The sequence below is a fragment of the Arthrobacter sp. 92 genome (assembly GCF_050260325.1).
GTDB lineage: Bacteria > Actinomycetota > Actinomycetes > Actinomycetales > Micrococcaceae > Arthrobacter.
Genome location: NZ_CP189863.1, coordinates 2,677,530 through 2,791,977, shown reverse-complemented (window position 1 = coordinate 2,791,977; position 114,448 = coordinate 2,677,530). Strand labels below are relative to the sequence as shown.

Here is a 114,448-nt window from a genome sequence, read left to right as displayed (position 1 = left end):
GTGGTCCTGCTGATTGCGGGACTGTATCTCCTTGGCTACCTGCTCGTGGTCCTGATCCACCCGGAAAAGTGGTGACCAGGAGGTGACGTTCAATACTGCATCGTTCCTCATCCAGGTTGCCGCGCTGGTGGTGGTTCTCGCGGCCCTGCATAAGCCGGTCGGGGTTTACCTTGTCCGGGTCTTCGAGGGCACGACCTCAAGCCGCCCCGAGCGGCTGTTCTACAGGCTCGCCGGGATCGACGCCGGCACCGAGCAGACCTGGCCGGTGTACCTGCGTAGCGTTCTGGTGTTCTCGGCTGTCTCCATCCTCGCCGTGTTCGCCGTCGAGCGTTTGCAGGGTGTCCTGCCGGGAGCCGGTTCGCTGCCGGGGGTGGATCCGTGGGTGGCGATGAACACCGCTATTTCCTTTGTGACCAACACGAACTGGCAGACGTACGTTCCCGAGGCGACGGTGGGCATTCTCGTACAGATGAGCCTGCTGGCGGTGCAGAATTTTCTCTCGGCCGCGGTCGGAATTGTCGTCGTCGTCGCCCTCATCCGCGGCATCGTGCGGACCCGGACGCAGCGGCTGGGGAACTTCTGGGTGGACCTGACCCGGACGTCATTCCGGCTTCTGCTTCCGCTCGCGTTCCTCGCGGCCCTAGTGATGGTTCTCGGCGGGGTGGTGCAGAACTTCTGGCCCACTGACGTCGTGAACCAGGCGTCCGGGATCGGACAGAGCGTTCCGGGGGGACCGGTGGCGTCCCAGGAAGCGATCAAGGAACTCGGAACCAACGGGGGCGGCTATTTCAACGCGAACTCGGCCCACCCGTTCGAGAACCCGAATGTGTTCATCAGCCTCTTCGAGGTGTTCCTGCTCCTTCTCATCCCCTCCGCACTGCCCTACGCCTTCGGCCGGATGGTAGGCGATCAGAAGCAGGGACACACCGTGATCGCCGTCATGGGCACGCTCTGGCTGGCGTCGGTTTCCCTGATGGGCTGGGCCGTGGCTGCCGCCCAAGGCACCGCGACCGCGGCCGCCGGAGGCCTGGGGGAGGGGTTCGAACAGCGCTTCGGCCCGGTACCAAGCGCGATCTTCGCCGCTTCCACCACATTGACCTCCACCGGGGCCGTCAATGTCGCCCACGATTCACTGCCTCCCCTGGCCGGTGGCGTGGCGATGGTGAACATGATGCTCGGCGAGGTGGCCCCCGGCGGAACCGGTTCCGGTCTCTACGGCCTGTTGATCCTGTCCATCATTTCCGTCTTCATCGCCGGGCTCATGGTCGGCCGAACCCCGGAATACCTGGGGAAAAAGATCGGCCCAAGTGAAATGAAACTGACGGCCCTGTACATCCTGGTAACCCCGGCCCTGGTGTTGGCCCTCGCCGGGATCACCGTCCTGCTTCCCGAAGCCATGGCCAACGCGCCGGCCACCGGTCCGCACCAGTTCAGCGAAGTGCTGTACGCCTTCACCTCCGGGGCGAACAACAACGGCTCAGCCTTCGGCGGCATCACCACCTCGGGCCCGTACCTGTCCGTCATGATGGGCATCGCCATGCTGCTCGGGCGCTTCCTGCCGATCGCGCTGGTGCTGGCCCTGGCCGGCTCCCTCGCCCGTCAAGGGAAAACTCCCGCATCGGCAGGCACCGTCCCCACCCACGGATGGTTGTTCGGCTCCCTGCTCCTGGGCGTGACAGTCATCCTGACCGCCCTGAGCTACTTCCCGGCCCTTGCCCTGGGCCCCCTCGCAGAAGGACTCCTCAAATGACCCCGTCCCGGACGGACACCGCCGCCGCAACCTACGCCGACGGCAACCCCCTCGGCACCCCGGGGGAGCACAAGCACCACACCAAGGCCCCGGCAAAACTGACGCTCGCCTCCGTCGCCGCCGCATTGCCACTCGCCGTCCGGAAACTCGCCCCGCGGCAGATGATCCATTCCCCGGTCATGTTCACCGTGCTGGCAGGGGCTGCCCTGTGCACGGCGATTTCCCTGTACCGGCCGAACGTGTTCGGCATCGCGGTCACGGCGTGGCTGTGGCTCACCGTCCTGTTCGGCACGCTCTCCGAATCCATCGCCGAAGGCCGTGGCAAGGCCCAGGCCGAGAGCCTCCGGGCAAGCCGCAAAGGCGTGATGGCCCGGCTCCGGCTCCCCGACGGCACCACCAAAGAGATCCCGGGTACGGAGCTGAAGCTCAACGATGTTGTCATCTGCGAGGCCGGGGATGTGATCCCCTCCGACGGGGAAATCATCGAGGGTCTGGCCAGCGTTGACGAATCGACCATCACCGGCGAGTCAGCCCCGGTGATACGCGAATCCGGAGGTGACCGTTCCTCGGTCACCGGCGGCACGAGGGTCCTCTCCGACCGGATCGTCGTCCGCATCACCGCCGAGCCGGGCGAGACGTTCATCGACCGGATGATCAAGCTGGTCGAGGGCGCTGTCCGGCAAAAGACTCCCAACGAAATCGCCCTGCATGTGCTGCTGGTGTCCCTGACGATCGTGTTCCTTGCCGTCACCATGTCCCTGGCCCCCTTCGCCTCGCTCGCCGGTGCCACGCCGTCACCGATCGTCCTGGTGGCGCTGCTGGTGTGCCTGATCCCCACCACCATCGGGGCGCTGGTGCCGGCGATCGGCATCGCCGGCATGGACCGCCTCGTCCAGCACAACGTGCTGGCCACCTCCGGCCGTGCCGTGGAAACCGCCGGGGACATCACCACGCTGCTGCTCGACAAAACCGGCACGATCACCTACGGCAACCGCCGCGCCGTCAACTTCTTCCCCGCCAACAACATTCAGAGGATGCGATTCATCGAAACGGCCCGGGTCTGCAGCCTGGCTGACGAAACCCCCGAGGGACGCTCCATCGTGGACCTCGCCGCGGACAAAGGCGTGACAGGGCAGGATCTGGCCACCCTCGAACGCTCCTCCGGCGACTTTGCGGTGGTCCCGTTCAGCGCCAGCACCCGCATGAGCGGCCTGGACCTTGACGGGCTCCAGATCCGTAAAGGCGCAGCCTCCGCGGTGGCGGCATTCGTTGCCGAATACGGCGGCCATACCCCGGCCGAGGTCGAGCACCGGGTCAACGACATCTCAGCCCAGGGCGGCACGCCCCTGCTCGTCGCCCAGGTGGGCAAATACGGCCAAGCCGATGTCCTGGGAACCATCCATCTGGCCGACGTCGTCAAACCGGGCATGCACGCCCGCTTCGCCGAACTGCGGAAAATGGGCATCCGGACCGTGATGATCACCGGCGACAACCCCATCACCGCAAAGGCGATCGCCGCCGAGGCCGGCGTCGATGACTTCCTGGCCGAAGCCACCCCAGAAGACAAGCTCGCGGTGATCAAAAAAGAGCAGGCCGCCGGCCGGCTGGTGGCCATGACCGGGGATGGCACCAATGACGCCCCCGCCCTTGCCGCCGCGGACGTCGGCGTCGCCATGAACTCCGGCACCCCCGCCGCCAAGGACGCCGCGAACATGGTGGACCTCGACTCCGACCCCACCAAACTCATCAACATCGTCGGGATCGGCAAGCAACTGCTCATCACCCGCGGTGCGCTGACCACCTTCTCGGTCGCGAACGACGTCGCCAAGTACTTCGCCATCGTCCCTGCCCTGTTCACCACCGTCTTCCCCGGGCTGGGCCTGCTGAACATCATGGGCCTGGCCACGCCCGGATCGGCCATTCTCTCCGCGGTGATTTTCAACGCCCTGATCATCATCGCCCTGGTGCCGCTCGCGCTCCGCGGGGTCAAATACCGGGCCGTCTCGGCGAATCAGGCACTGGCGCGGAACCTGCTGATCTACGGGCTGGGCGGCCTGATCGCACCGTTCATCGGCATCAAGATCATCGACCTGATGATTTCCCTTATCCCCGGAATCGGCTAGGAACCCAATGAACACTCTCACCGGCTACCTCCGCCAGGGGCTGACCGCCCTGCGGTTCCTGTTCCTGGCCACCGTGGTCCTCGGCGTGGCCTACCCCCTGGCGGTCTTCGGGGCCGGGCAGCTGATCGCACCCTACCAGGCCAACGGCTCCATCATCAGGAACAGCGCCGGAGCCCCGGTCGCCTCCGCCCTGATCGTCCAGGCCTCCGCGGATAATGCCGGTGTCCAGGACCCGCGGTGGTTCCACGCCCGGCCTTCCGCCGTGAATTGGAACCCTGCGTCGTCCTCGGCGTCCAACCTGGGCCCCAACGATCCCAAACTGCTTGGCGCCGTCACCGCCAACAGGTCCGCCGTCGCCGCAGCCGAAGGCATCCCCGCCGCGGGCGTGCCCGCTGATGCCGTCACGGCCAGCGGCTCCGGGCTGGATCCGCACATCTCCCAGGAGTATGCACGGCTTCAGGTTCCCCGTGTGGCTGCGGCCCACGGGCTCAGCACCGCTGCCGTGGAGTCGATCGTTAAGCGGGATACCAGCGGAGGGATCGAAGCGTTTCTGGGCCAGCCCTCCGTCAACGTCACCCTGCTTAATCTGGACGTGGCCGCCGCACCCTCCAGGCAGAAATAGGCCGGCGTGCCCGAAGTGGAAGAATGACGGCATGGCACGTGGAACGCTGCGGATCTTCCTAGGGGCCGCCCCCGGGGTCGGCAAGACCTACGAAATGCTCGAAGAAGCCCATCGCCTGCTCAAGCGCGGCGAAGACGTCGTGGTCGCTTTCGCTCTGGACCACGGCCGGGGGGAGACCCGTGCGCTCATGGAAGGGCTCGAAATCATCCCGCCCCGGCGCCTGCCGTACCGGGGAACGGAGTTCGACGAGATGGACCTGGACGCCGTCCTGCGCCGGGCCCCGGCCACCGCTGTGGTCGATGAGTACGCCCACTCGAACGTCCCGGGGAGCCGGCATGCCAAACGCTGGGAAGACGTCGACGAACTTCTCGACGCCGGCATCAACGTCCTGTCGACGGTGAACATCCAGCACCTGGCATCCCTCGGCGATGTCGTCGCGTCCATCACGGATGTGCGCCAGGGCGAAACCGTGCCGGACGACGTCGTGCGAAGGGCCGACCAAATCGATCTGGTCGACATCTCTCCGGAGCTTCTGCGCCAGCGCCTTGGCGACGGGAAGATCTACGCCCGGGAGAAGATCGATGCGGCGCTTTCGAACTACTTCCGATTGGGCAACCTCACCGCGCTTCGTGAACTGGCCCTGCTGTGGCTCGCGGACCGTGTCGACGAAGGCCTGGCCAGGTACCGGGCCGAAAATGACATCCAGGCCACCTGGCCAGCGCGCGAACGCATCGTTATCGGGCTCACCGGCGGCCCTGAAGGAGAGATCCTGATTCGCCGCGGCGCCCGGATCCTGAACCGGGTCAACGGCGGGGACCTGCTGGCCGTCCACGTCCGCGCCGCTGACGGAGTCGCCAGCGAATCCCCCCAGGCGCTCGAAGCCCAGCGCCGTTTGATCCAGGACCTTGGCGGCAGCTACCACATCGTCGCTGGCGAAGACCCCGCCACCGCGCTGCTCGACTTCGCCCGCAGCGTCAATGCCACACAGATCGTCGTCGGCACCTCCAGGCACGGGAAACTCGCCTCAGTCCTCGGCGGCCTGCTCGGTGGAGGGATCGGCACCAGGGTGGTCCGCGAATCCGGAGACATCGACGTACACATGGTCTCCCACCCGCTGAGCGGGCGCGGCGCCGGACCGCGACGTCAACGTGACCTCGGCCGCGCCCGGGTCGCCGTCGGCTTCGTCCTGGCGGTGCTGCTCCCGATACTGCTCCAAGTCCTGCTCGCCCTGAACCCGGAGCCGAACGTGGCCTCCGCCGTGCTCATCCAGCTCACCGGAGCGGTCACGGTAGCCCTCATCGGGGGTTTCTGGCCTGCCATCCTCGCCGCCCTCTGGAGCAGCCTGCTGGTCAACTACTTCTACACCGCTCCTGTGGGAACCTTGACCATCCAGGACCCCCAGAACGTCCTCGCCCTCCTGGTCTTCGTTGGCGTCTCCGCGGCCGTCGCCATCGTGGTGGACCTCTCGGCCCGCCGCTCCAAGGAGGCCGCCCGGGCACGTGCCGAGGCCACAACCCTCGCGGACCTCACCCGTGGCACGGCGACCTCCGAGGACACCGTGACAGACCTGCTGCAGCAGGCGTTGGACGTCTTCAATATGCGCGGCGCGGCCCTGTACGACGTTACCGACACCGGGACCCGGCACCCGGAAAAGAACGGGACGATCATCGCTTCCGCGGGCGAGCTACCTCTCCCGGCTGCCAAAGACACAGCCGCCTCAGCCGTTCAGGAGGTCCGGACCGAAAATTCCCAACAGATCGATCCGTCCACGACGCTGGTGCTCTACGGCCGCCCGCTGCCAGCCAGCCAGCGACGGCTGCTTGCGGTGTTCGGCGTGCATCTCGCCGCGCAGCTTGAGCGCCGGCAGCTGGCCGCCAGCCGCCGGGAGGTCCTCCGCCTGGCCGAGAGCAACACTATGCGCACCTCGATCCTGCGCGCGGTCTCCCACGACCTCCGGACGCCGCTTGCTGGAATCAAACTCGCGGTTGGCGGCCTCCTGCAAAAAAGCGTTCGCTATACCCAGGAACAGGAACAGGAACTGCTCCAGACGATTGACGAATGCTCCGATCGGCTGGACCTGCTCGTAGGGAACCTGCTCGATATGTCCCGCATCGCCTCTGACGCAGTCAAGCCCCTTCTGCGTCCGGTGCGCTGGACCGACGTGATCCCCGCAGCCCTGCACGGCACCCCTGCAGGCCGCGTCCGCGTCGACCTGCCCCCGAACATGCCCGAAATCGACGCCGACCCCGGCATGCTCGAACGAGTCATCGCGAACATCGTCGAAAACGCCGTCAAGTACGCGCCCGGCTCCGACATCGTCGTCGTCGGCGCTGCCGGCGGTCTGAGCAACGAAACCCTGGCGGGCCATCCGGCCGGGGAACTCCGCATCATCGATCACGGCCGGGGAGTGCCGGCAGAAAGCGTCCTGGAAATGTTCCGCCCCTTCCAACGGCTCGACGACATCCCTCAAACCACCGGTGTCGGCCTCGGCCTGGCCGTAGCCAAAGGATTCACAGAAGCCATGGGAGGCACCCTCACAGCAGAACAAACACCAGGCGGCGGGCTCACCATGGTCATCCGGCTCAGGCTCTCCACCGGCGCAACCAGGGATGACTGGCCCGGGCAGGCACCCGTGGTGCCCCAGTCCTTCCTCACCGAACGGAAGCGCCCGTTGCCTCTGCACCCGTCGCGGTCAGAGACGCCATGACCGCCGTCCTCGTCGTCGACGACGACCCGCACCTGCTCAAGGTCCTGAAAATCACGCTCGAGGCCAACGGCTACACGGTGACAGCCGCCTCCGACGGCGAAACCGCCCTCCTGGCCGCGACCCGGCACCCGCTGGCCTTGATCATCCTGGACCTGGGCCTGCCGGACATCGACGGCACAACCGTCATCAAACGGCTAAGGAGCTGGAACCCTGTCCCCATCCTCGTGCTCTCAGCGCGCCACACCTCCGATGACAAGGTCGAGGCACTCGACGCCGGCGCCGACGACTACATCACCAAACCCTTCGGCCCGGACGAACTCCTCGCCCGCATCCGCGCGCTGCTACGGAGGACCACCGACCACAAAGCCGCACCCGTCGTCATCACTGACGCGTTCACTGTAGACCTGGCCAAACACCGCGTCACCCGCGACGGGAACGACGTCCGCCTGACCCCTATCGAATGGAACATCCTCGAACTCCTGGTCAGGAACCCGGAAAAACTCATCACCCAACAGCAAATGCTCACCGAAGTCTGGGGACCCGCCTACTTAAAGGAAGCCAACTACCTGCGCGTCTACATGGCCCAACTCCGGCGAAAACTGGAGCCCGACACCGCCAACCCCCGCCACCTTCTCACCGAAGCCGGCATCGGCTACAGATTCCAGCCCTGACGCTGGAACATGTAGCGGGGACAAGGACCGGATCGATGCCGTCCTCGGTCAGAGGTGTCACAGAGAGCTATGCCGGAGGGAGGGAGGGGCGGATCCAGGGAGATCGTCGCGGCACTCGAGCAGCGAACAGATGAAATTCCTCACTGCCTCGGCAGACACATGTGAGGAGCCTCAACGTTGACACTGTCGCCATCTGATGGTCGAGACCTATCGTTGGAGCACCACTACGTCGATCAAAGGATTCTGCCGTGGACAGCGATATTCCCCTTCTCGATGGCGTGCATCATCTCAAACTCCCTGTACGTGACCTGGACGCCAGCAGCCAATGGTTCCAGAGCCGACTCGGATATTTCGTAGCCATGGAGTTCCGCGAAGACGGCAAAGTAGTGGGCGTCGCGCTGAATCATCCGCAAGGCGGACCCAGGCTGGCCTTGAGGTTGGACGTGGACAAGGCATCGGCCTCGGCGGGCTTTGATTTCTTTTCCATTGGCGTTCCAACCAAGTCCGCGCTCGATGAACTTTCAAATCGTCTGACACGGCTGGGGGAGTTACATCACGGCGTCCAGGTCGCTTCCCTGGGATGGATTCTGCCCGGATTAGTCGACCCGGACGGCCACGAGGTCCGTTTCTACACTACGGAATCACACAAGAAAGCGCCCGAAGGTCAGGTATACGTCGTGGAGAATAGTTCCACGGGGAGGCAGGCAGCGACCTAGCGGACTGGCGCGGCGGCACGGTGGTGAATTGGGCACGGTCCTCTGGAAGGGACACCCGTCGCGGAGTGGGGCCGCCGAACAGGATCCGGATTACCTGACCGTCACCGGTCGGATCACCGATGTGCCGCGACCAAGGTCTTCCCCTCTGGCCCGCGACCCTGACTTCCTGGCAATCACTGAAACGAGTATTCGTCAAGACCGCCTCGTGGCAAGGCGTCACACTCTGTCACGCGTGGTCTGCAACCAGGGGACGGTATTGCTATCGTCGGAAGGACAATGCCGCCACGCGGCCGGGCTGGCAAGCCCTTGCCGCTCCTCGACGAAGGACCATCATGAAGCGCACACGACTTTCCGTAATCGGCCTCATCCTGATTGCAGGACTAGCTCTGGCCGGATGCGGGTCGGCGTCCACGGGTCCTTCCAGCTCCGCACCGGCAGGCGGCGCGGACACGTCTATGAGCGATGTATGATGTATAGAGCGCAGGGGTGCTCAAGGTCGGCACGGAGGGCACCTACAAACCCTTCTCGTTCCACGCCAATGGCAGCGGCGAACTGACGGGGTACGACGTGGAGATCATCACGGCCGTCGCCAGCAAACTAGGCGTCAAGCCGGAGTTCCAGGAAACCCAGTTCGACGCCATCTTTGCCGGACTCGAAGCCAAGAGGTTCGACGTCGTCGCCAACCAGGTTTCGATCACGGACGAACGCAAGGCGAAGTACGATTTCTCCACCCCATACACCGTGAGCACGGGCGTAATTGTCACCAAGTCCGACAACAACAGCATCAATTCTTTCGACAGCCTCAAGGGCAAGACCACGGCGCAGTCGCTGACGAGCAACTGGTACAAGCTGGCGCAGCAGAGTGGCGCCAACGTGCAGGCCGTTGAAGGCTGGGCGCAGGCGATCACGCTGCTCAAGCAGGGACGCGTCGATGCGACCATCAACGACAAGCTCACGTATCTGGACCAGCAAAAGACCTCGCATGATGACAGCATCAAGATTGCCGCCGAGACCACGGACAAGTCGCTGAGTGCCTTCGCCTTCCGGAAGGACTCAACCACCCTGACCGACGCTGTCAATAAGGCTTTGACCGAGCTGCAGACCGATGGCACCCTGACAAAGATTTCGCAGAAGTACTTCGACGCCGACGTCACAAAGTAGCGGGATGGAAACCGTCGAAGAACGCTGCGCCAGGCCATGACGATCAACTGGGATCTCGTCTGGGGTTCCTTGGGACCCATCCTGACGGGCGCGATTACTGGCACGATTCCCGTGGCGCTGGCATCGTTCGGCCTTGGCCTGCTGCTCGCCCTGCTGGTGGCCCTGATGCGGCTGAGCCGCAATCCAGTCCTTTCCGCGATCGCACGGATCTACATTTCCGTCATCCGCGGCACGCCTCTCCTGGTCCAGTTGTTTGTCATCTTCTATGGGCTGCCGTCGATTGGCATCACCATCAGTCCCTGGCGGAGCGCGATCATCGCTTTCTCACTGAACGTGGGCGGCTACGCAGCAGAGGTGATCCGGGCGGCCATTTTGTCCGTTCCCAAGGGCCAGTGGGAAGCCGGACACACGATCGGCATGTCGCGCCGCCAGTCGCTGGTGCGGATCATCCTGCCGCAGGCCGCCCGGGTCTCGGTCCCGCCCTTGTCCAACACCTTCATCAGCCTGGTCAAGGACACATCGTTGGCTTCACTGATCCTCGTTACCGAACTGTTCCGCCAGGCACAGCAGGTGGCGGCCTTCAGCCAGGAATTCATGCTGCTGTATCTGGAAGCAGCCGTTATCTACTGGATAATCTGCCTGGTCCTCGCCAGCGGACAGTCCGTCCTTGAGAAGAGATTGGACCGCTATGTCGCCCACTGAATCCAATCTCCCGGACGCCTCCGCCCTACTGACTGTGTGTGGACTCCGCAAGTCTTTTGGCCGGCATGAAGTGCTCAAATCCATCGACATGGACGTCCGCCGGGGCGAAGTGGTCACCCTGATCGGGCCGTCCGGTTCGGGCAAGACAACTGTCCTGCGGTGCCTCAACGGCCTCGAGGTTCCCGACGCCCCGGCATCGTCGAGTTCGACGGCGACCTCACGGTCAATTTTTCCTCGCCGGTGCCGAAGAAGCAGCTGGCCGCCATGAGGGACCGCAGCGCCATGGTGTTCCAGCATTACAACCTCTTTCCGCACAAGACCGCCCTGGAAAACGTCATCGAAGGCCCGGTCCAAGTCCAGAAGCGCTCCAAGGCTGAAGCCGTTGAAGAGGCCAGGGGACTGCTGGCCCGCGTCGGGCTGGCGGACAAGGAGGACAGCTATCCCTTCGAGCTCTCCGGCGGCCAGCAGCAGCGTGTCGGCATCGTGCGTGCCCTGGCCTTGCGCCCGCAGCTCCTCCTCTTTGACGAGCCGACGTCGGCGTTGGACCCGGAGCTGGTGGGCGACGTCCTCACAGTCATCAAGGAGTTGGCGGACGAGGGCTGGACGATGGTGGTGGTCACCCACGAGCTCGCGTTTGCCCGCGAGGTCGCTGATGAGGTGATCTTCATGGCCGACGGGGTTGTGGTCGAACGCGGGCACCCGGACACCGTGCTGCGCGACCCCCGGGAAGAACGCACCCGGCAGTTCGTGGACCGGTTGCTGAATCCGTTTTAAAGCCGGTCTCTTCCTGGCCAGCCACCCCTTTGGAAGTGCTTCTCGATGATCGCCCGGATGTCGTCGTCGTACGAGCAGCCGGGTCCAGGCCCGGGGGGCGGTGTGGGCCTCGGCCACCGTCCCAGTCTGCTTCATCGACCCGATCGCACGCACGGTCATCCCGATGCCACGCTCAGGGCCAAAGTGCTCGTCACAGCCGACAACATGCCCTCCATCGATTTCAAGGCGCTCGGAAGGCCTCGGCGTGCTTGGCCGGCGCACCCGGGGATGTGCGTCGATGATGTCACCAACGCCCGGATAATCGCCTCGATCCGGGAGGCCGCCAGGAGCCTCCGGCTCTCCGAAAGGGGTCGCCGGGCAGCGGGTCAACGCCGTCGCCTGAACGCATCCACTGACTTCTCTACGCATGCTCGTTGATGGACGAAACCTGACCTTACAGTCCTGGAGTCAGCACGCATTGTGGGCAGTCTTGCGCGCACGTAACCGGTTAGCTAATATGGGCTGAGTCACATGGCCTGCTCCTGCGCCAAGCTGAGAACCGCGTCACTAAAGCGCAAATTTCGACCGCAATGCAGGCAAAACGAGGGCTTTTCCTTCCGAATTTAGCGGAGGAACAAAGTCTGGGTCGTACGTAACCGGTTACGTCAGTTCCGGAAGTCGTCAGCTGGAGATGTCAACCAATCAGGACCAAAGGAGATCTGCGATGGGTGAATTCGTAACGTCGAGGCGTTCGGTGCTTAAGTTCGGGACCGGGGTGTTGCTGAGCGCGGCAACGGTGCCGCTGCTGGCGGGATGTGGGGGCGCTGCCGCCTCGTCCAAGGGGCAGTTGAAACTCAAGATGTCCTCGTCGATGTCCGGACAGCCCGGCAACGCTCACAGCACCTGGTTCAACAAGTTCCAGAGCGTTCTCAAGGACAAGGTCGGCGATGCGGTCACAGTGGACTACTTTCCGGACAGCCAGCTGGGGGACGAGGCCAAGATGGTGCAGCAGCTGAAACTTGGGGCAGCGGACATGATGATCTCGGGCTCGTCGATCTGGTCCCAGGTCGCTCCCGAGTTCGGTGTTCTGGATATGGGTTACATCTTCAACAGCTGGGACGGTGTCGGGAAGGCGTTGGATTCCGGTGCCGGGGACCAGCTTTCGGGGATTCTCAAGTCCAAAGGCGGTGCGCAAATCATCGGCTGGGCATACAACTTCGGTGCCCGGAACATGCTGACCAAGAATGCGGTCGCCCGACCCGGTGATCTGCACGGGATGAAGATCCGCACCCTGCAGGCACCGCAGGTGATCGCCACCGTCAATCTGATGGGTGCAGTCGCGACGCCTCTGCCCACGACGGAGGTCTATACCTCCCTGCAGACTGGCCTGATCGACGGGCCCGAACACGATGCGCCCACTATCCTGCAGAACAAGTGGTACGAGACGGCGAAGCACCTCGCGCTGACCGAGCATATTTTTAATCCCCTCACGGTGGTCATTGCGGCCACGACACTGGCCAAGATCCCGGCGGAGCACCGGGACGCTTTTATGAGTGCGGCCAAAGAGGCCACCACCTTCCAGCGGACCCAAGCGGTGGACGCTGAGAAGAAGGCCATGGCCGACCTCCAAGCCAAGGGCGTCACCGTAGCCAAGGTCGACAAGACCGAATTCAAGAGCCTCGTCAGTCCGCTATGGGAGAAGTTCACGGGCGAACATGCGGCCGCGAAGCCGATTCTCGATGAGATCCTGAAACAGGGATAACATGCGACTTCCAACAGAGCGCTTGAACGTCGCCGTGGCGGCCTTGCCGGAGCCGCCGCTGAGCAGCCCGGGCGGCATGCTCGGCCCTGTCTTACCGGTAGCAAAAGGCCGTTTGGCCAGGGGGCTGGAACTGGCCATCGCCATTGCCGCTTCGCTTACCTTGGTTGCCAGCCTGGTGGTGGTCTTCATCTCCGTCATTTCGCGCTACTTCTTCAACAACCCCCTTGCATGGGCAGGCGAGATCAGCGGGACGATGCTGGTGACCATCGGCTTCTTCGGTGGAGCCTTGGCTCTGGCCCGCGGTGAGCACTTGGGGGTGGCAGCATTGCGCAGCCGGTTGCACGGCTGGATGGGCGAGGTCAATGAGGGCCTGATCGCCTGGATTGTGGTCATCGTCGCCGTGGCGCTGTGTTGGTCCAGCCAGGCCATTATCGACGCAGTGGCGGGGCAGACGATGGCCAGCGGCGTCCCGGAAGCCTTCAACTACTACCCCGTTCTGATCAGCGGCGGCGTAATGGCAGTGTTCGCCATCGTCGATCTGGTCCGGCTTAAGGCGCGGGCGTTGCTCGCCTCAGCCGGCATTCTCACCGCGGTTGCCGCGATCTGGGGGCTGTGGGAATACCTGCTTCCGGACTTAGCGCCGTTGCCCATTGTCTTGTTGTTGGTGGGGTTCGCCATAGCGTTGATCATCGGCGTTCCCATCGCGTTCGCGCTCTGCCTGGGCGCCCTGCTGTACTTCTGGACCGGCGGAAGCGCGCCAATCGCCCTGTTTGCCCAGCAAATGGAATCCGGTATTTCCAACGTGGTGCTGCTGGCCATTCCGTTCTTCGTCCTGGCCGGCTTGGTTATGGAAATCAACGGCATGTCCAAGAGGCTGATTGATCTTCTTTTGCTCGGTGCAGGCCGGTCCCGGGGAGGCCTGCGCATTGTGATGATCGCGGCGATGGCACTCTTCTCCGGGATCTCCGGGTCAAAGAGCGCGGATGTCGCGGCGGTGGGGACCACCCTGCTGCCTGCGATCCGGAAGGCAGGCCAGGACGATAAGGATGCCGTGGCGCTGCTGGCTGCCACGGCCATCATGGGGGAAACTATTCCCCCATGTATAAACATGATCATCCTGGGATACGTGGCCAACCTCTCGATCGGTGGCCTGTTCGTCGCCGGCATTGTGCCGGCGGCGGTCATCGGCTTGGCCTTGCTCGTCGTCGCCGTCACCACGGCCCCGCGCGCAGGCCAGACGGTGACCGGCAGCAGTGACGGTACGGCCGCGATTGTGCCGCGACGGAGCAGATCGCAGATTCTGAAGCTGGTAGGCGGGGCATCGACCGCCCTGGTGATGATCGTGATCATTTTCGGCGGCATTCTCGGCGGAATCGCCACCCCAACAGAAGTCGCCGCTTTCGCGGTGGTCTATGCCTTCGTCGTCGGCGGCCTGATTTTCCGGGAAATGAAAGTGGGCATGACGGCGTCATTCCTTGTGCGCTCGGCCTCGCTGTCTGGGATGATCTTGTTCATCGTCGCGGCAGCTCAGGCGGTCACCTACGTGCTGACGGCGGAGCAGGTTCCGCAGACGATGGCGCAGTCGCTCGTCGGACTCGCCCAAGCGCATGGGACCTGGTTGTTCCTGTTGGTCTGCACGGCGATGCTGATTGTGATGGGCTCCGTTCTGGAGGGCGCGCCGGCGTTGATTATCTTTGGCCCGCTGCTGCTGCCGATTGCCGTTCAGCTGGGCGTCAATGAACTCCAATTCGGAATCCTGCTGATTTTAGCCATGGGCCTCGGACTGTTCTCGCCACCCTTGGGGGTTGGCCTCTATACGGCGTGCGCCATTGGCGGCGTGCCAATGGAAAAGGTTGCCCGGCCCATGGTCAAGTATCTCGCGGCGATCGTCATCGTACTCATCGGGATCATTTTCTTCCCGTGGCTGACCCAGGCACTCCCGCATGCTTTGGGTCTGGGATGATGACCACTGTGAACGGGAAAAAAGCTGCGCCCACGATTAGGGCAGTGGCCAGCGAAGCTGGAGTCTCGGTTGCCACCGTTTCGGCGGTCATCAACCAGACACGCTATGTAAGTGCGGAGACTGCCCGTCGGGTGAACGAGGCGGTCAAACGCAGCGGCTACCGGCCCAACCGGCTCGCTCGCGGTCTAAGCACCCGGCAGACAAAGACCATCGGCATCGTCATGCCCACGATCCTGAGCCCCATTGCGCCGCTGCTGCTAAAGTCGGCGGCCGAGGTATTGCATGAGCACGGATTCGCTGTGCTGTTTTCCAATACGGAGATGCAGACGACCTGGGAGGAACAGGCGATCGAGCTGATGTTCGATTCGCAGGTGGACGGTCTTCTGGTGGTACCGGCCAGTAAGTCTCTTGAATCCCTCAAACTCTTTGCCGACGCGGGGAAGCCAGTCGTCCTGCTCCTCCATGGGCTGGAAGGGGTCAGCGGATGCGACGTCATACGGTCCGGAAACTTCAAAGGATCCCTAGATGCTGTGAACCATCTGGTCGGCCAGGGAGCCCAGCGCATCGCGGTTCTGGCCCTTCCCTTGGTGAGCGAGTCGGAGAAGGACCGCATGGACGGATTCCGCACCGGAATCCTGGCGGCAGGAAGAACTCTGGACCCCGAGCTGATCCGTATAGGTGCTCCTAGTGAGAGCGGCGCCAGCGAGCAGCACGGCTACCAGGAAACGCTCAAACTCATGAACCTAAAGAATCCCCCGGACGCCATCTTTGCGATGAATCAGTACATGGCGATCGGCGCCTTGTCGGCGCTCAAGGAATTGGATCTGAGCATACCGTCGGACGTGGCCCTGGTCGGTTATGACGATCTGGTCTGGACCCGGCACCTTGAACCGCCAATGTCTGTGGTCGCCCAGCAGGTCGAGCTCATCGGGCGCATGGGCGCCACCCGTCTAATCCACAGGCTTGCCAACAACGACCAGCCTGGTACCCCCGAGTCCGTCACTGTCGACACCAGGCTCATCATCAGGGCTTCAAGCGACCGCGGTCCCGCAGCGGACTGAGAGGCCCTTCCTGTTTCAGCCTGCCCCACCGGCCGGACGTCCAGCCGGACCACATCCGCTCCGGCACGTAATTGACCGATATGGAGAATATCCGAATGGCAAATTTGCTCGCTAATAAGAACGTCCTCGTCACCGGCGGAGGAGTCGGCATCGGCAGGGAAATCTCCCTTGAACTTGCCCGCTCCGGCGCGCGCGTGGCTATCACATACCTCACCCACCAACCGGACGAGGAACTGGAGCTTGAGATCAAGGAGGCTTCGGGCAGCGAGCTGACAGCGGTCAAACTCGATGCAACCTCCGAATCCGACGTTCAGCAAGCATTGAGCGATATCGGGAGCCAGTTCGGCAGTATTGACGTCCTCGTAAACAATATTGGCGGCCTCATTCAAAGGGCACCCATCGACGGAATGGATTTCTCCCTGTGGAACAAAGTCATGGCCGTCAACCTAAACAGCGTCTTCCTCGTCACCCACCATGCCCTGCCTTTCATGAGTACCGGCTGGGGCCGGATCATCAACATCGCCTCCTTGGCCGGACATAACGGCGGTCACCCCGGAGCGGTTGCCTACGGCACTTCGAAGGCGGCGATCTTCGGTTTCACCAGGGGCCTGTCCAAGGAAGTCGCCGCCCGGGGGATCACAGTGAACGCCGTGGCTCCGGGTTTCATCCAGGCCACACCGTTCCATGACACATTCACCACTGCCGAATCCAAGTCAGCAACCATCGCCTCCATCCCGGTCCAGCGCGCCGGAAACCCAGGAGATGTCGCCAGCGCCGTCTCCTGGCTTGCTTCGCCCCAGGCATCGTTTGTGACCGGAACCACCGTCAACGTCAACGGAGGGCAGTACTTTGCCTAGGACGGAGCGGAAGCAGGCCGCCGACGGGAGAGAACTGGGATGATCACGGCAAGACTCACTCACCCGGAAATGATCGCAGCCCTGGCCGCAGCCGGGCACGGTTCCACGGTGCTCCTGACGGACGGGCACTATCCGGCCAAAACGGCAGTGGGCCCTAACACCCAGACCGTCCATCTGAATTTAACCGCGGGCACGCCCAGCGTTCCGGAAGTCCTTTCGGTAGTGCTTGACACTATTCCTGTCGAGCATGCCACGCTGATCAGTCCGAGTGCGGATGCTTTGCCCTCGGCGGTCCAAGAGGAAATCCTGCAACTGCTTCCCGATCCGGTTCCGATCGCATACGTGGGCAGGCACGACTTCTACGCCTTGGCGCGCAAGCCCGATCTGGCTCTGTGCGTGGTCACCGGCGACAACCGCAGGTTCGCTAACGTGCTACTCACGATTGGTGTCCTTCGTCGCGGTTAGACCGGGGCATTCATGCCGGTATCGCTTCCATTCTTCCTGCGAAGGTTGGGATTCCTGCTTGTCGGCACCCACACCGGCCAGGTGGGGCGTGGACTTTGTCCCTTCGGGGGGGGCTATTTTCTTAAGCCCCCCGGGGGATCGGGTAGTTCGAATGAGGGTGACTCGGGGGACCTCATCTTCGACCTAACCACGGCCTTGGGCGTGCGGGCAGGGAAGCGGATGCCGGGGGCAGCTGTCTGATGAGGCCGAATTGAAGGGAATCCTTGTGGCGTCAACCGGGGTGCTTTAGCCTGTGAGCTCAGGCAATATTCCGCTGCACAATCTGGGGGTGCGTTATGGCTGAAATCAATGCGGTACTGGCAAGGCTGACGGTCGAAGAGCTCGCTGAGATCAAAGCACTTGGCCCGAAGGGCCACTTGGGACGGGACCTGATCGCCGCCCTGGACCGTGCGGCCGGAGGCCAGGATGCCGGACGCGGGTTCTATGTTTTGGACGGAAACGTCAACGGCAATGGGGGGCAGTTCCACATTCTCCGCAACGACGTCAGTGACCGGATCTTCCAACCTCAGCAGGTCCAGGGCTGACGCGGACCCCCAAGTCTTACGCTTGCCTTCCCACGACGAGCGCCTCTGTCGCGCCGCGAACCAACCTGGGTCGGGCTTGAAGAGCTGTCCGACTCCGACCGCGGCGTCTCGCGCAGTCGGCGTTTGGGACAGTCACCGGGGGTCCGGAACGCAGCCAAGGCGGTCAAGGTCCAGACCGTTCAGTAGGTTGCGCCGGAATGCAGCTCGGCAATAATCCGGTCGGGTTCCTTGTCGATGCCGCAGATGCTACTGGCCGGCGACGACGGCGTGGTCACGGCCCAGGTTTCCGAGGGCCGAGGCCCCTTGCGGCGACCCCAGCTCCTCGAAAAACTCCGCGTTGGCGCGCTCATAGTCGACCCACTCGTCCGGGACGTCATCCGAGTAGTAGATCGCCTCGACCGGACAGACGGGATCGCAGGCGCCGCAGTCCACGCATTCGGACGGGTGGATGTAGAGCGAGCGTTGGCCCTCATAGATGCAGTCCACCGGGCATTCGTCGATGCAGGCCTTGTCCTTCACATCAACGCAGGGCTGGGCGATCACGTACGTCATGGCCGGCTATACACCGGTGTAGACGGTTTTGCCCCAGGTGAAGAAGTCCAGCGCGGACTTTCCCTGCTCGCGGAACGTGTTGGTGGAGGAGTCCTTGACGCCGCCGAACGGGACGTTCAGGTCCAGGCCCGCGGTGGGGCGGTTGACCTTGATGACGCCGGCCTGGGCTCGCGCGGCGAAGTCGGTGGCGCGGGCGAGGGAGTCGGTGCAGATTCCGGCGGTGAGGCCGTAGCGGGAATCGTTGATGGCGCCAAGTCCTGCCTCATAGTCAGGCACCTCGAGGACGGCCACCACGGGCCCGAAGATCTCTTCGGTCACGGCTGCGTCGTCGAAGGGGAGGTCCGTGAGGATGGCGGCCGGGAACAGGAAGCCGGCGTCAGCGCCGCCGTCGTACCTCCCGTGCAGCAGAGTGGCGCCGCGTTCGACGGCGGTGCGCACCGCGGCCTGGTTCTGTTCGAACTGCTGGCTGCTCACGACGGCGCCCATGCTGGCACCGTCCGATCCGTCGCCGGCGGTGTACTGCGCGGCTTCCTCGGTGAGGGCTGCCAGGAACGCGGACCGGATGCCCGGGGTGACATAAACGCGGGAGGTCGCGGTGCAGGCCTGGCCGGTGAGCCCGAACGCGCCGGCGGCCACCACCTGTGCAGCCTTGCGGGGATCGGCGTCGTCCAGGACCAGCACCCCGTTCTTGCCGCCCATTTCCAGCTGGACCCGGGCGCGGCGGGCGTTCAGGATCTCCTGCAAACCGAGCCCCACTTTGGTGGAGCCGGTGAAAGACAGCCCGGCGATGCGTGGATCGCGGGCCAGGGCGTCGCCCACCACGCGGCCCTTGCCGTGGACGACGTTGAACACCCCGGCCGGCAGGCCGGCGTCCTGCAGGGCGCGGGCCAAGTGCGTGGCGGAGAGCGGGGTCAGCTCTGCCGGCTTGATCACCACGGCGTTGCCGCTGATCAGCGCCGGGGCGGACTTCCAGGCCGGGATCGCGATGGGGAAGTTCCACGGCGTGATGAGCCCGACGACGCCGAGCGGCTCCCGGCGGGTGGTGATGGTGGTGTCCGGCAGGCCGCTGGGCAGCACTTCGCCGGTGGCGGCCCACCCGAGCGAGCCAAAGAACCGCAGCACGTCGGAGGCACGCTTGACCTCGCCCTTGGCCTCGGCGAGGGTCTTGCCTTCCTCACGGACGAGGTCCCCTGCGATCGCCGCCTGGCGGTCCAGCAGGAGGTCGCCGGCGGCCATGAGGATGGCGCCGCGGGCTGGGGCGGGCAGGGCGGCCCAACCCGGCTGGGCAGCGGTGGCGGCGGTGACAGCGGCGTCCACATCGGCGGGGGTGCCGCTGGGGGAGAGAGCCGCGAGTTCGCCGTGGCGTGCGGGGTTCATGCGTTCGGTGTCGCCGTCCCCGAGCCATTTGCCGTTGATGAGGTGCCGGGCGGTGATGAGGTCCCGGTCAGTTGGGGCCGAGAGGTCTGTTGCTGTGGAGGTCATGATGTTCCTTTTGAAAATCGGGGAGGGAGGGCTAGAGGCTGCGGATCAGGCCGCCGTCGCATCTGAGTGCGACGCCGGTGATGTAGGACGCCGGCGCGCTGCAAAGGAACGCGGCGGCGGCGCCGAACTCCTCGGGCTCGCCATAGCGGCGGGCGGGGATGGTCTTGCGGGATTCGAGCTGGATTTCCTCCAGGGTGGTGCCGCGGCGTTTGGCTGCCGCGTGGTCCAATTCGGCCACACGGTCAGTGGCGATCCGGCCGGGCAGGAGGAGGTTGACAGTTACCGCGTCCAGGGCGACCTCGGCCGCGAGGGTCTTGAGGTAGCCGGCCAGCGCGGCCCGGCCGGTGTTGGAGACGGCCAGGTTGGGCAGCGGTGCCACCACTCCGCTGGAGCCGACCGCGAGGATCCGTCCCCAGCGCCGTTCCCGCATGCCCGGAAGCACTTTCGAGACCAGGGCGTGGTGGGGTTTGACCAGCAGTTCGAAGGCCGCGGCGACGTCATCGGAGCTGAGGGTGGCGGCGGCGCCCGGCTTGGGGCCCGGTCCGTTGAGGACCAGGATGTCGATTGGCCCGAGGGTCCCCACGGTCTGTTGGACGGCCGATTCGATGCCTTCGGCCGTGGTCAGGTCCGCCTCGATGGCAATCGCCCCTGTTCCATAAGCGGTGTGCAGCTCAGCGGCGAGCTCCTTGGCACGGTCGCGGCGGCGGCCCGTGACGGCCACGCGCACGCCTTCCGCTGACAGGGCCCGGGCCACGGCGAGTCCGAGGCCGCCGGTGGATGCCGCCACCAGGGCCGTCTTTCCGGCGATTCCGAGATCCATCAGTTCCTCCCGGCTTGAGAGGCTGACCAATGGGCATCAACGGCGGCGGATGAGGCGGAGGCACTGGCCTTCTCCAGTGCTGCGGCGGCTTCCCTCAGGTGGGTGAGCATGCCATAGCGCAGATTCTCGGGGAATCCGGCGGCGGGAGAGCGGACGCCGGCGTCTTTGATGAGGCCCCGTTTGAGCAGGCATTCCTTCCGGACGGCCAGCGCCACCTTCGCCTGCTGTTCGAAGTTGATGAGCGGCAGGTAGGGCAGCAGCTGGTCGCGCGCTGCCTCGTAGCCGTCGCGCTCCCAGGCCCGCACGCAGGCGATCAGCGCCTCAGGATAGGAAAAGCCTGTCATGGCGCCGGCCGCGCCGGCCATGAGCTCGTCGAGCAATCCCTGCCCGCCGAGGCCGCCGAAGACGGAAACTCCGACGGCCGCACTGAGCTCCGCGATGGCCACGGATGTGGGCGGCGCTTCCGCCTTCACCGCGACCACAAAGGCGCACCAGTTCACCACGGATATGAGGGCCGCGGCACTGATGCTGATGCCACTGGCGAGGGGATAGTCCTGGAGCACTACCTTGGCCCCGGTTGCGCGGTGTATCGCTTCCAGATGGGCGATGACCAGCTCGGCTTTCGGCGAGTTGGCCTGCACCATCACCGCGGCCAGGCGCCCGCGGGCGACCTCTTGCGCGGCGCGGATCTCCTCGATGGCGGGGCGCGTCGCCAGTGCGGTCACTCCGACCACCAGCGGCAGGTCGGTGCACTCGACGGCGATCTCGAGGACTTTCCGGCGCTCGCCGGAGGTGAGTGCAGCGGCTTCGCCGAAAACACCCAGGACCGTGAGACCGGTGGCGCCGATGGACTCGTAGTGCTCCACCAGTTCCGACAGGCTGTCCAGGTCCACATCCAGCGTGCTGCCTTGGAACGGTGTGGCGACTACGCCCCACACGCCCGGCGTCAATGATTCCCGCATCGGGTTCTCCCTTGATTCGTTGTTCATCTGGCGGCGTTCCTTAGTGGCCCGGCCAAACAGGCGGGCGTTTTTCCTGGAAGGCGCGGACGCCCTCGGCGGAATCCTCGCTGTCCAGCGCCGCCATGAGGGCCGGAAGCCGGAACCCGCGGGCCTCAGCGGCGGTCAGGTGCGCGGTCTGCGTGACCATCTGTTTGACCGCGCGGACGGAGGTGGGGGCGCAGGCGAGGATCTGGTCCAGCCAGCGCTGCACTGCGGCGTCGAGTTCCTCGGCGGGGACCACTTCGTTGACCAGGCCCATGGACTGCATTTCGGCGGCTGCGGCCTTTCGCCCGGTGAGGAGCAGGCCCATCGCCTGGGTGTAGGGGATCCGCCGGACCAGTTGGTGGATGCCGCCGTCGAGCGCCAGGCGCCCGACGCGCGGTTCCGTCAGCCCGAACCGGGCCGTGTCGGCGGCGATCACGATGTCGGCGCCGAGCACGATTTCCATGCCGCCGCCGAGAGCGTAGCCGTTGACCCGGGCGATCACAGGGATGTCCAGACTGGTACGGAGGCTGAGGCCGCCGAAGCCGTTGGGATCCAGCCCGGCCCAGTACTGTAGTCCGGTCTTGTCCACGGCGGAGGAGGACATGTCCGCCCCGACGCAGAACGCGCGGGTTCCGGCACCGGTGATCACCACGGCCCGGACGTCCGGATTGGCTTCGAGCTGGTCCCAGATCCCGTTGAGCCGGGCCTGGGCGGTGCCGTCGACCGCGTTGAGCACGTGCTGGCGGTCGATGACCACGGTGGCAACGCCTTTCTCAATGGTCAGCGTGACCTGATCGACCGTTGCCTTCTCGGCTGTGGCGCTCACCGGAGCACCCCCAGCTGCTGCAGGCGCTCGATGGTTTCCGGATCGAATCCGTTCTCCAGGAGCACCTCGACATTGTGCTCGCCGAGCCGCGGCGCCGCGCGCCGGACTGTGGGCGGCGTGGCGGAGAGCCGGATGGGCGCGTTGAGCATCTTTACAGTGCCGACGCCCGGGTGTTCAGCTTCGATGATCATGCCATTGGCGTGCGTTTGGGCATCGGCCAGTGCCTGCTCCAGAGTATGGACGGGGGCGTTGAGCAGGCCCTGGTCCTCGAGCCGGCCGGTCCAGTACTCGGTGGTGTTGGTGGCGATTCGCTCGCGGAAGATCGCCTGCAGGGCGGCCTTGTGCTTGAACTGCTGCTCGAGATTGGCGAATTCGGGCCGCTGCGTGAGGTCCTCGTCCAGGCCCAAGGCCTCGGAAATGCGGGCCAGCGGGTCCGGGGTGAAGCCGCCCACCATGCACACGGCCCCGTCGGAGGTTTCAAAGACACCGCTCAGCGGCATGGCGCCCCAGTTGACTTCGTAGCCGCGGTTGAGCTGCATGCAGGCCTCCTGCATCTGCAGGTGCAGCATGGAGTCGTACATGGTCACCTCCACCTTTTGCCCGGTGCCGGACGCTTCCCGGGTGCGCAGCGCCAGCAGGATGCCCTGCATGAGGTGCATGCCGGTGATGTAGTCGCAGAGCGTGGTGGGGTAGATGGCCGGTTTCTGGTCGTCCGATTCCCGCCGCCACATCACGCCGGAGTAGGCCTGGGCGATTGCGTCCTGGCCGCCCTTGTGCGAGTAAGGGCCCAGGGGTCCGAAGCCGGTTCCGGAGGCCCAGATGATGCCGGGGTTTTCGGCTTTGAGTTCCTCGTAGCCGAAGCCCATCCGCTCCATCACGCCGGAGCGGAAGTTGCTGACCACGACGTCGGCATCCGCCATGATAGCGTGCAGGACGTTCCGGCCTTCCTCGGTCCGCGTATCGATGGAGATGCTGCGTTTATTCCGGTTGATGGACAGGAAGATCGGGTTGTCCTGGCCGTCTTTGTCCGGGAACGAGTTACGGGAAATATCCCCTGCGCCGGGGCGCTCCACTTTGATGATGTCCGCACCGTAGTCGCCGAGCAGCTGGGTGCAGGACGGGCCCATGAACACCTGGGTGAAGTCCACGATCTTAATGCCCTCCAGCGGCGACGGGGTGCCGGCCGGTTCTGCAGCCGGCTCAGGAGCGGCGGCGGAGGCCGCCGTCGTGCGTGTCAGTACGCTTTCGTCCAAAAGGGCGTCGGTGCTCATGCTCCCACCACCGCGTCCAGGTCCAGGGTGGCGTTCGACGACGGGACGTCGCCGGGGTCCGCGCCGTGTCGGCGCATGCCCTGCTGGATGTCCACGGCGGAGACGTCGCGGACCAGTGCGCCGTTTTGGATGGCCAGCGCGGCGGCGACGCCGACGGCCTGGCCCATGGCCATGCAGGGCGGGATCTCGCGGGACATTTTCTGTGCCTCGGGGGTGGCGGAGTAGTGGCGGCCTGCCACGAGCAGTTGGTCCACTTCCTTGGGCACCAGCGAGCGGTACGGATAGTAGTAGTCGCGGCCGCGGGCCACGGTGTCCGCGAAGTGCCGGCGCGAGGTGACATCGTCCTTGGTCATGACGTATTCGCCCTCCAGCAGGCGGGTCTGCCGGACGCCCATCTGGGACGCGACGTCGAGCATGTAGCAGTTCCCGAACCCGGGCAGGTTGGCTCGGACGTAATCCACGGCCTCCGTGATCCGGTCGCGTGCGGCGAACTCGGCGGCTGTCATGTCCGCCGGGTCGACGCCGTCGAAGCCGGTCATGTGGGGGGCGTTGCACCAGACGACACCGTCGATGGGGGTCTTGAGCCACCACAGTTCCCAGGCACCGCCGAGGAGCCGTTTGATCTTGCGGTTGATGGCGCGGGCTTCCTTCGGGTTGGCCTGTTCGAAGGCCTCCGCGGCGTTGGTGTCCACATTCCCGAGGCGGAAGACGAGGGTGGTGAGGTAGCTGTCCTTGACGTAGCTCGCACCGGCCCGGGAGGCTACGTCGATATCGCCGGTGGTGTCGATGACGATGTCCGCCATGAAGGCTTGGGGGCCGGACTTGGTCTCGCAGATGACGCCCTTGATCACGCCGTTGTCCACGATGGGACGGGAGAACCAGGAGTGCAGGCGCAGGTTCACGCCAGCCTCACGGACCAGGTCGTTGGAGACGCGCTTCCAGCCGTCCGGGTCGAACGCCGCGGCGTAGCAGACGGGCTTGGGGGTGGTGTGGCTGTGGAAGTCGAAGGTGCCATAGCGGCCCCACTTATTCCACAACTCCTGGGAGGTCTTACGCTCATCGGCCGGCGGGATGACCGCCAGGCCCAGCTTCTGGAGTCGTTCGACGTACTCGGAAACGATGCCCGTGACGGTGATTTCCTGGCCGTTGATCATGTCATCGAGCACCAGGACCATGCCGCCGGAGGCGAGGCCGCCCAAGGAGGAGTAGCGCTCGAGCAAGGTAACGGAGACACCGGACCGGGCAGCGGTGACCGCGGCGGCCACGCCGGCGGGGCCGCCGCCCACCACCAGGACATCGGAGCGGGAAATGACGGGAGCGGTGAGGTCCTGACTGGTGGTGCTGAGTTCGAGCGAACTCATGGTTGCTGAGGAGTTCATGGAGATCCTAACTTTCCGGCAGGAACGCCGAGAAATACGGCGCGTTGGGGTAGCGAGATGCCCGGGTGGAGATCGCAGCGATGCAGAGCGGGGAATCCACCCGGAAGAGGGCAGGGGGCGGCGAGGCCCCTGCGGACCTTGGCGCAGGTTTCGGAGATGAGTGATGCGAGAAGGGGTTACGGGGGACGAGGTGTGCGGGCCGGCGGCTAACGCCGGTTGGTCACCACGTGTGTGGGGCGTTGACCCAGATTGCTACGCAGACCTCTTCGTAGCTGTTCTTGTACCAGTGCGGTGTGTCCGATGAGAAGGTGATGGAATCGCCTTCTTCGAGCGAGTAGCACCGGCCGTCCAGGAATATGTCTTTCCGACCGGAGATGATGATGCCGAATTCCTCGCCGCTGTGGCGGAAAGGGGTGGCGCTGGTGTCGTGGCCTGGCGGGCTCACGATCCATTGGGCCTCCAAGGCGCCGTTGAGGTCGGGGGTCAGCAGTTCATACACTGCCTCGCCCACGGACTTCTTGGTGATGCCTTTCAGGTTGCGCCGTTCGGCCTTGCGGACCACTGGCGACTTGGTTTCTTCCTGGCCGATGAAGAACTTCCCGACCGGGATATCCAGGCCGTGGGCCAGTTGCGCCAGGGTGGTGAAAGACGGGTTGGCCAGTCCGCGTTCGATCTGGCTGACGATCGCCGGGCTAAGGCCAGTGATTTCGGAGAGCTTTGCCAGGGTCATCCCTTTTTCCTTGCGCATGTTGCGGACCTTGTTGCCGACAGTGGCAAGAAGGGCGCTGGTGCTGGCGGGGGAGGTTCCTGCGAGGCTCTCGCTGGTCATGGTCCAACTTTCTGTCGGTGAGCTGACTCACATCACTATAGTGAATAATTTTAGAGAATCAATGGTTGCCGCGAGATTTTCCGCTACTCCAGGTCTGCGCCCCGCCGGGCCGCGCGGGCGAATCGACTTTTCCCAAAACCATTGACTGCGTGAAGATCTTCAATATAGTTATGTGAGTCGCGTCACTGGGGCGGTCGACGTGGGACGGGAAACCGGGTATGCCGACCTTTTGGCTAGAGGTCCGGCCGCCCCGGCGCCCGTGGCCGCGTTTCCCTTGCCTGTTGCGTTGGCACCAATCACCATCCGCACGATCCAAGCCCCGAGGCACGGGGCTGTCGGAAAGCCGCGGGCCGGTTGCGGGTCGTGTGGGCCCGGGCAACATAAGCCCGTGCGGTGAGCTGGATGGTCCCGTTTGCATTCAAGCGCTACGAAGAGGCACGCGTAGCTATCCGGGCTAACTCACCTCCCATGTGGTGAGCCGGTTCCGTCCTCTCCCTGACGGACCAAGCCAAACGATAGTTTCGATTGCCGGCCGCTCCCAACCGGGGTGTCCGCCGGTGGTCCATACCCTCGTGCACCCGACGGTGCGGAGGAAGGAAGAATGATGACTGACATCTTCGTCAAGACAGACGTCCCGAGCACTGGAAAGTCCCGGCTCTCTCCCGAAGTTCGCCGCGGGCTGCTGGCCCTCGGGCTCGGAAACACCCTGGAATGGTACGACTGGATGGTCTTTGGCCTTCTGTCGGCCTTCATCGGACCGAAGTTCTTCCCGTCCCAAGACCCTGTTGCCGCAACGCTGAGTGCCCTCGCGGTCTTCGCCGTCGGTTTTGCGTTCCGTCCCCTGGGCGGGATTCTTCTCGGGACTCTGGCCGACAGGATAGGACGTCGACGGGTCATGCTCTGGTCCATCATGATGATGGCGGGGACCACGCTGATCATTGCCCTGTGTCCCAGCTACGACCAGATCGGTGCCGCCGCCGGCGTCATCCTGCTCGTCTGCCGAATCATCCAGGGCATGTCCACAGGCATTGAAGCGCCCCTTTCCACGGCGCACGCCGTCGAACTAGTTCCTGAGGGACGCGAGGGTTTTGTGGCCGGCATCATCTCCTTCTTCGTCAATGCCGGCATTCTTCTCGCCTCGCTGGTGAGCTACTTGTGCAGCTTGATGCTCAGCGGGGCGGTCATGGCCGACTGGGGGTGGCGGGTACCATTCCTCGTGGGCGCCGCCTTCGGAGTCGTCGTGGTCTACCTTCGCCGGACACTTCCGGAAACCATGAAGCCCGAAGAGCTTGCGGACAACTCCGCGAAAGCGGTCTGGGGCGGGGTGCGCAAGCACTGGCTAAGCGTGCTGGCGATCACTTTCGTGGTTGGAGCGGCGCAGGCCTACAACTACGCGTGGAACACTGGGCTCCCCACTGCAGCACGGACCAGCTTCAAAGAGGACGCAACCGCCGTCTTTGCGCTGACCACCGTCCTTGGAATCGTGCTGGTGGTCGGAAGCCTGGTCATAGGCAGGTTCGCTGACGGCAAATCGATGTCCAAGTGGTTCCTGATCACTCGTGCGCTGTCCATTCCCTCCGTTTTCCTGATGCTGATGTACGTCCGGCCGGGCATCGGGGGCTTCGCAGCAGTCCTACTCGGCGGCTCTGTGGTCCTGGCACTGAACATGACCCTGTACAACGTCGTCACCAGTTCCCTCATGCCGAAGGGCTGCCGCGGCGCCGGAACGGCTTTGGGATACGGCATAGGCGTGGCCCTCTTCGGAGGTACGGCTTCCTACCTCCTGGTCTGGCTGCAGTCCCTGAATGCGGCCTGGATCTTCCCCGTGTACGTCGCCGTCCTCTCGCTGCTCAGCATCGTCTTCTACCTGCTCGCCCGGCAGAAAAACGGCATCTTCATCGGAAGGTAGGAAACCTCGTGAACTCGGCATCCCTGGACCGAATCGAGAAAGGAGGCGGCCATGATCTCCTTTGAACTCAGCGACGCCGACGTGGAACTCTACGAGGCAGCCCGACGGCTGTTGCTGACAGCCCACCACAGCGAGAATCACCGGGTAGCGGCAGCCATGCGCGGTGAGTCAGGGACGATCTACCTCGGCCTTCATATCGGCTCAAAACGAATCAATGTATGCGCCGAGTCCAGCGCCCTGGCCAACGCACGGATGGCCCAGGAGTCGGCCGTCCACTCCGTGGTGGCTGTCAGCATGGACGAGAGCGGAGAACCCCAGGTCACAAACCCCTGCGGTCTCTGCCGGGAACTGCTGCGTACATACGGGACCGAGACCTCCGTTATGGTTGATGCCCAAGGGACGGTGGGAACGGTCAGCATCAAGGAGCTCCTGCCATATCCGTGGCTGCGGGCCACCGAAACCCAGTGGACAACTCAACCTCCCGGCTCAGAGAGTAGAACCATCTAGCCGTCGCCGCCGCGCGGGACAGCCGTGCGGAGGGCCGGGATCACACGGTTCCGGACCTCCGCACCGGCCATGGCGACGCCGGATGCCCAACAGGACAGCCATCGCGGAGGGCGCACCAAGCTCACCGGCCATGGATTTCAGCCCGCCCGCCCATCACCCCAGGTTCTGTATCGCATCCGACGGTTTCCGGTCGTCGACGGTCCTGGTCAGGTCCGGCGCCTGTTCTCCTGCCGCCGCCACGACCTTCTCGACCGGTACTCCGGCGGCCAGGGCGGCAGCAATCTGCACGTCGCATGCAGCTTTCGCTTGGTCAAGGGCCCATTCAGCGGCCTCGACTTCCCCGACTCGGGTAATCAGCGCGGCCAGCAGCGCCTCTTGCAGAGCCAGCAGGTCAGCTGCCGCTCTTTTGGACGCCGGCGGCGCCGGTTCGGGCTCTCGGTAGAGGGTCCAGTCGACTTGGGCAATGGACAGAGGGGGGGTGTTTGAATTGGTGAACGGTTCCACGGTGGCGGCCTTCTACGACTGTCGTAGCAATGCTCCCGGTCGCTGAGCGGAATAAGGTCTCTGAGGACCACCAGACTGGACAAGTCTGTCTACTAATCCAGAGACTACACAGCAACCTTCGGAATAAGAAGTGTCCCCGGCGATCACCAACCTCCGTATGACGGTCGAACCGACCACCAACAGCAGCGGGCTGGCAGTTCCGGCTGTCCGGAAAAATCGCGATCCGCCGCCAACCCTCTATTAGTTCTTGGTACAGAGCGAAAAGCGGGAGCGGTAGGCACTTCTGCGAGGAACTAACTGACGGTGAGCTGGGTATACATGCCGGCCGCATAGTGGCCAGGGAGGTTGCAGACCAGCTCATAGCGGCCCGGCGGCAGGGTGACGGTTACCCAGCCTGACGCGCCGGGAAGGATTCCTTGGCCCGCACCCTCGGCGCAGGTGTTGGACGCTTCACCGAGGCTGCCGGACTCATCGATTTTGGCGTCCCCGCCGATGGGACGGGTGCCGGGGATCTGGTTATCAGGCAGGGGAAGGATGACCAGTTCATGGCTGATGGTGCCCGCGTTGGTGACCAGGAAGGACACCGTGCCGTGTGCCACGGTGCTTCGGTCTGCCATCATTCGCATGGCGCCGTCCATCATGCGATTGGGCCGGCGCATCATGGGCCCGCCCATGTTGGTCAGTGAAACATTGACGACCGGCCCGGAAAGGGTAGGGGCCAGGCACCGGGTCCGGGACGGGAAGCCGGTGCCACCGGGAGTCACCACACTGCCCACGATGGCGACTGCCACGAGGGACAGAGTGGTCAGAAGAATCACGGATGCGATTCCTATGATGACCTGCCCGCGGCGGGACGGGGTCTTCATTCCTGGCGCCTAAGCGCCGCGCGCCGGGCAGTGAATTCCTGTTCGTCGATTTCCCCGCGGGCGAAGCGCTCATTGAGAATACGCTCGGCCTCCTGGTGCGTTGGCCGCGGTGTGGCCGGTCCCTCACCCGGATGGCCGCGCCGGACCAGGAGCACAACGACAGTGACCACCCCGCCCCAGAAAATCAGCATCAACACGGCCATGGCCACCCACGCGCCGAAGCCCCATCCATTCCCGTCCCAGCCATACATCATGATCAGACCCTACGTTCGCATCGTTTCCCGGAACAGGGCCCAACGGCCCGGCGGGTAGTGGTAGTGCCATCAGGGCCCGGGGTGGCCGGCCCGCGCTCCGCCGTAGAGGACGCCGTGGTCGGTGCCGGCGGTGAAGCCCATCAGGTCGTTGGTGGCGCCGATTTTAGTGGCGGGCCGTTTCGGGACGTCGAACAGGCCGTCGTGCGTGGCCAGAAGCACCTGGCCGGTTTTGCTGTTGACGCTCAGGCCGTGAATGTGGGCCCCGGGCAGGTCGCTGGGGAACGCCGCCGGCCCGTGGCGGGCCGGCGGCGGACGCCGGTTACAGGGTGGCCAGCAGGTCCTGCATATCCTTGATTTCAGCTTCCTGCGCCGTCACGATGTTTTGGCTCAGATTGATCGCGTCGGGGTTCTTGCCCTGGGAGGTTTCGGTCTTGGCCATGGTCACCGCTCCCTGGTGATGGGCAACCATCTGCTTCAGGAAGAGCTTGGCCGCTTCGGTGCCCTGGGCCGCTTCGAGTTGCTTCAGGTCGTCATCGCCCATCATCCCGTCCATGGTGTGCCCGGCGCCCATGGTCGCGGATTCGTTCCAGCTCTTGAGCCAGCCGGTCATCGTTTCGATCTCCGGGGCCTGGGCGGCCTTGATCCTGGTGGCAAGGTCAGTCACGGCCGCCGGGATGTCCTTCTTACCGAGCATCATCTGGCTCATTTCCACGGCTTGTTCGTGGTGCGGGATCATTCCCTGGGCGAACATGGTGTCGGCCGCGTTGTGCTCGGCCGCGGCGGCCGGTGCACTGCTGGACATCATTCCCGAGCCCATTCCCGGCATGGAACTGCCGGCGGAGGCCGGGCTGCTGGATATGGCATTAGAGCCGGTTGAGCATCCGGCGAGGGCGATCGCCGCGGCGATGGCGGCCGCGGAAAGGGTCAGAAGCTTCTTGTTCATCATGTGTTTTGAGTCCTATAAGATATCGGCGGGCGCATGGGCGCGCCAGGGGGAGGGTGAGCATCGATGATGCGTCCGACGGCTCCAATGGAGTGTCGGGCAGGGATGGGCGCCGGCCAGGTCACGGCGTCGGGCCCTGTTTTACGTTCTGCTGATGCAGAGCTCGCCCGGTGAAGGACTGCCGGGAAGATAGGCCCACCGCGCGCTGACCGTGCCGGCCGGGCCGGTGTTGATGGTCCGGGCGATGATTCCTGTCCCTGGCAGCGGTGCGGCCAGGGAGCCGGTCTTCGCCGACGGGGTGCAGGCCCCGGTCATGGGCTGCATGCTGGTGCAGTTGCCCGTATCCGTGCATTGCACGGTCCGGGTATCTGCCTTATCCGGCATCCCGGGCATGCCCGTAGCGGAAGCGGAGGTCCCGGGAACATGTGCTCCCATGCGCCCGGTAGAGGATGATTCGTGCTGGGAGCTGACAGCCGGCGCTGCCGCGGCGGGGGAGTGCATGGTGTGGGTGGCGGTCATGACGTGCATGCCGAAAATACCGGCAATCAGGGCCAGGACCGCGGCGAACAGGCCCGCACGGCGAAGTGACGCGATCGCGGGGGCGTGTGCCGGTGCGGTCAAGACGGTCCTTTCGTTCGTTGCGGGCTTTCCGTTCAAGGTTACCGGCCGTACAACGAGGCTGCACCGGATTCCGTTTCCGTCCCTGTCTGGGCATTGAGCTGCGGCGCGAACAGCAGCTGAATCCCTACGTGGATGTGTCCATGACCGGCGTGAGGTCTGTGTTTCCTGACCACCAGGCTGGGCCTGCAGGATGCGCCCCTGCTGTGGTCCGCGGCCCTCCGGTCACTGATGGCGGCGGCGTTGTTCCTGTCACTCGAAGGGACGGTGGCGGCGTCCCTGGCCTGGTTCGGTGAAGCCCCGGCGGTCGCGTCTGGACCTTCTGAACGCCTGGACGGTGCGGGTGCCCGTCGCCGGCATCGGCGTCTCCCTGTTCTTCCCTGGGGGAACGGTCCTCGCCGTGGGCAGCGGCCGGCGCCGGACTGGTCCTGGCCTCGCTGTGGCTGGCGCGCCATCCACCCCGCCCCCGGACAGGCCCCGGCAGGGGGACCAAAGACTCTGACGACGGAATCCGGACTGGACGATAGTGAACCGCAGGGGCACTGGCGTGCCCGCATGCAGGCAGGAGGAAGCGATGATGTATTGGGACGGGGGCATGGGCCTCTGGGGCTACCTCATGATGGGTGTGAGCTTTGTGCTGTTTTGGGGCGCCGTCATCACCGCTGTCATCCTCATTGCCCGTTATACGCGAGCCGGCGGCCGCAGGTACGAGGGCGGAGCTCCGGGCCCGGGAGCCGCGGAGAATCTGCTCGCGGAACGCTTTGCCCGCGGTGAAATCGACGAGAACGAGTACACCGCCCGGCTGGCCGCCCTCCGCCGCGGCCGTGGAGCGTGAACGCCCGCCAGGCCCGGACGGAAACCTTGACGCATACCCCCTGGGGGTATAGGTTTTGGGGTAACCGGAAAACGACGTCCTGGGCGAAGCCCCTACGCAGTGAAGGTCCAGCAACGGGTGGGAACCCGCTGCCCCTGCCAGAAACCCTTCCTGCCAAAGGAGGCGTCATGCCTGCTGACCCGAAGCCCGGACCCCGACCCGCATCTGCCCCGAACGCCGGCCTGTCGGCTGTCCGGACGGACCGTCCGGCAGCCATGGTGCCGAAGGAGGAGCAGTGAGCACACCTCTGAAGAGCGTCGTGGTCGAGGTCCGGGGCCTGCAGTGGGCCACCTCCAAAGCGGTCGTCGAGCACGTGCTGCTGCAGCGGCCCGGGGTGGCCGCCGTCGAGGCGAACCCGGTCGCCCAGACCGCTTCCGTGAGCTTTGACCCGTCGGTGACCTCCGTGGAGCAGATCTCCGGGTGGGTGCGGGACTGCGGATACCACTGCCGGGGCGAATCGGTCCCAGACCACGTCTGCTGCCCCATGGAAGAAGAACCCGTGCGCGCCGCCGGGGCGCCCAGGGAAACGGGCGGCGGCCATCCGCCTTCCGGGCACATCCACCCGGGCGCGGCACATCCACAGGAGCAGGTGCGCCCGGCGGAGCACGACCACCAGCGAATGCGCCCGGGTCACGCGCCGGAAGCGGCCGAACCCCTCGTGGAGCATGCCCATCCGCCGGCGGACCTCCACGCCGGCCACGGCACGGGCCCGCACGGTGAGATGCCCCGGACCCCCCAGGAGATGATGGGCCACGGCGGACACCACGCCGGATTGTCGATGGATGACATGGTGAAAGACATGCGCAACCGGTTCCTGGTCGCGGCGGTCCTCTCCATCGGGGTGACTCTTTGGTCTCCGATGGGCCGGAACATGTTCGGCTTCACGGCCCCCACCCCGTTCGGGCTCCGTGACGACGTCATGGCCTTGATCCTTTCCCTTCCGGTCATCTTCTACTCGGCGTGGATCTTTTTCGACGGCGCCTACCGCGCGCTGAGGGCACGCACGCTGGACATGATGGTCCTGGTTGGCATCGCCGTGGGCACCGGTTGGCTTTACAGTGTCTGGGTCACCCTCACCGGCGGCGGTGAAGTCTTCTACGAAGCCGCCACCGTCCTGGCGGCCTTCGTGCTGCTGGGCCACTGGTTCGAGATGCGCGCCAGAGGCGGGGCGAATGAGGCAATCCGGACACTGCTTGAGCTTGCTCCGCCGGTAGCGGTGGTGATCCGCGATGGCGGCACGGTCGAGATACCCACCTCAGAAGTCCAGACGGGGGACCTGCTGCTGATCCGGCCCGGATCGAAAATCCCCGTCGACGGGGAAGTTGAGGACGGCCAGTCGGAGGTCGATGAGTCCATGGTCACCGGCGAGAGCCTTCCGGTGACCAAGACCGCCGGCTCGGAAGTGATCGGGGCGTCCATCAACACCACCGGCACGATGCGGGTCCGGGCCACCAGGGTCGGAGCCGACACCGCGCTGGCCCAAATCGTGGCGCTCGTCCAGGAAGCCCAAAACTCCAAGGCCCCCGGCCAGCGGCTGGCCGACCGGGCGGCGTTCTGGCTGGTCCTGGTCGCCCTGATCGGCGGCACTATTACGTTCGCCGCCTGGCTGGCCTTCGGAGCCGGCGTCCAGGCAGCCCTGCTGTTCGCCATCACTGTTGTCGTGATTACCTGCCCCGACGCGTTGGGTCTTGCCACGCCAACGGCCATCATGGTCGGCACCGGGCTCGGGGCCAAACGGGGAGTCCTGTTCAAGAACGCCACCGCCCTGGAGGTCTCCGCCCGGATCGACACCGTCGTGATGGACAAGACCGGCACCCTGACCAAGGGCGAACCGGAAGTAACCGACGTCGTGGTCGACGGTATCGGCGAAAACGAGCTCCTGGCCCTGGCCGCCGCCGTCGAGCAGGAATCCGAACACCCGCTCGCTGCGGCAGTGGTCCGGCACGCCCGCGAAAACGGCGCACCGGTCCTGGCGGCCACGGATTTCCTGAACGTTCCCGGCCACGGGGCCGGGGCGAGTGTGGACGGCCGCCGTGTCCTGGTGGGCAACCGCAGACTCATGGCCGGCGAAGGGATTGACCTGGGTCCGCTGGCCGCAGTGCGCGACGAGCTTGCCGCCACTGGACGGACAGCCGTGCTCGTCGCCGTGGACGGCAGGGCCGCGGCGGTGATCGCACTGGCGGACGCCGCGAGGGAAACCGCGGGCGCCGCCGTCGCGGCCCTGCACGAGGCCGGGATCGAGGTCGTCATGCTCACCGGGGACAACGAAGCCACCGCCCGGAGGATCGCGGGCCAGCTCGGCATCGACACTGTCATCGCCGAGGTGCTCCCCGGGGACAAATCGGCGAAAATCGCCGAGCTGCAGCAACGCGGCAGGGTCGCCATGGTCGGCGACGGTGTCAACGACGCACCGGCCCTGGCCCAGGCCGACCTTGGCATCGCGATCGGTGCCGGCACCGATGTGGCGATCGAAACGGCCGACGTCGTGCTGATGCGCTCGGACCCGCTGGATGTGCCGATCGCCCTGCGGATCGGCAAAGCCACCCTGCGGAAGATGCGCCAGAACCTGGGCTGGGCCGTGGGGTACAACGCGATAGCGCTGCCCATCGCCGCAGGGGTCTTCGCGTTTGCCGGGATCGTCCTCAGTCCCGAGATCGCCGCCCTGTCGATGTCCGGGTCCAGCTTCCTGGTCGCCGTCAACGCCCTGTTGCTCAAGAGGCTCCGGCTTCCCCGGCCCGAAACACCCGAGGCCACCGCCGCGCGCCCGTCCCGGCCCCTGGCCCCGGCGGGGAACCGCTAGGCCACACGGTCCATGGACATCCGCCTCATCGCCCGGGTGCTGTTCCTCCGGGCCGCGTGGCGGAGAAGGGACCACTGGGACCCGGCCCGGATCACCGCCCACCAGGACCACGCCCTGCAGGAACTGCGCCGCGCCACCTACGCCGGCTCAGAGTTCTACCGGCGCCATCACGCCGGCCTGCACGAGGCCCCCCTGGACCAGCTGCCGTCCGTGACCAAAGCGGACCTGATGGACCACTTCGACGAGGCCGTCACCACACCGGACGTGCGGCTCGCGGACCTGGAGAACCATCTTCGGTCCCTGACGGAGAGCGACGGGGATCCCGCGGTACCGTGGAAAGGCCGGTGGTGGGCGGCGGCAACGGCCGGAACCACAGGCCGGCGCGGGACCTTCGTCTGGAATCGGTCCGAATGGGAGACGGTCCTGGCGTCCTACGCCCGCGCTAACGACTGGGCCGGGATCTCCGCCGGGCTGACCCGGCCGCTGAAAATGGCGCTGGTGAGCTCCCGCGTCCCGACGCACCAGTCCGCCGTGGTGGGTGCATCCTTCCGCTCCGGGCTCGTCCCCACCCTCCGCCTGGACGTCACCGCGCCCATGGTCGAGACGGTCCATGCGCTGAACCGCTTCCAGCCCCGGGTCCTGGTTGGCTACGCCTCAGCACTTAGACCCCTGGCGGCAGAGCAGCGGGCCGGTCGGTTGCGCATCTCCCCGCAGGGCATCATGTCCGCCTCCGAAGTCCTTACCCCGCAGACGGCCTCGGAACTGGAGGCGGCTTGGGGAAGCGCCCCCTTCGATGTCTATGTCGCCACCGAAACGGCCGGAATCGCCTCCCCTTGCACCTACCGGAACCGCCACCTCTACGAGGACCTGCTGATCATCGAACCCGTGGACCAAGCCGGGAACCCGGTCCCGCCTGGGACGGCCGGGGCGAAGCTCCTCGTCACCGTCCTGTTCTCCCGGACCCTGCCATTGATCCGCTACGAAATGTCCGACGCCGTCCGACTTGGCGGTCGGGGTTGCCCCTGCGGGCGGTCCTTCGCCCTCCTGGAGGACATTGAGGGCCGGCTCGAAGACGTGCTGCAACTGCCGGGCAGGCAAGGACAAGGACCGGTCAGCATCCACCCGATCGTCTTCCACCATGTCCTGGACCAAGCCGCCGCCGCTGGGTGGCAGGTCATCCAGGAACCCTCCGGGCTTCGGGTCCTCCTTGCAGGCCTCGCGCCCGGTGCTTCCGTTGCGGGGGTCCGCGCCGCCGTCGCCGGCACGCTGAACAAAGCCGGCGCCGGGGAAACCCGGGTGGACGTGCAGCTGGTGGACCAGCTCGAACGGACGGCCCTGGGAAAAGCACCCTTCGTCCGCGGGTTGAGGGGCCGGCCATAATCGTGGTCCGACTGTCCATCAGCCGCGACTGCCTTCCTCTTGTTGTGGCTGAATTCAGTCGCCGTCGGGGGGTCAGTGGTGTGTCAGGGCGGAGCTTCGCATCCCGCTGTAGGCTGCCACGACCCCTACCAGGAAAATGAGGACGGCGAGGTAGATCAGGCCGAGGTGCCCAAGGGTGGCCAGACCCCATGGGTAGTGCGCGGGGAGGGCCACGGCGAGCCCGACGACCGGGACGATGACGGCTGTGACAAAGGCCCACCGTTCTCCGCGGCGCACCCCGTACCAGGACAGGCCTGCGACGGCCAGCCCGGTCGCGGCGATGAAGCCGCTGAGCGCGATGTGCAGATGGCTTATGTAGTGATAAAGCTGCGGGCTGAACGCCTCGATCTCGGCCTTCCCCTTGTCCACTTGATCGGGGCCGATGCCCAGCTCGAGAAAGGTGTCCGTGAAGTTAAGTACCAAGAAGATTACGGCGTACCCTACGAAGGCCAGCCCGGCCAGAGTCATGAGAACGGCTCCTGTCCGGAGGCGGGACTGTTCCCCTTGGGGAGTTTGGATGGTGGACACGGCCACCACCCCCTTTCTTATTCAAGTAGGTACTTGAATAAGAATCCCCTGACGCTAGGCTTGTCAAGAGAAGTCTTGAATAGGAGGAGCGATTGCGCGACCAGCAGGAAAAGGATGCGCTCTTCGACGCCCTCGTGGAAGCTGGCAAGGCGTTGGGGAGCGGCAGGAGGGCGCAGCTGATCGACATCCTCGCCCAGGGCGAGCGGTCGGTTGAGGAGTTGGCCGCAGAGATCCACCAAAGCATGGCCAACACGTCCCAGCACCTGCAGCGCTTGCTGCGGGCCGGCCTTGTCTGCTCCCGACGCTCGGGGGCACGGATCTACTACTCCCTTGCCAGCCCGGCAGTGGAGCGACTGTGGCGAGCACTTCGGGAGACAGCCGAAGCGCACTCCGGGGAGCTGGGCGATCTGGTCCGCGCCTACGTCGGCGATCGCGCCGGCCTGAGCATGATCACGCGCGACGAACTGCTGCTGCGGCTGCGGCAGGGCGACGTCGTTGTGCTGGACGTGCGGCCGCAGCCAGAGTACGTCGCCGGACATATCCCCGGTGCGCTTTCCGTGCCCTTCTCGGACGTTAAGTCTCGACTGCGCGAGGTTCCCCGGGGGAGCGAGATCGTCGCTTACTGCCGCGGACCGTACTGCCTATATGCGGACGAGGCCGTGCGGCTGCTCACGGACGAGGGGCGTCTCGCCACAAGGCTTGAGGAGGGCTTCCCCGAGTGGAAGGCAGCAGGGCTCCCGATAGAAAAGTCGGCCACGGACCGGAATTCACCGCCACGGCCCTGATCGAGCGGTCCAACGCCGCCGGCGTGGACACGCGGTCATGAGATGACTAAGGGGAAGTCCGGAGGCGTGACCAGGAGAGTCGGCGACTATGGCCGAGGCCAGGAAGAGAACGTATCGCCCTGCTGGACCGACTCGGCATCGTGCGCCGCCGGCCAGGCCTCGGGGTTGAGCAGGTTGCGCGGACGGCGGCCAGCAGCGACGTCGAGGATGGCTTGAAGCGCGCTGGCTGAGACGTCACGCGTGAAATCCGCGGTCCAGCACAGTGAGTGCGGCGAGAGCACCACGTTTTCCATCTGGAGGAGCTCGTCGTCGGCCGCCAGCGGCTCGGGCTCGAAGACATCCAGCCCCGCTCCGGCGATCCGCTCCCGCCGCAGGGCGGCGCGCAACGCGTCCGTGTCCACCAGTCTGCCCCGGCCGATGTTGACCAGAAAGGCCGAGGGCTTCATCAGTTCCAGCTCCCGCTGTCCGATGAGGTTCTCCGTCTCAGGGGTAAGCGCGGCGCACAACACCACGTAGTCCGACGCCACCAGCAGCTCCTCGAGGCCCACCAGCTTCACGCCGAGCTCGTCGGCCTCAGGATGGCGGCCGCTGCGGTTGTTGCCCAGTAGCTTGAGTCCGAGCGGAGCCGCTATTCGTGCCAGTTCCGCCCCCACACTCCCAAATCCGACGATACCGAGCGTGGCACCGTCTATAGACGAACCCCGGTGCCGTTCCCGGTCCTCCCAGCGGGAGGCGCGGGTCAACCGGTCCTTGGCGAGCAGCCGGTGCGCGAGGGCGAGGACCAGGGTGAGGCCGGCGGCGGCGAGCGGCTTGCGCACCGCCGCCGGCGTATTCGTCACCAAGACCCCGGCCCGAGTGCAGGCGTCGAGGTCGATGCTGTCGTAGCCGGCCCCGAACCGGGCAACCAGTTTCAGTCCCGGTGCCGCGGCCAGTGTCTCCTCACCGAAGTTGATGTGGCCGAGCGAAAGCACGGCATCCGCCCCTTGAAGATGCGGGCGAGGGATCGGATTCTCGTAACTGGGCAGTACATGCCACTGGACACCCGCGTTCGTCAACCGTTCAAGGCCCAGGTCGCCATGGATCGAAGTGCCGTCTGGCCGGACGGCATCGGCGGTGATGGCGACACGGAACGGTGTCCGCTGGCTCATGCTTCGACTACCTCCGGCTTGCGTTCGGCACCGATCGGGTGGCGCACCAGCCCGATGTACGCGACCGCCGCCAGCGCGGCGATGACGCCACCCAGGACGAAGGAGGGAGTGTACGAGCCAGTTGCGTCGGCGATCACTCCGGCAATCAGCGGGGAGAACGCGCCGCCGAAGTAGCCGCCGAAGTTCATGATCGCACCCAGAGACGCAACTTGCCGTGTGTCAACAATGTCACCAGGCATGGCCCAGGCAGCAGAGGTCATAGTGGCAATGCACCCCATCGCGATACTGAGCACCACCATGGAGAGGGTGAGATCGCTGATGAAGGGCACAAGGCAAACCAGAACGCCGGAGGCAATCGAGGCGGCCACCATGACGTGGCGCTTGGCGGCCAGTGGGCTCGTTCCCGGACGACGGGAGTACCGCGTGATGATGTAGCCGCCGATCAGGCCCATGACGGCCGCCACGAGGTACGGGACGGCCGCAAGGAAGCCCGTGTTGGCGATGCTGACGCCCCGTGCTTGCTGCAGATACAGGGGCAGGAAGACGATGAACAGATTCCATATCCAGATCACGCAGAAGAAACCTGCCATGAGCCCCCAGACCTGACGGTGCTTGAACAAGGCGAACCAGGACGCGCTGGCGGGAGAAACGGCCCTCTCGGTCCGGTCCCGCTGGATGAGCTTGAACTCCTCCGCGGAGAGCCTGCGGTGCTCCTCCGGCGAGCGGTAGAAGACGAAGAAGCCAAGGGCCAGCACTAGCCCGATGATGCCGAGGAAGACGAAGATGGCCTGCCAGCCGAAACCGAGCAGGATCGCAGTGAGGATGGGCGGTGCGATCGCGGGTCCCCACTTGGAGCCGCTGTCCCAGACGGCGGTGGCCTGCGCGCGCTCCGTCCGGGGGAACCACTCCGCGGTGACTTTGGCCGACGCCGGGCTGTTGGGTGCCTCCGTGATGCCGAGCAGGGCCCGGAAAGTGATGAATTGCCACATTTTACTGCCAAGCGCCATCAGCGCGGTGGAGACGCTCCACAGCGCTATGGCGATGAAGTACATGCGCCGCGCGCCGAGCTTGTCGATCAGCCAGCCTGCCGGCAACTGGCTAAAGGCGTAAACCCAGGAAAACACCGTTCCCAGCAAACCGATGTCCGTTTTGGTGAGCGCGAGCTGCTTGATCATTTCCGGCGCGGCGATGGCAATGGCGCTCCGGTCCATGTAGTTCACGATCCCGGCCAGCAGTGCCCAGCCCAGAATCCACCAGCGCAGATTCTTGATGGTCCTGCGAACAGCCGATTCGTGCGGCTTTGATTGAACGGTCCCTGTTGCCACAACCCACCCCTTTGTGTTCTTGGACAGGGCCCGTCATCGCCGACGGCGCCCGCTAATCGAAGACCCTATAGGATCTATGGATCTTGGCAAAGGGCTATTGTCAGATTTTTTCCTGATTGTTTCGCGGGGCTCCGCGCGGTCGAACGGCCCCAGGGGCATCCGTACTCAGCCAGCGCGCTGCAGCCGTGGGCGGACGAGTGTAGCCCACAGGTGCCAGAGCATCCCGGCAAGAGTGAGGAGGAATGCTGCAACAGCCAGCCACAGCTCCATGCGGCCAATCGCCGCCACAAGGGGCAGATGATCGGCGCGCCCCAGATAAATCCCGGCAACGGCGTACATGCCGAGAGGGAAGATGACGCTCCAGAGGCCGGGTTCGTAGGACAGCGGCACACGATGGATCACGTGCCGCCACCACCCGGCCGCGAGGAGCACGGGGAAGAGCCAGGAAGCGAAGGCCCAGAACACGACGGAGGCGCCGGCCACGAGCCCCCGCGTCGCATCCACCATGGGCGCATCGGCCATCTCGACGATCCGTGCGCCGGCGAGGACGCTGATGGCCATGGCCCCCATGGCCACGAAGTACTGCGGGCGCAGGTCCTCGGCCCGGATGGGGTAGGTCATGAGCCGCAGCGAGACGAAGATCCCCACCGCGGCGTACAGGATGAGCCCCACCGACCATGCCACGACGGCGGCGAGGGCCAAAGCCGCGCGCCAGTCCGGCGCGGCGAGGGGCTCGATGGAGGCGGCCGCGACCGACACGGACTGGCTCGCAACGCACCAGATGAACCAGGTGCCGTTGGCGTCCTTGACCACGGGCCGTTCCTCGCGGCCGAGCACAGCCGTCCACGGCACAATGTAGCCGAGCGCCAGCCAGGCGAGCACCGCAATCACGAAGAGCAGCTCCGTGGTGCGGGGCCACCCCGCCATCCCGAGCCGGACTCCGAACACATTCGTTCCAGCAATGAAAGTCAAGAAGCCGAACGCGCGCCCGGGGTCCAGGAAGTCGTGGCGCATATCAGCGCGGAACATGATCAGACGGAGAACGTTCAGAATCAGGATCACTGCGTAGGAGAGCGCACAGATGACTAGGAATGCCGCGGAAAGTGCGTGGAAGCCTTCAAGCTCAAGCCCCACCGACATGATCCCGCTGGCCATGGTGAGGGCGAAGTACCCCGGATTGAGTGTCTGCACCGCCTCGACGACACGTGGGCCGAAGGTTTGCGGGGCGTCAGTGGCCGTGGTCATGTCTTCAAGCTTAAGGTTGCCGGCTTCCTTAAGGTTGCCGGCTTCGCACGGGCTTCAGCCGTCGTCCGCCCTGCGGGTCCGAGGGCACTGCGATGGGGCTCTACACCGGCACTGCCGCGTTCCGAGCGGGAAGCCCGGCCGGTGGTATGGGGCACGGCTACTCCCTCCCTGAAGCCGCAAGAACACCAGCCCTGGTCCCAGAGTTTGGACTGGTGAGCAAGGGCCGGCCCTGCGGAACGACTGACGGGCTACCGTACGATTTGTTGCCTTTTCGGGACTGAAGATCGGCGACAGACAGGCCACACGGTGTATTTTTGGATTCGGAATGCGAGCCACTAAGGTTGATGCCCAATGGAAGCTTTTGAGGAATCGTCCGATCAGTGGCCCGCGTCTCGGCGTGGGCCGGTCTTCGTCGATGCCTCGGGTCGGCGCCTGCGGCGGGTGAAGCTTATCGGCCTTGGGGCCCTCGGGCTCGTGGCGGGATATGTCATCCTCCTGCTGGTGGCATTCATCGGCGGCTCCAACGTCGCCGCGCCTTTCCTACCTCTGCCGGCCGCTCCGGCGGCCCGCGATCTTCCGGCATCCCCAGTGGCACCGTCCTCTCCCGCAGTTGGGCCCCAAGCTAGTGAACCTCGATCGGCCGAGCCCGTAGCGCGAGCCGTTGTCCAGTCCCCGGTGACCGCTGCCCAGGCTCCGGCTTCGACCGTTCCGCCGGCACCGCCGATCGGGACTGCAGCAGTGCAACCAGCGGCGCCCGTTGCCACCCCCGCGCCGAGCACGGCGCCCACAGCGCCGGGCATGAGCGGGACGGCGGCGGGCAAGAGCGGGACGGCGCCGGGCCAGACCACGCGGCCGTCAGCTCCGCCGCACCCGTGAGAGTACCTCGCCCGGGCAAGGGTGCTGTTCCGGCGCGTGTATGGGCTCATTGGTTCATCCTGACGGCCGTCCTGTTTGGGCTGGGTGTTGCCCTCACAGTGCAGGGATACATGCATCACATGGCCGGGATCGCCGATGATTCCGTTCCCGGGGGAGGCTCCGCCAAGACGGTCCCGGACGCGGTGTCCCACGGCGACCCAGTGGTCGACGCCCGGGGCGGGGCCGTCCGCACCGTGGGCCCCACGGACCACACGCTGGCCTTGACATTCGACGACGGCCCGGACCCGGTCTGGACGCCCCAGATCCTCGACGTCCTCCGGAAGCACCATGTCCATGCCACGTTTTTCGTGGTCGGTTCGGCTGCGATCGACAATCCCGACCTGGTCCGCAGCATCCTCGCTGACGGCAACGAGATCGGCGTCCACACACTGACCCACGCGGACCTCGGAAGCGCCCCGCCTTGGCGCCAGCAGCTCGAGGTACAGGCTGACCAGCAGGCGATCGCGGGCATCACCGGCCGCGCTGCGACGCTCCTGCGGCCGCCGTACAGCTCTGAGAACGACGCCGTCCGGGACGGTACCTGGTCAGCGATGCGCGCAGCCGCAGACCAGGGCTACCTCACCGTGCTCACCACCAAGGACAGCGAGGACTGGCAGCGGCCCGGCGTTGCCACGATCGAGCGGAACCTTGCCCCGTCCGGCCCGCAGGGCCAGGTCCTCCTGATGCACGACGGCGGTGGTGACCGGGAGCAGACCGTCGCCGCGCTCGATTCCGCCCTCACGAAGTTCGCGGACCAGGGCTACCGGGTCACGACGGCGGGCGACGCCGTCGGGATTACGAGCATGCGGAACGCGTCGGTGGGCGAGCGGATCAGCGGAACCGCGCTGGTTTGGGGTATCCGGGTCAGCGACTTCGTCATCACCGCCATCTCGTGGGCTCTCGTAGCGGCCGGGGCCGTGACGGTCATCCGGGCCGTCCTCGTGGTCGGATTCGCGGCGCGCCACACGAAAGCGGCACGCCGCTCCAGGGCCGCCGGCCGCAGCCGGCGCCGGGTAGACGTGCCGGTCCGGCCTGAGATCATCGAGCCCGTCAGCGTCATTGTCCCCGCGTACGACGAAGCGGCCGGCATCGAAGCCGCGGTTCGATCCATTGCCGCCTCGACCCATCCGGTTGAGATCATCGTGGTCGACGACGGGTCGACCGACGGCACCGCAGAAATCGTGGCAGGGCTCGGCCTGCCGGGGGTCACGTTGATCCGGAAGGAGAACGGGGGCAAGCCGTCCGCCTTGAATGCCGGGCTTGCCGCTGCCAACCACGATCTTGTGGTGATGGTCGACGGTGACACAGTCTTCGAACCGGAAACAGTGCATGCCCTCATCCAGCCCTTCGCCAACCCACAGGTGGGCGCAATTTCGGGGAACACCAAGATCGCCAACCGCGGAGGAATCCTCGGGGCCTGGCAGCACATCGAGTACGTCGTCGGCTTCAATCTGGACCGCAGGCTGTTCGACGTCGCGGAGTGCATGCCCACCGTCCCGGGTGCCATTGGTGCCTTCCGCCGTGATGCATTGCTCCGTGTTGGTGGAGTCAGCGATGACACGCTTGCGGAGGACACGGACTTGACCATGTCTCTGTGCCGCGACGGCTGGCGCGTTGTGTACCAGGACAACGCGAGAGCCTGGACCGAGGCACCCGAGAGTCTCGAGGCGCTCTGGAAGCAGCGGTACCGCTGGTGCTATGGCACTCTTCAGGCCATGTGGAAGCACCGCGGCGCCGTCCTGCAGGGCGGAGCGGCCGGCAAGCTCGGGCGGCGTGGCCTTGGCTATCTGCTCGTACTACAGGTGTTGCTGCCACTGTTCGCACCGGTGGTGGACGTCTTCGCCATCTACGGCCTGATCTTCCTTGATCCAGTCCGGATCGGGATGCTCTGGCTCGTCTTCCTTGGGGTTCAATTCCTCATGGCTGCCTACGCGTTCCGCCTCGACAATGAACGGCTTCGCCCGCTGTGGACGCTCCCTCTTCAGCAGTTTGTCTACCGGCAGCTCATGTATCTGGTCGTCATCCAGTCAGTGGTCACTGCCTTGGCCGGTGTGCACCTGCGGTGGCACCGAATGGAGAGGTACGGCAGTCTGCGCGTCCCGCCCGCCCAGAGCCAAGCGTAGGGCGTGCAGGGATTCCTGGACTGTGCAGAAGCGGCTTCACGCGGTATCCGCTCAGCGGGAGTCTCGGTTGTAGGGCCATCAGCGAAGAAGCGTTGCAGCATGATCATGTCCACTTTGGGCTATTGGAACGGGCCCTTCCGGCGTTGGTTAGGGCCGGCTCAGCGGCCCACCCGGGGAAAAGCCGATGCTTGCCAGGGGTGTTTAGGGCAGACTAGTGGCGTGAACGGAATCCGGTGGATCCTGCACGTCGATCTCGATCAGTTCATCGCGGCGGTCGAAGTGCTCCGGCGCCCGGAGCTTGCGGGCAGGCCGATCATTGTTGGCGGTCGGGGCGACCCCATGGAACGGGCTGTGGTGTCGACCGCGTCCTACGAGGCCAGGGCGTTCGGCGTGGGTTCCGGAATGCCCTTGCGCATTGCGGCCCGGAAAGTGCCGGACGCCGTGATCCTGCCCGTCGATCAGGAGGCTTACCTCGCGGCGTCTGAAACGGTGATGGATGTCCTGCGCGCGCAGCCCGGCGCCACCGTGCAGGTGCTGGGTTGGGATGAAGCGTTTGTAGGCATCGAGACAGCCGATCCGGAAGCTTACGCCCGGCAGGTGCAGGCGGCCGTCCTGGAGCGGACGCGGCTGCATTGCAGCGTTGGCATCGGCGACACCCTGGTCCGGGCCAAAGTCGCCACCGGTTTCGGCAAGCCGGGCGGCGTCTTCCGTCTCACGGCCGGGAACTGGCTCGACGTCATGGGCAGCCGGCCCACGAGGGACCTGTGGGGGGTCGGAACCAAAGTGTCGGCCCGGCTGGCCAAACTCGGCATCAACACGGTCGCCGAGCTGGCCGCGTCCGACCCCCAGGATCTGGTCCCGGAGTTCGGCCCCAGGATGGGTCCTTGGTACGCGGAGCTGGGACGCGGGGACGGTGCCAGTGTTGTGGATGACGCCCCTTGGGTTGCCCGCGGGCATAGCCGGGAGACCACCTTCCAGCGGGACCTGATCGAGCCCGCCCAGGTGGAGCACGCCGTACGGGAGCTCACGGCGCGTGTCCTTGAGGATGTTGCGGCCGAAGGACGGCCCGTGGTGGGTCTGACCCTCAAGATTCGGTACGCGCCGTTTCTCACCCAGACCCACGCGAGGAAGATTCCCGAGACATTCGACCGGAACGAAATCCTCGCGCGGGCCTTGGACCTCGCCGCGGGAATCGAAGCGGGCCGTCCCATCCGGCTCCTCGGCCTGCGCGCGGAAATGCCGATGCCCGACGACGCCCGAAAGGGACATACGCCGACGCGCGGCGGTTGGTGACGGCGTCGGTCCTTACCCAGGGCATCTGTACGAATTGCGTGGCGAACGGGACAACAGCCAGACCGAATTGCCCGCATCGAGCAGCAAAGAAATAATTGCTCTGACTTCGCCGAGCACGTCCGCGGCAGTCTCGACACAGCGTTCCAGATCAATGACAGCCGCAATGTTCTAACTTGGGACAGCGTGGGCTGTCGTTGATTCTGCAGACACGGCAGCATCCCGCCTACTGCAATCGTGGCCCGGCGAATTCCCGGGCTGTCCCGGTGCCGTATAGTCAAAGGAGGCTAGGACGCGGCCATTGGAACCTCATCGTGGAGTTACCATGCCGAAGTATTCCCAGGGCCTGCCTTTCGCCGCCAACCGCGCACACGTGTATCGGGACCGGACATTTGTCCCGGCGCCGGCCGGGCCCGACCCCGTTCCCGTCGATGAACTTCCCTGTCGCTCAACGCCCGGTACATTTGAGATCGTCCGCGGCGACGGAGGAGGGTTTCTCCTACGGCTCGTTGACGGGAACGGGATGGTGCTGGCCCTCTCAAGAACTTATCCCGACATCACTGCAGCGGTTAAAGGTGTCGAGGCTGTGCGGGAAGGCGCTGCCACATCGCACATTTCGGACCAGACTGCCCGCCCCCCGGTGCCGACCCGATCCGGGTGGACGCCGGGTCCGTGAGGGCTCTCCATCCCCTCGGCACAGCCAGGGACCCGCCGCACGGCCCCTCACCCCCGGCCGTGCAGAATTGCAGAGCCCATGCGCGGGCCACCGGCCCGACGCGGCGTCGCACCGGGTTCACTGCCGGAGATCCCAGCCCCCAGCCCGACTGCGTACGACCTCGTCGTCTGCCTGCCTGAGACACCAATCCTCGACGCCTCGCGTGGCGAAGTTGACATCCCGCATACGGATTTCGTGCCCGGTGGCTGCCGATCATCATTGGGGGTGACCGGCAGCCACCGGAGACTCACAGCGGATGACCAGCGCGGATGCGTCACAACCACCTCACGGCCGGGACGCCGCCGTGGACCAGCACCAACCTAACAAAGTACTCCTTGTCGCAGAGCCAGAAGTGGCGGGGACCCAGTGGACACCGCCGCTTCTGCTTATAGCCGTCACACACCGAAATGGTCAGCTTTTCCTCGGCTGCGGGGACCGGGGAGGTCTCGACGGCGGCAGCCCGTCTGCCTATAGATCGTAGGCAATGGCCTGCTACGAGGAATGGAGAAGCCGGCCGTGGCACGAGCAGGCCTTACCGCTGACCGCCTGGCACGGGCAGGGGCTGAGCTTGCCGACGAGATCGGCTTTGAGCAGGTGACAGTTGCCGGGCTGGCGCGGCGATTCAACGTGAAGCCGGCGAGTCTGTATTCGCACGTTGTGAACTCCGCGGACCTCAAGGCCCGCGTTGCGCTGGTCGCCCTCGCCGAGCTCGCGGATCGTGCGTCCGAGGCTGTGGCCGGCCGCTCCCGTGAGGCCGCTCTCGCGGCTCTGGGGAACTCCTATCGGGACTATGCCCGGGAGCATCCTGGGCGCTTCGCAGCCATGCAACTGCGGCTCGATTCCGACACGGCCCCCGGGAGCGCCGGCCCGCGGCACACCCGCCATCGGGCGCATCCGAAGACCGGGAATGACGAGAGCATGTCAAGCGATAACTGGACCACCACAACGCCAATTCCCGCTGACTTCTTCAGGCGCCCTTGAACTGGAGCAGACCGGCCGAGGGGTCCTGCCCCATCGGCTCCCGGCAAGGGCACGCGTCCAGACCGATGACCCGCAGTTGTTCATGGCGGAGTCTCAACCAGCTGGTGTGCGGCTCGCCTTCCGCACGAACGCCACCGCCGTGGAGCTCGAAACCCTGCGCTCCCGGTGGGCGTACACCGGTCTCCCGGCACGGCCTGACGGAGTGATCGACCTTGTCGTGAATGGCCAAGTCCTCGGCAGCTCCGTGACCGGTGGCGGCACCACCGTGACGATCGACATGGCCACAGGAGCCGCCGGTGAGGTGGCCGGTCCTTCGTGCACGAGTCGATTCGTTGACCTCCCGGAGGGAACCAAGGACATTGAGCTCTGGTTGCCTCACAACGAGATGACGGAACTCATTTCACTTCGCACCAATGCTTCGGTGCAATCCACGCCTCCGTCCGGAGGCCGAGATGGCTGCACCACAGCAGTTCAATCAGTCACCGGTCCAATGCCACCCGTCCGACGGCGATTTGGCCGGCGGTCGCCGCACGGTTGGGGGGGCGCCGATCTGACGAACCTGGGCTTCGGCGGCAGCGCGCTCTTTGATCAGTTCACGGCACGGGCCATTCGCGACACACCCGCTGAGCTGATCAGCCTGAAAATTGGCATCAATCTCGTCAACCGCTGTCGACGGGCGCGCAACGATCCGACGAGTGATCGCGAGACCAGAAATGCCCGACGATGTGAACGTCGGCGCCTGTCAAACCTGTGAGGCCTTAAGGGCGTCTGAATTCGTGTCCCGGCCCCACACCGGAGAGGATCGTCCCGAAGAGTGCAGAGCTTGTCACTGGCCGGCGAGTGCCTCTTCCAGTCCGCGTAGGATCAGGTCGAGTCCGTACTCGAATTCCCCTCCGTAGTCGTAGCCGGGCTTCATAACGTGGTCCGTGACGAATTCTGCCAGGTTCGGATAGTCGTTGGCGGGGAACGGCTCGAACATGTCATGGGCCATCGCAGCCATCTCGTCTGTGGTTTCGAATGGGATGTTCATCTTCGTCAGGGCGTATCCGTAGATGTAACCGTCGAGGAGTGAGTAGGCGTGGGCCACCATCGCGAGGTCGAAGCCTGCTGAGCGTAGCTTGCCGATGACCGCGTCGTGATGGCGCAGGTTGCTCGGCCCAGGACGTCTCCGGGACTCCATCAGGCCGATGGCCCAGCGGTGGCGCGCGAGGACATCGCGAAGTGACAGCGCCCGGTCTCGCATTGCTGTTTTCCAGTGGGCGCTGCCTAGGGGAAGGGCGATTTCGCTGAACAGGACATCGATCATCGCATCAATAAGGTCGTCTCTATTTGAGATGTGGCGATACAGGGCCATCGGAGCGACCTGAAGCATCCCGGCGACCTGCCTCATGGTCAGCGCGTCTAGCCCGGCTGAATCTGCATGCTGAATTGCCGCATGCACCACACGGTGTCTGCTAAGGGCTGGGCGAGGATTCTCATTCTTCATCGCCGTCATGGACACTCCTCTGTTCTGTCGACAATCAAAGATACCTTCGACCCGGCTGTGTACTTTGTACGTGTCCAGATATACATTGTACGCATGAGGTGGCGACGTCCACGTTCCAGACCCGAAAGGAACATCGTGAAATCTCCAAACGGAATATTTACTGATCAGCCCCCGGGGTCCGCGCCGGTCTCGCCCAAGCGACTGGCAACGATCGCGGGGGTCTTTTACCTTGTCGTGGGCATTACGGGAGGCTTCTCTGAGGGCTTCGTCGATCCCTCCTTGTATGTCGCCGGAGACGCGGCCGCCACATCCGCGAACGTGGCGGCCAACGAGGGGCTCATGCGCTTTGGCGTCGTCGCCCACCTCACGGATGCGGTGTTCTTCCTGCTTACCGCGGTGACGCTTTACCTGTTGCTCAAGCACGTTGGCAAGCACGCGGCCCGCCTGATGATGGTGGCAGTGATCGTCGCCGCCAGCATCATCTCCATCAGTGCCGTCTTCACGTTCGTGGCGATGCAGGTCGCAACGGACAGTTCCTACGCGGGGGGCTTCGGGCCCTCAGGGGCCAGCGCGCTCGTGCTGCTCCTGCTGGAAATCCAGCATTTCGCTATTCTTGCCGCCCAGGTCTTCTTCGGCCTATGGCTGGCCCCGTTGGGATATCTAGCCTACAGGTCGAGGCTGTTTCCAAAAATATTGGGCGTCGTGCTGGTACTCGCCACGGTCAGCTACCTGGCTGACGTCGTCGTGGCATTCCTGCTCCCCGGACTTGCTGAGCAGATTCACGGCTACCTGAGTATAGTGCCCGCCATCGCAGAGATCTGGATGGTCCTGTACCTGCTTGTCGTGGGCGTGCGCACTCCGCGCTCCGCAGATCGGACGCAGGCTGAGGAAGGGGTGCGGTCCCCGCTTGGAGTGACAGCGCCGTGACCTGCCATTCCACCGGACCGTAGTTCCCTCCGGATCTGATGTTCTGCCAGCGGCGGTTTCACCGACGAATGCGGGGCCGGCTCCCGCAGTGCCTCCGGGGCCGGCCTGCACCGCATCGAGGACTTCATCAAGGTGAGAATGCGGCCCGGCTTAGCGGGACGCGGCGGCAATCCGGGTAAGGCTTTGGCCGCCACCCGAGCGGCTCACCATGAAGGGCGCGATGGCCACTGCTGGCAGGATCGGTGCGACCAAGAGGAGGAAAGCGACCGCTTTGACCGTGCCGCCTTCGTTGCAGAGGAAGGTGCTTTCCGGCCGGGAGGTGGGCCTAGAGCGGGTGAATGTTTTCCGCCTGGGGCCCCTTTGGGCCCTGGACCACGTCGAACTGGACTTTCTGGTTCTCCTCCAGGGAGCGGTAGCCGCTGCTGGCGATGGCGGAGTAATGGGCAAAGACATCCGCGGAGCCGTCGTCGTTGCTGAGGAATCCGAAGCCCTTTTCGGAGTTGAACCATTTCACTGTTCCTGTTGCCATGTGCTTTTCTTCGCCTTTGCTGTTGGTTCCACGGGCGCCCGGCGCCGGTCGCTGCGGACGACGTCGTCCGCCCTTCCCAGCCTACCGCCCGGCGGGACACCGCCTACGGGCCCTTGGGCCCTTGCGCATTGCGCCAGGAGGATCGCTCCCGCGATTTTTGGGTGGGACGGGACCGAAGCAGGCCGGTCTACGGCCCGGGCCTTTTGGCCCTAGCCGCCTGGCCGCGTCCGATGGTCTGATCGTTATCTGCGGCTCCACGACGGCCGCAATCCACTCCGTCCGGTCACGGCTCAGCGCCGCGCCGGATCCGGGCGGGGTCATCGGGCAGCGGACCGGCGGTATTTTGCCGCCCTCAGGAAGGCCAGGACAGCACATGACCGGTGGATTTGAGGTATTCGTAGATGAGCAGATGCGGTTCAGATTCCGGCTGCTTGACGCCGATGGGGCCGTGCTGGCCGTGTCGGCAACTTTTGAGGACAAGCGGGAGGCTGCCGCCGGCATTGCAGCGCTGCGCGAATCCGCCGGCATGGGCCTCGTTACCGATCTGACGGGTTCGGCACCCGGCACCCGGTCCCCGCACGAGAACCAGACCGGATTCCGGGTGCCGATGACTCCCTCTCGGGCCGGGGTACTGGATATCCTCGCTTCCTGAGCAATCGCTCCACATTTCCCCACGCCGCAACGGAATGCTTGCTTCCGCTTCCTTCCCTCGGACATGGTCTATACCTTCACGCTGTCGCGGAACCGGACCACTGCCCGCGCTGTTTCGAATTGCCGGGATGCCCGGTGCTGACGGGAGTTCCCGCCTGGGAATTGAACGAGCGGAGTTATGGCTTCCTGTCCGCACGGCCCGGGGAAGAATCGCCGAGCGGACTCGGGCCGGAAATCTTCGACGTCTGACGGCCCCGCTTTCACAGTGATAGTCGCCGCCGGCGAGACATGAGATGAAGACGAGAAACAGAGAAAATCATCATGAGTGACCTTCAGATCACCGGAGTTCGTGCCCTTCAGATCCTCGACTCCCGTGGATACCCCACGGTGAAAGTGTGGCTCCAACATTCCGACGGTGTTGTGTCCGCTGCCTCGGCCCCATCGGGTGTGTCCACCGGGGCTCACGAGGCGGTGGAACTACGTGATGGCGGCCAGGAGTACTCCGGCCGCGGCGTGCAAAAAGCCGTTACCAACGTCAGGTCCGAAATCAGTGATCTGCTGACGTCCCGGAGATGGCAGAGCCTGGCGGACCTGGACCAGGCAATGGTCGGGCTGGACGGGACTTCGGCACGCTCCCGGCTCGGGGCCAACGCCACCGTGGCAGTGTCGATGGCCGCTGCGCGGGCTTTCGCGGCCGCGGCCGGGACACCGCTGCATGCTTGGATCGCCCAGACCCTGGGCCGGTCCGGGCGCCTGCCCGTGCCGCACTTTAACGTCCTCAACGGCGGCCGGCACGCCGCGAATCCGCTCGAGTTCAAGGAATTCATGATCGCCCCCGCCGGGGCCCCGTCCTTCGCCGACGGGGTCCGCTGGGGATCGGATGTCTACCATGCCCTGTCCCGGCGCCTGCGCAAGCAGGGCCTTACGACCGGTCTGGGAGATGAGGGCGGCTATGCCCCAGCCATGGACCGCCCCGAGGAGGCCCTGGACTTGATCGTGGCCGCCATCGGCGACGCCGGCTACACCCCGGGTCGGGACGGGATCGCGATCGCCCTGGACCCGGCCGCTAATTCCTTCTACGCCCACGGGACCTACACGGTCGGCGGCCGCGCCCGCACCTCCGAGCAGATGATCGCATACTACGACAAGCTCATCACGGACTACCCGATCTGGAGCCTGGAGGACCCACTGGCCGAAGACAACGAGGGGTGGCCGGCTCTGACGGCGGCCCTCGGGAACCGGGTGCAGGTGGTCGGGGATGACCTGTTCGTCACGTCCGCGGACCGGGTCCGGGACGGCGTCCGGACCGCGTCCGCGACGGCAGCGCTAATCAAACCTAACCAGGCCGGCACCGTGAGCGAAACCTTCGACGCCCTCACCGCCGCCCACGAGGGCGGCTTCGCGGCAATGGTCTCGCACCGCTCCGGGGAGACTGACGACACCTTCGTGGCGGACCTCGCCGTCGGCTCCGGCTGCGGGCAACTCAAATCCGGGGCGCCCGCCCGCGGTGAACGCGTCGCCAAATACAACCGGCTCCTTGAGATCACCGACGCCAATCCGGACCTGCCCTACGGTCCCCTCGGAACCCAACTCACGGACCGAAAGCTACCTCACCGACGTTGACACCAAATGACGAGCCCGCCTGGACGAGCCCGCTAAAAGACGCCACCGCGGCGGGACCGTGGCTGCGTGGCCCTAGCGGTGCCCCCGGATCGGGGACATGTGCGTCATCCGTCGGGCTGGGCGTGCCGGCCAGGTCCTCCATAGCGGCTTCCGCGGCTTTTTCGATCCTGTCGCCAATTCCCATCGGGTTGCTCGTTCACGTCATTTCACCCTCGCGGTGAACAGCCTTGAAGGTTCCAGAATTATCAGGATGCTTACGAATAGTCCATGGCAAGATCGAGGCAAACCGAGGACCGCTCGAAGAACCCCAACATGACCGGTCCGTCCGGGATGGTTATCCCGTACTTAGGAGCCTTCGTGCGGCTGTGCTGATGTGCATCGCGGAGATGCCGGCGGCGTCGAGCAGTTCCTGGGGTGCGCCGGAGGTGGGCAGTGCTTTGACGGCAAGTAAAACGACGTGGAGTTCGGGCGTGTCGGTGCCGGCGAGGGTCTCGAGGACGGCTGCGCCGATGCCGCCTTCGGGGTAGTGGTCTTCGGCGACGACGATTCTGCCCCCGGTCGCCTGGCAGGTCCGGCGCAGGGTGTCCGCATCGATGGGTTTGAGGGAGTAGAGGTCGATGACGCGGGCGTTGATCCCGTCCTCGGCTAGTTGTCCTGCTGCGGTGAGGCATTCGTGCAGGGTCACTCCTGCCCCGATAAGTGTCACGGCGTCGTTGGGGCTTGTGTGGTGGACTTTGCAGCCGCCGATCGGGAATTTTTCCTCTGGACCATAGATGACCGGGTATGCACCCCTGGTGGCTCGAAGGTATGAGATTCCGGGGGTGTCGGCCATGGTCTGGACGAGTTGGGCCGTGGAGGGGCCATCGGCAGGGTAGAGCACAATCGAGCTGTGTACGGCCCGCATGGCCGCGATGTCTTCCAGCGCCATTTGCGATGGCCCGTCCTGACCGATTTCGACACCGGCGTGCGTGCCGACGAGACGGATGCTGGCCTGGGAGACTCCTGCCATCCGGATGAAGTCAAAGGGCCGGGAAACCAGGAAAGCGGCGAAACTCGCGGCAAACGCGATGTAGCCGCGCACTGAGAGCCCGACGGCGGAGGCGATGAGTTGTTGTTCAGCGATGAACATTTCGAAGTACCGGTCCGGGGCGGCGTCTTTGAAATCGCCTGCGTGCGTTGAGTTTCCCACTTCTCCGTCCAGAACGACGATTTCGGGACGGGCGGCCAGCGCGGACAAGGCGGCACCAAAGGCGGCCCGGGTTGCCACCTTCTCACCCACCTCCCAACGGGGTAGGCTGACGGCTGCGCCCGGATCCGGGGTGATCGCAGGGGTCCCCGGTTCAGGGAGCGCTGTAGTGATTCGCAGGTTGCTGGGGCCACCGAGGGCTGCCACGGCGCGTTCTGCCATGTCTTTCGGAAGCGCTTTGCCGTGCCAGCCGTTCTGGTCTTCGATTTCGGGAACGCCTTTGGCCTTGATGGTTTTGGCGAGAATGACCGTTGGCTGGTCGGGCCGGGACCCGGCGCGGGTGAGCGCTTCGTCGATCGCGGAAATGTCGTGCCCGTCGATGACGATGGGTTGGGCGCCGAAAGCGTCTACCCGCCGCGCATAGCGGTCCATGTCCCACTCGAGTTCGGTGGGACCGTCCTGGCCCAGACGGTTGACGTCCACGATGGCGGTCAGGTTGCCCAGCTTGTAGTACCCGGCTTTGTCCAGGGCCTCCCAGATGGACCCTTCGGCCAGTTCACTGTCCCCGCACAGGACCCAGGTCCGGTAGGGCAGACGATCCAGGTACCTTCCGGCCAGTGCCACCCCGACCGCGTCCGGCAGGCCTTGGCCCAATGATCCTGTCGCCACGTCGACCCAAGGTAGGACCGGTGTGGGGTGGCCTTGTAGCCGCCCGCCGAACTGCCGGTAGGTATGGATCAGCTCGTCCTCCTCGACCACCCCGACCGCCCGGTACATCGAGTAGAGGAGCGGAGAGGCGTGACCCTTGGAGAAAATGAGGTGATCGTTGGTCGCCAGTGCTGGATGGTCCCAGTCATAGCGGAGGTGTCGCTCGAGCAGGACCGCCATGAGATCCGCAGCAGACAACGATGAGGTGGGATGGCCGGAATTGGCCTGTGTGCTGCACCGGATGGAGTCCACCCGCAGCTGCGCCGCCAGGCGCCTGATGAGCTCGGCCTGTGCTGCCGTCATTGCCGCCGCGGGCCGGTCCTGATGTTCGGTCATCGCAATCACCTTTCGCCTCGTGCCCGGGAGGCCTAATACCTGTCATACCCGGATACCCGTCCCGGCGGCAGACCCGGGTCGTCTCTCAGCTGCAACCCAGGTCGTCGGCGCACCGCTGGCCTGGGCCCACGAGGCCCGGCTCCGCTGCGGCCTCCGAGGCTGCGCCGTCCTGGCTAACCGGCAAAGTTGGTGTGTCGAAGAACCGGTATTCCGCCACGGGACGCGGATCGTTCCGGCGGCCTCCGCCTTCTCCCGGATGAAATCGTGGCCAACTCCGGGTCGCCGAGCCGAGCCGGTCCACTCGTCCTTGATGGTCACGCCCGCGTATGCCGCCTTTCTGTTTTGCGTTGCCAGGACGTGAATTCCGTCCAGATTACGCCTGAGGCCAACCGAGCGATAGGTCCCGCGTTGACTCATTGATAGCCTCCGCGTAGCGGGATACGTTGCCTCATCTGAGGCGCCGGGACGGTGAACCTTGACCGATGAGAAAGCGGCGCTGCTGATGCGGGTGAGCGTGGCGGCGAGCGACCGGCGGCTCCGCGGAAAAATGACGGGGCTATGTGGAACGCCAGTCCGCAGGGGTGGCGTATTGCAGACTATGTGGCGGTGAGCACGATCAGTACTCGCCCTTGATCACGAAGAAGGAGCCGCGAATAACGCCGGCCAGCTTCGATTTTTGGCGGGCGAACTTGAAACGCGGCGCCAGTTCCTCCGGAATTTCCATGCCCTCGGCGAGTTTGAGCCCAACGGCTCTCTTGGCGCCGTCGATGCTGTACATAACGTTGATCGACAACCCCGACTCGTAGAAAACGTAGGCCATCTGCAAACCATCGACGTCGAAGGCGGTCGCTTCTAGCGGGCGGGCTCCGATAACGATGTCACGCTCGTCCCGCAGGATCCGGCTCACTCGCTCGACCACCTCCGGAACCTCGCTTGCAGGGCTCACGGTGAAGACGTGGTCGTATTTGTTCCTGTAATAGCGAGCCTCGTTCGCGCGCAATCCGGCGAGGGCCTCGGCGACCGGAGACGATTCCAATCCGGCAGTGGAAACGTTCTCGAAGTCAACGATGTACGGCATGCGCCCTCCTGGTCCGACGTGTTGGGACCAATGCTAGCGCGATGACGTGCTGTCCGGACGCGAGCGTACCCGCGCACTTGATGTGGTCTAGATCACAACAGGCTGCGATCTGAATCACATCGCCTGGCCATATTGAGCTTGCGCTCTCAGGTGTAGCCTGATATAAGTCACCAGCGATGGTGCTGGTGCTGACCAAGGAGTCGTACCATGAGTGTCGAATCAAGCTCCGCGGCAGGGACCGCCCCGGCGGGAAGTGGTCGGAGGGCTGAGAATCCCGTACCAGTCCAAGGTGCAGTTGTGTCTCCACAGGCGAGCATCAGCCCACCTTTCGCCGATCCGGCAGCTTTAGGTCTAGGCGCTTTCGCAATGACCACGTTTGTCCTCAGTGTCATAAATGCCGGCCTGATCCCCAAAGCGGATGAGCCGGTGGTTTTGGGACTTGCACTGTTCTACGGCGGGATAGCGCAGTTCAGCGCCGGAATCTGGGAATTTGCCAATCGCAACGTCTTCGGCGCGACAGCTTTCTGCTCATACGGAGCCTTCTGGCTTTCCTTCTGGTTCTTGAGCGTGTTCAGCGCGGGCAGCCTTCCGGCAGCGAACGCCGGCAAAGCCGTGGGCCTTTACCTTCTGGCCTGGGCAATCTTCACCGCATACATGACCATTTCAGCGTGGCGCGTCAGCATGGGTGTCTTTGCCGTTTTCGTTTTCTTGACGCTGACCTTCATTGCGCTGTTTCTGGGCGCTTTCTCCGGGGCAACCGGACTGACCGTACTGGGTGGGTGGCTGGGCATCGTAACGGCGCTCATCGCCTGGTACTGCTCCCTCGCGGTGGTCGCCAACTCCACTTTCAAGCGGACTTTGCTTCCGGTGGGACGACGGTGACAGGCTGTGGCCGCAGACCCAACAGCATCGGATGAGACCCTCGCAAACCTGTTGCACGAACAGCGGCGCTTTCCTCCGGAAGCCGGCTTTTCGGCCCAGGCCAACGTCACGTCGTCGGTCTACGACGAAGCCGACGGCGACAGACTGGCGTTTTGGGCGCGGCAGGCGGAACGGCTGGACTGGTCCCATAAGTGGAGTAAGGTCTTGGACTGGTCCAATCCGCCATTCGCTAAATGGTTCGTCGGGGGCAGGCTCAATGCCGCCTACAACTGTCTTGACCGGCATGTAGCGGCTGGCCGCGGCGACAAGGTCGCCTACTACTTTGAAGGCGAGGCCGGGGACACCCGCACGATCACGTATGCCCAGCTCACCCACATGGTCTGCCAGGCAGCGAACACGCTTACCGATCTGGGCGTCACGTCCGGAGACCGGGTGGCCATTTACATGCCGATGATTCCGGAAACCGTCGTGGCGATGCTGGCCTGTGCGCGAATAGGAGCACCCCACACTGTGGTGTTCGGAGGGTTCTCTGCGGACGCGCTCCGGACGCGGATCCACGACTGCGATGCGCGGATCGTCATCACCTCCGACGGCGCCTACCGCCGCGGCAGGGCCAGCGGGTTGAAGTCCGCCGTGGACGAGGCCCTGCTGGACTGCCCCGACGTTCGCAACGTCCTTGTGGTCCGCCGCACAGGTCAGGAGGTCGGTTGGACACCGGGCCGCGATATTTGGTGGCATGAGTCGGTTGAGCGGGCCGCCACTGAGCACGACGCCGAGACCTTCGACGCCGAACACCCCCTGTACGTGATGTACACCTCGGGCACCACGGGCAAGCCGAAGGGCGTCCTGCACACCACCGGTGGCTACCTCACGGCATGCGCCTACACGCACTGGGCGGTATTTGACCTGAAAGCTGAGTCCGATACTTTCTGGACGGCAGCGGACATTGGCTGGGTGACCGGTCATAGCTACATCGTGTATGGGCCCTTGGCTAACGGTGCTACCTCCGTGCTGTACGAGGGCACGCCGGACACCCCGCACCAGGGCCGCTGGTGGGAAATCATCGACAAGTACAAGGTCTCGATTCTCTACTGTGCCCCGACCGCCATCCGTACGTTCATGAAATGGGGCGCCCAGATACCGGCCAAGTACAGCCTCGGGAGTTTGCGCGTGATCGGCACGGTGGGCGAACCGATCAACCCGGCTGCATATATCTGGTACCGCGAGAACATCGGGCACAACCAAACGCCCGTTGTGGACACCTGGTGGCAGACCGAGACTGGAGCCATCATGATTAGTCCGCTCCCGGGTGTGACAGCGGGCAAACCGGGAGCCGCGATGCGGGCGCTGCCCGGGATCGTGGCCGACGTCGTCAATGACGCGGGCACACCGGTTGCTAACGGCTCTGGCGGTTATCTGGTCCTCAGGGAACCTTGGCCGTCCATGTTGCGCACCATCTGGGGTGACAACGACCGGTATGTGGAGACGTATTGGTCACGGTTCCCGGGGCTCTACTTTGCGGGGGACGGCGCGAAGAAGGACGAGGATGGGGATATTTGGCTTCTTGGGCGGGTGGATGACGTGATGAACGTGGCAGGGCACCGGCTTTCGACAACGGAGATCGAATCGGCGCTCGTCGCCCATCCGAAAGTCGCGGAAGCCGCCGTCGTCGGCGCCTTCGATGAAACCACCGGGCAGGCTATTGTCGCCTTCGTCATCCTGCGCAGCGAGGCGGGCGACGGCGGCCCGGAGGTCGTTCAGGAGCTGCGTGACCATGTGGCCAAGCAAATCGGCAACATCGCCCGGCCACGGCAGATCATGGTGGTGGCCGAGCTGCCCAAGACCCGGTCCGGCAAGATCATGCGTCGGCTCCTCAAAGATGTGGCGCAGAACAGGCCGATCGGGGATGTCACCACCCTGGCGGACTCTTCAGTCATGGAGCTGATCAAAGCCGGCATGCCGGGGGGCGCCGGCGGCCTGCACTAGTTGGCGGGCAGGTACGGCTGAACGGTGGACTCGGCGCGGCGGGCCGCGGGGACTGGGTGCAGCTAGCCTGAGGAAGGGCACATGTGCCCTAGCGATGACGTCGCGACTCTGCTAATAATTCGATACTGCGCCTTGTCCCCGCCTCAGGAGGATCCTATGAGGAAGACCGTCTCGGCAGTCGTCGCCACCCTGCTCTTCGCCGCATTCACCACCTCGCCGGCTTGGGGGGCACCGGGACCGGGTCTCCAGCCTGAGCACTCGCGCCCTGTCTGCCCGGCGCCGCGGGCCAGCGAAGCCGCGTGCACAGCCCGTCAGGCCCTCGACCCGGCCGGGAACCCAATCACCAACGCTTCCGCGCCCCCGTCTTCGGGCCTGACCCCTGCCCAATTGCAGGACGCCTACAGGCTCTCGGGCCTGACGACAGGCGGCAAGACCATAGCGATTGTGGCCGCGTACGGTTATCCGAACCTCGAGCGGGATCTCGCCGTGTACCGTAAGCAGTTTGGTCTCCCGGAATGCACCACTGTGAATGGCTGCCTGACCATCCGCAATCAGTCCGGCGGCACCAGGCTACCGCGCTTCGACCTCGGGTGGTCGCAGGAGCAGGCGCTCGACGTCGACGCCTTGTCTGCTGCGTGCCCGGACTGCAAGATCGCCGTGTTCGAGGCCAGTTCCCAGAACCTGACCAATTTGGGCACCGCTGTCCAGACAGCCGCGCGGATGCCCGGGGTCGTCGCCATCTCGAACTCCTACGCGTTCTATGACGCTCCCGACTCGACCTACGGCTCGTACTACAACCACCCAGGCATCGCCGTGACGGCAGCCGCTGGCGACTGGGGCTACAGGGGGGCGTACTACCCGGCGTCCTCGAGCTACGTCGTGGGTGTGGGCGGGACATCGCTCAACAGCGGCGCGAACGCGCGCGGCTGGAATGAGACGGCGTGGAGCGGCACGGGATCCGGCTGCTCGAGTCTGAATGCCGCCTTACCCCCCGCGACTGCCTTCAACACCGGCTGCGCTGGCCGCGCGATGAACGACGTTTCCGCGGTGTCGGACCCAAGCAACGGCGGCCTCGCCGTTTACTACCCGACGTCGAACGCCAAGTCGACCTGGAGCCAGCTCGGCGGTACGAGTGAGGCCTCGCCGATCATCGCGTCCGTTTTCGCCCTCAGCGGCAACACTGGCTCGAGCTCGGCCCCCGCTAACTGGATTCCCTACACCCACGCCTCGAGCCTCTTCGACGTGACGACAGGCGCAAACGGCACCTGCTCTCCGGCCGAATGGTGCACGTCAGGAGCCCTCTGGGATGGGCCAACCGGCCTGGGCACGCCGAACGGCGTCGGCGGTTTCTAACCACCGCTGAGACCTGGGCCATCTCAGAGAGGCAGAGCGTCGCTGCCTCGGACTGGTTGGGCTGCCACATCTGGTCTGGCAAGGCTGGAGAAGTTTGTTCGACGAAGCGAACCTGCCGAACAACACGTACAGCATCGGGGCACGCAGCCGCTGCCACTTCCAATCTATCGCGCACAAGGGGGCTTGCGGCAAGGCCCCCGGCATGGCTCAAACTGGCTCGGACGTGCACGGACGCCGTACACGGAAAATGACTGAGGGGCGGGGTAGTGATGGTTGATGTGATCGTTGCCGGAGGCGGTCCTACCGGGATGATGCTGGCCGGTGAGCTGACGCTGGCGGGGCTGGATGCGGCGGTTGTGGAGCGCCGCCCGACGCCGGAGCTGGTGGGCTCGCGTGCGGGCGGGTTCCACTCGCGGACCATCGAAATCCTCGATCAGCGCGGGATTGCTGACCGGTTCCTCGCGGAGGGCCAGCCCGTCCAGGCGGCGTTCTTCGGGAACACCATGCTGGACGTGAGCGACTTTCCTACACGGCACCCTTACACGCTCGGCCTGTGGCAGAACCACATTGAGCGGATCCTGGCCGGCTGGATCGAGGAGCTGGGAGTGTCGGTTTATCGCGGGCTCGAGGTGGCCGGCTTCGCCCAGTACGACAGCGGGGTCGAGGTGCATCTCGCCGACGGCGAGCCGATGCGCGCGCTGTACCTGGTCGGCGCCGACGGCGGGCGCAGCGCCGTGCGCAAGGCGGCCGGCATCGAGTTCCCCGGCTGGGCGGCGACGAGGAGCAGCCTGATCGCCGAAGTGGAGGTGACCGAGGAGACGCCGGCGGGCATGCGAATCGACGAGGTGGGGGTCCACGGTTTGCACTTGATGGAAGACGGGCGGACCGTGCGGGTGATCGTGACCGAGAAACAACTTGGACCGGCCACCGAGCCCACCCTGGCTGACCTCGGCAAGGCGCTGACCGAGGTCTACAACACCGACTTCGGGGTCCACACTCCGAGATGGATCTCGCGGTTCACCGACGCCACGCGCCAGGCCGCGGCCTACCGCAGCGGCCGCGTGCTACTGGCCGGGGACGCCGCGCACATCCATGCTCCTTCGGGCGGGCAGGGGATCGGGCTCGGCATCCAGGACGCTGTGAACCTCGGCTGGAAGCTCGCCCAGGTGGTTAAGGGTATTGCGCCGGGCAGCCTGCTGGACACCTATCACGCCGAGCGGCACCCCGCCGGGGCCCGCGCGCTGAAACACACGATGGCGCAGTCGCTCATGCAGCGGGCGGACCCGCGAATCGGCGCGTTGGCCGACACTGTGGCCGACCTGCTCACCATCGATGAGGCCCGGAAGCGGCTGGCCGGGCTCATATCTGGCCTGGACGTCCGCTACGACTTCGGCGAGGGGCACCCGCTGCTCGGGCGCCGCATGCCCGATCTCGACGTCGTCACCGCCAACGGCGCGCTGCGCGTGTTCACCCTCCTGCACGATGCCCGTGCGGTGCTGCTCAACCTCGGCGCGCCGGGCAGCATCGACCCGGGGCCGTGGGCGGATCGGGTGCAGCTGGTTGACGCCACGTACGACGGCGGGTGGGAGCTTCCGGTGATCGGTTCAGTCAGCGCACCTGCGGCCGTGTTGATCCGGCCCGACGGACATGTGGCGTGGACGGGGGACGGGACTCAGCCGGGGCTGGAGGACGCGCTGGCCAACTGGTTCGGGCCTGCGCGGCCATGCTCATGGGCCCAGTAACAGGCTGCCGCCGATTTCCCGCCAAGCCCCGGCACGGGTTCTTTACATATGGCCGACGCGGGGGGTGCCTTCGGCGAGCGCGTAGCGCTGCATCACCGCACCCTTCGGTGAGGCGACGACCGGCTCGATGAGTCTGAGGTTTGTCGGAACCACCCCATGGGCGAAGACCTTCTTTCCACCGCCGAGGAGGATCGGATACACCCACAGCGTGAGCCTGTCGAAGAGCCGCTCGGCGAACAGGGTCTGCACGAAGTCGAGGCTGCCGATGACGTGGATGTTCGCGTGCCGGTCGCGCAGTTCGCGCACGGCGGCGACGACATCAGGCCCGAGCAGTGTGGAGCCGGCCCACTCGAGGCTCGGTGTCTGGCGCGAGGCCACGTATTTCGGGAGTCGGTTGAACAGCCGCGCGATGCTCCCGTCCACACCCTCCTCTTGCTGCGGCCAGTACGCGGCGAAAATGTCGTAGGTCCGGCGCCCGAGCAGCAGCGCGTCCATCTCCGCCATCCCGGCGCCGACCTGCTCGCCGACGACCTCGTCGAAGAGAGGCGCCTGCCAGCCGCCAAACGCGAAACCGTTCTCAGTGTCCTCGTCCGGTCCGCCGGGCGCCTGTGCCACGCCGTCGAGCGTGGTGAACAGGTCGATATGGATCAGTCCCATGTCGTACTCCCTCTCTGTCGCCCGTCGTCGCCCCGGCGGGATCACTTAGAGGCTGGCACACGGTCCGCTGCGAAGCAACCGGTATCAACGGCTCGCCAAGTAGAACCGCCGTGCAACCAAAACACAACGGGTGGCCCATGGCTTTCGTCAAGTTGGGAGTGTGCCTTATTGGGATCGGGTCGGCACGCGGCTGACGATTTGTTGTCCTGCCATTGATGCGGGGACGAGCTATTGAAAAGGAAGTTTCGTTCCCTGTTTGAAAGGCAGGACACCTTGGGCCGGAGTCATGGTGAACCATTCGGTGTCGTGTCTGGTGGCGAAGATAAGTACTCTTTGAGTCGCGTCGAGCGGGTCGCCGTCCGGGTACGATTTGCCGCAGGTCTGGGGCATGGAGGCAATGCGGAGCGGACCCTGTCCGGGATCACCTTTGAAGACAGTCTCAATTTCAACCTCGTGCGACCGTGCCTTGTAGCCATAGATGCTGGTCTCGCCGTTTTGCTTCAGGGGCTTTCCGATCACCACCAGGTTGGCGTTGTCGAATTGGTCCTGAGGGGTTTCAAATCGGACCCAGTCCACGCAGGTATCGACGCCCGTACCCGGGGTAGGACCGCAGCCGATTCCAAGAACACACACCACAATCGCTACCGGCGCCAGCCTCGCAAGTCTCCCCATGACATGAGGTTAGCCGCGGCCGGGGACCGGGGCTATGCCGTCACCGGGTTGGAATTTAACGGGTTGGAATTTAAAGAGACAATGAGCCCGGCGGGGGACCCGTTGGCGAGACGGGTCAATGTGTCCCATCGGAACCAGCGGACTCCGATGAACGCGGACAGGATGACGTAACCGGCGCAGGCAAGGAGCGAATAGGTGACCATCCGGTGGTGGTGAACCGGACTTCCACAGGCAGCTTCAGGGTTGTCTTATCTAGGTTGTTTACGTTTCCTGTCTGGACGCGGGATGCTCCTCGGCCCACGCTACGATGGCCGTTGACAGGTCCATGAACTCACGCGCATCAGCGATAACGGAGGACCATTCCGCGGATTGCATGGCTGCAGCGGCGGCCTCCGGACTCTCAAACCAAACTTCGCCCAAGCCGGCGTAGGGCGGCCCATCACCGTTCGGGCCGGGTACGCAGCGGTTCTGGACATACGGCCGGTCCTGCCGGTCAGGAGCTTTCTGGGTTTCTTGGGCTCACCATGTCGGCATGCCGATGGGCAACTCTCCATTGGCCCTCTTCGCGGCGGTAAACCTGTGTGGCCCGCAGGGTGAACGTGCGCGGCTCACCGTCCATCGAGGTCGAAACGTGCTCCAGGCCCGCCGTGTAAGCCATGTCGCCCAGCACGTCACAGGCTTGCAATTCGAAGTCGTAGGACGTGCAGCCGGAGAACATCTGTTCAAGCGCTGTGAACGCGTCCTCCACCTCCTGAAGTCCATAGGCGTTCCGCAACGCGCCCAGGATGCTCACGGGCTCATTGCGGGACCAAATGACCCTGCGTGGGTCCGCATCGCCATTGTGCAGGGCCAGTTCCGCTTCGTACAGCGTGGACTTGACCCAATGCAGGAACTCGTCGCGGTCGTTCATGCTTTCAGTATGCTCCCGCCTCGGCCAACCTGCAGGAACGCGGTGACGAGCCGGGAGGCGTCGGCACGGATCAGTCGGAGAGTGTAGCCGGGGCGGGGAGTTCGCTTGTGGTGGTCGCGGCCCAGCTTGCGAGCAGCTTGAGGCGTTCGTCGCTGGGGGAGCCGGGTTCGGCCGTGTAGGCGAACATCGTCCACCCGGGGTTGGCAGGCAGTTCCATCGCCTCACAGCTGAGTTCGATGTCCCCGACGACGGGGTGGTGTATGCGCCTGATACCGGTCCGGTGGAAGCGGACATTCTGGGCATCACTGCGCGTTGCGAGCTCTCCAATCAGGTCGGAGAGATTCTTGTCATGCGGCTTCCTGCCGGCGTAACCGCGCAGGACGGCGACGATGTCGTCGGCGCCCCGGTCCCAGTCCGGGAAGAAGGTGCGTGCTTCGGGGTTGAGGAACATGAAGCGGGCGTTGTTGGCCGGGCGTAACGGCTCCGCGAGGAGGGACGCGTAGAGGGCGCGGCCGAGCGGGTTGGCCGCAATGAAGTCCATGCGTTCATTGCGCACCCAGGTGGGGGCGCCGGTGATGGCATCCAGGAACCGTTGCAGGCTCGGACGCAGTTCCTGCTGGGCGGCACGGGCCAGATCGAACAGGCCGCACCCGCACTCGTCTTCACCCAAGGCTCCTCCGACGGCGATGCCGCAGCGGCGGAAGCCATCGACTAAGGGGCCGTGAAGAACGTACTGCAGGCGCCACGCACTCGATGCCGGCATCAACCTCCTCGTCTCTTCCTTCAGGAGGATGTTGCACTCTGCCATCCGGGAGGCCTCCCAACGGAGGGCGTTTGCGTCGTAGCATCGATGTAGACAGTGGCCAGGAGTGTGAGGTATGTTTGAGCGTTTTACCGACAGCGCACGGCACGCTGTTGTGCTGGCCCAGGATCAGGCGCGGACGCTGGGGCACAATCACATCGGTACAGAGCATCTTCTGCTGGGTCTTATCCAGGAGGGGGAGGGTATCGCCACCCAGGCCCTCGCGGCTGCCGGAATTTCGCTGGAAGCCGTCCGGGAACAGGTGGTCGGGGTCATCGGACAGGGTCAGCAGGAACCCTCCGGACACATCGCCTTCACTCCACGCGCCAAGAAGGTCCTCGAGCTGGCAGTCCGGGAAGCCCTGCAGCTGGGCCACAAGCACATCGGCACCGAGCACATCCTGTTGGGCCTGATCCGTGAGGGTGAAGGCGTTGCCGCTCAGGTGCTGGCAGGGCTCGGCGCTGATCCGGACGGGCTCCGCCGTCAGGTCATCCGGCTGCTGCCGGGCGAGGGGGCTAAATCGCCAGAGTACGGCGCCGGGACGGCCCGGCGGGACTGGGCCGGTACGGGCTCGGCGGTGCTGGATCCGTTCGGCCGGAATCTGACTCAGGCCGCGGCCGAGAACAGGCTGGACCCGGTGATCGGACGTGAATCGGAGATGGCACGGGTGATGCAGGTCCTTTCCCGGCGCACCAAGAACAACCCGGTGCTGATCGGTGAGCCCGGCGTGGGCAAGACCGCTGTGGTGGAGGGCCTTGCCCAGGCGATTGTGCGTGGGGAGGTCCCGGAGACCATCAAGGACAAGCAGCTGTACACCCTGGACCTGGGGTCCCTGGTGGCCGGTTCCCGCTACCGCGGTGACTTCGAGGAGCGCCTGAAGAAGGTCCTCAAGGAGATCCGCACCCGCGGGGACATCATCTTGTTCATCGACGAGATCCACACCCTGGTGGGTGCCGGCGCCGCCGAAGGCGCCATCGACGCGGCCTCGATCCTGAAGCCCATGCTGGCCCGCGGTGAGCTCCAGACCATTGGTGCCACCACGCTGGATGAGTACCGCAAGCACATCGAGAAGGACGCCGCGCTGGAGCGCCGTTTCCAGCCGATCCAGGTCAAGGAGCCCTCGGTCGCCCATACGATCGAGATCCTCAAGGGCCTGCGTGACCGCTACGAGGCGCACCACCGCGTCACCATCACCGACGGCGCCCTGGCCTCGGCCGCGGCACTCTCCGAGCGTTACATCTCGGACCGCTTCCTGCCGGATAAGGCGATCGACCTGATCGATGAAGCAGGTGCGCGCCTGCGCATCCGCCGGATGAGCCCACCGCCCGAACTCAAGGCGCTCGTCGAAAAGATTGCCGGCGTGAGGAGGGCCGAGGATGCCGCCATTGAAGCCGAGGACTATCAGAGAGCGGTGTTCCTTCGTCGGCAGGAGCAGGGCCTGGTTACAGAGCGTAAGGAGCGGGAGCGATTGTGGAAGGCCGGTCGCCTGGGCGGGGGATCTGTGGTGGATGAGGATCTCATCGCCGAGGTGCTGGCAAACTCCACCGGCATTCCGGTCTTCAAGCTGACCGGGGAGGAGTCCTCGCGCCTGCTGAAGATGGAGGAGGAACTGCACAAGCGCGTGGTGGGCCAGGACGAAGCGGTTCGGTTGATTTCGCGTGCTATCCGCCGGACCCGTGCGGGGCTGAAGGATCCCAGGCGTCCGGGTGGCTCGTTCATCTTCGCCGGCCCCACCGGCGTGGGCAAGACCGAGCTCGCGAAGGCCCTTGCGGAGTTCCTGTTCGGCGAAGAGGATGCCCTCATCACACTGGACATGTCCGAGTACTCGGAGAAGCACACCGTCTCCCGGCTCTTCGGTGCCCCTCCGGGCTATGTCGGGTACGAGGAGGGCGGGCAGCTGACCGAGAAGGTCCGCCGTCGTCCGTTCTCCGTGGTCCTGTTCGACGAAGTGGAGAAGGCCCACGCGGACCTCTTCAACTCCCTCCTGCAGATCCTTGAGGACGGCCGCCTGACCGACTCCCAGGGCCGTGTGGTGGACTTCAAGAACACCGTGATCATCATGACCACGAACCTCGGCACCCGGGATATCTCCAAGAGCGTTGCCACCGGCTTCCAGTCCGGCACAGACGTCCAGACCGGCTACAACCGGATGCGGGCCCGCGTGACGGAGGAGCTCAAGCAGCACTTCCGCCCCGAGTTCCTGAACCGTGTTGATGACGTTGTGGTCTTCGCCCAGCTGACCCCGGACGAGATCATCGAGATCGTGGACCTCTTCCTCACCCGCCTGGAGAAGCGTCTGGCGGACAAGGACATGGGAATCGAGCTCACGCCGGCTGCCAAGGTCCTCCTGGCAACCCGCGGCTACGATCCGGCCATGGGTGCCCGGCCGTTGCGCCGCACCATCCAGCGCGAGATCGAGGACCAGCTCTCCGAGAAGATCCTCTACGGAGAACTGCACCCCGGGGACATCGTGGTGGTGGACGTGGACGGCGAAGGCGAGACCGCCAAGTTCACCTTCACCGGCAACGCCAAGCCCCGCATCCCAGACGCCCTCCCGGCAGCAGGATAATTGGCAGGCCGGATTCGGCTGACCCGAACCCGGGGCCGCTCCGTTCAGACCGTGATAATGCGCTTGACGACGTATTCCGCCGTTTCGTAAATGGTCTGGTTGTGGGCGCGGGCGTACTCGCGCAAAAGGGTGAATGCCCGGTTCACATCAACATCGGCGGTGTGGGAGATCACACCTTTGGCCTGTTCGATCAGGATGCGGCTGTTCAGGGCGCGCTGTAGTTGTTCGTTGATGAGTGCGCTTTCACGCAGAGCCCGTTCCTGCAGGAGGGAGATAGTGGCGACGTCGGCAAACGCCTGCGCGATGGCGGCGTCTTCGGACCCGAGCGGACCGGGCTCCCGGCGGAAGAGGTTCAGGGCGCCGATGGTGCGGCTGCGCAGCCGCATAGGGACCGCATGCAGCGACCGGAAACCCTGGGAGAGCGCGGAGGCCTGGAAAGTGGGCCACTTGGAGCCGTCCGTGGCGATGTCATGAATGGCCACGACAGTACCCGTGCGGAAGCAGTCCACGCAGGGCCCTTCGCCGGCCTCGAGCTGGAGGACTTCGACCAGCTGGCTTTCCTCGCTGGTCGAGGCCATGACCTGAAGGTCTCCGGCCGGGTCGGCAAGCAGAAGCCCAGCGGCGGCGGCGTCGAGGATCGCCACGGATTCATCCACGAGGGTGTGGAGGAGGTCGAAGACGTCGTAGTCCGCAACGAGGGTATCCGCTATCTTGACGAAAGCGGCGCTCACGCGTCGCGCGCGGCTGATAATCGCCATACCGGGATTCTACTGCACGCCCGGGCTGGCCGACGGCCCATCATCGGGGGTGAAGCTCAGGTTTTTGGCGACGACGTCGCGGGCGACGTCCCGGACGGTCCGCCCCTGGGCGAACGCATGTGCCCTGAGCAGCAGCAAAGCGTCGGTGGCGGTGGTTCCGGCCTGCGCGAGGACCATTCCCGTGGCCTGGTGGACTTCGCGCCGGGAGAGGGGGGAGCTGTCCGCCAGGGTGTCTGCGCCGTCACCGGGGGCCAGGGTCAGGAGTTGGCGGAGCAACTGCCAGGTCGCGGTGTCGGCGAGCCGCAACGCCGTGGAGTGGTTGGCGGGGCTGAGCGGGCCGGGCGTGGAACTGTAGAGTTCGACCACCCCGATATCCATGGCGCCGAGTATCAGCGGGTAAACAAAGAGCGACTCAACCTCAAGGTCCCGAAGCGCTTTCGCAAGTACGGGCCACTGGGCGTAATCGTTGGAGCGGAGGTGGGGGAGGAGCACCGGGGCCCTGGTCTGCAGGGCCTCCCAACGCGGGCCCTCGCCAAGATCGAACTGAAGCTCATCGATCCGCGCCGAGAGCGCATTGCTCGCGCATACCATTGTTTCCGGGGCCAGGCCGGCGAACACCGATAATGATGCCCCCGAGACTGGAAGCGCCTGAAGGAACCGTGCGCACAGATTTGAGTCCAGCCCCTCAGCCAGCGGCGGGGCGTCCTCAACCATGGCCGAGAGCCATTTGAGAATCGACCTCGGGCGGCCGCTCCATGGGCGGGAAACCGAACCCTCGAGCGGTCCGGTCATAATTTCCGGGCAACGGACACGCCTCCTTGGGCCTCGTCGGAGTGCCATCGAACACGATGGTAAGCCATCTTGTATTTCCTTCAGTTTATGCCCGCCGCGCCCAAGCCGGAGGCCGTGCCCGGATGTGGGACCTTCTTCGGCCTGTGGGCCTCCCTTGGGCAGGAGCACCTTTTCCTACGGCAGCCTGACGTTCGCTATGCTGGGGGTGTTGCCCCGGACCCTGGTAGCGCCCCTCTTCAGGCGAACCCACCAGGAGCTAGAACAGTCAATGCGCGACATCCCGATCCCGGAGAGCTCCTCCCCGGTCCCGCACCCCCGGTCGCCGCGGGACGACCTTGTGTGGCTTCGTCCCTCCGACGGTCCCGCGGATACACGTCATGACGGCCGGGTGCATCCTGGCGGCCGGGCCGGGCCGCACCCGGCTCCACTGCCGACAACGGGTGCCGATCCGGGTGGGATCTGGCTGGAGGCTGCGTTGGTCAGGCTTGAGGCGCTGGTCGCGGACCTCAGGAGCAAGATGAGCCGCCGGGTGCGAGTAGTGCCGGTCAATGATTTTTCATCACCGGCCGATCCGGGTGGCTGGCTGGAGGCGTTGGAGGAAATCGCCGCAACAGCCTTGGACATTGAGTTCGCCGCACGGGAAGCGATATTGCGGGTCAAAGTCGCCGCCCTGCAGGACGGGGCAGAGGACGGCACCGTGGAAACGGCATCGGAAAAGACCGGCTGAGCCGAAGCCCGGGTGGGGTCACAAACCCGTCCCCAGGCGGCCGGACACGGCCCTGGGCCTGCTGGCCCGGGCGTTCGGAGACGTCGGCTTATCCGCGGCGAGCGCGGCGTCCTTGTAGAACTGCACCCTCTCCGTCGCGGCCGCCAGGCCTCGCCCTGGGGCATGTACGGGCACCATCTTCCTGCGCCAAATGCCCGTACGACGACACCAGGAACAGCATTGCAAACAGCAACCGTCCGACCAGAACGAGGTGACAGCGAATCCAGGCAGGAATTGCCCCTTCCGGTCCGTGGGTCACGGCACTACCTTGGAAACCATCAGCACTCCCAGGAGATTGCCCGCTATGGACCCCGATGACCCCACCCCGGCAACAGGGAAACTCCGCCTGTACGATATGGCTGTCTATCCGTCCAGGTGGGATGGCGGCATGCACATCGACATGGAAGCCAAGTTCCCCGAGGGCGCGACCGTGAAATTCTACTGGGCGCCAGCCAACGCCGAAGCACCAAAAGGGCTGACTTTGGAACCAGTGCTCTGGTGTCAGGCCGGAGAGCGGTCAACGCCCTGGCTGGACGGGAACCCTAACCTTCGGGAGCTTGGGTGCGGCGACACCGAAGCGACCGCCTCCCGTGTCAGGCTCGACGCGATCCGCGCACTCCACCCGCTCTACAGTCAGGTGGCCAAGGCGCACAACGAGGCAGTGTTGGCAGCACACGTCGCGTTGGCCGCGGCCCTCAACGCGAGGATCAGCGAACAAACCCAACGCCTCACGCCCCCCAATCACGGTTAGCCCTAGTCAGGTCCCTAGGGTCGGGTTGGCCGTGTGCTTGCTTTAGACCGGCACCACTTGCTCTGGTCTCTCAACTTGGTGGTATCGCATCGCCGTCGGTGGTCTACTGGACGGCGGGCGGGCGGAGGGACTCCGCCTGAGGCCCAGGGTTAGGGTTGGGCATGATTGATAAGCGAAAGACCTGGCACGAAACCCACAAGGAATCCTTGACGAGGGGCCAGCGGGCTGCGGACCTCATGCGGAATGGAATGGGTAGCTGGCCGTTCGTCGGCGGTTTCATCGGCTTCATGGTCGTATGGGCGGCAATCAACAGTTGGGCGCTGGCGAACAGGGCCTGGGATCCGTATCCGTATATTTTGTTGAATCTCTTCCTCTCGATGCTGGCGGGGCTGCAGGGGGCGATTCTTCTGATCGCGGCCAAGCGGCAGGATGCAATTGCGGCAGCGATGGCCCAGCACGATCATGACACCAACATGAAGTCCAAAGAGGAGATCGACCTGCTCATGGCCATCAACAGTCAACAGCTGGAGATCCTTCGGGAGCTTCAGGCCGTGGCAGCCGCCGGGAATGTCAGGATTGATGCAAGCGCCGGAGCTTAGAATTCGTCAGTTTCATTCCGGCGAGAATGGCCGCCGAACTATCAGTTCATGATGAAAGGGTTTCGAACATGACATTGATTCCACGGACGATGGGTCTTCGCTGATGTTTCGAAAAGAACATCGCTCATGGCGCAATATCCCGGCGACAGGGCGTTCGCCTTACCTTGGAACCTGCGTCCATGCCGCACCCGGCTCGGCGGCTTCGGCGGCCGTGATTGATTGCGCCAGAGTCGGGTCCTTGCGCGAGATGAAGTAGTGCACCACGGCCGCCAGAATTGCTCCGATGAACCAGGAGAAGGCTGAGAGGGCGGCAAACATGGGACCCAGCGCGAAGACTACCGTGGGGACGGCGGAGACGAGAAACGAGATGACGGCCCTGGGATTCCAGCCGCGGGTATAGGTGTAATACCCCTGTTCTTTGAACAGGTCTTGAACCACCACATGCTGTTTGCGGAGCACGTAGTAGTCGGTCATGATGATCCCGAAGAGCGGTCCTAGCAGTGCTCCGAGGCCTCCGAGGAAGAGGTTGATCACGACGGGACTGTTGAACAGGTTCCAGGGTGTGATGACGAGCGCGGTCATGGCGGCGATGAGCCCGCCCCTTTTGAAGTCGATCTTCGAAGGCCACGCGTTTGCGAGGTCGTAGGCCGGCGAGACAAAGTTCGCCACGACATTGATTCCCAGCGTTGCGACGGCGAAGGTGACGGCCCCGAGCAGGAGCGCCCAGATACTGTCGATCCGCCCAACAATCTCGACGGGGTCGTATATGTGCTCCCCGTAGACCTTGAATGTTCCGGCTGTAACGACCACGGAGACCACGGAGAACGCAATGAAGTTCACCGGCAAGCCCCACAGATTAGCGGTGCGCACCGCCTTGCGGGATGGAGCGAAGCGTGAGAAGTCGCAGAAGTTGAGCATCAAGGTGGAGAAGTAAGTCACCGTCAGCGCTATCGCGGCAAAGAAGGCATGTGCGACGCCCCATTCGGCTTTCCCACCGGGCAAGTCGAAGGAAATGTTCCAGCCGGCATTGATCAGGATATAAACGACCAGCAGAGCCATCACTCCCCAAACGGCCGGGCCGGCCCAGTCCTGGAACTTCCTGATGGTCTCCATCCCATTTCGAAGCAGCAGAAGCTGGAGCGCCCACATCAGCAGGAAGGCAAGCCAGCCCAGGGTGGATTCGCCGAGGAAGTTGTTCTCGGTCAGGCCCTTCAGCCCGGGCCAGATCTTGAGGGCGATGATAACGACGGCGCGGGAGGCGAGCCAGGTCTGAATGCCGTACCAGGCGATTGCCACGAGTGCGCGGATCAGGGCGGGGAGGTTGGCGCCGAATGTTCCAAACGAGACTCTCGCCAGTACGGGGTAGGGAACGCCTGTCTTCTGGCCTGCGAAACCGGAGAGGTTCATCAGGAAGAAAACGATGATGATCCCCACCACGAGTGCGAGGAACACTTGCCAGGCACCGAGCCCCAACGCGAAGAGGCTGGCCGCGAAGGTATAACCGCCGAGTGAATGAATGTCGGACATCCACATGGCGAACAGGGAGTAGAAGCCCCACGTACGATGGTCGGTCGGTGCCAGGTCCTCGTTGTAGAGGCGTCCACTGGCACCGGAGGGAATCGTGGCAGACATCTCATCCTCACTTCCTGAATCTCCCATACCGAGAGTAAGTTCTTCAGCCACAAACAACATGGGAACTATGATCAGCGTGCCCTAGTGCCAATGTACTCAGCTTGGCGATGGTGAGGTAGACGTTGCCCCTATGTGCCTCAAGTCCAGCCGTCCAAAGAGCGCAAGCCCTACCCTGAGCCCGCCGTCAGGGATACGTTGGACACCAACACCACAGCGAGGGAGGCAGCCAACATGGCGTCCGGACAGCTCTACCCGCCCCACAAAATCCCCGGCATAGACCAGTTCCTTCAGGACCCAGGCCCTCTGCACAACGTCACCATCACCCCTACCGGAACCACCCCTATCCACATCAACGTGCACGCGACCGCGACCTCTCGCCAGAGCGGTGAAGAGATTGCCCTGGGTATCTACTGGCAACCCGGAGACCCTGGCCCCGGAATGGCTATGCACGGTCGGGTTGGTGACCTTGAAGCCTCCATCGAACACGGGGATGCCGGGCCCGAATGGCTCGGCCGGCCACACCCGAGGGACGTTGGACCCGGACTCTGGGACCTGTTCCAAAGCCTCTGGGCCGTGTACCTCCACGCCCGGCACCTGCGGGACGCGTACCTTGACGACTTCGACGAGTACCTGCTTGCCAGGATTGACGCCGCCACCCTGCGCTACAGCCACCCCAACCGTGCCCGGCTGGCCCGAAACCACATCCTCGGCGCCCCCGCCCAGCCGCGGCGGCAGTCATGACCGAACCGCTCCGGCCGCCGTACACACTCCCCGGCCTCGAAGCGTTGCGGCAGCAGGCTCACGCCTTGGGCCGGACCCTGCAGAACATCCGGATCACCCGGATCGTCGTCAACCACGGCACCTACCTGAACGCGGCCGCCACATACGTCCACCCCGCAACAGGAGCCGGACCCGGGATGGAGCTCGCGCTCTACTGGGTGCCCAGCGAAGGGCAACCAGAACCCGAACCGATGCTGCGGATAGGCCACCAAACATGCGCATACGCCGGCCCGTTCGACATGGTCGACGCGGAGGCCCGCGGACTGCTCGACATTGATTGGGCGCTCCTCCACGAGTTACCGACCTCCATCAGCAACCTCTGGGAGCTTCGGGAGCGCGCCGTGGAATGCTGGCGAAATTCAGAGAGGGAAGCGAGCTTGTACGCCATCGCACGGCTCAACTCCACGGCACAGCGCCGAACAGGCTTCGACCGGCCGCACCCGGCCCCCGGATGAGGGACGGAAAAGAGCGCTGGCGACGGCTGCGACACCGGGCCGATCCCAGTTAGCACCATGAGTTGAAAGGGACAGGGAATGCGCAAACTTGCGTCCGCCTTCGTCTTCTATGTGCTCAGTATTGTGCTGCTCCCGGTCTCGATACTCGGTTATGTGATCTGGGTGGCCAGGCTCCTGGCCGCGAAGGCTTCCGGTGTGTCGACGAGCGCGGAGGCCCCCCTCTCGGCAAGATGGGCGATGCACAACTTCGGCGTGCGCGAGGACCAGGCCGCGAACCGGCTGTTGCCCATCCTGCCCGGGATATCCCGGCTGGGCATGAGCCTGGCATTCTGGCCGACGGTCTTCGCGCACCGGTTCACCGGCTTCGTCCCGAAAACCTTCCGGTACCCCTTCGAGGGCGAAGTTCCTCCACAAGCGGAGGCATCGGCCAGGGTCACGTTCTTCGACGGCGCTGTGGACCGCTTCCTTCCCGGAATCGACCAGTTTGTCATCCTCGGCGCAGGCTTCGACACTCGTCCGTACCGCCTCCCGCAGGACACTCCCGTCAACTCCTTCGAGGTCGATGCCCCGAAGACGCAGGCGGTCAAGCGCGGCGTTCTGGACAGGGGAGGCATCGACGCGCGCAGGGTCGCCTTCGTGCCCGCGGATTTCGAGAAGGATGACTGGCTCGCCAAACTCGTGGAGGCCGGGTTCGACCCCGGACGCCCGGCGCTGTTCCTTTGGGAAGGGGTGACGATGTACCTCGACCGTGACGCGATCGAGGACACGTTGAGCAAGGTTGCGAGTTGCGCCAAAGGCACCCTGCTTGCATTCGACTACTTCACCACCGAGACCCTCAAGTCGGGCAAGCTGTATTGGCGGTACGGGAGGGCGGCGGCCAAAGCGGTCGGAGAACCGTTGAAGTTCGGTGTGGACAGCACACCGCCGTCCCGGGAACGCCTATCCGAACTTCTCCGATCCTGCGGGCTGGCGCTCCTCGAACAGCATGGGCTCGGCCGCGAAATCAAGAATAAGCGCGCGTGGGGTGGCTTCGCGATTGCCATAGTGCAGTAACCCCGGTAGGCGGCTGGGTCCACCGAAATGATTAGAACCAGGGCGTGGACGTTGTCAACGCTTGGGCGTGGCCGGGGTGGGTCCTGCACCTATTCATGGAGCCCTGAGTGTCATCCTGACAACATCGCGGAGAGGCCTCCACTACAATTGGGCGGCCCCTCCGGCACGAACGCCAGTCCACATAAGACAGACCAGAAAGATTCCATGACGACCACTTCTGACCACGCCGTTCCGGCCCAGGTCGACCTGAAGCAGGCCTCCGCCCCGGACCGCAAACCGCTGGTCCGCTGGCTGCTCGCCAACCAGGTCGCACCGGCCGGCCCCGAAGCCGAGGAAGACCACAAGCCCAACGCCTGGTGGAAGGTCATGTGCCTCACCGGCGTCGACTACTTCTCCACTCTGTCCTACCTGCCCGGCATCGCGGCCCTGGCCGCCGGCGCCCTTTCCCCGGTGGCGACCCTGCTGATCGTGGCCCTGACGCTGTTGGGCATGCTGCCCATGTACCGGCGGGTCGCGCAGGAGAGCCCGCACGGGCAGGGCTCGGTGGCTATGCTGGAGAAGTTGCTACCCTTCTGGCGCGGCAAGTTCTTCGTACTGCTGCTGCTGGGGTTCGTGGCGACCTCGTGGATCATCACCATTACCCTCTCCGGCGCCGACGCGACCGTTCACCTGCTGGAGAACCCGATGATCCCGCAAGGATTGAAGGGCAGCGCCGTGATCATCACGGTGATCCTCCTGCTGATCCTGGGCGGGGTGTTCCTGCTCGGCTTCAACGAGGCCGTCGGCGTCGCCATTCCGCTCGTGGCCATCTACCTGCTTCTGAATGCCGCCGTCGTCGCCGGCGGGTTCGCCCACGTCCTCTCCGACCCGACCCTGATTGCCGGGTGGACCGGCCGGCTGGTGGCCAGCACCGGGGGCGGCCCCATGGGCCTGATCGGGCCGGCCGTCATCGCATTTCCGCTGCTCGTCCTGGGCATGTCCGGGTTCGAGACCGGCGTGTCCATGATGCCGCTCATCAAGGCCGCCGGAGACAGCCCCAGGGAGGTCATGGCCTCCCGGGTCAAGAACACCCGCAAACTCCTTACCACGGCAGCGGTCATCATGAGCGTCTATCTGCTGTCCACCAGCTTCCTCACCACTGTTATGATCCCGGCCAGGGAGTTCCAGGACGGGGGCCAGGCCAACGGGCGCGCCCTGGCGTATCTGGCCCACACGCTGTTCGGCGCCGGGTTTGGCACCGTCTACGACGTTTCCAGCGCGTTGATCCTCTGGTTCGCCGGGGCCTCCGCCATGGCTGGACTCATCAACATCGTGCCCCGCTATTTGCCCGCCTACGGCATGGCGCCGGAATGGGGCCGGGCCGTCCGCCCCGTCGTCATCGTCTACACGCTCCTGAGCGTCGGGATCACCGTCGCCTTCAACGCCGATGTTAACGCCCAGGCCGGCGCGTACGCCACAGGTATCCTGGCCATGATGGTCTCCGGCGCGGTCGCTGTGACCGTCTCGGCAATCCGCCGGCACAGCCGCGCCGGGATCGTCGGCTTCGGCGCCCTGACCCTGGTGCTGCTTTACGCCCTGGGTGCGAACGTCATCGAAAAACCGGACGGCATCGCGATCTCGGCATTCTTCATCGCAGGCATCATCATCGTGTCCCTGATCTCCCGGGTGAAGCGCACCACCGAATTGCGCCTGGAAACCATCGAGTTCGACGAGCCGGCCCGCCAGTTCATCACCGACTCAATCGCCTTCGACGGTCAGCTGAACCTCATCGCCAATAAGCGTCAGGCCGGCGACAAGGACGAGTACGCCGACAAGGAGTTCGAACAGCGCGGGCTCAACCCGGTCCCTGGCCCGGCGGACGTCATCTTCCTGGAGGTGGAAATTTCCGATCCCTCGGCGTTCAGCCATACCCTCAGGATCGAAGGGGTCGAGGTGGACGGCTACCGGGTCCTGCGGGTGGAATCCCCGGCGGTGCCGAACGCTATCGCCGCAGTCCTCCTGGCCCTGCGCGACTCGACCGGCACGAAGCCCCAGTGCTATTTCGAGTGGTCGGAGGGCAGCCCGGTCGGGCACCTCATGCGCTACCTGTTCCTGGGCCGTGGCGATACCGCCCCGCTGGTGCGTGAAATCCTCCGCGACGTGGAAAAGGATCCTGCCCGCAGGCCCGGAATCCACGTCGGCTGACCGGCGCGGCGCCACGTCGCAGGCGCATCGTTCCGATAGAAAGTTGAGGGGAGGCTTCGGCTTCCCCTTTTCTTTGTCGTCCTCTCGGGCAGACATCTCCAGCCGCCGGATACACAAGGACCATGACCTCCTCACGCAAACGCCTCGCCGTTACCGCTATCATCCTGGCCATCCTGGTCGCCGTCGTCTTCCTTTACGGGGCGCAGCAGAAGAACCCTCCGGCGTCAGTGCCGACGGCCTTGGCAACGGCCCCGCCCACGGCCGGTGACGGCGAAGACGACTCGACGGCGGACCCGGGGCCCACGGACGGCAACAACCCGGCGGTGGCTTCGGTCCCGGCGGGTCCATTGGCGGGGGCGGCCCCGGCCGTGAAGTCGCTGCATTCCCCGGACAAGGTCGCCATTGACGAGAACCTCACCGCGGGCCAGTGCAAAGTCCGCGCCGTTGACGCCGCCGGCGGATTGTATCTTCCGGATGCGGACTGCACCCCGGGCGCGGTCGACCCGGCCGTTACCGAAGCCAACCTGGCCTCCACGATCTGCAAGTCCGGCTACACCCTCACGGTCCGCGCCCCCACCTCGGACACCAGCAAGATTAAGGCCCTGAGCCTGACGCAGTACGGCCAGACCCGCGCGGCCTCCACCGAATACGACCACCTGGTTTCGCTCCAGCTCGGCGGGACAAACGCAGTGTCCAACCTGTGGCCGGAACCTAACCGCGCCGGCGCCCCTGGAACCACCAACCCGAAGGATGCCGTCGAGACGCGCCTTAACAAGGCCGTGTGCTCTCACAGGGTCACACTGTCAGCGGCACAGAACGCGATCGCGCACGACTGGGTCACGGCCGAGAAGGACCTGGGCCTGTAGGACCCGATGTGGAGCTCGATCGAAGCGGCGTTGTGCTCGTTGGCGAAGTAGTAAGCCGTTCCCGACCGTTGCCCGATCCAGTCGAGCCTCGCTGCTGAGATGGCCCTCATCCACTCGAACACCCTGGCCATCGGCAGGGACGGCGGCTTTTCCCGGTTCTGTTCGACCGGCCGATCCGGCTCAGACAGAATCGAAGCCAACAGTTCGGCCGGCGGTAGCTCCGTCGCAAACGACGGCTCGTTGGACAGGGCCGCGGCGTCGTGGCCTTCAGGATTTAATCAAGTCTCTCTCCGGTGAAGCTGGCCAGGTGGTTTACAAGCTCGCTCTGAAACCGGTGATCGTAGACGGCGGCGTGTGCCTTCTCCCGGTGCTGATGGTGCCAGTAGCCGCCGCTCGTGAGCGCTTCCCGGTCATCGCTCGTGGCGAGCCATTCCTGGGTGAGGTGGCCCAGCCGAAGGTCGTCCGGGGCGCCGGGGCCGCCCATCTTGGTGGGAACCCAACCGGGATCGACAGCGTTACTGAGAACCTCGGGCCACAACCGGGCGACGGCGGCTGCGAGGACGGTGACGTAGAGTTTGCTGTCCGAATAGGACACGCCTTGCGCCTGTCCACTCCAATCGACGCCCGCAAGGGTGGCGCGTCCTCCGCGGTGCATGCCGCTGCTGAGGTAGATCAGCCGGCGCGGGCGGTGGATGAGCGCGGTAAGAAGGTAGGGGGCGACCACGTTGACTTGAAGGATATGTGGCCCATTGAGCACGCCCGCGTTGTGGATCACGGCGTCCACAGGGCCGGTCCGGTTCACCTGGTCGGCGACGTCGCGCGTTTGCTCGACGTCTGACAGGTCGCCGACCACGCCCGTCGCGCCACGGTCAAGGAGATCCTGCACCGCGTTCAGGCGCCCGGCGTTGCGGGCGTGCACGAGTACATGATGATCCTCGCCGATGAGAGACTCCGCGGCAGCCCGTCCAAGTCCATCAGTGGAGCCGGTGATAAAAATACGAGCCATCACTCCTCCTGCTCGACTCGATTGCCCTCTCGATCCGGTTTGTGGCTGACTCAGCAGCATCACTGAGGATGACCTGCACGGCAACTACCCACATCATCCATCCGCCGCTCCGCCTTCGCCACTCTGCGGGGGCCAACGTCTCGTTCGGCCCTCGCGGACGGGGCCCGAGGTGAGCAGGAAGTGCCGCGAAGGTGGTCGGCACTTCAGGCCCAGCACGAACTAGTTGCCGCTTGTCGGACGTCGCCCGCTGGCGCCATAGTGTGATGGATACAAGTGGATGTGGTGTCTTGAAAGTTTTCAACGGCGAAAGAAGCACTAAATGTCCGGATTGAACGTGGATAACACTGCCGGCTCGGCCGGCTCCGGTGCGGTGACTCTGGTTCAAGGGACGTCATTCTGCCTCTCGGCCGCTAACGGTGACATGTCCGGGAGCAAGCCGCATGGGGTGTTTTTCCAGGACACCCGGTTCATAAGCGACTGGACTCTTACGGTTAATGGCCTACCTATTGAAGCCCTTTCGGCCACTACTCCTGAGCCGTTCCACGGCGTTTTTGTCGGAAGGACTCAACGAAAGGATCACGCCGACAGTTCATTGCTGATCGGGCGCGTCCGTAAGCTTGGGACAGGCCTGACAGAGACCCTTACACTGCACAACTACTCCCGAATACCTTTGCCGTGCCGTATCGAATTACTGGTCGACACAGATTTTGCCGGGCTGTTCGAAGTCAAGGAAGGCCGGCAGGGCCACCGCAACGTCCAGGACAGTCGCGCGAGCGGGGATCATCTGACCTTGGAGTCCGGACGGGAAGCCTATCCGCACAGCCTAACGGTCACGTTCCCTGGTGCCCGGGCGGACGGGCGGAGCCTGGTGGCAACAGTGACGGTGCCCGCCCATGGAGACTGGTCCGCAACGATTTCCGCCAACCCCCGGTTGGAGGGCACCACTCATCAGGCTGGGGGCGGAATACGCGGACGGCGGGCGGACCCCTACCAGCGCGTCATGAAATGGCGTGCGGCCATGCCCACCGCGGACGTGGATGACGAAGCGGTCGAGAAAGTCATAAGACGCAGCCAAGAGGATCTGGGCTCATTACGGATTTTCAACCCGGATCACCCGGACCGAGCTGTGGTTGCCGCCGGCGCGCCGTGGTTCATGGCGCTGTTCGGAAGGGATAGTCTGCTCGCCTCGTTCATGTCCCTGCTCCTGGACCCGGACCTGGCGAAAGGAACCCTACTGACCCTCGCCGATCACCAGGGCACAAAAGAAGACCCGTCCACCGAAGAAGAGCCGGGCCGGATCCTCCATGAAGTCCGCCTGGGTGCCACCACCGGGCTGGCGTTGGGAGGCAGCCATGTGTATTACGGCACCGCGGATGCGACGCCGCTTTTTGTGGCCGTGCTGGCCGAGTTGAGCAGGTGGGGACTCCACGATGACGCTATGCGCCAACTCCTTCCTGCGGCGGACAGGGCACTTGAATGGATTGAAGAATACGGTGATCGCGACGGTGACGGATTCATCGAATATCAGCGGAAGACCGACCATGGGCTGCGCAATCAGGGCTGGAAGGACTCCGGCGACGGGATAAATTTTGCCGACGGGACACTGGCCGAACCACCCATAGCCCTCTGCGAGGTTCAGGGCTACGCCTATGCCGCCTACATGGGGAGGGCGCTGATCGCCGCTGCCAATGGCGACACAGGGACTGCGGATGCGTGCGTGGCCAAGGCGGCCCGACTCAAGCAGGCTTTCAACGAACAGTTCTGGCTGCCGGAGCGCGGGTACTTTGCGATCGCCCTGGACAGGGACAAGAGACCAGTTGACGCTCTCGCCTCGAACATGGCTCATTGCCTGTGGGCCGGAATCGTTAATGACGACAAGGCCGGACAAGTGGCCGAACACCTGATGTCCCCTCAAATGTTTACAGGTTGGGGGATCAGGACCCTGGCATCAAACATGGGAGCCTATAACCCGGCCAGCTACCATAACGGCTCCGTCTGGCCCCACGACAACGCCATCGCTGCGGCCGGCCTCATGAGATATGGCTTTGTTGACGAAGCCCAGAAGATTGCATACGCACTGCTGGAAGCCGCCGACCACTTCTCCGGCCGGCTTCCTGAACTATTCTGCGGTCTGGATCGGGCACAATACCCAGTTCCCGTTCCCTACCCCGCCTCGTGTTCCCCGCAGGCGTGGTCCTCGGCCGCGCCCGTGCAACTTATCAGGACGCTGCTGCGTTTTGATCCAGGGCTCCCCTGGGATGAGTTATGGCTTGCCCCCACCCTGCCGGCTCAGGACACGCACTTCCATCTGGAGAACGTGCCGTTCTCAGGGGAGGGCCGGCTATCCATCCATATCGACGGCGGATCCGTCACCGTCGAAGGACTGCCCGAAGACATTGAGCTGCGCCTTGAAGCGCGACCGCCGCTTCTTGAGCTCCTTAAGCTGAGCACGCCCAGGAACAGCCATCCGTGATGACCTACCCCAACGTCCAGGGCACGGTGCGGAAACCGGGGTGTTACGTGCGGCACAACACGGGCCACCTGGGTGGCTCGATTGGGCAGTCACCCCCCGACCCGAAGATTCACGCCGCCCCACCGTCTGACTCTAATTTTTAGCGAAGGATTAAGGCAGCTTTGGCGCGCCGTCTCCCTGTCCCAAATAGACTGACTCCAGCCGATCCATGGATCTCGTTATCGCACGATGGTCCTGACTCCGAAGGAACCCCGAAATTCTTTCCTCATTTGTTCGACGCCCCGCCCTGCTCCTGCTGCTGACCATGCTGGCGGTGACCTCCGCCGGGCTGGCCGCCGGGATCGCTTCGCCGGCCCCCGCGCACGCTGTGGACGGTGTGCAAAAAGGTGAAACAGCGCGCTACATCGTGAAGTATGCCGATCAAACCGACGCCGCGGCGGGGCTGAAAGGACTGCAGTCCCGGAATCTCGCCATCGGACGGACATTCTCGAAAGCGTTGCGCGGAGCCGTGGTGACCGCGACTGAAGCCCAAGCCAACGAGCTTAAGAACTCGGCCCAGGTTGCCGCCGTCGAACTTGATACGAAGATGACTGCAACAGACACGGAACAGCCGTCGCCCTGGGGATTGGACCGGATCGACCAGCGCGCGTTGCCGCTCTCGGGCTCCTACACCTCCCCGGCTTCCGGTGCCGGGGTGAACGCCTACGTGATCGATACGGGAGTGCTGGCAACCCATACGGAATTTGGCGGACGCGTTGCGGCGGGATGGTCCGCCATCGCCGACGGAAACGGGACAACTGACTGCAACGGCCACGGCACCCACGTGGCCGGCATCATCGCGGGCAAGACCTACGGTGTGGCCAAAGCCGCCACCATCATTCCCGTTCGTGTGCTGGACTGCACGGGCTCCGCCTACACCTCGGATGTGGTCGCGGGCCTGGACTGGGTGGCCTCGAACCACGCTGCCGGGACACCCGCCGTGGCCAATATGAGCCTTGGCGGGTCCGCCAGTGCCATGGTTGACTCCGCCGTGCAAAGCCTTATCGCCGACGGCGTCACCACGACGGTCTCTGCCGGCAATTCAGCCGTGGATGCCTGCAACGGTTCCCCTGCCAGAGTCCCGGAGGCGATTACCGTGGCCGCCACCGACACCTCGGACCGGCAGGCCTCCTTCTCTGATTTCGGCTCCTGCGTCGACATGTACGCACCGGGTGTTGGAATTACTTCCGCCTGGTACACCTCGGGCACCGCAACCGCCACCATGAGCGGAACGTCCATGGCCGCACCCCACGCCGCCGGGGCTGCGGCGGTCCTGCTCTCCGAAGACCAGACAATGACCCCCTCGGCGGTGGCGTCCAAGCTGGACTCCGCTGCGACCGCGGGGGTGGTCACCGCCGCCGGGGCGGGCACGCCGAACCGATTGCTGTTTTCGAATCCCGGGTCGGGTCTTCCCGCAGGTGCCTCGTCGGCAATTTCCGCCGCGGCGGCCGCGTCCCCGGAGATCGGCACCGCTACGGGGGCCGTGACCTGCGGCCTGGCCGGCGGAGGGTGCTACCAAACGTTTCAGGGCGGCGTCATCCACTGGTCCCCGGCCACCGGAGCCCATGTCACCAAGGGCGCCGTCGATGCGGCCTGGGCGGCGCAAAACTGGGAGAATGGCGGACTCGGCTACCCCACCAGCAATGAAATCGGGAACCTGAAGAACGGGGGCGTCTACCAGACGTTCCAGGGCGGCGTGATCCACTGGTCCCCGGCCACCGGAGCCCACATCACCAAGGGAGCCATTGACGCGGCCTGGGCGGGGCTCAACTGGGAGAACGGCTTCCTCGGCTACCCCACCAGCAATGAGATCACCGGGCTGAAGAACGGAGGCGTGTACCAGAACTTCCAGTTCGGCGTCATCTACTGGTCCGCCGGTTCGGGGGCCCACGCCAACGCGGGCGCCATCCGCGCGGCATATGCATCGCAGGGCTGGGAGAACGGCCGCTTGGGCTATCCGATCACCAATGAGTACGCCTCCGGCGCCGGTGTGGCCCAGGACTACCAAGGCGGACGCATCACCTGGTCCGCCGGTGCCGGCACCGTCATCACCTACATGTAAGGCTGACCTTATGCTGACGGGGGTCATTGGGTGTGTAGAAGCCACCCCCGGGCCGCATTCCACCGTGGGCCGCTGACCAATCCAAGTTTCCGGCCAGGTAGGGGAGCAGCATGGACCCTCACCCGCGTCCGGGCCCTTGAACCGGATGACTACTGCCTCAAGTCCCGTGCCCGGGAAAAGGCCGGCAGTGGCGCCGGTCCGCGTCGACGTGCGCTCCGGGAGCCGCCTGACTGCCGGAGACGGAGAACTGCTCACCCCTTTCCTGGCACCTCCGGTCGCTCACATCCTGGGCCACGCCACCAGCCCCTCCCACCGGACTGACTGCGCGGGGCGCTAAAAGTACTCCGTCGCCCTCGCGAGTGACGCATCCTGTTTCCGTCTGGACCAGGGACTCTTGCTCCGGACGTCCCTGGGATTCTGCCGCGGGACCTCGGCCCGATCATGCCTGCCTCAAGCGACCCGTGACTGACAGCCCCCACCCTGTTCCACCGCCACGCAGAAGCTGGCTGCCGGCTCCGGTGCAGTCCACGAGCCTGGGATGGCGGCAAAAGGAACGCATGGATATGCCCACACCCATGGCCCCGGCCACCCGGGTGGTGGGCCATGCCCTGGATAGTCCACCCGCGAAGGTAGTAGCCGGCCACTCCGGTTGCTGAGCCACACTGAGACCAGTCCTCAATGTGGCTTGGATCACAGTCTCAGGTTGAGGAATACGCCGCTGGTGTCACCGCGCCTCAACATACAAAGGAGTATCAATGGAACGGCTCATTAACATCGACAACGGTGGGACGCTGACCGATATCTGTGTCTGGGACGGTGAGAATTTCTCGTTCACGAAGACTCTCACGACGCCCTTTGACCTCTCCCAGTGTCTCTTCGACGGCATGGCCAAAGCTTCGAGGGAGATCTTCGGCGAAGAAGATCTGCCCGGGCTTCTGCACTCGACCCGCCACATCCGGTACTCCACCACCCAGGGAACGAATGCCCTCGTGGAACGCAAGGGTCCCCGGATCGGCATCCTCACCGACAGCCCCACGCTGGCCGGGGAGCTGCGCAACGGTGACTCGGCAGCTGACCTCTTTGAAGACCTCGTCGGCACGCGGGTGTCGGTCATCAGCGCTGAACAGGATATGGAGGAGCTAGCTCAGGAAATTGTGAAGCATGTCAACCGTCTGACCACTGACGGCGCCGCACGGCTTGTCATCGCCATGGCGGACCGCACTAAGGAGAAGGCTGTCAAAGGCGTTCTGCTCCGGAAGTTTCCCCGTCACCTGCTCGGCTCGGTACCCATGTTGTTCTCCTGGGAATTCACGCCCGACGCCGTCCACGCCCGCCGGGTGTGGTCCGGCATCATCAACTCCTTTCTGCATCCGACCATGGAGCGGTTCCTCTACAGCACCGAGCACCGGCTCCGGGAACATAAGGTCAAGAACCCGCTCCTCATCTACCGCAATGACGGAGCCTCCTCGCGGGTGGCCAAGTCCGTCGCGTTGAAAACCTACTCGTCCGGCCCCCGCGGTGGGCTGGAAGGAACCAAGGCCCTCTCTGCGGCCTATGGACTCGCGCACGTACTCATGATCGACGTCGGCGGCACCACCACGGACGTGGGTACGGTAAAGAACTCCACCATCTCGACGGACCGCCGGGGCTCCATCCAGGGAGTCCCGGTGTCGTTCGAGATGAGTAACGTCCACTCCAGCGGCGTGGGAGGCAGTTCCGTCATCGCCCTCCGCGACGGCGTCATCTCAGTCGGCCCCGAGAGCGTCGGAGCCGCACCGGGTCCCGCTTGTTTTGGTTTTGGGGGCAAGCAGGCCACGATCACGGACGTAAATCTGCTGCTCGGCGTGCTCGATCCCGACACCTACCTGGATGGGGGTTTCAGTCTTGACGCGGAACGCTCCCGCGCAGTCATCACCGAGGTGATCGCAGAACCTTTGGGTATCACCCTGAATGACGCCCTGATCCGGATGGAGGCCGCCTACTTCGAACGCATGTCGCAGTCCTTTGCCGCCGACGTCGAGACTGCCGACGCCACAACCGTTGCTGCGTTCGGAGGTGCCGGACCGATGAGTGCCTGTGGTGCCGCGCGTATCGCCGGCGTCCATCGTGTCCTGGTGCCCAGGCTGGCCGCGGTCTTCTCAGCCTTCGGAATCGGGTTTTCCGACATTGCGCAGACCTACGAGGCGAATGTCGCAGGAATGGACGCGCCCGACTTCGGGGCCACCCAGGCGAAGCTGCTGGCCCGGGCAACGCGGGACATGTTCCAGGAGGGCCACGAAATCGACGACTGCCGGCTCGAATGGAACGTGGTGCTCGAAGACGCGGAAGGCCAGCTGGTTTCCGAATTGCCGTACCTGGACGCCGATCCGCAGCCCGGTGCCGGCGAACACAACACCATGCTGACCCTGACTGCCCGGTACGAACTGCCGCACGCATCGATCAAGCGGGCCGAATCAGTGACGAAAACACCCGCCGTCGCCACTTCCACCCGAAAGGTCCGTTCCGCCGTGGACAAAGTGGACGAGGTGCCGGTCTTCGACTTGGACAACCAAACGGCCGGGGCTTCGGCGGCGGGCCCCGCAATCGTCGAGGGCCCCTACTTCACGGCCCGCGTGCCGCATGGCTGGGTCTTCGACGTAACGGTCTCCGGCGACCTCATGCTCACAGACACCCTCCAGAAGTGACCCCCCAACAACCAGCTAGAAAACAGGTGAGACACGTTATGCGAATTCCAATGACGGAATATCTGATCATCGATCTCGAGACCGAGCGGTGGAACTGCAGGGTATGCAACCAGGACCTCGGCGAGGCCCGTGGAAACTACAAGGAGGGGACGCTGGTCTACGACCGGGACCCCAGAGACATCCACCAGTCGATCCTGGACCCGGAGAAGTACGAATTCACGTTCGCTCCGGACCCGACGTTCTGCAGGATTCTCGAGTTCTACTGCCCGGGTTGCGGTACGCAGCTGGAAACGGAGTACGTGCCGCCGGGACACCCGCCCACAGTGGACATGCTCTGGGACATCGAGTCACTCCGCGAAACATGGATCAAGCGCGGGACCAAGCCTGAGGTCGTCATTAACTACGGACCCGGCGAAGAGGCTGTTGCCGATTTCGCCCCGGCCCTTGGCTCCCACAACACCCACAACCATTCCCCCCATTCGTTCAGCTAGTACTTGGAATAAAGGAGACCACTGGTCATGAAACGAATCTCCGTCGACATCGGCGGCACATTTACCGACTGTTTTTTTGCCTGGGAAGACCAGTACGTTGAAGCAAAGGCGCTCACAACGCACCACAACCTGGCCCAAGGCTTCAATGAAGCGCTCGACCTCGCCTGCTCACGCGCCGGCCTGGACCGGGACCTCGTCCTGAAGGAAGTCGATTCCGTACGCTATGCCACCACACTCGGCACCAACGCCCTGATCGAAGGTAAAGGACCGCGTGTGGGGGCGCTGGTCACCCACGGCTTTGAGGACACCATCCCGCTTTCCCGCGGCCGTGGTTACGGTGAGGGCCTGGACCCTTCCAAGCAGCAGAACATGCCCGATGCCACCCGCCCGGATCCGCTCGTGCCCCGCACCCTGATCCGGTCGGTGAAAGAGCGAATCAACTCGGCTGGCAAGGTGGTCGTTTCGCTGATGGAAGACGATGTCCGCACCCAGGTGCGCGAACTCGTGGACGCCGGAGCGGAAGCGATCGTGGTCTCCCTGGTCAACTCGACCGAGAACCCCGTCCATGAGCAGCAAATCCTTGAGATCATCCTCGACGAGTACCCGGCCCACGAGCTCGGTGCCATCCCCGTCCTGCTGGGAAGCCAGGTGTCGGGCCGAAAAGGCGAGTACGTCCGGGCGACATCGACGATCGTGGACGCGTTCCTGCACGAGATCATGTTCCACGCGCTGGGGCAATTGTCCAACAACCTGCGCACATCCGGGTACGACAAGCCCATGCTGGTTATCCATAACTCGGGCGGCATGGCACAGTCCAACTCGACCGATGCCCTGCAGACCATCCATTCCGGCCCCATCGCCGGCGTGGGCGCTGCACAGCACCTGGCCGACAGCACCGGTCTGGGAAACGTGATTTCGACCGACATGGGCGGCACGTCCTTCGACATCGGCCTGGTCCCGGAAGGCGGAGTCAAGCACTACGATTTCCAGCCAACCATCGGCCGCTGGCTGGTGTCAGTGCCGATGATCCACCTGCTGACGCTCGGTGCCGGAGGCGGTTCGATTGCCAGTTATGACCGCATCCACCATGCGGTCCAGATCGGGCCGGAATCGGCGGGCTCGGATCCAGGACCCGCATGCTACGACCGCGGCGGCCTTCGGCCCACCGTCACGGACGCCGACCTGGTCCTGGGGTACCTGGATCCGGACAACTACGCCAACGGTTACATCAAGCTGAACAAAAAGCGTTCCGTCTACGCAATCGACGAGGTTCTCGCCGATGACCTGAACATGGACACCATCCAGGTCGCGAAGATCATCAAGAACGCTGTCGACGAGCAGATGGCAATCGGCATGGCAAAGGAACTGCGCGTCCGGGGTTACCTTCCGGAGGACTTCACCATGCTGGCCTACGGCGGCAACGGACCCCTGCACGCGTGCGGCATCGCCGATCACGCCGGTATCCGCAGGATCCTCGCGCCGCCGTTCTCCTCGGTGTTCTCGGCCTGCGGCGCCGGCAACATGAAACCCCTCCACATCCACGAGCGCGGCTCCCACGTGGTGCTTTACAACCCCACGGACCGCAGCCTCTACCAGAGCTACGACGAGCTGAACAATGTCATCCAGGAGCTGGAAGCCAAGGGCAAGGAAGACCTGATCCGCCAGGGGTACAACGCCGCCGATATCCGCTACAGCCTCGAAATGGACATGCGCTACGGCAACCAGTTGGTGACCACCGCCGTCGTTTTCGACATCAACCGCGTGGGCGGTGTGGCCGACGTGCTTCACCTGATCCGGACCTTCTCCGATATCTACGGCAAGCGCTACGGAGCCGGCAGCCAGGCTCCCGAAGCCGGCATCCGGGCCCAGACCGTGAGGGTGTCCTCCTATGTGGACGGGGACGTAGTCAAATTCGATTCGATCGACACCGGACATGACAGGACCATGCCCAGCCCCGTCGGCACGCGGCAGGTCCACTTCGTGAAGATCGACGGAGCCGTGGATACCCCCGTCTACGACGCCGAGGCCCTGCACCACCAGCACGTCATCCACGGGCCGGCCATTGTCACCACGGAAAACACCACGTACCTGGTGGAACCGTCCTGGCGCCTGGAACCGACATCCCAGGGAGCGGTGTGGTTCCTCAAAGACTGATCCCGCACCGCGCGGATCCCATCCAGACCTTCCAGCTAATCCCATTGAAGGAGCTCGACAGCAATGACGCTTACAGCAAATGAACGCAGCACGTCCGGCGAAGCCGGAGACAGGGCCGGAGAAACCGCCGCCGACGCTTCCCAGCCGCTGACCGCACAGGAGCAGCAGTGGGTGGACCAGTTTATGGACGAAACCACCCTTTTTCTCGGCCCGGACCCGGCCATCATGCGAAGCCACCAGATCACCTCCCGTTCCGCCTATGAGGACGAGTGCATCTCCAAGGGTGTGGACCCGATCAAGGTGGACCGCATCCGCAAGCGCCTTGCCGGCGCCCTGGATGAGGGCTACGAAATGTGCGAGGCCATGGGTGCCGCTCCCGGCGCCAAATGGGGGGACCTGACGACGGCGATCTACACCGCCGAGGGGGACGTCACCTATCTCTCCTGTCACGGCGTGATCGCGTTCTCGGCGATCCTGCATCACCCGATCCGCTACATCATGAAGTACTGGAAGGACGAGCCGACCGTGGGGATCAACCCCGGCGACGGATTCATCCACAACGATGCCCGGTATGGAAACGTCCACAACACGGACCAGTCCATGATCATGCCGATCTTCCGCGAGGGAAAGATCATCGCCTGGGTCGCCGCGACCATCCACGAAGGCGAGAACGGGGCCTGCGAGCCCGGCGGCATGCCCTCGGGCTCCGAGACCCCGTTCGACGACGGGCTCCGGATGTCCCCGTTCAAGATCGTCGAGAGGGGCGAGCTGCGCCGGGACCTGCTGACGTTCCTGCAGCACTCGGTTCGCGACCCCAAGCTGCAACTGGCGGACCTGAAGGTCAAGATCGGTGCCGTTCAGCGCATCCAGGAACGCGTGGACAGCATCATCGACGAAGTGGGGGTGGAGACCTTCGTCGCCGCCCTGCGGGTCACGGTGGAAGACGTGGAGCAGGAGGTCAAGCGCCGCATCAGTGAACTCCCGGACGGGACCGTGTCCTTCAACCAGTTCATGGACTCCACGCTCAAGGAGAACATCCTGATCAAGTTCGCCTGCAAGGTGACGGTCAAGGGCGACAAAATGACGGTGGACCTCAGGGGTACGGGTCCGGAAATTCTCAACCGGGCCATCAACTCCCCTCTGTGCTCGGTCAAGTCGATGATGATGCAGGCGATCCTGGCGTTCTGGTGGCCCGACCTTCCCCGCTGCACCTCGGCGATGTCGCCCATCGACATCATCTCGGATGAACACACCTGGGCCGACGCTGGCTACGATGCCCCGATGGGGCAGTCGCTGCAGGCGTCGTTCCGCGGATTCTCTGCCCTGCAGACAGCCTTTGCCAAGATGCAGTTCTCCAACCCGGAGAAGTTCTCCAACGTCCTGGCCCCGTGGTTCAACCAGATCAACACCTTCCTGTGGGGAGGCCTGACCCAGCACGGCGACCAGGTGGGTAACCTGTGTGCCGACCTCAACGGCATGGGCGGCGGCGCCAAGGCATTCCGCGACGGTGAAGACGCCGTCTCGCCGTTGTTCTGTGCCATGGCCGACACGGCTGAACAGGAAGTCATGGAAGAGGAGGTTCCTTTCATGCAGCTGGTCAGCAAGCGGATCGTCCGCGACAACCAGGGCTTCGGCAAGAACAGCGGCGGCATGGGGTACGAGATGATCGTGGCCGCCGAGGGAACGCCCATGTGGGGCTTCATGACCGTGACCTCGGGATCCAAGTTCTCCTCCGTCACGGGAATGTTCGGCGGCTACGGCTGCAGCACCACACCGTTGGCCATGGTCAAGGGCATCAACATCTACGACATCATCCGCAAGGACTCCAGCAAATTCGATTTGTCCATGGAACGGATCATGAACGAGCAGCCCTACGAGGGCGGCAAATACACCACCGCCCATATGGGGCTGCAGTTCGACGTCGCCAAGGACGGCGAGATGTACATGATCGCTCAGGGCTCCGGCGGCGGGTATGGCGATGTTCTGGAACGTGATCCGGAAGCAGTGGCCAAGGACCTGGAACTTGGCCGTATTTCGCCGAAGGTCGCCACCAGCATCTATGGCGTCGTCTGGGACCCGGAAACCTTCGTGGTGGACCAGGAGGCAACCACCCAGCTGCGCCACGACTCACGGCAGGCCAGGATCGCCCGCGGTAAGCCGTACAAGGAGTTCCTTGAGGGCTACGTGAAAACCGAGCCCCCGAAGGACCTGCTCTACTACGGGTCCTGGGGCGACGACACGGAGGAACTCACCGCCACCCACTTCACTAACAATGGGCCGGAACGGGTCAAAGCGACCATCGATAAGCTGCCGCTGATCATGCTTCCGGACCGCAGGGAAGTCAAGATCAGCGCACTCGAGGACCGGATCCGCGAGCTGGAACTGAAGCACGGGGAAATCGTCCACCGTAAGTCCTAGCCCGGGACGCGGCAACTCGAGAGGCCTTCAGCGCCGCATCCGCCCAGTCCGGGCCGGTGCGGCGCTGAAGGCCTCTATCAGCCACAAGTTTGGAGAAAGACGTCATGACCACTTCCACTGCCACCACACTCGCCAACGTTGTTGCCTCCCCTCAGTCGGGGCGGCCGAAAGCCGTGGTGTTCGACCACCACGAGTACGCGGCGTCGGTGATTCTTCGCGGCCGCCCCGTTCCTTGGGATAACGCCACCGCATACGCGGCATTCTTCGCCCAGGCGCAGGGCCTGCTCCGGCCGGACGTGGCGCTTCTGGACCTGAACCGGCTATACGGTCATCTGACTCCGGGCAGCACCGGGCTCGAGACCGAGATGGCGGCCCGATCCCGGACGGGCTTCGCACTAAGGACGTTGCTGGCCGACGCCGACCTCAACCGGGCGGTGCTGGACTTCGTCACTGTGTTCGCCAAGACAGCCCGCCAGCCTGTGGTGCTGCGCTTCCCGTCGCCGATGGCGTGGCTCATCGGAACACACCACTTCTCGGGCGCCGGCGACGCCAGCGGTCTCGACGCCGACAACGCCGAGAATGCCTCCATGTACGTCAGTGACTGGCTGCGGGCTTTTGCTGCACTGCCCATCGCCGGGCTCTTACTGGACAACCGGACGCCCGCCGGCGCCTCCCGCGGCGTGCACGTCCCATTGGAGGCCTACACCCCGGTTGCCAATTTGGCCGGCAACTACCGTTGGACCCTGGGGCAGCTCGACGACGAGCAGATGCGCCTGCAGGGGGATGTTGCGGCGGGTGCCTATATTCCTGCAGAGTTCTGGCTGGAGCCGGACGTGGCACTGCCTGCCGGGGACTTCTACCTGGCCGAGATTCCCAGCGCCGCTTCGCCAGAGGGCGTTCTGGCCAGGCTGGAAACCCTGGGGTAGCCGCCTGCAGACTACTTGGAGGGGAGCAGGTGCCGACGTCGGGCCTCTGTGACGCAGGCCCTTCGGTCGCTGACGCCGAGCGTGTTGAACAGGCTCTTGAGATACCACTTGACGGTGTCGATGCCCAGATGCAGCTCCTGGGCGATTTCGCGGTTGGACCGTTCCTGCTCGACAAGACGCAGGATCATCTGTTCGCGTTGCGACAAGCCCGGTTCCGGCACGGACGAAGTGGCCGGGCCGGCGGCGGGAGTGGCCGGCTCCGCAGGCCAGCCGGAGTCGCGGTTGGTCCTGGCCTGGGAGTCCAGCCGGATAAGGATACTGAGGAACCGCGGCAGCTCGGGGCTGACCCCCTCCGGGGCTGGTTCGCGCCGCAGCCTGGCCGAGATGGCGCGCACCAGCTCCAGGCAGCCGGCGCCGCCGTCGAGCAGGGGTCGGACCAGACCCAGCCGGGAGCACGTCTCCAAAGCCGGCAGCAGCGTCGATTCGGCTTCCTCACGGTTCCCCGACTGTTGGAGCGCGACAGCCAGCAGGATACGGGCATTAAGTTCTGCCCTTGGTCCCAAATAGGCCGCCGCCCGCCACAGCAAGTGGCGTGCGCCAAGCACCGTGTCCAGTCTGATGGGGGAGTCCGTGCCCTCGTGCCCGGCGGCAGCCATGGCGGCCCGCAGCTGTGTGGCCAGCTGGATCTGATATCTGGTCTCGGCCAGCCCTTCCAGCCGTGGGCCGCTGGGGTGCGCCGCTTCCGGGGCAGCTGCAGCGTCCAGTAGCGCATGGTCGGGGATGGTCCTGGGGCTGATTCCCAACTGCACGCGTTCCAGATTCATCACGAGTTTGAGCCGGTCCAGGCGGAGGCTGTCGGCTACCACGTCGCCTTCGTCCAGTATTTCCCGCGCCCGTGGGGCATCCCCCCGGAGTGCTTTTATTCTTGCCAGCGTGGCGTACGTGGACAGCATGAAGTCCACCACCCCGCCTTCCGAACCCAGCTCGCGGGTTTCTTCCAATAACTTCTCGGCCTTGTCGAGTTCGCCGCGTTCATAGAGGAGCTGCCCCATCATTGCTCCCGCCAGCCGGGCGGCATGGGAGTATCGCCCTGCCTTCCGGCGGCCGAGTTCCACGGCCGCTGTGAAGTGCTGGTCCACGCTGTCCAGATCGAGCAGGGCGTAGGCGGCAAGGCCCGCGAAACACTGTCCGTACACGCCACTGAAGGGGCCCGAGGTGAGGCCGTGGAACTTCGCGGCCCAGCGCTGTTGTTCCAAAGCGAGTGGGTATTCGCCGTCGTGTATCTTCTTGAACGTTGAGACGTTTGCTGCCACCGAGACGATCCAGGGCCGGAGCAGGTCCGCCTGGGCGAAGCACTTCTCGTCCAGTTCTTCCACGCGGTTGACTCTGTCCCCGTACATGTCGATGCAGCTCTGAACAACGAGCCCTTCGACGCCCAGTTCAAAACGGTCGTGTTCGTTCAAGGTCGCGTCGGTGGGCATCACGTTTTCGGCCAGGTCCAAAGCCGTTTGTGCCGCTGCGGACTGGTGAAGGAGCGTGTGGGCCCAAGCTACCGCCATTTGCAGCCGGGCTTGGCCAGCCACATGGTCAGCCGGGATCTTGCCGACGAGAGCCAACAAGGTGGACATGCTGGAGTGCTCCACCAGCCACATTGCGCGGGATTCGACGATCTCCACGGCGAGTTCAACGTCCCCGGCGGCAAGGGCATGGTCCACTGCGTCGCTGGGGAATCCGTTTTCGGAATACCACCGTGCCGCGATCAGGTTCAGTTCCTTGGTGCGGCCCGGATGGTCGCGCTCCAAGCGGCGGCGCAGGTAATCCTCAAAGAGGTGGTGATAGCGGTACCACGTGCCGTCCTCGTCAAGCGGTTGCAGGAATAGATCCTGTGCCTGAATCTTCTCCAGCATTGCCTGGCCCAGTTCCACCCCCGAGAGGGCGGACGCCAATCCCGCGCACAGCCGTTCAGGAACCGACGTCATCAGGAGAAAGTCCAGCGTCTCTGGGTCGAGGGTGTCCAGCACGTTTTCGGCCAAGTACTCACCAATGGACGCGTGCCGCCCCGACAGCCGTTCGATCAGTTCTGAGGCCTCGCGGTGGCCCCTGAGGGACAGGGACACCAGTTGCAGCGCAGCGATCCAGCCCTCCGTTGTCCGGTGGAGGCTGGCCACGTCTCCCGCATCCAGATCGAGCCGGTTGATGCCCACCAGGAAGTCCTGGGATTCGGTTTCATCGAACCTCAGCGCAAGCGCGTCCACTTCGAGTAGCTGGTCCCGCACCATCAGCCGGCCCAGCGGCAGGCCCGAGCGGACGCGGCTGGTAATGATGAAGGACAGATGTGAACCGCCCGCCTCCAGCAGCCGTTCCACTACCGCTCTTGTTCTGGGCTCCGTGACCAAGTGCCAGTCATCCAGGGTTATCACGATGTCCCGGCCGCGCTCATCGATGGCATTGATGAGCGCGGGAACCACGTACTGCTCAGCGTCGTCGGGCCGCTCCTCCAGCAATTGCTGTAGTTCCTCCTCAAGTCCGGGCCACGCTTTGCGGATGGCCTGAAGCAGATGGGAAAGGAACCAGATGGTGTTGTTATCGTCCCGGTCCAAGGACAACCAGACGGTAACGAGGCCCTGGGAGGCAAGGTTCTCCATCCATTGGGCAGCAAGGGTCGACTTGCCAAAACCTGCCGGGGCGTGGATCAATGCAAGCCGCCGTTTCCGGTCGGAGCGGAGCATATCGGTCAGCCGTGTGCGGTGAACCCACTGGCCAACAGGTTCGGGCGCACGGAACTTGCTCGATGCACTGGGTGGTCCTGTCGGCATCCGCCACCTCCTTGTGGTCCGGCTCCCGCCGGGAATGCATTTGGCCCTCTGAAATCCTATGGGAACAGGGCCGGCAAAGACAGCGGGGATTCCCGGCGGAGGCTTTCGCTGGTGCCCGGCTGGTCCTGCCCGGCACTCCGGCCCTCCTGGTCGCGGGCTAAACTCTGATCGGAGACCCCGGCGACCACCCGCGGGCAGCACCATTGGCAATAGGCACATACTGTAAGAGGAGTCTCGATGGCCGGCGGGAGCAGCGAACCCGGCAGGACCGTGACCTCGAAGGTGCTCGCCATCCTGGAGGCGTTTGAAAAGTCCCGGGGCGCCCTGAGCCTGACCGATATCGCCGAAAAATCAGGGCTGCCACTGAGCACCGCCTACCGGCTGGTCAGCGAGCTCACGGACTGGGGATTACTTTCCCGCGAGCCCAGCGGCCGCTACCACCTGGGCATCAGACTCTGGGAACTGGCCCAGAACACCGGGCGGCAGCTCCGCGACGCGGCCCGGCCCTACGTTCAGGACCTGTTCTCGCTCACTGGCGAGACCGCCCATCTGGCGGTCCGGGCGGGCCATGAGGTGCTCTACATCGACCGTGTGTACGGCTCCAAGCGGGTGCCGCGGGCCTCGAGGGTCGGTGGCAGGCTGCCCATGCACGCGACCGCCGTCGGAAAGGTCATCCTGGCCTTTGAGGAGGACTGGGTCCGGGACGCATACCTGAATCGGCAGCTTGAGCGCCATACCGCCCACACGCACGTGGACCCTAAAAAGCTGGCCGCGGAGCTTGCGCTAATTCGCGAGCAGGGATACGCCACCACGCTCGAGGAAGTCCGGCTGGGCTCCTGTTCGATAGCGGTCCCGGTCTTCCACACCGGACGGATTGGTGCCTCGATCGGGCTGGTGCTGCCTACCAACCAGGCTGCCACCATGACCCGGCACCTGCCGGTCCTGCGGGGCATCGCCGGCCAGATTGAGCGCGCCACAGCGCGGATCCCGCTGGAAACGCTGCTGGGCAGCCACGTCGCCGGCACGGACTGACCCCGGCATGCTGCCCGGGGTGCCGGGCAGCCCTTGTTTTGCGGCCGAGCCGGCCGTGTAGCGCCCGTCCGGGGGCACTTTGGTGCCGACATCCGACGTCGGCGGCTCAGTTGGCGGCGTGTCCGTGTCAAAGTGCCCCCGAACCGCGGCCGGCCCGCACTGCCGCAGGCGGGGAAAACAACTGGTTTCCACTGAGTGGAAGTAAACCCTGTCGGGCCGCAGTGATAGGCGCCACACTGGTGAGCAAGAACCCCGGCATGCACTGGCGCTGCCGGCGGGCCCGAAAACCAAGGAGCTTAGATGTCACCCTCGACGGATACGGCCGGCCGCTGTCCCTTTGGACACGGCGCCGAAGCACCCGCAGGGCACCACGGCTACGAGCCGTTCCAGATGAAGAATCCCTTCCCGGCCTACGCCGAACTCCGGGCCGAGCAGCCGGTGATGTTCGACGAGCGGATTGGCCTCTATGTGGTCTCCCGCTATGACGACATCAAGACCGTCTTCGAGGACTGGGAGACCTTCTCCAGCGAAAACGCCCAGGCCCCCGTCCGCGAACGTGGCGCCGCCGCGAAAAAGATCATGGAAGAGGGCGGCTTCACTGCCTACTCGGGCCTCTCGGCCCGCCGCCCACCCGAGCACACCCGCATCCGCGCCGTCGTCCAAAAGGCCTTCACGCCGCGCCGCTACAAGGCTCTGGAACCCTTCATCCGGCAGAATGTCGTCGAACTGCTCGAAAAGATGCTGGCCCGCCCGGAACACCGCGGTGACATGGTCAAGGACCTCGCCTACGACGTCCCCACCATCACCATCCTCACCCTGATCGGGGCCGACGTCTCCCAGGTGGACACCTTCAAACGCTGGAGTGATTCCCGCGCGGCCATGACCTGGGGGGACCTCAGCGACGAGGAACAGATCCCGCACGCCCACAACCTCGTGGAGTACTGGCAGGAGTGCCTGCGCCTGGTCAAGGTGGCCCACGCGGAAGGCGGCGACAACCTCACCGCGGACCTCGTGAAGTCGCAGCAGGAAGGTGCGGAGATCTCCGACCACGAGATTGCCTCCGTCCTCTACAGCCTGCTCTTCGCCGGCCACGAAACCACCACCACACTGATCTCCAACGCCCTGCGCGAACTGCTGGCCCGGCCCGAGCAGTGGAAGCAGCTCGTCGAGGACCCCAAGAAGATCCCCGCCGCTATCGACGAGGTCCTGCGCTACGCCGGATCGATCGTCGGCTGGCGCCGCAAGGCCCTCAAGGACACGGAAGTTGGCGGCGTCCCCATCGAAGCCGGCGCGCAGCTGCTGCTCCTGATGGGCTCCGCCAACCGCGACGAGAACAAATTCACCGCCGGCGAGGACTTCGACATCACCCGGCCCAACGCCCGCGAGCACCTCTCCTTCGGGTTCGGCATCCACTACTGCCTGGGCAATATGCTCGCCAAGCTCCAGGCCAAAATCGCGCTCGAGGAAGTGGCCCGGCTCGCACCGGAGCTGCAGCTGGAGAACCCGGAAGCCATCGCCTTCCGGGAAAACCTCTCCTTCCGCGTCCCCGAGACCGTCCCCGTCAGCTGGAAGGCCTGAGAAATATGCAAAGCAACGAATACATCCAATTCTTCGACGGCGGCCTCGAACCGATGCTCGAAAACCTGGGCGGCAAGGGCGCTTCCCTGGTCACCATGACCTCCGCCGGCATGCCCGTCCCGCCCGGTTTTGTGGTGACCACCGCACAGTTCGACGCCTTTATGGAGGAAGCCGGGATCACCCGGCACATCCACCAGCTCCTCGCCGGTCTGGATCCCGAGGACACAGGCCAGGTGGACAAGGTCTCCGCCGCCATCCGCGAGGACATCTGCTCCCGTCCGGTGCCCCAGGCCCTCCGCGAGCTCACCATCTCCGCCTACGAGTCCCTGATGTCCCGCTTCGAGGCACCGGTTCCGGTGGCCGTCCGCTCCAGCGCCACCGCCGAGGACCTCCCGGACGCCTCCTTCGCCGGCCAGCAGGACACCTATCTCTGGCTCGACGGCGTCAAGGCCGTCACCGAGCACATCCGGCAGTGCTGGGCCTCGCTCTTCACATCCCGCGCCATCATCTACCGGCTCAAAAACAACATCCCCAACGAGGGCCTCTCCATGGCGGTCGTGGTGCAGAAGATGGTTAACGCACGCGTCTCCGGCGTGGCCATCACCATGGACCCCACTAACGGCGACCGCTCCAAGATCACCATCGACTCCTCCTATGGGGTGGGTGAGATGGTGGTCTCCGGCCAGGTCACCCCGGACAACATCATGCTGGACAAGGTCACCTTGACCGTCGTCTCCGAACACCTCGGCGACAAGCACGCCGAACTTGTCCCGGACGCTGTGGCCGGCCGCCTGGTGGAACGGGAGGTCGACGCCGAACGCCGCGGCCGCCGCAGCCTCACTGACGCCGAACTCGCCGCCGTCGCCCAGATGGCCAAACGCGCGGAAAAGCACTACAAGTGCCCGCAGGACATCGAATGGGCCCTCGACACGGACCTGCCCGACGGTGGGAACCTGCTCCTGCTGCAGTCCCGCCCGGAAACAGTGCACTCCTCCAAGGCATCCACGCACACCGCTCCGCAGCCGGTGGTCTCCGGCGGCTACTTCACCGGATTCAGTGCCGGCACCCTCAAGCCGTCCGCCTAGCACCCGATTTTGCCGTAATTCCCCTCCCATCAGGCTCAACGCCGAGCCCGTATTGAAAGGACCGCCATGTCCCTGAAGTCCTTCCCCAAACCCTCCGAGCTTGCGGTCCCCGCCGGCGCCGAGGGGTGGGAAAAGATCTACCCGTACTATCTGGTCTTCCAGGACAAGCTCAAGGACCAGGAAGACGCCAAGTTCTGGTTCTGCGACAGCCAGCACTGGCCCACCGTGTTCAAGCCCTTCGAGACCATCGGCGGCGAATTCGCCGTCAAGTGCCTGGGCCAGTACAACGCCCGGCACCTGATGATCCCCAACGCCAACGGCATTGAATTCCGGGTGCACCTTGGATACCTCTACATGTCGCCGATCCCGGTGCCGGAGGACCAGATCGCCGCGCGCGTGCCCCTGTTCGAACAGCGCGTGGGACACTACTTCCAGAACTGGGACCAGCTCCTCAAGCAGTGGCACGTCAAGGTCAAGGGCACGATTGACGAGATGGAAACCATCTCCTTTCCCAGGCTCCCGGACATGGTCCCGATGGAGGATATCCTCTGCGGCAAGGGCAAGGACGGTTCCGAGAAGCTGCTGGAGAGCTACGACCGGCTGATCCAGCTGGCGTACCAGAACTGGCAGTACCACTTCGAGTTCCTCAACCTCGGCTACATCGCGTACCTGGACTTCTTCAACTTCTGCAAGCAGGTCTTCCCCAACATCCCGGACCAGTCCATCGCCACCATGGTGCAGGGCGTGGACATGGAACTCTTCCGCCCGGATGACGAGCTCAAGCAGCTCGCCAAACTCGCCGTTGAACTGGGGTTGCAGTCCCAATTCGGGAACCCCGACGACGTCGACGCCACCCTGGCTGCCATCGCCACTGCCCCCGGCGGGGACCGCTGGACGGCCCAGTACGAGGCCGCCAAGGACCCCTGGTTCAACTTCACCGTTGGCAACGGCTTCTACGGCCACGACAAGTACTGGAACGAACACCAGGAAATCCCGCTCGGCTACATCGCGGACTACATCCGCAGGGTGGACGAGGGCCAGGAAATTATGCGCCCGGTCGAGGCCCTGATCGTCGAACGTGACCGCATCATCGAGGAGTATCGGGAACTGCTGGAAGGCGAAAACCAGGGCCTCTTCGACGCCAAGCGCGGACTCGCAGCGACCGCGTACCCGTACGTGGAGAACCACAACTTCTATATCGAGCACTGGACCATGGGCGTCTTCTGGCGCAAAATCCGCGAACTCAGCCGCATGATGCAGGCCGAGGGCTTCTGGACCGAGCCGGACGACCTGCTCTACCTGGGCCGCAACGAGGTCCGCGACGCACTCTTCGACCTGGTCACCGGCTGGGGCGTTGGCGCCAAGCCGATCGGCCCGGACTACTGGCCCGAGGAGATTGAACGCCGCCGCGGGATCGTGGACGCCCTCAAGACCGCCCGGCCGGCCCCGGCCCTGAACACCCCGCCGGAAATAATCACCGAACCCTTCACCCGGATGCTCTGGGGCATCACCACGGAACAGGTCCAGCAGTGGCTGGGGGCCGGCGAAGCGGTGGAAGGCGGCGGCCTGCGCGGCATGGCGGCCTCGCCCGGCGTCGTCGAAGGCCTCGCCCGCGTGGTCACCGATGCGGACCAGCTCTCCGAAGTGCAGCAGGGCGAGATCCTTGTCGCCACCGTCACGGCGCCGTCCTGGGGCCCGATCTTCGGCAAGATCAAAGCGACGGTCACGGATATCGGCGGCATGATGAGCCACGCGGCCATCGTCTGCCGGGAATACGGCCTCCCGGCTGTGACCGGCACCGGCTCGGCGTCCACCACGATCAAGACAGGGCAGAGACTGCGCGTGGACGGCACCAGGGGCACGGTCCAGATCCTCGACGCGCTGGTTCCCGATGCCGGGGATCCTGAGCTTCTGGTGGCAGGACCCGGAGCCCACGCCCACGGCCACAGCCACAGCCATGTCTGATCCGAATGCGCCTGCTGCGGAAAGCGGGCGTCCAGGGCAGCCTTCCCGCACCGTCCTGATCACCGGTGCCGCCGGCGGCCTGGGCCGGGCGTTCGCGCTCGGCTTCGGCCGCCGCGGCTACCGCGTGGCGGTGGCGGACGTGAACCTGGACGGTGCGGAGGAAACGGCGAAACTGGTCCTCGACACCGGGGCCGACGCGGCCGCCTTCCATGCGGACGTCACCAGCGTCGAGTCCACCGAGGCCCTCGCGAAAAGCTGCGCGGACTTCGGAAACGGGAACATCGACGTCGTGCTTAACAACGCGGCGGTGTACGCGGGGGTGACCCGCAGCCCGTTCGAGGACATCGATCCGGCCGAATGGGACCTGGTGATGAACGTGAACCTCAAGGGCCCCTGGCTGGTCACCCGCGCCGCGAGCCCGTACCTGCCCGAGGGCGGCCGCGTCATCAACCTCTCCAGCGCCACGATTTTCAGCGGCTCGGAGCAGTGGCTGCACTATGTGGCCTCAAAGGGCGGGGTGGTGGCCCTGACCCGGGTCATGGCCAAGGAGCTGGGCCGGCGGGGGATCACGGTCAACGCGATCGCCCCTGGGTTCACCCTGACCGAGGCAAGCTACGGGCTGATGGAGAACGCCGAGAACTACGGTGTGGACCGCGGCGCGATCAGGCGGGCCAGCCAGCCGGAGGACATTGTGGGAGCGGCGCTCTTCCTGGCCGGCCCGGACAGTTCCTACTACACCGGCCAAACCATGGTGGTCGACGGCGGACGCCAGTTTATCTGACCGCTCCACTTCCCGCTCAACTTTCCGACTTCAACCCCAAGGAGAACCAATGCCAACGGTTCATTTCACCGACGCCGAGGGCGGCGTCCACGACGTCCAGGGCAATCCCGGCGACTCCGTCATGGAAACCGCGGTGCGCAACGGCGTCCCCGGCATCGTGGCCGAATGCGGCGGTTCGCTGTCCTGCGCCACCTGCCACGTCTTTGTCCGCGAGGACTGCCTCTCGCGGCTCCCGCCGATGGAGGACATGGAGGACGAGATGCTTTACGGCACCGCCGTGGACCGCGAGGACAACTCGCGGCTGTCCTGCCAGCTCCGGCTCACGGACGAGCTTGAACTGTTCGTCACCACCCCGGAAACCCAGGTGTAGCGATGGGCACCCGTACCGCCGCCACTGAGCATGTCCTCACGGAGCAGACCGCCACCGGCGGCGCAGCGCAGCCAGACGGCACCACCCGGACCGGCCTGCTGATCATCGGCGCGAGCCAGTCGGGCGTCCAGCTCGCCGTCTCGCTCCGCGCGCTCGGTTTCGACGAACACATCACCCTGCTCGGCGACGAAGACCACCGCCCCTACCAGCGCCCGGCGCTGTCCAAGGAGTTCCTGCAGGGCACGGTGGAGAGCGAATCCCTGATCTTCCGCTCCAACGAGTACTGGGCCGAGCACAACGTGGAGCTGGTCAAGGGCGAGTACATCGTCAAGATCGACAAGGAGGCCGACGGCTCCGGGGTGGCATACTCCTCCTCCGGCAAGCAGTTCCCCTTCAAGCGGCTGGCCCTCACCGTCGGCGCCCGTGCCCGGAAACTGGAGATCGAGGGCGGTGACCTCGACGGCGTGCTCTACCTGCGAAACGCCGACGACGCCCTGGCACTCAAGGCCAGGGTGGGGGACGCGCAGGACGTCGTCGTGATCGGCGGCGGCTTCATCGGCCTCGAGGCCGCCTCCAGCCTGCAGAAGATGGGCAAGAACGTCACCGTGCTGGAATTCGGCCCGCGCCTGGTCGGACGCGCCGTCGGCGAGGAAACCGCCGAGTACTTCCTGCAGGCGCACCGGGCCCGGGGCCTGGACATCCGGCTCAACACGAGCGCCAAACGCTTCACTGCTGCCGGCACGGCGGATAATCGGACCGCCGTCGCCGGCGTCGAACTCCAGGATGGCACCGTGCTGCCCGCGCAGATCGTGCTGGTGGGCATCGGGGTCATCCCCAACACCCAGCTGGCCGAACAGCTCGGCCTGGCCGTGGACAACGGGATCGTCGTGGACCGCTTCGCGCTGGCCTCGGACGGCACCACGGTGGCAATCGGCGACTGCGCCAACATGCCCAACCCCGTGCCCGGCTCGGCGCCGGGGGAGCGGATCCGGCTGGAAAGCGTCAACAACGCGATTGAACACGCCAAGGTGGCCGCCTACTCGCTCGCCGGCCGGCGTGAGGAATACGCCGGCATCCCGTGGTTCTGGTCCAACCAGGCCGACCTCAAACTGCAGATCGCCGGGCTGTGCAACGGCTACGACCAGACCGTGCTGCGGCGCGATGAGGAACGCGGCAAATTCAGCGTCCTCTACTACCGCCAGGGCCAGGTCATCGCCGCGGACTGCGTCAACGCCCCGCTGGACTTCATGGCCGTGAAAAATGCCCTCGCCAGAGGCCAGAACATCCCCGCCGATGCCGCCGCGGACCCGGCCACACCCCTCAAGACGATCACCACGGACAGCTAACTGCACTCAGGCAGTAAGTCGGTCCCACCCGAAGGAGCATTTATGACCACCCCCCAGACCCCGGTTGCCGACGCCGGCGGCGGTGCCGTCCGGACAGCTGCAGTCGCCGAAAACGCTGTCTCCGAAAACCCGGCGGCCGTCAATCAAGCGGCTGTTGATTCCGCGGCTGCGGACTTTGCCGCCGAGTACCCGGTCCGGCCCGTTCCGGCGCCGGGCCCAGTGGACACCGCACCGATCGTCACCACCCCGGCCGCCCTCCAGGAACTCGACGAGCTCTGGCGGGCCGTGGTGCATGAGACCCGCACCCGCGGCAACGACATCCACCTGCCGATCTCGCTGGCCTTCGCCGAGCGGCTCTGCCGCGCCTACCCCGACGCCGACGCCGAACTGGTCAGGGTGGCCACCGTGCTGCACGACACCGGCTGGGCCCACGTGGACGAATCCCGGATCATCTCCGAGGGCTTCGCTGGGGACTGGCGCAAAGCCGCCATCCGCTACGAACACGAGAAGCAGGGATGCGACGTGGCCCGCCGGGTGCTGCCGGGCCTGGGCTACTCACCCGAATTCACCGAGCGCGTCTGTGAAATCATTGACGGCCACGACACCCGCCCGGTGGCCCAGTCGCTGGAGGACGCGTTGATGCGCGACGCCGACCGGCTGTGGCGCTTCGACCCGGCAGGGATTGCCTTGGCGTCCTCTTGGTTCAAGATGGACCCGGCCACCTACACCGACCGGCTGGCCGCCGAAATCATCCCCGAGCTCATCACGCAGGCCGCCCACGACATGGCGACGGCGGACCTGGACCGCTCCACCGCGCTGCTCAAGACGGCGGTCCTCCGGTGACGGCCGCCACGCACGACGCTCCCGCCGTGGCCGCCCGTGCCGCGCTCCACCTGCCCTACACGCATGTGGACGACATGTTCATCGACGGCACCTGGACCCCGGCGCGAGGCACCGGCCGCATCCCGGTTACGGACCCCGCGACGGGTGAAGTCTGGGGCTCCGTCCCGGACGGCAGCCAGGAAGACGTGGACGCCGCCGTCGGCTCCGCCCGCAGGGCATTCGACGGCGGCGCGTGGCCGCGTCTGGCGCCGTCCGAACGCGCCGCGTACCTGCTGCGCATCGCTGAGGAAGTGGAAAAGCGCGCCCGGGAACTCTCGCTGACGAACACCCGCGAGAACGGCTCGCCGCTGTCCGAGTCCGCCGGGGCCGCCGCCAACGCGGCGGGCATCTTCCGGTACTTCGCGACCCTTGCCGATTATCTTGAGCGCGAGGACGTGCGGGCCTTCCCCCAGGGCGGCGGCGAATCCGTGATCCGGCGCGACCCAATCGGGGTCTGCGCGCTGATCGCGCCCTGGAACTTCCCCATCAACCTCGTGGTCATCAAGCTCGCCCCCGCACTGCTGGCCGGCTGCACCGTGGTGATCAAACCGGCGTCGCCCACCCCGCTGTCGCTCCGGGTGGTCATCGACGCCGTGGCCGCCGCCGGAGTGCCGGTCGGCGTCGTCAACCTGGTCACCGGTTCCGGCCGGCTGGGCGACGCGCTGGTGAGGCATCCGGGTGTGGATAAGGTCGCGTTCACGGGTTCGACGCCGGTGGGCCGGAAAATCGCGGCGGCCTGCGGCGAACTGCTGCGCCCCGTCACCCTGGAACTGGGCGGAAAGTCCAGCGCGATCGTGCTGCCGGACGCGGACCTGGACGCGATGGCCAAGGTGCTGATCCGCTCCTCGATGCGCAACACCGGGCAAACCTGCTACATCTCGACCCGGATCCTGGCTCCTGCCAGCCGCTATCAGGAAGTGGTGGACATGGTCACCAGGACCATCGCCGCCGGCAAACAGGGCGACCCGCTGGACCCGGACACGGTCTTCGGGCCCTGTGCCACGGAATCCCAGTACCGGACAGTGCTGGAATACGTGGAGTCGGGGCTGGCCGAAGGGGCCCGTGCCACCACCGGCGGTCGCGCGGCGGCACTGGGCGGCGGGCTCGAGGGCGGGTACTTCGTGGAACCCACCGTGTTCGCCGACGTCACCCCGGACATGCGGATCTCCCGCGAGGAGATCTTCGGCCCGGTTGTCTGCGTCCTGAAGTACAACGACGCCGAGGGCAGTGTTGATGAGGCAGTGTCGCTGGCGAACGACACGGAGTTCGGCTTAGGCGGGCTCGTGTTCGGCGCCGATCCGGACGCGGCGCTGGCCGTGGCGGACCGGATGGATACCGGCTCGGTGGGCATCAACTTCTTCGCCTCCAATCACGCCGCACCCTTCGGCGGCCGGCATGACTCGGGCCTGGGCACCGAGTATGGCGTCGAGGGCCTCAACGCCTACCTGAGCTACAAGTCGATCCACCGCCGTGCGTAGTGGCGGCGCGGTGTCCTCACGTTCTCTGCTGGACGGGCGGCCGGGGGCGCATTAGTTCTGGCCCTAACACCACAGCGGACGACGGCGGCCCGCGGCAAACCGCACTCCCGCCGTCGTCCTGCACCTGGCTGTCCGCCGTTCAACTAGGAAACCGACTCGGCTCTTCCAGGGGAGAGGGCGTAAAAAGGCGTGAATCGGCTTCTCGCCCCGGGGGCGATGTCGGAACGAACGATTGAAGCGGTCTCCAGCGCGGCCAGGTGGTATCTGACCGAGTCGCGTGAGGAGGCGATGCCGTTGCTGATGTCTGCTACTTTGCTTGCACCATTGCTTGCCAGGTATTTGATGATTTGTGTTCTCACGGGCGTGCGTCGGGGTGTTTCCGTCCGTTCAATTGTTTGTACGTCCGTCGGGCTGTGAAGCTCAATGTCGGCGGTCATTGTTCGTGGCCTTTCATCCGGTGTCGGTGTGGATTCGCTGCTTGAAGGTCGGTTGGCCGGGCTGGGCCCGGTTAGTGCATCGAAACGCGCTCGGGCTCTGTGCTGAAGTGAGTGTCTTGGGCGCCTTGAGAGGTTCCGGCACCTGATGCTTCGGGGCAGACGGAGGACTTGTCGTGGTTTCGTCCAATAACAGCGGTGGCGATGGCGTTGCCCAGGATGTTGGTCGCGGTGCGTCCCATGTCGAGGATCTGGTCGACCACCAGCAGGACCGCTATGCCGGCCGCGGGTATCCCGAAACCGGGGACGACGGCGGCGACGACCACCAGTGAACCGCGCGGTACGCCGGCCATACCCTTACTGCTGAGCAGGAGCATGGCCGTCATCGCGATTTGCTGGCCGAGGCCCATGTCGATGCCATAGGCATTGATGAGGAAGACCGACGCAAACGTCATGTACATCATGGAACCGTCGACGTTGAAGGAATATCCCAGGGGCAGCACGAAGCCGGTGGTGCGCTTTTCGATGCCGAACTTAGTGAGGCCTTCAATGAGTTTAGGCAGCGCAGCTTCGCTGCTGGAGGTGGCGAATGCGATGACCATGGGTTCGCGCACTATCCGCACCAGGCGGAATGCTGCCCGTCCGAGGAACGCGACGGCGACCGCGATCATGATGACCCACAGCGCCGACAGGGAGACGTAGAAGCCTCCGATGAACGATGCGTAGGTCGCGAACGCATTCAGGCCCTGGGAAGTGAAGGCTGAGGCGATGCCCGCGAAAACGCCCAGGGGCGCTGCCAGCATCACGTAGCCGGTGACCTTGAGCATGACGTGCATCAGTTCATCGATGGCGTTGGCTATGGAGGAATGGCCCTTCTTCCGAAGACTCAGCAGGGCCACGCCGAAGAGCGCGCCGAACACGAGGATCTGTAGGGGGTTGTTGGTCGTGAGGGCCGAGAACACGCTGGTCGGGATGATGTTGGTGACGAACGCCTGGTAATCCAGTGGCTTCGTCTCCATGCCGGCGCCGCCGGTGGGTACGAGGTGCAGTCCGTCGCCGACATTGAGCAGATGCGCCGTGAGGAATCCGAAAACGCCTACCAGGACGGAGGCGGAAAGGAACCAGAGCATCGAGCGGCCGAACAGTTTCCCCACGCCGGCCGATTTCGCGGCTCCCGCGATGCCGCTGACGAGGGTGGCGAAGATCAGCGGGGCGATGATCATTTTGATCAGGTTCAGGAACATATGCGTTGCGGTGTCCAAGACCGCCACGAGCGATGCGCGGCTGTCCTGGGGGAGAAGCCAGTGGAATATCAGCCCGCTGATGATTCCGAACAGGAGCGCTGCCAGAATCCACATCGTGGATTTATTTTTCACGGTTGTTCCTTCGGTAGGTGGGTGTCGGGGGCCTGACGGACTTCAAGCCCCTGGGGCGGCGGGGTTCTCGGCATTGAGTTCCACTTCGCCGGCAGGTCTGTATCTGCGGTTGGGCGCGACCGTATGGCCCTGACCGCTGGTGGGACGGGAATGGTGGGGTGCGCGGGCCTTACTTGCTCAGGTTGGCCAGGCGTTGGGGGCTGAGGAGGTCTTCGAGTTGCTCGGCGGTGAGCAGGCGGTGTTCGAGGACGAGTTCGGCGACGCCCTTGCCGGTGGCGAGGGCTTCCTGGGCGATGGCGGTTGCGGTGGCGTAGCCAAGGTGCGGGTTCAGTGCGGTGACCAGGCCGATGGATTGTTCCACGGTGAGGCGGAGGTGTTCGGTGTTGGCGGTGATGCCCCGGATGCAGCGTGCGGTGAGGGTGCGGCAGGCGGCTTCGAGGTGGGAGATGCTCTTGTGGAGGCTGTGGACGATGATGGGTTCGAAGGCGTTGAGCTGGAGTTGTCCGGCTTCGGCGGCCATGGTGATGGTGACGTCGTTGCCGATGACTTCGTAGGCGACCTGGCTGACCACTTCGGGGATGACGGGGTTGATCTTCCCGGGCATGATGGAGGAGCCGGACTGCACGGCGGGGAGGTTGATTTCGCCGAAGCCGGCGCGGGGGCCGGAGGAGAGCAGGCGCAGGTCGTTGCAGATCTTGGACAGTTTCACGGCGACGCGTTTGAGGACTCCGGAGAGGTGCACGAACGCGCCGACGTCCTGGGTGGCCTCGATCAGGTCCGCGGCGGTGACCAGCGGCAGGCCGGTGATCTGGGCCAGGTGGCGGCAGGCGGCCTTGGCGTATCCGGCCGGGGCGTTCAGGCCGGTGCCGATCGCGGTGGCGCCGAGGTTGATTTCGTGGATGAGCAGGTCCGCTTCGGCCAGGCGGAGCCGGTCCTCGCCGATGGTGACGGCGTAGGTGCCGAATTCCTGGCCCAAGGTCATGGGCACGGCGTCCTGGAGCTGGGTGCGGCCCATCTTGACCACGGTGCGGAATTCCACGGCCTTGGCCGCGAAGGCTTCTTCGAGTTCGGTGAGTGCCTGGAGCAGTTCCCGGGCGGCGAAGATGGTGCCCAGTTTCACGGCGGTGGGGTAGACGTCGTTGGTGGACTGGCTGAGGTTGACGTGGTCGTTCGGGTGCAGCCGGGTGTACTCGCCCTTGGGGTGGCCCAGGATTTCCAGGGCGCGGTTGGCGATGACCTCGTTGGCGTTCATGTTCGAGGAGGTTCCGGCGCCGCCCTGGATGACGTCCACGACGAAGTGTTCGCTGAGTTTGCCGTTCATGACGTCGGTGCAGGCGTCCTCGATGGCGCGGGCCCGTTCGGGGTCCAGGAGTCCGAGTTCGTGGTTGGTGCGCGCCGCGGCCTGTTTCACGGCGGCCAGGCCGCGGACCAGGTGCATGTTCGAGGAGAGCGGCTGGCCGGTGATGGGGAAGTTTTCCACCGCGCGCAGGGTGTGGACGCCCCAGTAGGCGTCGGCGGGGACATCGCGGTCCCCAAGGAGGTCGTGTTCGGAGCGGAACGCTGCGGGCTGGTCGGGGGCGGTCATGGGGGTCCTCACGGGGCTTCGTTGACGGGCGTGGACAGGAAAAAATTGGAGCGGGTGCAGGCCTGCGTGACGCCACAGGCAGCACGGTGGGCGCGGTTGTCCCACAGCAAAGGGGCCGCGCGGGCATTGCGGCGATCGAAACAGGGGGCGCTGGACGAAATTCGGGGTTAGGAACTAGCGCGTATGGCTGGCCCTGGAATTTCCACTTCCAGGGACGATGGTGCCCAGGGCGCATTCAACCCCGTGCAAATGCATTCTCATGGCCCGGGAGGCTTCCTCGGCTGATCCATTCTCGATGGCGGCGAAAATGCGGGCGTGCTCCTGACCCGATTCCTTACGCCGGTCAGCCACGAGGTTGAGGGTGTTTGACTGGTTAGCCATGGCGTCGCAGATATCTGACAGGAAAGATTCGAAGACGCCGTTGCCGCTGCACCGGGCGATCGTCACGTGGAACTCAGTATTCAAAAGAACCCACTGCTGGAGATCGTCCTCCTCGGACATTTCCCGAAGGATTTCCCGGAGAGCCTCCAGGTCTTCGCTGCTCCGGCGTTGGGCAGCGAGGCCCGCGGCCGGCACTTCCACGTGGGGGCGGGCCTCAACGAGCGCGCTGGCTGAATATTTGCCGAGCTTGAGGTCCTGGGCCACCTTGTCGGCAATGACGAAGGTGCCCTTACCCGTGTGGGTGGCCGTGAGTCCCAACGCGGTGCATGAACGCAGTGCCTCCCTGACCATCGTGCGGCTCACACCGTACTGTTTGGCAAGCGATGCCTCCGAGTCGAGGCGGGTGCCGACCGGGATCCTACCGCCTTCGATAGCGCTGCGGAGGGATGCGAAAACGGCTTCCGCCGCGCCGACGCGTACCACTCGGTCTTGTGCAGCTGTCCAGCTGTCCAACAGGTCCATAGGAAGACTATGGCATTTGTCACACGGCCCGTCAAGGCGCTCCCTAATAAGTCGCACCGGGGGACGGCGCTACTCGGCGGACGGCCGCCGTCGTTGCCGTTTGGTCGCTGACCGCTGTTCTTTCGCGGCGAGGCGCCGGCGGTTCGAGCCGCGGGTGGGTTTGGTCGCCCGGCGGCGGGCAGCTTCGGGAGCAAGTCCTTGTGCCACCAGGTCGGAGAGCTTCGCCAGGGCAATCTGGCGGTTGCGCAGCTGAGAGCGCCGCTCGGAGGCTGTCACGGTGATCACCCCGGCGACGAGACGTGGGCCCAGACGCGTGAGCAGCATCAATCGCTGGTCATCCGATAACGCCGCCGAGTCGACGACGTTCCAGGAGAGTTCCACGCGGCTGTCCGAGGTGTTGACGTGTTGACCGCCTGGCCCGGACGAACGCGAGAACCGCCAGCCGAGTTCCGACGCGGGAATCGTAAGCGCGGGCGACACCTCCAGATCCATGCACCTAGCGTTACACGATATGGGCGCGATCAAGTCCAATTCCCAGCTCAGCCCAAGCAGGACGACCCTTGGGCTGAGCTGTGGGACCCAAGGCTCAGGAGACCGGAGGGCCGGCCTGCGGGCCGCGAAGTGGCAGAACCACTGCCCTGACGCAACCGAATAGGCGCGTGCCCCTGATGGGAGTGCCGTCGGCTGGAATACTGGGGAAATGACTCTCGCTGAACTGGAACTGCCTTGTGGCCCAGGGTCGCGGCGCACCGGTTCTATGAGCGGCTTGGCTTCGAAGCCTCGCACGTGGGCTTCAAACTGTCCCTTTGAGGTCAGGATCGGTCCAAATCAGCGGTAATGATGATGTTTGTTCCGCGGAGATCGGCGGTGTGGCAGCTGACCAGGATCTGAAACAGGTCCTATCTTTCTGCGTCCCGCGCGGCGGCCTCCAGCTGAGAGCGATAGGCGGCCCATCCCTCACGCGTGCGGCCTGAAACGTTGGGATCCAGCGGGCCGTTTCCTATTGCGCCGTCGATCAGCTCGCGGAGAATATCAGCGTGTCCCGCATGGCGCGCCGTCTCGACGCACATATGAACCAGGACCTGGTGGAGGTTTACGTGACGGCGTTCGGGCGTCCACCAGGGAACTTCCCCCTCTGAATCGAGAGCGAGTGATTCAATGGTCGCGTCGCTGTGCCGGGCGGAGAATTCATGGAAGTCGATGATGCCGGCACGGCTCTCATTTTCGGTTGCCCACATGTCGGCGTCCGGCGCCGAATCCTCCGCCAGCCACGGTACGTCCTGGTCGCTGGGTCTCCCGAAGACCTCGCCGAAGTACCCCAGCTGCACGCTGGCCACGTGCTTGACCAGGCCCAGCAGGTTGGTGCCTGTGGGGGTCATGGGACGACGAATATCGTACTCTCCCAGGCCGTCGAGCTTCGCGAGGAGGTCTGACCGTGTGATCCGAAGGTATCCGAGCAACTCAGCTTTTTGATCCATGTGGCTCACTATGCCCCAAACCGGCCCGGTGGTGCCGCTGCAGTGGTGATGCGGAACATCGTCCTCCGGCATGGATTGCCCGGCGGATCCCCGGCTGCCGTTCGCCACTTATGACCATTTTCATCCCCCGCCATTTCTCCTGAGAGGGAATACCGGCGGAATGGTGTATGGTGTCCCGTCAGCTAAGAACGTTAGAGAAGAGAATCACCAAAGTGGCAACCGATTACGACGAAGTCCGTTCCGATGTCAAAGAATCACAGGACCGCTCCCTCGAGGCGCTGCAGTCCGCGAACGCACCGGACGCCCGCAGCGTGGTCCGGGAGCTTGACGAGACCGATGCGCTGGATGAGGCCATGACCCCGGGCGGGGAATTCGTGGCCGAGGAACTTATCGTTCAGGTTATTCCCCAAGGGCAGGACGAATTCACCTGCTATTCCTGTTTCCTGGTCCGTCACCGGTCCCAGCTCGCGCGGGAAAAGAAGGGCCACGCTTACTGCGTTGAATGTGAAGGGTAGTGCGGTGCTGCGGACCGAGGCCGCGGCACCGAGAAATTCTCTGTACCCGTCGGGACCAGCCGATGATGGCCTCAACGGCCGGATTGGCTAATCCATGCTCCGCCTCAGGCGCCTGGCGACGCTCATCGTGTTCGCATTCTGCATCATCACGGGCTTCTCATTCTGGGCGGTCCGGGTGTCCGGCACTGTAACGGTCGGGGACCAGTCCGCGCCGCCCCAATCAGGAGCCAAGCTCTCGACGCTGTCCACCATCACCACTGCGGTGGACATCAGTGACAGCACGATTGACGCCCAGTGGCTCACCCGAACAGCCGCGCAGACCGGCATTCCGGCGCGTGCGCTTCGGGCCTATGCCGTTGCCGCCGACGTGGCCAATGCTTCCGCTCCGGCGTGCCATATCGGCTGGAATACCGTCGCGGCCATCGGCTTCGTCGAGTCCGTACACGGAACTCTCGGCGGCGGAAATCTGATGGCCTCGGGTCGGTCGAGCCAGCCGATAACCGGCCCCAGCCTCAACGGCGTTGGGTTTGCCGCAATTCCTGACACAGATGAGGGCGTCCTGGATGGCGACCCCGAGTGGGATCACGCCGTCGGACCAATGCAGTTCATTCCCGCCACCTGGCGGGAAGTTGGGCGGGACGGGAATGGTGACGGTGTAGCCGACCCCCTGAACATCGATGATGCCGCACTAAGCGCTGCCTCGTACCTGTGCGCCGGTGGCCGTGACCTCGCCACGGCCCAGGGCTGGACCGACGCCATACTCTCTTACAACCGGTCTGAGTCCTACGTGGGCCGGGTGCGCGGCCAGAGCAAGGCATACGCCGCACAGTCCAGTTCTGCCGGCTAACTCCATCTGCAACCTGCCCGGCCCGTGCCGGCATCGCAGCCGACAGACGGGCCGCCTCCGGGGTCCCCGCACAGCAATGATCAGCCCGCCCGGAGGCGCTTGTGGGACTGAATTAGGTCACAGAATTGGGTCTTTTTCATTGCCCGGGACTGGCCTACCGTGGGCACAAGAAGCCGCCCGACCGGGGCAGCCGAGACACGGAGGACCTTCTCATGACAACGCACGTCGCAGACTGCACCGTTACCAACTGTTCCTTCAATGACCACTCCGCCTGCAACGCCGCTGCCATCACGGTCGGCGGCGCCGAAGACCATGCCGCCTGCGCCACCTTCATTGACACTGGCAGCCATGGCGGCCTGCCCAAGGTCCTCGCCGACGTGGGGGCCTGCCAGCGCTCGGAATGCGCCCATAACGACCACCTGATGTGCCGGGCCCCCGAAGTACACGTCGGTCCCGGTGCCGACAACGCAGACTGCCTCACGTACGCACACAGATAGCCCCCAGATCTTCGCGGCCAAGGAGAGCCGGCATGATGTGGGAGATCGCGTGGTGCCGGGGTGCACGATTATCCTGGCGGTGGACCCTGCGATCATTTGGTCCTTGCGGCCCACGCAGGTAGCCAGCGGATTGGCCGTGGGTAGAGCCTAGCGTCGCAGCGCCGCCAGGGCTTCGGACAATGGCATGCGCAATGCGGGACCATGCCCGGGAAGTACCACTGAGCCTTTGATGCCGTCCAGACGGCGAGTGGCCGCCGATGCCTTGGCGGGGTCTGTGTGGTACATCGGATGGAGCATCCATCGGACGACTCGGGGGCGCCAGGCCCACATCATGACCTGCCCGAAGGTGACCTGATGCTTTTCCTTCCCTTGGACATGGTCCAGTTCTTCCGGTGCGCACACGATCGGAGTTCCGTATGTTCCGGAGAGATGAGAATGTCGGCACGGTTGTGGCACCGATCATCGACCCGATCCTTGTCACGGACGCGCACGCGGACGCGGACGCGGACGCCACATCGGTGGGACTGGAAGGACGGCGACAGCAGCCCCAACGATAACGCGGCTGGGGCTGATGGGCGGCTGCTCTCCCGGCGTGACATCGGACTCCTTGGCTTCTTAAGCGGAATATCCGCGGCACCAGCAACCTTGTTCTAAGTGGGCGTCGACAACCGGCTGCCGCGAAAGGACCCCTTGCCTACTGCTT

At 64.8% G+C, this 114,448-nt stretch carries 100 protein-coding genes and 3 pseudogenes (2 of these 103 only partly in view); 64 read left to right on the top strand and 39 right to left on the bottom strand.

Translation table 11 applies throughout. The features are described from left to right. The 16 genes and pseudogenes from ACP4XC_RS12815 to ACP4XC_RS12740 form a co-directional block, all read left to right on the top strand. A protein-coding gene (locus ACP4XC_RS12815; RefSeq protein WP_427170179.1) for a potassium-transporting ATPase subunit F crosses the window boundary here: on the top strand, positions 1 to 75 show its 3' portion. The gene continues 24 nt to the left of window position 1, outside the view; the window shows 75 of its 99 coding nt (coding positions 25–99); its start codon lies beyond the left edge, outside the window; it ends in the stop codon at positions 73 to 75. Positions 76 to 82: 7 nt separating this feature from the next. Continuing rightward, positions 83 to 1,750 (top strand): potassium-transporting ATPase subunit KdpA, encoded by a 1,668-nt coding sequence (gene kdpA / locus ACP4XC_RS12810; protein WP_427170177.1) that lies wholly within the window; start codon positions 83 to 85, stop codon positions 1,748 to 1,750. Beyond that, the gene (kdpB, locus tag ACP4XC_RS12805) at positions 1,747 to 3,873 is read left to right on the top strand and encodes a potassium-transporting ATPase subunit KdpB (protein WP_427170175.1); all 2,127 of its coding nucleotides are present in this window, start codon (positions 1,747 to 1,749) and stop codon (positions 3,871 to 3,873) included. The genes kdpA and kdpB overlap by 4 nt, the downstream gene beginning before the upstream one ends. A gap of 7 nt (positions 3,874 to 3,880) precedes the next feature. Next, positions 3,881 to 4,495, top strand: a complete 615-nt coding sequence (gene kdpC, locus ACP4XC_RS12800; protein ID WP_427170173.1) for a K(+)-transporting ATPase subunit C — start codon at positions 3,881 to 3,883, stop codon at positions 4,493 to 4,495. Positions 4,496 to 4,526: 31 nt separating this feature from the next. Next, entirely contained in the window at positions 4,527 to 7,202 is a 2,676-nt protein-coding gene (locus ACP4XC_RS12795; protein WP_427170171.1) for a DUF4118 domain-containing protein, read from the top strand. Further along, on the top strand, positions 7,199 to 7,873 hold the full coding sequence (locus ACP4XC_RS12790) for a response regulator (protein WP_427170169.1): 675 nt from the start codon (positions 7,199 to 7,201) through the stop codon (positions 7,871 to 7,873). The genes ACP4XC_RS12795 and ACP4XC_RS12790 overlap by 4 nt, the downstream gene beginning before the upstream one ends. A 248-nt stretch (positions 7,874 to 8,121) precedes the next feature. Next, complete coding sequence (locus tag ACP4XC_RS12785) at positions 8,122 to 8,589, top strand: VOC family protein (RefSeq protein ID WP_427170167.1); 468 nt, start codon at positions 8,122 to 8,124, stop codon at positions 8,587 to 8,589. 332 nt (positions 8,590 to 8,921) lie between these two features. Continuing rightward, positions 8,922 to 9,750: pseudogene (locus ACP4XC_RS12780) on the top strand (transporter substrate-binding domain-containing protein). A gap of 36 nt (positions 9,751 to 9,786) precedes the next feature. Continuing rightward, the gene (locus ACP4XC_RS12775; protein ID WP_427170165.1) at positions 9,787 to 10,452 is read left to right on the top strand and encodes an amino acid ABC transporter permease; all 666 of its coding nucleotides are present in this window, start codon (positions 9,787 to 9,789) and stop codon (positions 10,450 to 10,452) included. Continuing rightward, positions 10,439 to 11,226, top strand: a pseudogene (locus tag ACP4XC_RS12770) (amino acid ABC transporter ATP-binding protein). The gene ACP4XC_RS12775 and the pseudogene ACP4XC_RS12770 overlap by 14 nt, the downstream one beginning before the upstream one ends. 703 nt (positions 11,227 to 11,929) lie before the next feature. Beyond that, entirely contained in the window at positions 11,930 to 12,967 is a 1,038-nt protein-coding gene (locus tag ACP4XC_RS12765; protein WP_427170163.1) for a TRAP transporter substrate-binding protein, read from the top strand. Between the two features lies 1 nt (position 12,968). Next, complete coding sequence (locus ACP4XC_RS12760) at positions 12,969 to 14,930, top strand: TRAP transporter large permease subunit (RefSeq protein ID WP_427170161.1); 1,962 nt, start codon at positions 12,969 to 12,971, stop codon at positions 14,928 to 14,930. A 44-nt stretch (positions 14,931 to 14,974) separates the two neighbouring features. Beyond that, positions 14,975 to 15,991 carry a LacI family DNA-binding transcriptional regulator gene (locus ACP4XC_RS12755; protein WP_427170159.1) on the top strand — a complete coding sequence of 339 codons (1,017 nt, stop codon included), beginning with the start codon at positions 14,975 to 14,977 and terminating at the stop codon, positions 15,989 to 15,991. A gap of 95 nt (positions 15,992 to 16,086) precedes the next feature. Then, positions 16,087 to 16,848: an SDR family NAD(P)-dependent oxidoreductase gene (locus ACP4XC_RS12750; protein WP_427170157.1), complete on the top strand. Its 762-nt coding sequence runs from the start codon at positions 16,087 to 16,089 to the stop codon at positions 16,846 to 16,848. Positions 16,849 to 16,887: 39 nt separating this feature from the next. Beyond that, complete coding sequence (locus tag ACP4XC_RS12745; RefSeq protein ID WP_427170155.1) at positions 16,888 to 17,313, top strand: RbsD/FucU family protein; 426 nt, start codon at positions 16,888 to 16,890, stop codon at positions 17,311 to 17,313. 335 nt (positions 17,314 to 17,648) lie between these two features. Continuing rightward, a complete protein-coding gene (locus ACP4XC_RS12740) occupies positions 17,649 to 17,897 on the top strand; it encodes a hypothetical protein (protein WP_427170153.1) in 249 nt (82 codons plus the stop codon). 246 nt (positions 17,898 to 18,143) lie between these two features. On the opposite strand, the gene fdxA is transcribed toward ACP4XC_RS12740, so the two are convergent. The 8 genes from fdxA to ACP4XC_RS12700 form a co-directional block, all read right to left on the bottom strand. Continuing rightward, entirely contained in the window at positions 18,144 to 18,449 is a 306-nt protein-coding gene (gene fdxA / locus ACP4XC_RS12735; protein ID WP_427170151.1) for a ferredoxin, read from the bottom strand. A gap of 6 nt (positions 18,450 to 18,455) precedes the next feature. Further along, a complete protein-coding gene (locus ACP4XC_RS12730; RefSeq protein ID WP_427170149.1) occupies positions 18,456 to 19,931 on the bottom strand; it encodes an aldehyde dehydrogenase family protein in 1,476 nt (491 codons plus the stop codon). 31 nt (positions 19,932 to 19,962) lie between these two features. Continuing rightward, positions 19,963 to 20,751: an SDR family oxidoreductase gene (locus tag ACP4XC_RS12725; protein WP_427170147.1), complete on the bottom strand. Its 789-nt coding sequence runs from the start codon at positions 20,749 to 20,751 to the stop codon at positions 19,963 to 19,965. Next, positions 20,751 to 21,740, bottom strand: a complete 990-nt coding sequence (locus ACP4XC_RS12720) for a dihydrodipicolinate synthase family protein (protein ID WP_427170145.1) — start codon at positions 21,738 to 21,740, stop codon at positions 20,751 to 20,753. The genes ACP4XC_RS12725 and ACP4XC_RS12720 overlap by 1 nt, the downstream gene beginning before the upstream one ends. 13 nt (positions 21,741 to 21,753) lie before the next feature. Then, the gene (locus ACP4XC_RS12715) at positions 21,754 to 22,563 is read right to left on the bottom strand and encodes an enoyl-CoA hydratase-related protein (protein WP_427170143.1); all 810 of its coding nucleotides are present in this window, start codon (positions 22,561 to 22,563) and stop codon (positions 21,754 to 21,756) included. After that, on the bottom strand, positions 22,560 to 23,834 hold the full coding sequence (locus tag ACP4XC_RS12710) for a CaiB/BaiF CoA transferase family protein (protein WP_427170141.1): 1,275 nt from the start codon (positions 23,832 to 23,834) through the stop codon (positions 22,560 to 22,562). Before ACP4XC_RS12710 ends, ACP4XC_RS12715 begins: the two co-directional genes overlap by 4 nt. After that, positions 23,831 to 25,213, bottom strand: coding sequence for an FAD-dependent oxidoreductase (locus tag ACP4XC_RS12705; protein WP_427170139.1), 1,383 nt, complete (start codon positions 25,211 to 25,213; stop codon positions 23,831 to 23,833). The genes ACP4XC_RS12710 and ACP4XC_RS12705 overlap by 4 nt, the downstream gene beginning before the upstream one ends. A 220-nt stretch (positions 25,214 to 25,433) precedes the next feature. Further along, positions 25,434 to 26,042 carry a helix-turn-helix domain-containing protein gene (locus ACP4XC_RS12700; RefSeq protein WP_427170137.1) on the bottom strand — a complete coding sequence of 203 codons (609 nt, stop codon included), beginning with the start codon at positions 26,040 to 26,042 and terminating at the stop codon, positions 25,434 to 25,436. 604 nt (positions 26,043 to 26,646) lie between these two features. Here ACP4XC_RS12700 and ACP4XC_RS12695 point away from each other — a divergent pair. Continuing rightward, positions 26,647 to 27,951, top strand: a complete 1,305-nt coding sequence (locus ACP4XC_RS12695; RefSeq protein WP_427175104.1) for an MFS transporter — start codon at positions 26,647 to 26,649, stop codon at positions 27,949 to 27,951. 51 nt (positions 27,952 to 28,002) lie between these two features. Further along, positions 28,003 to 28,458: a hypothetical protein gene (locus tag ACP4XC_RS12690; RefSeq protein ID WP_427170135.1), complete on the top strand. Its 456-nt coding sequence runs from the start codon at positions 28,003 to 28,005 to the stop codon at positions 28,456 to 28,458. A gap of 153 nt (positions 28,459 to 28,611) precedes the next feature. Here ACP4XC_RS12690 and ACP4XC_RS12685 read toward each other — a convergent pair whose 3' ends face one another. From ACP4XC_RS12685 to ACP4XC_RS12660, 6 genes are all read right to left on the bottom strand, one after another. Further along, positions 28,612 to 28,962, bottom strand: coding sequence for a hypothetical protein (locus ACP4XC_RS12685; protein WP_427170133.1), 351 nt, complete (start codon positions 28,960 to 28,962; stop codon positions 28,612 to 28,614). 293 nt (positions 28,963 to 29,255) lie between these two features. Next, positions 29,256 to 29,828, bottom strand: coding sequence for a sulfocyanin-like copper-binding protein (locus ACP4XC_RS12680; RefSeq protein WP_427170131.1), 573 nt, complete (start codon positions 29,826 to 29,828; stop codon positions 29,256 to 29,258). Continuing rightward, a complete protein-coding gene (locus tag ACP4XC_RS12675; RefSeq protein ID WP_427170129.1) occupies positions 29,825 to 30,082 on the bottom strand; it encodes an SHOCT domain-containing protein in 258 nt (85 codons plus the stop codon). The genes ACP4XC_RS12680 and ACP4XC_RS12675 overlap by 4 nt, the downstream gene beginning before the upstream one ends. A gap of 69 nt (positions 30,083 to 30,151) precedes the next feature. Continuing rightward, positions 30,152 to 30,301, bottom strand: a complete 150-nt coding sequence (locus ACP4XC_RS12670) for a hypothetical protein (protein WP_427170127.1) — start codon at positions 30,299 to 30,301, stop codon at positions 30,152 to 30,154. 100 nt (positions 30,302 to 30,401) lie between these two features. After that, positions 30,402 to 31,028, bottom strand: a complete 627-nt coding sequence (locus ACP4XC_RS12665) for a DUF305 domain-containing protein (protein WP_427170125.1) — start codon at positions 31,026 to 31,028, stop codon at positions 30,402 to 30,404. Positions 31,029 to 31,166: 138 nt separating this feature from the next. Then, complete coding sequence (locus tag ACP4XC_RS12660; protein WP_427170123.1) at positions 31,167 to 31,646, bottom strand: hypothetical protein; 480 nt, start codon at positions 31,644 to 31,646, stop codon at positions 31,167 to 31,169. A gap of 571 nt (positions 31,647 to 32,217) precedes the next feature. Here ACP4XC_RS12660 and ACP4XC_RS12655 point away from each other — a divergent pair. The 3 genes from ACP4XC_RS12655 (at position 32,218) to ACP4XC_RS12645 (ending at position 36,697) form a co-directional block, all read left to right on the top strand. Continuing rightward, positions 32,218 to 32,478, top strand: a complete 261-nt coding sequence (locus ACP4XC_RS12655; protein ID WP_427170121.1) for an SHOCT domain-containing protein — start codon at positions 32,218 to 32,220, stop codon at positions 32,476 to 32,478. Between the two features lie 274 nt (positions 32,479 to 32,752). Continuing rightward, a complete protein-coding gene (locus tag ACP4XC_RS12650) occupies positions 32,753 to 35,317 on the top strand; it encodes a heavy metal translocating P-type ATPase (RefSeq protein ID WP_427170119.1) in 2,565 nt (854 codons plus the stop codon). A 12-nt stretch (positions 35,318 to 35,329) separates the two neighbouring features. Further along, positions 35,330 to 36,697, top strand: coding sequence for a phenylacetate--CoA ligase family protein (locus tag ACP4XC_RS12645; RefSeq protein WP_427170117.1), 1,368 nt, complete (start codon positions 35,330 to 35,332; stop codon positions 36,695 to 36,697). Positions 36,698 to 36,769: 72 nt separating this feature from the next. On the opposite strand, the gene ACP4XC_RS12640 is transcribed toward ACP4XC_RS12645, so the two are convergent. Then, entirely contained in the window at positions 36,770 to 37,204 is a 435-nt protein-coding gene (locus ACP4XC_RS12640; protein WP_427170115.1) for a hypothetical protein, read from the bottom strand. A 152-nt stretch (positions 37,205 to 37,356) separates the two neighbouring features. On the opposite strand from ACP4XC_RS12640, the gene ACP4XC_RS12635 reads away from it, so the two are divergent. Beyond that, positions 37,357 to 38,049 carry an ArsR/SmtB family transcription factor gene (locus tag ACP4XC_RS12635; RefSeq protein ID WP_427170113.1) on the top strand — a complete coding sequence of 231 codons (693 nt, stop codon included), beginning with the start codon at positions 37,357 to 37,359 and terminating at the stop codon, positions 38,047 to 38,049. 86 nt (positions 38,050 to 38,135) lie between these two features. Here ACP4XC_RS12635 and ACP4XC_RS12630 read toward each other — a convergent pair whose 3' ends face one another. From ACP4XC_RS12630 to ACP4XC_RS12620, 3 genes are all read right to left on the bottom strand, one after another. After that, complete coding sequence (locus ACP4XC_RS12630) at positions 38,136 to 39,197, bottom strand: 2-hydroxyacid dehydrogenase (RefSeq protein WP_427170111.1); 1,062 nt, start codon at positions 39,195 to 39,197, stop codon at positions 38,136 to 38,138. Continuing rightward, the gene (locus tag ACP4XC_RS12625; RefSeq protein WP_427170109.1) at positions 39,194 to 40,522 is read right to left on the bottom strand and encodes an MFS transporter; all 1,329 of its coding nucleotides are present in this window, start codon (positions 40,520 to 40,522) and stop codon (positions 39,194 to 39,196) included. The genes ACP4XC_RS12630 and ACP4XC_RS12625 overlap by 4 nt, the downstream gene beginning before the upstream one ends. A gap of 165 nt (positions 40,523 to 40,687) precedes the next feature. Then, the gene (locus tag ACP4XC_RS12620; protein ID WP_427170107.1) at positions 40,688 to 41,767 is read right to left on the bottom strand and encodes a tellurite resistance/C4-dicarboxylate transporter family protein; all 1,080 of its coding nucleotides are present in this window, start codon (positions 41,765 to 41,767) and stop codon (positions 40,688 to 40,690) included. A gap of 986 nt (positions 41,768 to 42,753) precedes the next feature. Here ACP4XC_RS12620 and ACP4XC_RS12615 point away from each other — a divergent pair. From ACP4XC_RS12615 to ACP4XC_RS12595, 5 genes are all read left to right on the top strand, one after another. Then, on the top strand, positions 42,754 to 44,805 hold the full coding sequence (locus ACP4XC_RS12615) for a bifunctional polysaccharide deacetylase/glycosyltransferase family 2 protein (RefSeq protein ID WP_427170105.1): 2,052 nt from the start codon (positions 42,754 to 42,756) through the stop codon (positions 44,803 to 44,805). Between the two features lie 237 nt (positions 44,806 to 45,042). Beyond that, positions 45,043 to 46,098, top strand: a complete 1,056-nt coding sequence (locus ACP4XC_RS12610) for a DNA polymerase IV (RefSeq protein WP_427175103.1) — start codon at positions 45,043 to 45,045, stop codon at positions 46,096 to 46,098. 322 nt (positions 46,099 to 46,420) lie between these two features. Further along, positions 46,421 to 46,771 (top strand): YegP family protein, encoded by a 351-nt coding sequence (locus ACP4XC_RS12605; protein WP_427170103.1) that lies wholly within the window; start codon positions 46,421 to 46,423, stop codon positions 46,769 to 46,771. A 555-nt stretch (positions 46,772 to 47,326) separates the two neighbouring features. Further along, positions 47,327 to 47,791: a TetR/AcrR family transcriptional regulator gene (locus ACP4XC_RS12600; RefSeq protein WP_427170100.1), complete on the top strand. Its 465-nt coding sequence runs from the start codon at positions 47,327 to 47,329 to the stop codon at positions 47,789 to 47,791. 202 nt (positions 47,792 to 47,993) lie between these two features. Then, the gene (locus ACP4XC_RS12595; protein WP_427170098.1) at positions 47,994 to 48,545 is read left to right on the top strand and encodes a hypothetical protein; all 552 of its coding nucleotides are present in this window, start codon (positions 47,994 to 47,996) and stop codon (positions 48,543 to 48,545) included. 72 nt (positions 48,546 to 48,617) lie between these two features. On the opposite strand, the gene ACP4XC_RS12590 is transcribed toward ACP4XC_RS12595, so the two are convergent. After that, a complete protein-coding gene (locus ACP4XC_RS12590) occupies positions 48,618 to 49,181 on the bottom strand; it encodes a TetR/AcrR family transcriptional regulator C-terminal domain-containing protein (protein WP_427170095.1) in 564 nt (187 codons plus the stop codon). A 231-nt stretch (positions 49,182 to 49,412) separates the two neighbouring features. Here ACP4XC_RS12590 and ACP4XC_RS12585 point away from each other — a divergent pair, with 231 nt between their 5' ends. Further along, positions 49,413 to 50,204, top strand: coding sequence for a DUF4386 domain-containing protein (locus ACP4XC_RS12585; protein WP_427170093.1), 792 nt, complete (start codon positions 49,413 to 49,415; stop codon positions 50,202 to 50,204). Positions 50,205 to 50,529: 325 nt separating this feature from the next. Here the strand turns inward: ACP4XC_RS12585 and ACP4XC_RS12580 are convergent, their stop codons facing one another. Next, positions 50,530 to 50,733 carry a cold-shock protein gene (locus tag ACP4XC_RS12580; protein WP_427170091.1) on the bottom strand — a complete coding sequence of 68 codons (204 nt, stop codon included), beginning with the start codon at positions 50,731 to 50,733 and terminating at the stop codon, positions 50,530 to 50,532. A 373-nt stretch (positions 50,734 to 51,106) separates the two neighbouring features. Here ACP4XC_RS12580 and ACP4XC_RS12575 point away from each other — a divergent pair, with 373 nt between their 5' ends. Together ACP4XC_RS12575 and eno are read left to right on the top strand one after the other, a co-directional pair. Beyond that, on the top strand, positions 51,107 to 51,385 hold the full coding sequence (locus tag ACP4XC_RS12575) for a YegP family protein (RefSeq protein WP_427170089.1): 279 nt from the start codon (positions 51,107 to 51,109) through the stop codon (positions 51,383 to 51,385). 320 nt (positions 51,386 to 51,705) lie between these two features. Further along, on the top strand, positions 51,706 to 53,007 hold the full coding sequence (gene eno, locus ACP4XC_RS12570; protein ID WP_427170087.1) for a phosphopyruvate hydratase: 1,302 nt from the start codon (positions 51,706 to 51,708) through the stop codon (positions 53,005 to 53,007). 334 nt (positions 53,008 to 53,341) lie between these two features. Here the strand turns inward: eno and ACP4XC_RS12565 are convergent, their stop codons facing one another. Both ACP4XC_RS12565 and ACP4XC_RS12560 read right to left on the bottom strand, forming a co-directional pair. Further along, on the bottom strand, positions 53,342 to 55,237 hold the full coding sequence (locus ACP4XC_RS12565) for a transketolase (protein ID WP_427170085.1): 1,896 nt from the start codon (positions 55,235 to 55,237) through the stop codon (positions 53,342 to 53,344). A 616-nt stretch (positions 55,238 to 55,853) separates the two neighbouring features. Then, positions 55,854 to 56,315, bottom strand: a complete 462-nt coding sequence (locus ACP4XC_RS12560) for a phage tail protein (protein ID WP_427170082.1) — start codon at positions 56,313 to 56,315, stop codon at positions 55,854 to 55,856. Between the two features lie 297 nt (positions 56,316 to 56,612). Between ACP4XC_RS12560 and ACP4XC_RS12555 the strand changes: the two genes are divergently transcribed. From ACP4XC_RS12555 to ACP4XC_RS12540, 4 genes are all read left to right on the top strand, one after another. Further along, complete coding sequence (locus tag ACP4XC_RS12555; protein ID WP_427170080.1) at positions 56,613 to 57,197, top strand: acetate uptake transporter; 585 nt, start codon at positions 56,613 to 56,615, stop codon at positions 57,195 to 57,197. Positions 57,198 to 57,203: 6 nt separating this feature from the next. Then, entirely contained in the window at positions 57,204 to 59,183 is a 1,980-nt protein-coding gene (acs, locus tag ACP4XC_RS12550) for an acetate--CoA ligase (protein WP_427170077.1), read from the top strand. Positions 59,184 to 59,339: 156 nt separating this feature from the next. Continuing rightward, positions 59,340 to 60,536 (top strand): S53 family peptidase, encoded by a 1,197-nt coding sequence (locus ACP4XC_RS12545; protein ID WP_427170075.1) that lies wholly within the window; start codon positions 59,340 to 59,342, stop codon positions 60,534 to 60,536. 269 nt (positions 60,537 to 60,805) lie between these two features. Continuing rightward, a complete protein-coding gene (locus ACP4XC_RS12540; RefSeq protein ID WP_427175102.1) occupies positions 60,806 to 62,278 on the top strand; it encodes an FAD-dependent monooxygenase in 1,473 nt (490 codons plus the stop codon). 42 nt (positions 62,279 to 62,320) lie between these two features. On the opposite strand, the gene ACP4XC_RS12535 is transcribed toward ACP4XC_RS12540, so the two are convergent. From ACP4XC_RS12535 to ACP4XC_RS12515, 5 genes and pseudogenes are all read right to left on the bottom strand, one after another. Then, on the bottom strand, positions 62,321 to 62,935 hold the full coding sequence (locus tag ACP4XC_RS12535; RefSeq protein WP_427170073.1) for a dihydrofolate reductase family protein: 615 nt from the start codon (positions 62,933 to 62,935) through the stop codon (positions 62,321 to 62,323). A gap of 228 nt (positions 62,936 to 63,163) precedes the next feature. Next, positions 63,164 to 63,607: a hypothetical protein gene (locus tag ACP4XC_RS12530; RefSeq protein ID WP_427170071.1), complete on the bottom strand. Its 444-nt coding sequence runs from the start codon at positions 63,605 to 63,607 to the stop codon at positions 63,164 to 63,166. Positions 63,608 to 63,868: 261 nt separating this feature from the next. After that, positions 63,869 to 64,087 (bottom strand): annotated as a pseudogene (locus ACP4XC_RS12525) (EthD family reductase); the annotation flags it as partial. 13 nt (positions 64,088 to 64,100) lie between these two features. Beyond that, positions 64,101 to 64,517: a YybH family protein gene (locus ACP4XC_RS12520; protein ID WP_427170069.1), complete on the bottom strand. Its 417-nt coding sequence runs from the start codon at positions 64,515 to 64,517 to the stop codon at positions 64,101 to 64,103. A 70-nt stretch (positions 64,518 to 64,587) separates the two neighbouring features. Continuing rightward, on the bottom strand, positions 64,588 to 65,280 hold the full coding sequence (locus ACP4XC_RS12515) for a hypothetical protein (RefSeq protein ID WP_427170067.1): 693 nt from the start codon (positions 65,278 to 65,280) through the stop codon (positions 64,588 to 64,590). Positions 65,281 to 65,395: 115 nt separating this feature from the next. Between ACP4XC_RS12515 and ACP4XC_RS12510 the strand changes: the two genes are divergently transcribed. Next, positions 65,396 to 67,888 carry an ATP-dependent Clp protease ATP-binding subunit gene (locus ACP4XC_RS12510; RefSeq protein WP_427170065.1) on the top strand — a complete coding sequence of 831 codons (2,493 nt, stop codon included), beginning with the start codon at positions 65,396 to 65,398 and terminating at the stop codon, positions 67,886 to 67,888. A 44-nt stretch (positions 67,889 to 67,932) separates the two neighbouring features. Here ACP4XC_RS12510 and ACP4XC_RS12505 read toward each other — a convergent pair whose 3' ends face one another. Together ACP4XC_RS12505 and ACP4XC_RS12500 are read right to left on the bottom strand one after the other, a co-directional pair. After that, positions 67,933 to 68,646, bottom strand: coding sequence for a GAF domain-containing protein (locus tag ACP4XC_RS12505; RefSeq protein ID WP_427170063.1), 714 nt, complete (start codon positions 68,644 to 68,646; stop codon positions 67,933 to 67,935). 9 nt (positions 68,647 to 68,655) lie between these two features. Next, a complete protein-coding gene (locus ACP4XC_RS12500) occupies positions 68,656 to 69,360 on the bottom strand; it encodes a GAF and ANTAR domain-containing protein (RefSeq protein WP_427170061.1) in 705 nt (234 codons plus the stop codon). Between the two features lie 346 nt (positions 69,361 to 69,706). Here ACP4XC_RS12500 and ACP4XC_RS12495 point away from each other — a divergent pair, with 346 nt between their 5' ends. From ACP4XC_RS12495 to ACP4XC_RS12485, 3 genes are all read left to right on the top strand, one after another. Further along, positions 69,707 to 70,165: a hypothetical protein gene (locus ACP4XC_RS12495; protein ID WP_427170059.1), complete on the top strand. Its 459-nt coding sequence runs from the start codon at positions 69,707 to 69,709 to the stop codon at positions 70,163 to 70,165. A gap of 343 nt (positions 70,166 to 70,508) precedes the next feature. Next, positions 70,509 to 70,955 carry a hypothetical protein gene (locus ACP4XC_RS12490; protein WP_427170057.1) on the top strand — a complete coding sequence of 149 codons (447 nt, stop codon included), beginning with the start codon at positions 70,509 to 70,511 and terminating at the stop codon, positions 70,953 to 70,955. A 248-nt stretch (positions 70,956 to 71,203) separates the two neighbouring features. Next, positions 71,204 to 71,554 (top strand): DUF1003 domain-containing protein, encoded by a 351-nt coding sequence (locus ACP4XC_RS12485; protein WP_427170055.1) that lies wholly within the window; start codon positions 71,204 to 71,206, stop codon positions 71,552 to 71,554. A 159-nt stretch (positions 71,555 to 71,713) separates the two neighbouring features. On the opposite strand, the gene ACP4XC_RS12480 is transcribed toward ACP4XC_RS12485, so the two are convergent. Further along, positions 71,714 to 73,186, bottom strand: coding sequence for an NCS1 family nucleobase:cation symporter-1 (locus tag ACP4XC_RS12480; protein WP_427170053.1), 1,473 nt, complete (start codon positions 73,184 to 73,186; stop codon positions 71,714 to 71,716). Between the two features lie 132 nt (positions 73,187 to 73,318). On the opposite strand from ACP4XC_RS12480, the gene ACP4XC_RS12475 reads away from it, so the two are divergent. The 5 genes from ACP4XC_RS12475 to ACP4XC_RS12455 all read left to right on the top strand — a co-directional run bounded on the left by ACP4XC_RS12475 (position 73,319) and on the right by ACP4XC_RS12455 (position 78,524). Further along, the gene (locus ACP4XC_RS12475) at positions 73,319 to 73,927 is read left to right on the top strand and encodes a hypothetical protein (RefSeq protein WP_427170051.1); all 609 of its coding nucleotides are present in this window, start codon (positions 73,319 to 73,321) and stop codon (positions 73,925 to 73,927) included. Continuing rightward, positions 73,924 to 74,421, top strand: a complete 498-nt coding sequence (locus ACP4XC_RS12470) for a hypothetical protein (protein WP_427170049.1) — start codon at positions 73,924 to 73,926, stop codon at positions 74,419 to 74,421. Before ACP4XC_RS12475 ends, ACP4XC_RS12470 begins: the two co-directional genes overlap by 4 nt. Positions 74,422 to 74,499: 78 nt before the next feature. Then, the gene (locus ACP4XC_RS12465; protein ID WP_427170046.1) at positions 74,500 to 75,474 is read left to right on the top strand and encodes a class I SAM-dependent methyltransferase; all 975 of its coding nucleotides are present in this window, start codon (positions 74,500 to 74,502) and stop codon (positions 75,472 to 75,474) included. A gap of 204 nt (positions 75,475 to 75,678) precedes the next feature. Next, positions 75,679 to 77,658, top strand: coding sequence for an amino acid transporter (locus ACP4XC_RS12460; protein WP_427170044.1), 1,980 nt, complete (start codon positions 75,679 to 75,681; stop codon positions 77,656 to 77,658). Positions 77,659 to 77,780: 122 nt separating this feature from the next. Next, the gene (locus ACP4XC_RS12455) at positions 77,781 to 78,524 is read left to right on the top strand and encodes a hypothetical protein (protein WP_427170042.1); all 744 of its coding nucleotides are present in this window, start codon (positions 77,781 to 77,783) and stop codon (positions 78,522 to 78,524) included. Between the two features lie 274 nt (positions 78,525 to 78,798). On the opposite strand, the gene ACP4XC_RS12450 is transcribed toward ACP4XC_RS12455, so the two are convergent. After that, a complete protein-coding gene (locus tag ACP4XC_RS12450) occupies positions 78,799 to 79,530 on the bottom strand; it encodes an SDR family NAD(P)-dependent oxidoreductase (protein WP_427170040.1) in 732 nt (243 codons plus the stop codon). Positions 79,531 to 79,849: 319 nt separating this feature from the next. Between ACP4XC_RS12450 and ACP4XC_RS12445 the strand changes: the two genes are divergently transcribed. The 7 genes from ACP4XC_RS12445 to ACP4XC_RS12415 all read left to right on the top strand — a co-directional run bounded on the left by ACP4XC_RS12445 (position 79,850) and on the right by ACP4XC_RS12415 (position 92,777). Continuing rightward, the gene (locus ACP4XC_RS12445) at positions 79,850 to 82,003 is read left to right on the top strand and encodes a glycogen debranching N-terminal domain-containing protein (protein WP_427170038.1); all 2,154 of its coding nucleotides are present in this window, start codon (positions 79,850 to 79,852) and stop codon (positions 82,001 to 82,003) included. Positions 82,004 to 82,307: 304 nt separating this feature from the next. Then, the gene (locus ACP4XC_RS12440) at positions 82,308 to 84,104 is read left to right on the top strand and encodes a S8 family serine peptidase (RefSeq protein WP_427170036.1); all 1,797 of its coding nucleotides are present in this window, start codon (positions 82,308 to 82,310) and stop codon (positions 84,102 to 84,104) included. Between the two features lie 755 nt (positions 84,105 to 84,859). Further along, positions 84,860 to 86,788 (top strand): hydantoinase/oxoprolinase family protein, encoded by a 1,929-nt coding sequence (locus tag ACP4XC_RS12435; protein ID WP_427170034.1) that lies wholly within the window; start codon positions 84,860 to 84,862, stop codon positions 86,786 to 86,788. Positions 86,789 to 86,838: 50 nt separating this feature from the next. Continuing rightward, positions 86,839 to 87,279, top strand: a complete 441-nt coding sequence (locus ACP4XC_RS12430) for an acetone carboxylase subunit gamma (RefSeq protein ID WP_427170032.1) — start codon at positions 86,839 to 86,841, stop codon at positions 87,277 to 87,279. 27 nt (positions 87,280 to 87,306) lie between these two features. After that, positions 87,307 to 89,433, top strand: a complete 2,127-nt coding sequence (locus ACP4XC_RS12425) for a hydantoinase/oxoprolinase family protein (protein ID WP_427170030.1) — start codon at positions 87,307 to 87,309, stop codon at positions 89,431 to 89,433. 63 nt (positions 89,434 to 89,496) lie between these two features. Next, positions 89,497 to 91,851 (top strand): hydantoinase B/oxoprolinase family protein, encoded by a 2,355-nt coding sequence (locus ACP4XC_RS12420; protein ID WP_427170028.1) that lies wholly within the window; start codon positions 89,497 to 89,499, stop codon positions 91,849 to 91,851. Between the two features lie 104 nt (positions 91,852 to 91,955). Further along, positions 91,956 to 92,777 carry a hypothetical protein gene (locus ACP4XC_RS12415; RefSeq protein WP_427170026.1) on the top strand — a complete coding sequence of 274 codons (822 nt, stop codon included), beginning with the start codon at positions 91,956 to 91,958 and terminating at the stop codon, positions 92,775 to 92,777. An 11-nt stretch (positions 92,778 to 92,788) separates the two neighbouring features. Here ACP4XC_RS12415 and ACP4XC_RS12410 read toward each other — a convergent pair whose 3' ends face one another. Next, positions 92,789 to 95,593, bottom strand: a complete 2,805-nt coding sequence (locus ACP4XC_RS12410) for a LuxR C-terminal-related transcriptional regulator (protein WP_427170023.1) — start codon at positions 95,591 to 95,593, stop codon at positions 92,789 to 92,791. 237 nt (positions 95,594 to 95,830) lie between these two features. On the opposite strand from ACP4XC_RS12410, the gene ACP4XC_RS12405 reads away from it, so the two are divergent. From ACP4XC_RS12405 to ACP4XC_RS12365, 9 genes are all read left to right on the top strand, one after another. After that, positions 95,831 to 96,625 carry an IclR family transcriptional regulator gene (locus ACP4XC_RS12405; RefSeq protein WP_427170021.1) on the top strand — a complete coding sequence of 265 codons (795 nt, stop codon included), beginning with the start codon at positions 95,831 to 95,833 and terminating at the stop codon, positions 96,623 to 96,625. A gap of 300 nt (positions 96,626 to 96,925) precedes the next feature. Next, complete coding sequence (locus ACP4XC_RS12400) at positions 96,926 to 98,203, top strand: cytochrome P450 (RefSeq protein ID WP_427170019.1); 1,278 nt, start codon at positions 96,926 to 96,928, stop codon at positions 98,201 to 98,203. Between the two features lie 5 nt (positions 98,204 to 98,208). Next, on the top strand, positions 98,209 to 99,288 hold the full coding sequence (locus ACP4XC_RS12395; RefSeq protein WP_427170017.1) for a PEP/pyruvate-binding domain-containing protein: 1,080 nt from the start codon (positions 98,209 to 98,211) through the stop codon (positions 99,286 to 99,288). Between the two features lie 66 nt (positions 99,289 to 99,354). Then, on the top strand, positions 99,355 to 101,253 hold the full coding sequence (locus ACP4XC_RS12390) for a PEP-utilizing enzyme (RefSeq protein ID WP_427170015.1): 1,899 nt from the start codon (positions 99,355 to 99,357) through the stop codon (positions 101,251 to 101,253). Next, positions 101,246 to 102,034 carry an SDR family NAD(P)-dependent oxidoreductase gene (locus tag ACP4XC_RS12385; RefSeq protein WP_427170012.1) on the top strand — a complete coding sequence of 263 codons (789 nt, stop codon included), beginning with the start codon at positions 101,246 to 101,248 and terminating at the stop codon, positions 102,032 to 102,034. Before ACP4XC_RS12390 ends, ACP4XC_RS12385 begins: the two co-directional genes overlap by 8 nt. 49 nt (positions 102,035 to 102,083) lie before the next feature. Then, complete coding sequence (locus tag ACP4XC_RS12380; RefSeq protein ID WP_427170009.1) at positions 102,084 to 102,404, top strand: 2Fe-2S iron-sulfur cluster-binding protein; 321 nt, start codon at positions 102,084 to 102,086, stop codon at positions 102,402 to 102,404. 2 nt (positions 102,405 to 102,406) lie between these two features. After that, a complete protein-coding gene (locus ACP4XC_RS12375; RefSeq protein WP_427170006.1) occupies positions 102,407 to 103,750 on the top strand; it encodes an NAD(P)/FAD-dependent oxidoreductase in 1,344 nt (447 codons plus the stop codon). 42 nt (positions 103,751 to 103,792) lie between these two features. Next, positions 103,793 to 104,593 carry an HD domain-containing protein gene (locus ACP4XC_RS12370; protein ID WP_427170004.1) on the top strand — a complete coding sequence of 267 codons (801 nt, stop codon included), beginning with the start codon at positions 103,793 to 103,795 and terminating at the stop codon, positions 104,591 to 104,593. Then, positions 104,590 to 106,110: an aldehyde dehydrogenase family protein gene (locus tag ACP4XC_RS12365; RefSeq protein ID WP_427170002.1), complete on the top strand. Its 1,521-nt coding sequence runs from the start codon at positions 104,590 to 104,592 to the stop codon at positions 106,108 to 106,110. The genes ACP4XC_RS12370 and ACP4XC_RS12365 overlap by 4 nt, the downstream gene beginning before the upstream one ends. 143 nt (positions 106,111 to 106,253) lie before the next feature. Here ACP4XC_RS12365 and ACP4XC_RS12360 read toward each other — a convergent pair whose 3' ends face one another. The 6 genes from ACP4XC_RS12360 to ACP4XC_RS12335 form a co-directional block, all read right to left on the bottom strand. After that, entirely contained in the window at positions 106,254 to 106,547 is a 294-nt protein-coding gene (locus tag ACP4XC_RS12360) for a winged helix-turn-helix domain-containing protein (RefSeq protein WP_427170000.1), read from the bottom strand. Positions 106,548 to 106,618: 71 nt separating this feature from the next. Then, on the bottom strand, positions 106,619 to 107,920 hold the full coding sequence (locus ACP4XC_RS12355; protein WP_427169998.1) for a dicarboxylate/amino acid:cation symporter: 1,302 nt from the start codon (positions 107,918 to 107,920) through the stop codon (positions 106,619 to 106,621). Positions 107,921 to 108,089: 169 nt separating this feature from the next. Further along, positions 108,090 to 109,505 carry an aspartate ammonia-lyase gene (locus ACP4XC_RS12350; protein WP_427169995.1) on the bottom strand — a complete coding sequence of 472 codons (1,416 nt, stop codon included), beginning with the start codon at positions 109,503 to 109,505 and terminating at the stop codon, positions 108,090 to 108,092. Between the two features lie 174 nt (positions 109,506 to 109,679). Continuing rightward, positions 109,680 to 110,408, bottom strand: a complete 729-nt coding sequence (locus ACP4XC_RS12345; RefSeq protein WP_427169993.1) for a FadR/GntR family transcriptional regulator — start codon at positions 110,406 to 110,408, stop codon at positions 109,680 to 109,682. 69 nt (positions 110,409 to 110,477) lie between these two features. Beyond that, positions 110,478 to 110,900 (bottom strand): alternative ribosome rescue aminoacyl-tRNA hydrolase ArfB, encoded by a 423-nt coding sequence (gene arfB / locus ACP4XC_RS12340; protein ID WP_427169991.1) that lies wholly within the window; start codon positions 110,898 to 110,900, stop codon positions 110,478 to 110,480. A 407-nt stretch (positions 110,901 to 111,307) separates the two neighbouring features. Then, complete coding sequence (locus ACP4XC_RS12335; RefSeq protein WP_427169989.1) at positions 111,308 to 111,886, bottom strand: DinB family protein; 579 nt, start codon at positions 111,884 to 111,886, stop codon at positions 111,308 to 111,310. 212 nt (positions 111,887 to 112,098) lie between these two features. On the opposite strand from ACP4XC_RS12335, the gene ACP4XC_RS12330 reads away from it, so the two are divergent. The 3 genes from ACP4XC_RS12330 (at position 112,099) to ACP4XC_RS12320 (ending at position 113,745) form a co-directional block, all read left to right on the top strand. Beyond that, the gene (locus tag ACP4XC_RS12330) at positions 112,099 to 112,401 is read left to right on the top strand and encodes a DUF4193 domain-containing protein (protein ID WP_427169986.1); all 303 of its coding nucleotides are present in this window, start codon (positions 112,099 to 112,101) and stop codon (positions 112,399 to 112,401) included. Between the two features lie 94 nt (positions 112,402 to 112,495). Next, positions 112,496 to 113,248: a lytic transglycosylase domain-containing protein gene (locus ACP4XC_RS12325; protein ID WP_427169984.1), complete on the top strand. Its 753-nt coding sequence runs from the start codon at positions 112,496 to 112,498 to the stop codon at positions 113,246 to 113,248. A 212-nt stretch (positions 113,249 to 113,460) separates the two neighbouring features. After that, entirely contained in the window at positions 113,461 to 113,745 is a 285-nt protein-coding gene (locus ACP4XC_RS12320; RefSeq protein WP_427169981.1) for a DUF1540 domain-containing protein, read from the top strand. A 147-nt stretch (positions 113,746 to 113,892) separates the two neighbouring features. On the opposite strand, the gene ACP4XC_RS12315 is transcribed toward ACP4XC_RS12320, so the two are convergent. Beyond that, on the bottom strand, positions 113,893 to 114,147 hold the full coding sequence (locus ACP4XC_RS12315) for a hypothetical protein (RefSeq protein ID WP_427169980.1): 255 nt from the start codon (positions 114,145 to 114,147) through the stop codon (positions 113,893 to 113,895). Positions 114,148 to 114,161: 14 nt separating this feature from the next. Between ACP4XC_RS12315 and ACP4XC_RS12310 the strand changes: the two genes are divergently transcribed. Both ACP4XC_RS12310 and ACP4XC_RS12305 read left to right on the top strand, forming a co-directional pair. Beyond that, positions 114,162 to 114,302, top strand: a complete 141-nt coding sequence (locus ACP4XC_RS12310) for a hypothetical protein (RefSeq protein ID WP_427169978.1) — start codon at positions 114,162 to 114,164, stop codon at positions 114,300 to 114,302. A gap of 133 nt (positions 114,303 to 114,435) precedes the next feature. Continuing rightward, positions 114,436 to 114,448, top strand: the beginning of a protein-coding gene (locus tag ACP4XC_RS12305) for a hypothetical protein (protein WP_427169976.1). It continues 263 nt past the right edge of the window; only the first 13 of its 276 coding nucleotides appear in the window; the start codon lies at positions 114,436 to 114,438; its stop codon lies off the right edge, out of view.

Excerpts from the sequence above, each read along its gene's own strand:
- ACP4XC_RS12730 (WP_427170149.1), bottom strand. The coding sequence starts at position 19,931 with ATGACCTCCACAGCAACAGACCTCTCGGCCCCAACTGACCGGGACCTC.
- ACP4XC_RS12430 (WP_427170032.1), top strand. The coding sequence starts at position 86,839 with ATGACGGAATATCTGATCATCGATCTCGAGACCGAGCGGTGGAACTGC.
- ACP4XC_RS12740 (WP_427170153.1), top strand. The coding sequence starts at position 17,649 with ATGGCTGAAATCAATGCGGTACTGGCAAGGCTGACGGTCGAAGAGCTC.
- ACP4XC_RS12520 (WP_427170069.1), bottom strand. The coding sequence starts at position 64,517 with ATGAACGACCGCGACGAGTTCCTGCATTGGGTCAAGTCCACGCTGTAC.
- ACP4XC_RS12745 (WP_427170155.1), top strand. The coding sequence starts at position 16,888 with ATGATCACGGCAAGACTCACTCACCCGGAAATGATCGCAGCCCTGGCC.
- kdpC (WP_427170173.1), top strand. The coding sequence starts at position 3,881 with ATGAACACTCTCACCGGCTACCTCCGCCAGGGGCTGACCGCCCTGCGG.
- ACP4XC_RS12530 (WP_427170071.1), bottom strand. The coding sequence starts at position 63,607 with ATGGGGAGACTTGCGAGGCTGGCGCCGGTAGCGATTGTGGTGTGTGTT.
- ACP4XC_RS12720 (WP_427170145.1), bottom strand. The coding sequence starts at position 21,740 with ATGAACAACGAATCAAGGGAGAACCCGATGCGGGAATCATTGACGCCG.
- ACP4XC_RS12360 (WP_427170000.1), bottom strand. The coding sequence starts at position 106,547 with ATGACCGCCGACATTGAGCTTCACAGCCCGACGGACGTACAAACAATT.
- ACP4XC_RS12490 (WP_427170057.1), top strand. The coding sequence starts at position 70,509 with ATGGACCCCGATGACCCCACCCCGGCAACAGGGAAACTCCGCCTGTAC.
- arfB (WP_427169991.1), bottom strand. The coding sequence starts at position 110,900 with ATGGATCTGGAGGTGTCGCCCGCGCTTACGATTCCCGCGTCGGAACTC.
- ACP4XC_RS12640 (WP_427170115.1), bottom strand. The coding sequence starts at position 37,204 with ATGACTCTGGCCGGGCTGGCCTTCGTAGGGTACGCCGTAATCTTCTTG.
- ACP4XC_RS12545 (WP_427170075.1), top strand. The coding sequence starts at position 59,340 with ATGAGGAAGACCGTCTCGGCAGTCGTCGCCACCCTGCTCTTCGCCGCA.
- ACP4XC_RS12645 (WP_427170117.1), top strand. The coding sequence starts at position 35,330 with ATGGACATCCGCCTCATCGCCCGGGTGCTGTTCCTCCGGGCCGCGTGG.
- ACP4XC_RS12675 (WP_427170129.1), bottom strand. The coding sequence starts at position 30,082 with ATGATGTATGGCTGGGACGGGAATGGATGGGGCTTCGGCGCGTGGGTG.
- ACP4XC_RS12510 (WP_427170065.1), top strand. The coding sequence starts at position 65,396 with ATGTTTGAGCGTTTTACCGACAGCGCACGGCACGCTGTTGTGCTGGCC.
- ACP4XC_RS12655 (WP_427170121.1), top strand. The coding sequence starts at position 32,218 with ATGATGTATTGGGACGGGGGCATGGGCCTCTGGGGCTACCTCATGATG.
- ACP4XC_RS12445 (WP_427170038.1), top strand. The coding sequence starts at position 79,850 with ATGTCCGGATTGAACGTGGATAACACTGCCGGCTCGGCCGGCTCCGGT.
- ACP4XC_RS12375 (WP_427170006.1), top strand. The coding sequence starts at position 102,407 with ATGGGCACCCGTACCGCCGCCACTGAGCATGTCCTCACGGAGCAGACC.
- ACP4XC_RS12415 (WP_427170026.1), top strand. The coding sequence starts at position 91,956 with ATGACCACTTCCACTGCCACCACACTCGCCAACGTTGTTGCCTCCCCT.
- ACP4XC_RS12410 (WP_427170023.1), bottom strand. The coding sequence starts at position 95,593 with ATGCCGACAGGACCACCCAGTGCATCGAGCAAGTTCCGTGCGCCCGAA.
- ACP4XC_RS12695 (WP_427175104.1), top strand. The coding sequence starts at position 26,647 with ATGACTGACATCTTCGTCAAGACAGACGTCCCGAGCACTGGAAAGTCC.
- ACP4XC_RS12590 (WP_427170095.1), bottom strand. The coding sequence starts at position 49,181 with ATGAGGCAGGTCGCCGGGATGCTTCAGGTCGCTCCGATGGCCCTGTAT.
- ACP4XC_RS12575 (WP_427170089.1), top strand. The coding sequence starts at position 51,107 with ATGACCGGTGGATTTGAGGTATTCGTAGATGAGCAGATGCGGTTCAGA.
- ACP4XC_RS12425 (WP_427170030.1), top strand. The coding sequence starts at position 87,307 with ATGAAACGAATCTCCGTCGACATCGGCGGCACATTTACCGACTGTTTT.
- ACP4XC_RS12440 (WP_427170036.1), top strand. The coding sequence starts at position 82,308 with ATGCTGGCGGTGACCTCCGCCGGGCTGGCCGCCGGGATCGCTTCGCCG.
- ACP4XC_RS12710 (WP_427170141.1), bottom strand. The coding sequence starts at position 23,834 with ATGAGCACCGACGCCCTTTTGGACGAAAGCGTACTGACACGCACGACG.
- ACP4XC_RS12380 (WP_427170009.1), top strand. The coding sequence starts at position 102,084 with ATGCCAACGGTTCATTTCACCGACGCCGAGGGCGGCGTCCACGACGTC.
- ACP4XC_RS12680 (WP_427170131.1), bottom strand. The coding sequence starts at position 29,828 with ATGAAGACCCCGTCCCGCCGCGGGCAGGTCATCATAGGAATCGCATCC.
- ACP4XC_RS12620 (WP_427170107.1), bottom strand. The coding sequence starts at position 41,767 with ATGACCACGGCCACTGACGCCCCGCAAACCTTCGGCCCACGTGTCGTC.
- ACP4XC_RS12455 (WP_427170042.1), top strand. The coding sequence starts at position 77,781 with ATGACCTCCTCACGCAAACGCCTCGCCGTTACCGCTATCATCCTGGCC.
- ACP4XC_RS12790 (WP_427170169.1), top strand. The coding sequence starts at position 7,199 with ATGACCGCCGTCCTCGTCGTCGACGACGACCCGCACCTGCTCAAGGTC.
- ACP4XC_RS12795 (WP_427170171.1), top strand. The coding sequence starts at position 4,527 with ATGGCACGTGGAACGCTGCGGATCTTCCTAGGGGCCGCCCCCGGGGTC.
- ACP4XC_RS12420 (WP_427170028.1), top strand. The coding sequence starts at position 89,497 with ATGACGCTTACAGCAAATGAACGCAGCACGTCCGGCGAAGCCGGAGAC.
- ACP4XC_RS12500 (WP_427170061.1), bottom strand. The coding sequence starts at position 69,360 with ATGGTTGAGGACGCCCCGCCGCTGGCTGAGGGGCTGGACTCAAATCTG.
- ACP4XC_RS12480 (WP_427170053.1), bottom strand. The coding sequence starts at position 73,186 with ATGTCTGCCACGATTCCCTCCGGTGCCAGTGGACGCCTCTACAACGAG.
- ACP4XC_RS12460 (WP_427170044.1), top strand. The coding sequence starts at position 75,679 with ATGACGACCACTTCTGACCACGCCGTTCCGGCCCAGGTCGACCTGAAG.
- ACP4XC_RS12615 (WP_427170105.1), top strand. The coding sequence starts at position 42,754 with ATGCATCACATGGCCGGGATCGCCGATGATTCCGTTCCCGGGGGAGGC.
- ACP4XC_RS12690 (WP_427170135.1), top strand. The coding sequence starts at position 28,003 with ATGATCTCCTTTGAACTCAGCGACGCCGACGTGGAACTCTACGAGGCA.
- ACP4XC_RS12310 (WP_427169978.1), top strand. The coding sequence starts at position 114,162 with ATGTTCCGGAGAGATGAGAATGTCGGCACGGTTGTGGCACCGATCATC.
- ACP4XC_RS12400 (WP_427170019.1), top strand. The coding sequence starts at position 96,926 with ATGTCACCCTCGACGGATACGGCCGGCCGCTGTCCCTTTGGACACGGC.
- ACP4XC_RS12320 (WP_427169981.1), top strand. The coding sequence starts at position 113,461 with ATGACAACGCACGTCGCAGACTGCACCGTTACCAACTGTTCCTTCAAT.
- eno (WP_427170087.1), top strand. The coding sequence starts at position 51,706 with ATGAGTGACCTTCAGATCACCGGAGTTCGTGCCCTTCAGATCCTCGAC.
- ACP4XC_RS12765 (WP_427170163.1), top strand. The coding sequence starts at position 11,930 with ATGGGTGAATTCGTAACGTCGAGGCGTTCGGTGCTTAAGTTCGGGACC.
- ACP4XC_RS12775 (WP_427170165.1), top strand. The coding sequence starts at position 9,787 with ATGACGATCAACTGGGATCTCGTCTGGGGTTCCTTGGGACCCATCCTG.
- ACP4XC_RS12465 (WP_427170046.1), top strand. The coding sequence starts at position 74,500 with ATGCGCAAACTTGCGTCCGCCTTCGTCTTCTATGTGCTCAGTATTGTG.
- ACP4XC_RS12535 (WP_427170073.1), bottom strand. The coding sequence starts at position 62,935 with ATGGGACTGATCCATATCGACCTGTTCACCACGCTCGACGGCGTGGCA.
- ACP4XC_RS12515 (WP_427170067.1), bottom strand. The coding sequence starts at position 65,280 with ATGCCGGCATCGAGTGCGTGGCGCCTGCAGTACGTTCTTCACGGCCCC.
- ACP4XC_RS12390 (WP_427170015.1), top strand. The coding sequence starts at position 99,355 with ATGTCCCTGAAGTCCTTCCCCAAACCCTCCGAGCTTGCGGTCCCCGCC.
- ACP4XC_RS12325 (WP_427169984.1), top strand. The coding sequence starts at position 112,496 with ATGCTCCGCCTCAGGCGCCTGGCGACGCTCATCGTGTTCGCATTCTGC.
- ACP4XC_RS12630 (WP_427170111.1), bottom strand. The coding sequence starts at position 39,197 with ATGAGCCAGCGGACACCGTTCCGTGTCGCCATCACCGCCGATGCCGTC.
- ACP4XC_RS12450 (WP_427170040.1), bottom strand. The coding sequence starts at position 79,530 with ATGGCTCGTATTTTTATCACCGGCTCCACTGATGGACTTGGACGGGCT.
- ACP4XC_RS12435 (WP_427170034.1), top strand. The coding sequence starts at position 84,860 with ATGGAACGGCTCATTAACATCGACAACGGTGGGACGCTGACCGATATC.
- ACP4XC_RS12335 (WP_427169989.1), bottom strand. The coding sequence starts at position 111,886 with ATGGATCAAAAAGCTGAGTTGCTCGGATACCTTCGGATCACACGGTCA.
- ACP4XC_RS12405 (WP_427170021.1), top strand. The coding sequence starts at position 95,831 with ATGGCCGGCGGGAGCAGCGAACCCGGCAGGACCGTGACCTCGAAGGTG.
- ACP4XC_RS12395 (WP_427170017.1), top strand. The coding sequence starts at position 98,209 with ATGCAAAGCAACGAATACATCCAATTCTTCGACGGCGGCCTCGAACCG.
- ACP4XC_RS12540 (WP_427175102.1), top strand. The coding sequence starts at position 60,806 with ATGGTTGATGTGATCGTTGCCGGAGGCGGTCCTACCGGGATGATGCTG.
- kdpB (WP_427170175.1), top strand. The coding sequence starts at position 1,747 with ATGACCCCGTCCCGGACGGACACCGCCGCCGCAACCTACGCCGACGGC.
- ACP4XC_RS12705 (WP_427170139.1), bottom strand. The coding sequence starts at position 25,213 with ATGAACTCCTCAGCAACCATGAGTTCGCTCGAACTCAGCACCACCAGT.
- ACP4XC_RS12385 (WP_427170012.1), top strand. The coding sequence starts at position 101,246 with ATGTCTGATCCGAATGCGCCTGCTGCGGAAAGCGGGCGTCCAGGGCAG.
- ACP4XC_RS12665 (WP_427170125.1), bottom strand. The coding sequence starts at position 31,028 with ATGATGAACAAGAAGCTTCTGACCCTTTCCGCGGCCGCCATCGCCGCG.
- ACP4XC_RS12485 (WP_427170055.1), top strand. The coding sequence starts at position 71,204 with ATGGGTAGCTGGCCGTTCGTCGGCGGTTTCATCGGCTTCATGGTCGTA.
- ACP4XC_RS12350 (WP_427169995.1), bottom strand. The coding sequence starts at position 109,505 with ATGACCGCCCCCGACCAGCCCGCAGCGTTCCGCTCCGAACACGACCTC.
- ACP4XC_RS12495 (WP_427170059.1), top strand. The coding sequence starts at position 69,707 with ATGCGCGACATCCCGATCCCGGAGAGCTCCTCCCCGGTCCCGCACCCC.
- ACP4XC_RS12750 (WP_427170157.1), top strand. The coding sequence starts at position 16,087 with ATGGCAAATTTGCTCGCTAATAAGAACGTCCTCGTCACCGGCGGAGGA.
- ACP4XC_RS12725 (WP_427170147.1), bottom strand. The coding sequence starts at position 20,751 with ATGGATCTCGGAATCGCCGGAAAGACGGCCCTGGTGGCGGCATCCACC.
- ACP4XC_RS12560 (WP_427170082.1), bottom strand. The coding sequence starts at position 56,315 with ATGCCGTACATCGTTGACTTCGAGAACGTTTCCACTGCCGGATTGGAA.
- ACP4XC_RS12760 (WP_427170161.1), top strand. The coding sequence starts at position 12,969 with ATGCGACTTCCAACAGAGCGCTTGAACGTCGCCGTGGCGGCCTTGCCG.
- ACP4XC_RS12370 (WP_427170004.1), top strand. The coding sequence starts at position 103,793 with ATGACCACCCCCCAGACCCCGGTTGCCGACGCCGGCGGCGGTGCCGTC.
- ACP4XC_RS12345 (WP_427169993.1), bottom strand. The coding sequence starts at position 110,408 with ATGGACCTGTTGGACAGCTGGACAGCTGCACAAGACCGAGTGGTACGC.
- ACP4XC_RS12700 (WP_427170137.1), bottom strand. The coding sequence starts at position 26,042 with ATGACCAGCGAGAGCCTCGCAGGAACCTCCCCCGCCAGCACCAGCGCC.
- fdxA (WP_427170151.1), bottom strand. The coding sequence starts at position 18,449 with ATGACGTACGTGATCGCCCAGCCCTGCGTTGATGTGAAGGACAAGGCC.
- ACP4XC_RS12505 (WP_427170063.1), bottom strand. The coding sequence starts at position 68,646 with ATGGCGATTATCAGCCGCGCGCGACGCGTGAGCGCCGCTTTCGTCAAG.
- ACP4XC_RS12565 (WP_427170085.1), bottom strand. The coding sequence starts at position 55,237 with ATGACCGAACATCAGGACCGGCCCGCGGCGGCAATGACGGCAGCACAG.
- ACP4XC_RS12580 (WP_427170091.1), bottom strand. The coding sequence starts at position 50,733 with ATGGCAACAGGAACAGTGAAATGGTTCAACTCCGAAAAGGGCTTCGGA.
- ACP4XC_RS12605 (WP_427170103.1), top strand. The coding sequence starts at position 46,421 with ATGCCGAAGTATTCCCAGGGCCTGCCTTTCGCCGCCAACCGCGCACAC.
- ACP4XC_RS12470 (WP_427170049.1), top strand. The coding sequence starts at position 73,924 with ATGACCGAACCGCTCCGGCCGCCGTACACACTCCCCGGCCTCGAAGCG.